Here is a 115,343-nt window from a genome sequence, read left to right as displayed (position 1 = left end):
CAAAGCGCAGGGCGACGTGGTATTCCAGAAACGGACTTCGCTGGTGTTCAAAAAACTGCAGGTGGTGCGTTTCTATGATGCCAAACGCAACACCCTGGCGTACCTTGCCTACTCTGACAAAGTGGTGGAAGGCTCGCCGAAAAACGCAATCAGCGCGGTGCCGATTATGCCGTGGCGGGAATAAAAAAACGGCGCAAATGCGCCGTTTTTTAATGCGTTAACTGCGGGATTACTCCTGCAGATCGCCGCAGAAACGATAACCTTCGCCGTGGATCGTGGCGATGATTTCCGGCGTATCTGGCGTAGATTCGAAATGCTTACGAATACGACGGATGGTCACGTCTACGGTACGGTCGTGCGGTTTCAGCTCACGGCCGGTCATTTTCTTCAGCAGCTCTGCACGGGACTGAATTTTGCCCGGGTTTTCGCAGAAGTGCAGCATCGCGCGGAATTCACTGCGCGGCAGTTTATACTGCTCACCGTTCGGGCTAATCAGCGAACGGCTATTGATATCAAGTTCCCAGCCGTTGAATTTGTAGCTGTCTACGCTACGACGCTCTTCGCTGACCGTACCCAGGTTCATGGTGCGGGACAGCAGGTTGCGTGCACGAATGGTTAACTCGCGAGGATTGAACGGCTTGGTGATGTAGTCATCCGCACCGATTTCCAGGCCAAGAATTTTATCAACTTCGTTATCACGGCCCGTCAGGAACATTAACGCGACGTTCGCCTGCTCGCGCAGTTCGCGCGCCAGAAGAAGACCGTTTTTGCCCGGCAGGTTAATATCCATGATCACCAGGTTGATATCATTTTCAGAAAGGATCTGATGCATCTCTGCGCCATCGGTCGCTTCAAAGACATCGTAGCCTTCTGCTTCGAAAATGCTCTTTAACGTGTTGCGTGTTACCAACTCGTCTTCAACGATAAGAATGTGCGGGGTCTGCATGTTTGCTACCTAAATTGCCAACTAAATCGAAACAGGAAGTACAAAAGTCCCTGACCTGCCTGATGCATGTCGCAAATTAACATGATCGGCTTAACGTGACTAAAGTACGTAATTGCGTTCTTGATGCACTTTCCATCAACGTCAACAACATCATTAGCTTGGTCTTGGGTACTTTCCCTTTGGACCCGACAGTGTCAAAAACGGCTGTCATCCTAACCATTTTAACAGCAACATAACAGGCTAAGTGACACCAGACACCCAATAAAACTACGCTTCGTTGACATATATCAAGTTCAATTGTAGCACGTTAACAGTTTGATGAAATCATCGTAGCGGAATGCTAGCCTTTGTCACAATTTTTCAATAAACCAACTAGTTGCGGACATTGATTTATAAACGAAGCGAATCCAATCAGAATAGGGTATTCATGTTGCTATTATCATTATAAAACATAGGGATAATAGTGTTCTGTTAACATTCTAACTGATTGTTCAGACAAGGAATAGTTTAGCGTTTTTAATTTGTTATGAAACGCTATTTCGGTGATTTGTGTTGCAATTTTGTAAATTCGCGCTGCGTAATATGTTGAAGTGCATCACATTTTTACCCGCTAACTGATTAAAAAGAGAGCATAAATGCATCTGTCGATTGTACTGGTTGCCCCGGCCAGAGCCGAAAATATAGGCGCTGCCGCGCGCGCCATGAAGACTATGGGATTCACCGATTTACGTATCGTGGACAGCACTGCGCACCTGGAGCCTGCTGCCCGTTGGGTAGCGCACGGTTCAGGCGATATCCTCGATAATATAACCACTTACGCTACGCTTGCTGATGCGCTGCACGATATTTCGTTTACCGTTGCGACCACCGCGCGCAGCCGTGCGAAGTTCCATTACTATGCTACGCCAGCGGAGCTGGTGCCGATGCTGAGCGAGAAAAGCCAGTGGCTGGAGAAGGCCGCGCTGGTGTTTGGTCGCGAAGATTCCGGATTAACCAACGAAGAGCTGGAGCTGGCGGACGTTCTTACCGGTGCGCCGATGGTCGCCGATTATCCCTCCCTGAATTTAGGCCAGGCGGTTATGGTCTATTGCTATCAATTAGCCTCCCTAATACAAATCCCCCAGCCTCCGGCAGAAGCGGCAAATGAAAATCAGCTGGCTGCGCTGCGCGCTCGCGTTGAGCAACTATTGTCTCAGCTGGGGGTGGCGGACGATCAGAAAATGGCTGACTGGTTGCAGCAGCGTTTGGGCCGTCTTGAGCAGCGGGACACCGCAATGCTGCATCGTTTGCTGCACGATATTGAAAAAAAATTGGCGGAGTAAAATCCTGTCATAAGTTTTTACTATGGCGAATAAGTCTGTCCGGGAGGGTTGCATCTGGGCGAATCGGATGAAAATAAATCTGCAAACAGCGGGACGTGAGAGTCTCCCGAATTGTGATCAAATTAAAAATTCGTTGACTTAAGGTGCCCGATCCTTTAACCCTAAAAGAATACAGGACAGACAGATAATAATGACAGAGTACACAACATCCATGAAACGCATCAGCATCACCACCATTACCACAACCATCATCATTACCACAGGTAACGATGCGGGCTGACGCGTACAGGAAAAACAAAAAAAAGCCCGCACCTGAACAGTGCGGGCTTTTTTTTCGGCTAAAGGAAACGAGGTAGAACCATGCGAGTGTTGAAGTTCGGCGGTACATCAGTGGCAAATGCAGAACGTTTTCTGCGTGTTGCCGATATCCTGGAAAGCAACGCCAGGCAGGGGCAGGTTGCTACCGTGCTCTCTGCCCCGGCAAAAATCACGAACCATCTGGTGGCGATGATTGAAAAAACCATCGGTGGCCAGGATGCACTCCCGAACATCAGCGACGCAGAACGTATCTTCGCTGACTTGCTGCAAGGGCTGGCAGAGGCGCTGCCTGGCTTCCCGCACGCTCAGCTGAAGTCCTTCGTTGAGCAGGAATTCGCGCAAATCAAACATGTCCTGCACGGCATCAGCCTTCTCGGACAGTGCCCGGACAGCGTCAACGCGGCGCTGATCTGCCGGGGCGAAAAACTCTCTATCGCCATCATGGCCGGCGTGCTGGAAGCGCGCGGCCATAGCGTGACCGTAATCGATCCGGTTGAAAAACTGCTGGCGGTGGGCCACTACCTCGAATCCACCGTTGATATTGCCGAATCAACCCGCCGTATCGCCGCAAGCAAAATTCCTTCTGACCATATGATCCTGATGGCAGGCTTCACCGCCGGTAACGAGAAGGGCGAGCTGGTGGTGCTGGGCCGTAACGGCTCCGACTACTCCGCCGCCGTGCTGGCCGCCTGTTTACGCGCGGACTGTTGTGAGATCTGGACCGACGTCGACGGCGTCTATACCTGCGACCCGCGCCAGGTACCCGATGCCAGACTGCTGAAGTCGATGTCGTACCAGGAGGCGATGGAGCTTTCCTACTTCGGCGCCAAAGTGCTTCACCCGCGTACCATCTCCCCGATTGCCCAGTTCCAGATCCCTTGCCTGATTAAAAACACCGGTAACCCGCAGGCGCCGGGTACGCTGATTGGCGCGAGTACCGATGAGGACGGTTTGCCGGTCAAAGGCATCTCCAACCTCAACAACATGGCGATGTTCAGCGTCTCCGGTCCGGGGATGAAGGGGATGGTCGGCATGGCGGCGCGCGTCTTTGCGGCTATGTCCCGCAACGGTATCTCGGTGGTGCTGATTACCCAGTCTTCTTCCGAATACAGCATCAGCTTCTGCGTGCCGCAGGCCGACTGCCTGCGCGCCCGCCGCGCGCTGGAGGAAGAGTTCTATCTGGAGCTGAAAGAAGAGTTGCTGGAGCCGCTCGCCATTCAGGAACGTCTGGCGATCATCTCCGTGGTTGGCGACGGCATGCGCACGCTGCGCGGTATCTCCGCCAAGTTCTTTGCCGCGCTGGCGCGCGCCAATATCAATATCGTGGCGATTGCCCAGGGCTCGTCTGAGCGTTCAATTTCTGTTGTCGTGGACAACGATGACGCTACCACCGGCGTACGCGTGGTTCACCAGATGCTGTTCAACACCGATCAGGTTATCGAGCTGTTCCTGATTGGCGTCGGCGGGGTGGGCGGCGCGCTGCTGGAGCAGGTGAAGCGTCAGCAGGAGTGGCTGAAGAAGAAACATATCGATCTGCGCGTCTGCGGGATTGCCAACTCCAGAGCGTTGCTGACTAACGTTCACGGTCTGAACCTGGAAAACTGGCAGGGCGAGATAAACGAGGCGAAAGAGCCGTTCAACCTGGGCCGCCTGATCCGCCTGGTGAAAGAGTATCATCTGCTTAACCCGGTGATCGTCGACTGTACCTCTAACCAGGCGGTGGCCGACCAGTACGCCGACTTCCTGCGTGAAGGGTTCCACGTGGTGACGCCGAACAAAAAGGCCAATACCTCGTCGATGGATTACTATCACCAGCTGCGTCTGGCGGCGAGCAAGTCGCGCCGCAAGTTCCTGTACGACACTAACGTGGGGGCCGGCCTGCCGGTTATCGAGAACCTGCAGAACCTGCTGAACGCGGGCGACGAACTGCAGCGTTTCTCCGGCATTCTCTCCGGCTCGCTGTCGTTTATCTTCGGCAAGCTGGATGAGGGCATGAGCCTGTCGGAAGCCACCCGCGCCGCGCGCGAGCTGGGCTATACCGAGCCGGATCCGCGTGACGATCTCTCCGGTATGGACGTGGCGCGTAAATTATTGATTCTCGCCCGTGAAACGGGCCGTGAGCTTGAGCTTTCCGATATCGTGATTGAACCCGTGCTGCCGGCAGAATTTGACAGCAGCGGTGATGTCGCCTCATTTATGGCAAATTTGCCGCAGCTTGACGACGCTTTTGCCGCGCGCGTTGCGAAAGCCCGTGATGAAGGTAAGGTATTGCGCTATGTTGGCAACATTGAAGAAGATGGCGTGTGCCGGGTGAAGATTGCCGAAGTGGATGGCAACGACCCGCTGTACAAAGTCAAAAACGGCGAAAACGCCCTCGCGTTTTACAGCCACTATTATCAGCCACTGCCGCTGGTGCTTCGCGGCTATGGCGCAGGGAACGATGTTACGGCGGCGGGTGTGTTTGCCGATCTGCTGCGTACCCTGTCATGGAAGTTAGGAGTTTAACATGGTCAAAGTTTATGCCCCGGCTTCCAGCGCGAATATGAGCGTCGGATTTGACGTGCTGGGCGCGGCGGTGACGCCGGTGGATGGTTCACTGCTGGGCGATACGGTCACGGTGGAAGCGGCAGACAGCTTCAGCCTGAATAACGTGGGCCGCTTCGCCAGCAAACTGCCGTCCGACCCGCGCGAGAATATCGTCTATCAGTGCTGGGAACGCTTCTGTCAGGAGATCGGCAAAAACGTGCCGGTTGCCATGACGCTGGAAAAAAGCATGCCGATTGGCTCGGGTCTGGGTTCCAGCGCCTGTTCGGTGGTCGCCGCCCTGGTGGCGATGAACGAGCACTGCGGCAAGCCGCTGAACAACAACCGCTTGCTGGGGTTGATGGGCGAGCTGGAAGGGCGCATCTCCGGCAGCATTCACTATGACAACGTGGCGCCGTGCTTCCTCGGCGGCATGCAGCTGATGATCGAAGAAAATGGCATCATCAGCCAGCAGGTGCCAGGGTTTGATGAGTGGCTGTGGGTGCTGGCCTATCCGGGCATTAAGGTCTCTACCGCGGAAGCGCGTGCGATCCTGCCCGCGCAGTATCGTCGTCAGGACTGCATCGCCCACGGGCGTCATCTGGCGGGCTTTATTCACGCCTGCTACACCCGTCAGCCGCAGCTGGCGGCGAAGCTGATGAAGGACGTCATTGCCGAGCCGTACCGCACGAAGCTGCTGCCCGGCTTTAACGAGGCGCGACAGGCATCCATGGATATTGGCGCGCAGGCGTGCGGCATCTCCGGCTCCGGCCCGACGCTGTTCGCCCTGTGCGACAAGCCTGACACCGCGCAGCGCGTGGCGGACTGGCTCTCTAAACACTACCTGCAAAATCAGGAAGGCTTTGTTCATATTTGCCGTCTGGACACGGCTGGCGCACGAGTACTGGGATAATTAATGAAACTCTATAACCTTAAAGATCATAACGAGCAGGTCAGCTTCGCGCAGGCGGTCACTCAGGGGCTGGGCAAAAATCAGGGGCTGTTCTTCCCGCATGACCTGCCGGAATTCCAGCTGACCGAGATTGATGAGCTGCTGAAGCAGGACTTCGTCACCCGCAGCACCAAAATTCTGTCTGCGTTTATCGGCGACGAAATTCCGCAGGAGCTGCTGGAAGAGCGCGTGCGTGCGGCGTTCGCTTTCCCGGCGCCGGTTAAGCAGGTTGAGCCTGACGTTGGCTGCCTGGAGCTGTTCCACGGCCCGACCCTGGCGTTTAAAGACTTCGGCGGCCGCTTTATGGCGCAGATGCTGACCCACATCAGCGGCGACAAACCGGTGACCATCCTGACCGCGACCTCCGGCGATACCGGTGCGGCGGTGGCTCACGCGTTCTACGGACTGAAAAACGTTCGCGTGGTGATCCTCTATCCGAAAGGCAAAATCAGCCCGCTGCAGGAAAAACTGTTCTGTACGCTCGGCGGCAACATTGAAACCGTGGCGATCGACGGCGATTTCGATGCCTGCCAGGCGCTGGTCAAGCAGGCCTTCGACGACGAAGAGCTGAAGGTGGCCCTGGGACTGAACTCTGCTAACTCCATCAACATCAGCCGTCTGCTGGCGCAGATCTGCTACTACTTCGAAGCGGTGGCGCAGCTGCCGCAGGAAGCGCGCAACCAGCTGGTGATCTCCGTGCCAAGCGGTAACTTCGGTGACCTGACGGCGGGCCTGCTGGCGAAATCCCTGGGTCTGCCGGTGAAACGCTTTATCGCGGCGACCAACGCTAACGACACCGTGCCGCGCTTCCTGAAAGACGGGAAGTGGGCGCCGAACGCCACGCAGGCGACGCTCTCCAACGCGATGGATGTGTCACAGCCGAACAACTGGCCGCGCGTGGAAGAGCTGTTCCGCCGTAAGATCTGGCGTCTGGGTGACCTGGGCTACGCCGCCGTGACGGATGAAACCACCAAAGCGACCATGCGCGAGCTGAAGGCGGTGGGGTATACCTCTGAACCGCACGCGGCGATTGCCTACCGCGCGCTGCGCGACCAGCTTAACCCGGGTGAATATGGCCTGTTCCTGGGCACCGCGCATCCGGCGAAGTTCAAAGAGAGCGTGGAAGCGATCCTGGGCGAAACGCTGCCGCTGCCGAAAGAGCTGGCCGAGCGCGCCGACCTACCTCTGCTGTCACATGAGCTGCCGGCAGATTTTGCCGCGCTGCGTAAGCTGATGATGACCCGCGCGTGATTGTGTTGCCCGGTGGCGGCTACGCCTTACCGGGCCTACAACGACCACGATGACCTAATCGTAGGCCGGGTAAGCGCAGCGCCACCCGGCAATCGCAACACCGATCTCTATGCCGGGTAAGGCGAAGCCGCCACCCGGCTTTTTTATGGAGAAATTAAGGAGAGAAAAAGCAGGAAAAAAGTAGAAATTCCCAATAAATGCGGTCACTTAGCGTTTAGGATTGCAGAGAATAACATCCCCCGTTCCCCTCGCGTAATCTCCTTACATCGGCCCACGTTGGGCAAGAAGAATAAGGAGTCACCTGTGTCTACACTGAAACCTGCACTCATCGCGCTTTCACTGGTGCTGGCCGCCCCCATGGCGGTTCAGGCATCTGAAATTACCCTCGTACCGGCGGTCAAACTGCAGATTGGCGACCAGGACAACAACGGTCATTACTGGGACGGCGGCCGCTGGCGCGACCATGACTGGTGGAAGGCGCATTATGACTGGCGTGATAACCACTGGCGTCCACATGATGAGCATCGTAAACATGAAGATCGTCACGATGACCATCACCACGATGACCACCGCGACGATCGCGGCCCGGACTGGAAACACCATTAATGCAAAACCCCGCCAGCTGGCGGGGTTTGTTTTTATTGCTCGTGGCGCTTAAACACCAGCTCGCCTTTCCCTGACGACGCTTCGTCAAAGAAATAGCCTTCGCTGTTGAAGGCGGTCAGCTGCTCCGGCTTCGTCAGGCGGTTCTGGATGATGTAGCGGCTCATCAGGCCGCGCGCTTTCTTGGCGTAGAAGCTGATCACTTTAAACTTACCGTTCTTCTCGTCGAGGAACACCGGTTTGATAATCTCCGCATCCAGCTTTTTCGGCTTCACCGACTTGTAGTATTCATCTGATGCCAGGTTTATCACCACGTTATCGCCCTGGGCGTGCAGCGCCGCGTTCAGTTTGTCGGTAATGATATCGCCCCAGAAATGGTACAGATCTTTGCCTTTGGCATTTTCCAGGCGAATCCCCATCTCGAGACGATACGGCTGCATCAGATCCAGCGGGCGCAGTACGCCGTACAGACCCGACAGCATGCGCAGATGCTGCTGGGCAAAATCGAAATCGGCTTCGCTAAAATCTTCCGCCTGCAGGCCGGTGTAGACGTCACCTTTAAACGCCAGAATCGCCTGGCGAGCGTTCGCCGGGGTGAAATCCGGATGCCACTCGTGAAAGCGGGTCGCGTTAAGATCGGCCAGCTTGTCGCTGATGCTCATCAGCGAGGCGATTTGCGGCGCAGAGAGCTTACGCGCTTCGCGGATCAGCTGTTGCGAGTAGTCCAGCAGTTCAGGCCGGGTATAGCGCTCGGTGGCGAGCGGGCTCTGGTAGTCGAGCGTTTTTGCAGGTGAAATCAGAATCAGCATATCCAATCCTTGCAGGAAATTTAGAGCGACTTTAGCAAAAAATCGTCCTGAATTGATCGATAGCTATTATTGCCGCGGCAAATCATCCCACGTGCCGGGGGCAAGCTGCGCCTTAACGTCGGGATAGCGGGCGGGATCAAATACCGGCGGAACGCCGAGTTTGCGCTGACGCAGATAGTCTCTGGCAATCAGAGTCACAACGGGCGAGAGCAGCAGGATAGCGGTGAGGTTCGTGATCGCCATCAGCGCCATAATGATATCGGCCAGCTGCCAGACCAGCGGCATACTGAGGAAGGAGCCAGCGATGATCATCATTATGACCGCGATACGCAGGGTTCCGATTGCGGCGCGGGAGTCGAGTTTCAGGAAGATAAGGTTATTTTCGGCGTAGAGATAATTCACCACAATCGAGCTGAAGGCAAACAGCACCAGGACGAGCGAGACAAATCCTGCTCCCCAGCCGCCGGTCAGGTTCACCAGCGCCTGCTGGAGAAGCTGTATCCCGGCGGTACCAGAAGAATGCGGGACGGGGCCTGCCAGCAGCAAAATCATGGCGCTGGCGGAGCAGATGATAATGGTATCGGTAAAGACGCCAATCATCTGCACAATGCCCTGTGCGGCCGGGTGCGGCGGCCAGGAAGAGGCGGCAGCGGCCGCGTTGGGGGTTGACCCCATCCCGGCTTCATTGGAGAACATGCCCCGCTGAAAACCCGCCATCAGCGCCTGGCTGAAGGTGTAACCCAGCGCCCCGGAGGCCACCTCGCGCCAGCCAAAAGCGCTTTTGACGATGGTCGCAATCACGCCAGGCACCTGGTCGATATGCAGTGCGGCGACGAACAGGCTCGCGGCAACCCAAAGCAGCGCCATAACGGGAACCAGCCACTGCATCAGGCGGGCAACGCCCTTGAGACCGGCTGAAATGGTGAGCAAAACGACGAGGGCTAACACGATACCGGCGATCCACTCGGGGCAGGAGCAGGCATAGCGCAGGGCATTGGCGACAGAATTTGCCTGGACGGTATTAAAAATAAGGCCGTACGCGAGCAGTAAAAAAAGCGAGAACAGAACCCCCATCCAGCGCATCCCTAAGCCACGCGCCATGTACCAGGCAGGACCGCCGCGAAACTGGCCGTTTTTATCTTTCTCTTTATACAGCTGGGCGAGCGAACTTTCGGCAAAGGAGGTGGCCATACCGAGTAGCGCCGTTACCCACATCCAGAAGACCGCGCCTGGCCCACCGGCGCTGATGGCCAGCGCAACGCCCGCCAGATTCCCGCTGCCGAGGCGTGCCGCCAGGCTGGTACAGAGTGCCTGGAACGACGTTAATCCGCCCGGCTGGGGCGTAACGCTGTTTTTCAGACTTCTGCCAAACTTGCGAATATAACGAAACTGGATAAATCCACTGCGTAGCGTAAACCAAATACCTGCTCCCAGAAGCAGGTAAATCATTATCGAACCCCACAGGACTTCGTTAATAAAGAAAAAGAAATCAGGCATTAACGTCCCTCTTGTTGATGCCAAAGTGAATATGTAAGCGCTACCACTGATTGGGCATGCTGTTGCTTAGCAGCCTGTTAATCTTCCGAGTTTACCATACTCTACCTAAGCGCACTGTCTGCGGTTGCGCTGCCTCTCACTCGTGTTATCATCAGGGCAGACCGGTTACATCCCCCTAACAAGTAAACCTGTCATTTTTCCGCTGCAGGCATGCTGTCGGTAGCGTGAATTATCCAGGGCACGTTAAAAGAGAAACACTATCATGACGGATAAATTGACCTCCCTTCGTCAGTTCACCACTGTCGTAGCTGACACCGGAGATATCGCGGCAATGAAGCTGTACCAGCCGCAGGATGCCACAACCAACCCTTCTCTGATCCTTAACGCCGCACAGATCCCTGAGTATCGCAAACTGATTGACGACGCAGTGACCTGGGCGAAAGCACAGAGCAACGACCGCGCGCAGCAGGTTGTGGACGCTACCGACAAGCTGGCAGTGAACATCGGTCTGGAAATCCTGAAGCTGGTTCCTGGCCGTATCTCTACCGAAGTGGATGCACGTCTCTCCTACGACACCGAAGCGTCTATCGCAAAAGCGAAACGTCTGATCAAAATGTACAACGACGCTGGCATCAGCAACGACCGTATCCTGATCAAACTGGCTTCTACCTGGCAGGGTATCCGCGCGGCAGAGCAGCTGGAAAAAGACGGTATCAACTGTAACCTGACCCTGCTGTTCTCCTTCGCGCAGGCGCGTGCATGTGCAGAAGCAGGCGTATACCTGATTTCTCCGTTCGTGGGCCGTATTCTGGACTGGTACAAAGCCAACACCGATAAGAAAGAATACGCGCCGGCTGAAGATCCAGGCGTGGTTTCTGTTACTGAAATCTACGAATACTACAAACAGCACGGCTATGAGACTGTGGTTATGGGCGCAAGCTTCCGTAACGTCGGTGAAATCATTGAGCTGGCTGGCTGTGACCGCCTGACCATCGCGCCTGCACTGCTGAAAGAGCTGGCAGAAAGCGAAGGTACCATCGAGCGTAAACTGTCCTACACCGGTGAAGTGAAAGCACGCCCGGAGCGCATCACTGAATCCGAGTTCCTGTGGCAGCACAACCAGGATCCAATGGCTGTAGACAAACTGGCGGACGGTATCCGTAAGTTTGCTGTTGACCAGGGCAAACTGGAAAAAATGATCGGCGACCTGCTGTAATCATTCTGCGTGACCGGGCTTCCGGTCACGCGTCTTACCCCCGCCTCTGTCTGAATTTCCTCTCTGCGTGTATCATTCCCTTTAATCAGTACTCTTTGAATGGAATGGATATGAATACCTTACGCATCGGCTTAGTGTCGATTTCTGACCGCGCCTCCAGCGGTGTTTACCAGGATAAAGGCATCCCCGCTCTGGAAGAGTGGCTTGGCAGCGCGCTGACCACCCCGTTCGAGATCCAGACCCGCCTGATCCCGGACGAGCAGCCGATCATTGAGCAGACCTTGTGTGAGCTGGTGGATGAGATGAGCTGTCACCTTGTTCTGACAACGGGCGGAACCGGCCCCGCGCGCCGCGACGTGACGCCGGACGCAACGCTGGCGATTGCCGATCGTGAAATGCCGGGCTTCGGCGAGCAGATGCGCCAGATAAGTCTACACTTTGTTCCGACGGCCATTCTTTCCCGCCAGGTGGGGGTGATCCGCAAGCAGGCGTTGATTCTGAACCTGCCGGGGCAGCCGAAGTCGATCAAAGAGACGCTGGAAGGGCTGAAGGCGGAAGATGGCAGCGTCATCGTTCACGGCATCTTTGCAAGTGTACCGTATTGTATACAGCTTCTTGACGGTCCGTATGTGGAAACCGATGAGAAAGTGGTAGCAGCTTTTCGTCCGAAAAACGCACGTCGCGAAACAATCTCCTGAAATTAACCAATATGTGGCATTAGCTGAAGCGGCGATAGCGTGGTAAAGCTTTTACGGTATAGTAATTTTTTCTTTACGATTCCTGTAAAAATAAATCCACAACACACGCATAATGGTTCGCTATGTCACATAACACCCGACCTCTGAATCGACAGGACTACAAAACCCTCACGCTCGCGGCCTTAGGCGGCGCGCTGGAGTTTTACGACTTTATCATCTTCGTCTTCTTCGCCGCCGTGGTGGGAGAACTCTTCTTCCCGGCGGATATTCCGGAATGGCTGCGTCAGGTGCAAACCTTCGGCATTTTTGCCGCCGGGTATCTGGCGCGTCCGCTGGGCGGCATTATCATGGCCCACTTTGGCGATCTGGTCGGGCGCAAGAAGATGTTTACTCTTAGCATTCTGCTGATGGCCGTGCCGACGTTGGCCATTGGTCTGCTGCCCACCTATGCCTCGATGGGCATTCTTGCTCCGCTGCTGCTGTTGCTGATGCGCGTCCTTCAGGGCGCGGCGATTGGCGGTGAAGTGCCGGGCGCATGGGTGTTTGTCGCGGAGCATGTTCCGGCGCGCCGCATTGGAATCGCCTGCGGAACCTTAACCGCGGGGTTAACGGTCGGGATTTTGCTCGGTTCCGTCGTCGCGACAATTGTAAACACCAGCATGACGCAGCAGGCCGTGCACGACTGGGGCTGGCGTATTCCGTTCCTGCTGGGCGGGGCGTTTGGTCTGGTCGCGATGTACCTGCGCCGCTGGCTGCAGGAGACGCCGATTTTCCTCGAGATGCAGCAGCGCAAAGCGCTGGCGCAGGAGCTGCCGGTGAAGGCGGTCGTGGTACGCCATAAAAAAGCGGTGGTGGTGTCGATGCTGCTCACCTGGCTGCTCTCGGCGGGCATTGTGGTGGTGATATTGATGTCCCCGGTGTGGCTGCAAAAGCAGTACGGCTTCGCCCCTGCCGTGACGCTACAGGCGAACAGTATCGCGACAATCATGCTCTGCTTTGGCTGTCTCGCCGCCGGGCTGGCGGCAGATCGTTTCGGCGCCAGCGTTACCTTTATCGTCGGCAGCCTGTTACTGGGCGCATCAAGCTGGGCGTTTTACCATCTGGCGGGCAGCCATCCTGAGCAGCTGTTCCTGCTGTACGGCACGGTAGGGCTGTGCGTGGGCGTTGTCGGGGCGGTACCGTACGTGATGGTCCGCGCATTCCCGCCGGAGGTACGCTTCACCGGGATCTCATTTTCCTATAACGTGTCGTATGCCATTTTTGGCGGGCTGACGCCTATTGCCGTCACCGTGCTGATGGGCGTGTCGCCGATGGCGCCAGCCTGGTATGTACTCGCGCTCTCTTTGATGGGGCTGGGATTAGGGATTTGGCTGGGGCAGATGAGGGGATGTCGTGCCCGCGAGGCGGACACGACAGAGGGATCAGTGTTTTTCACCAATCGGTAGAATGGTGCGGTCAAACTGCTCGTTCAGCACTTCACCCATTGCGAGGTAGATAGCGCTTGCGCCGCAAACCAGACCAATCCAGCCTGCAACATGAACGATGCCTTCGTTATCCACCAGGTGACCGATCGCCAGCAGGGCGAACAGCACGGTCAGGCTCAGGAAAACGAACTGCAGCATGCGGTTACCTTTCAGGGTACCGAAGAACATGAACAGGGTGAAGACGCCCCACAGGCCCAGGTAAACGCCCAGGAAATGGGCGTTTGCCGCGTCTGCCATGCCCATTTTAGGCAGCAGCAGAATGGCAACCAGGGTCAGCCAGAAAGAACCGTAAGAGGTGAAGGCGGTTAAGCCGAAGGTATTGCCTTTCTTATATTCCAGCAGGCCCGCGAAGATTTGCGCGATACCGCCGTAAAAAATGCCCATCGCCAGGATGATGCCATCCATCGGGAACATCCCGATATTGTGCAGGTTCAGCAGGATAGTGGTCATGCCAAAACCCATCAGGCCCAGCGGAGCCGGATTAGCCAACTTAGTGTTGCCCATAAGTCCTCAAAAAAATCATCATTAATATGGTGAAATGGTTAAACCCGCGTCAGTTCTCCCTGACTGGGCGCGGCATCATAATGGGCGCAATCGATGGCGTCTATGATCTCATCAGGGTGAAATTAAAATTTTTTTTATGCTTGCCCCTTGATGGATGCCGCCGCGACCCCATCTTGTAGTCAACCGCAGTGTGTGGACCTGAAAAAAATCAAATCTGGGCAGTTGAAAAAGCACGTTCTGCCCTTATTACAGGTACACAACCACATGTTGACTGAATTTTTAGTGGAGACGTTTAGATGGGTAAAATTATTGGTATCGACCTGGGTACTACCAACTCTTGTGTAGCGATTATGGATGGCACTACTGCACGCGTGCTGGAGAACGCCGAGGGCGATCGCACCACGCCTTCTATCATTGCTTATACCCAGGATGGTGAAACTCTGGTTGGTCAGCCGGCTAAACGTCAGGCAGTGACAAACCCGCAAAACACCCTGTTTGCGATTAAACGCCTGATCGGCCGCCGCTTCCAGGACGAAGAAGTTCAGCGTGACGTTTCCATCATGCCTTACAAAATCATCGCGGCAGATAACGGCGATGCATGGCTTGATGTGAAAGGCACCAAAACTGCACCACCGCAGATTTCTGCTGAAGTGCTGAAAAAAATGAAGAAAACCGCTGAAGATTATCTGGGTGAGCCGGTAACTGAAGCTGTTATCACCGTACCTGCTTACTTCAACGATGCTCAGCGTCAGGCAACTAAAGATGCTGGCCGTATCGCAGGTCTGGAAGTAAAACGTATCATCAACGAACCAACCGCGGCTGCACTGGCTTACGGTCTGGATAAAGAAGTTGGCAACCGTACTATCGCGGTTTACGACCTGGGTGGTGGTACCTTCGATATCTCTATTATCGAAATCGACGAAGTTGATGGCGAAAAAACCTTCGAAGTTCTGGCAACCAACGGTGATACCCACCTGGGTGGTGAAGACTTCGATACTCGTCTGATCAACTACCTCGTTGACGAGTTCAAGAAAGATCAGGGCATTGACCTGCGTAACGACCCGCTGGCCATGCAGCGCCTGAAAGAAGCCGCTGAGAAAGCGAAGATCGAGCTCTCTTCCGCTCAGCAGACCGACGTGAACCTGCCGTACATCACTGCAGACGCGACCGGTCCTAAACACATGAACATCAAAGTGACCCGTGCGAAACTGGAAAGCCTGGTAGAAGACCTGGTGAACCGTTCTATCGAGCCGCTGAAAGTTGCTCTGCAGGACGCTGGCCTGTCCGTATCCGATATCCAGGACGTTATCCTGGTGGGTGGTCAGACCCGTATGCCAATGGTTCAGAAGAAAGTGGCTGAGTTCTTTGGTAAAGAGCCACGTAAAGACGTTAACCCGGACGAAGCGGTCGCAATCGGCGCTGCGGTTCAGGGTGGCGTACTGACCGGTGAAGTTAAAGACGTACTGCTGCTGGACGTTACCCCGCTGTCTCTGGGTATCGAAACCATGGGTGGTGTGATGACTGCGCTCATCAACAAGAACACCACCATCCCAACGAAACACAGCCAGGTGTTCTCTACCGCTGAAGACAACCAGTCTGCGGTAACCATCCATGTGATTCAGGGTGAGCGTAAGCGTGCGGCGGATAACAAATCTCTGGGTCAGTTCAACCTGGACGGTATTAACCCGGCACCGCGCGGCATGCCGCAGATCGAAGTGACCTTCGACATCGATGCTGACGGTATCCTGCACGTGTCTGCGAAAGACAAAAACAGCGGTAAAGAGCAGAAGATCACCATCAAGGCATCTTCTGGCCTGAACGAAGCGGAAATCGAAAAAATGGTTCGCGATGCCGAAGCTAACGCGGAATCCGACCGTAAGTTCGAAGAGCTGGTTCAGACCCGCAACCAGGGTGACCATCTGCTGCACAGCACCCGTAAACAGGTTGAAGAAGCAGGCGATAAACTGCCAGCGGAAGACAAGACTGCTATCGAAGCTGCACTGAGCGCGCTGGAATCCTCACTGAAAGGTGAAGATAAAGCGGACATCGAAGCGAAGATGCAGGAACTGGCGCAGGCTTCTCAGAAGCTGATGGAAATCGCTCAGCAGCAGCACGCTCAACAGCAGGCGGGCGCTGACGCTTCGGCGAACAACGCGAAAGACGACGACGTTGTCGACGCTGAGTTCGAAGAAGTTAAAGATAAAAAATAATCGCCCTGATGCAGGGTAATTAATCGGCACGGGCGTAGGAGAACTCTCCACGCCCGTGCTCGCATGTTAAGGGGCTTAAAAAAACCAATGGCAAAGCAAGACTATTACGAGATTTTAGGCGTTCCGAAAACTGCGGAAGAGCGTGAAATCAAAAAGGCGTACAAGCGCCTGGCCATGAAATTCCACCCGGACCGTAACCAGGGTGACAAAGAGGCTGAAGCCAAATTTAAAGAGATCAAAGAAGCCTACGAAGTCCTGACCGATGCGCAAAAACGTGCGGCCTATGACCAGTACGGTCACGCAGCCTTTGAACAGGGCGGCATGGGCGGCGGTGGATTCGGTGGCGGCGGCTTTGGCGGCGGCGCTGACTTCAGCGATATCTTTGGCGATGTATTTGGCGACATTTTCGGCGGCGGCCGTGGTCGTCAGCGCGCGGCGCGCGGCGCGGACCTGCGCTACAACATGGAGCTGACGCTGGAAGAGGCCGTTCGCGGCGTAACCAAAGAGATCCGTATCCCGACGCTGGAAGAGTGTGACGTTTGCCACGGCAGCGGCGCGAAAGCGGGCACACAGCCTCAGACCTGTCCAACCTGTCACGGCTCTGGTCAGGTACAGATGCGTCAGGGCTTCTTCGCGGTACAGCAGGCCTGTCCTCACTGTCACGGTCGCGGCACGCTGATTAAAGATCCATGCACCAAATGCCACGGGCACGGTCGCGTTGAGAAAACCAAAACTCTGTCCGTTAAGATCCCGGCTGGCGTCGATACGGGCGACCGCATCCGTCTGGCGGGTGAGGGCGAAGCAGGCGAGCACGGCGCACCGGCAGGCGATCTGTACGTTCAGGTTCAGGTCAAGCAGCACGCCATCTTTGAGCGTGAAGGTAATAACCTGTACTGCGAAGTGCCGATCAACTTCGCGATGGCGGCACTCGGTGGTGAAATCGAAGTGCCTACGCTGGACGGTCGCGTGAACCTGAAAGTGCCTGGCGAAACCCAGACCGGCAAGCTGTTCCGCATGCGCGGAAAAGGCGTTAAATCCGTTCGCGGTGGCGCGCAGGGCGATCTGCTGTGCCGCGTCGTCGTCGAAACGCCGGTTGGCCTGAACGACAAACAGAAACAGCTGCTGAAAGAGCTGCAGGAAAGCTTTGGCGGTCCGACGGGTGAGAAAAACAGCCCGCGTTCCAAAAGCTTCTTCGATGGCGTCAAAAAATTCTTCGATGATTTGACCCGCTAATTCGTTAGCTGGTTTTCATCTTCGAAAAGCCCGGAAGCGATTCCGGGCTTTTTTATTTGCGCGTATAGCTCGGTTAAACTGAGTCTATACTCAACATTAATCTGTTTTTGCCGAGCTATTTGGCTTGGTATTATGGTTTTATCGAGGTATTGTTGTAAAAGAGAGAACGTAAATGAAATTACTACACCGTTTCTTTAGCAGTGAGGCGTCCGGTGGCGTGATCCTGATTATTGCCGCAGCGGCCGCGATGGTGCTGGCTAACCTTGGCATCACGCAGGATCTCTACCATGCATTTCTGGAAACGCCCGTTGAGCTGAAGGTCGGGGCGCTGGAAATTAACAAGAACATGCTGCTGTGGATCAACGATGCGCTAATGGCGGTGTTCTTCCTGCTGGTGGGACTGGAGGTTAAGCGTGAGCTGGTTCTGGGCTCGCTTGCCAGCCGCCAGCGCGCGGCGTTTCCGGTGATCGCAGCCATCGGCGGAATGGTCGTTCCGGCGTTGCTCTTCCTGGCGTTCACCTGGCAGGATCCTGTTGCGCGTGACGGCTGGGCGATCCCGGCCGCGACGGATATCGCCTTTGCGCTCGGTGTCTTAGCCTTGCTCGGTAGCCGCGTGCCGGTGGCCCTGAAAATCTTCCTGATGGCGCTGGCGATCATCGATGACCTGGGCGCCATTGTGATTATCGCGCTGTTCTACACCAGCGATCTGTCGATCCTGTCCCTGAGCGTCGCCGCCGGGGCGATTGCGGTGCTGGCGCTGCTGAACATCTTCAACGTTCGCCGCATCGGTATCTATATCCTGGTGGGGATGGTTCTGTGGACGGCGGTGCTGAAATCCGGCGTGCACGCTACGCTGGCAGGAGTAATCGTCGGCTTCTTCGTGCCGCTTAAGCCGCAGGACGGCAAGTCGCCTGCCAAACAGCTGGAGCATGTGTTGCACCCGTGGGTTGCCTTTATGATCCTGCCGCTGTTTGCGTTTGCCAACGCGGGCGTTTCCCTCGGCGGCGTGACGCTGGACGGGCTGACGTCCGTACTGCCGCTGGGCATCATTGCCGGGCTGTTTATCGGCAAGCCGTTGGGCATTAGCCTCTTCTGCTGGCTGGCGACGAAGCTGAAGCTGGCGTCATTGCCGCATGGCACCACGTTTTCGCAGATTATGGCCGTCGGCGTGCTGTGTGGAATCGGGTTTACGATGTCGATCTTTATCTCGACGCTGGCGTTTGGTGCGCATGCGCCTGAGCTTATCGTCTGGGCTAAACTCGGCATTCTCATCGGGTCATTACTGGCCGCGGTAATCGGTTATACCTTGTTGAAGGTGAAATTGTCCGGACAGGCCGTCCAGGCATAACGGAACACCGGGAGGAGGCGTTCTTCCTCCCGATACACACTCAGGGAGAGAAGACGCGATGTCTCATTTAAATTACAACCATCTGTACTACTTCTGGCACGTCTATAAACAGGGCTCGGTGGTGGGGGCGGCAGAGGCGCTCTACCTGACGCCGCAAACCATCACCGGGCAAATCAAGGCCCTGGAAGAGCGTCTGCAGGGCAAGCTGTTCAAGCGTAAGGGGCGTGGGATTGAACCCAGCGAACTGGGTGAACTGGTGTTCCGCTATGCGGACAAAATGTTCACCCTGAGCCAGGAGATGCTGGATATCGTCAACTATCGCAAAGAGTCGAACCTGCTCTTTGACGTGGGCGTGGCGGATGCGCTGTCCAAGCGGCTGGTGAGCGGCGTGCTGGATGCGGCGGTAGTCGAAGATGAGCAAATCCACCTGCGCTGCTTTGAATCCACCCACGAGATGCTGCTGGAACAGCTGAGCCAGCACAAGCTGGACATGATTATCTCGGACTGCCCGATTGACTCCACCCAGCAGGAAGGGCTGTTCTCGGTGAAGATTGGCGAATGTGGCGTGAGCTTCTGGTGCATTAATCCACCGCCGGAGAAACCGTTCCCTGCGTGCCTTGAAGAGCGCCGCCTGCTGGTGCCGGGAAGGCGTTCCATGCTCGGACGCAAGCTGCTGAACTGGTTTAACTCGCAGGGGCTGAAGGTAGAAATCCTCGGTGAGTTCGACGATGCGGCGCTGATGAAAGCCTTTGGCGAAGCGCATAATGCGATCTTCGTTGCGCCGACGCTGTACGCGCACGATCTCTATTCGGACGACAAGATTACGGAGATAGGCAGAGTGGATAACGTGATGGAGGAGTATCACGCCATATTTGCCGAAAGAATGATTCAGCACCCGGCGGTGCAGCGAATCTGCAATCGTGACTACTCGGCGCTGTTTACGCCACCGGCAATCTGAAGGCATAAAAAAACCCGCGTTAAGCGGGTTCTTTAAACAAGCAACAACAAGTAGCGATTAAGCCAGTTTGTTGATCTGCGCGGTCAGGTTTGCTTTATGACGCGCTGCTTTGTTTTTGTGGATCAGACCTTTAGCAGCCTGACGATCCACGATTGGTTGCATTTCGTTAAATGCGTTCTGCGCTGCAGCTTTGTCGCCTGCTTCGATTGCTGCGTATACTTTCTTGATGAAAGTACGCATCATAGAGCGACGGCTTGCGTTGTGCTTACGAGCCTTTTCAGACTGAACGGCACGTTTCTTAGCTGATTTGATATTAGCCAAGTCCAACTCCCAAATATGTTCTATGTGGACAATTCAAAGGCCGAGGAATATGCCCTCTTTGCCTTCTTTTGTCAATGGATTTGTGCAAATAAGCGCCGTTAATTAGCGACGCTACGTTACGTAGTGATGGCGCAGGATTCTACCAGCTTGTCTTCCCTGAATACAGCCTTTCGGCATAAAAATCGCAGTTCACGAGCAGATTTTTTCGCTGCGAAAGGTCAGCCTGATGAAATCATTACGGCTTTCTGTTTTGCGCGAACAATCGCCGGTTAACCTTAACCGCTGTACAAGGTATACTTTGGCGATTTTCACTGTTTTGAGCCAGACATGAAGCTGATACGCGGCATACATAATCTCAGCAGCGCGCCACACGGGTGCGTGCTGACTATTGGTAATTTCGACGGCGTGCATCGTGGTCATCAGGCGCTGTTGCAGGGATTGCGTAAAGAAGGGGAGGCCCGTGGCCTGCCCGTTGTAGTGATGATTTTCGAGCCGCAGCCGCTGGAGCTGTTCGCGGGCGATAAATCTCCCGCCCGCCTCACTCGCCTGCGCGAGAAATTGCGCTATCTGGCGGAGTCCGGCGTGGACTATGTATTGTGTTTACGTTTCGATCGTCGCTTTGCCGCGCTGACAGCACAAAATTTCGTCAGCGACCTGCTGGTTAAGCGTCTTGGCGTACAGTTTCTCGCCGTGGGTGATGATTTCCGCTTTGGCGCTGGTCGTCAGGGCGATTTCTTGCTATTACAGAAGGCTGGTCTGGAGTATGGATTTGACGTCACCAGCGCGATGACCTTCTGCGAAGGCGGCGTGCGCGTCAGCAGCACGGCGGTGCGTCAGGCGCTGGCTAATGATGACCTGGACACGGCAGAAACCCTGCTGGGGCATCCGTTCACCATCTCTGGCCGCGTGGTCCATGGCGATGCGCTGGGGCGCACGATAGGCTTCCCGACGGCGAATATACCGCTGCGTCGTCAGGTTTCCCCGGTTAAAGGGGTGTATGCGGTGGAAGTGGCAGGACTGGGCGATAAGCCGTTCTACGGCGTCGCCAACATTGGCACGCGTCCGACCGTCGCCGGTGTGCGTCAACAGTTAGAAGTGCACCTGCTGGACGTTGTAATGGACCTCTATGGTCGCCATATAGATGTGATACTGCGTAAAAAAATACGCAACGAGCAGCGATTTGGTTCGCTGGATGAACTAAAAGCGCAAATTGCGCGAGATGAATTGACGGCCCGCGAGTTTTTTGGGCTTTGAACCCGGCTTAACTGCCTACGTGATAAATACGGAACCGAGAATCTGATGAGTGACTATAAATCAACCCTGAATTTGCCGGAAACAGGGTTCCCGATGCGCGGCGATCTCGCCAAGCGCGAACCGGGAATGCTGGCGCGTTGGACCGATGATGACCTGTACGGCATCATTCGTGCAGCCAAAAAAGGCAAAAAAACCTTCATTCTGCATGATGGCCCTCCATATGCGAATGGCAGCATTCATATTGGTCACTCGGTTAACAAGATTCTGAAAGACATTATCGTGAAGTCCAAAGGCCTCACGGGATATGACTCGCCTTACGTTCCAGGCTGGGACTGCCACGGTCTGCCAATCGAGCTGAAAGTGGAGCAAGAGTTTGGCAAGCCTGGTGAGAAGTTCACCGCCGCCGAGTTCCGTGCGAAGTGCCGCGAATACGCAGCCACGCAGGTTGACGGTCAGCGCGCTGACTTCATCCGTCTGGGCGTGCTGGGCGACTGGTCGCACCCGTACCTGACCATGGACTTCAAAACTGAAGCCAACATCATCCGTGCGCTGGGTAAAATCATCGGTAACGGCCACCTGCACAAAGGCGCTAAGCCGGTGCACTGGTGCGTGGACTGCCGCTCTGCGCTGGCAGAAGCGGAAGTGGAGTATTACGACAAAACCTCTCCGTCTATCGACGTGGCGTTCCATGCCGTCGATCAGGATGCGGTGAAGGCTAAATTTGGCGTCTCTTCGGTAAACGGCCCGATCTCTTTGGTTATCTGGACCACCACCCCGTGGACCCTGCCGGCGAACCGTGCGATTTCCCTGTCCGGTGAGTTCGAATACGCGCTGGTGCAGATTGACGGTCAGGCGGTTATCCTGGCGAAAGATCTGGTTGAGAGCGTGCTGAAGCGCGCGCATATCAGCGACTACACCGTGCTGGGCACCGTGAAAGGCGACGCGCTGGAGCTGATGCGCTTCAAACACCCGTTCCTGGACTTCGACGTTCCGGCGATCCTGGGCGACCACGTGACGCTGGAAGCGGGTACCGGTGCGGTACATACCGCCGGTGGCCACGGTCCTGACGACTACAACATCAGCCTGAAGTACGGTCTGGAAATCGCTAACCCGGTTGGCCCGGACGGATCTTACCTGCCAGGCACCTATCCGGCGCTGGACGGTATCAACGTCTTCAAAGCGAACGACATCATCGTTGACATGCTGCGCACCAGCGGCGCGCTGCTGCACGTTGAAAAAATGCAGCACAGCTATCCGTGCTGCTGGCGTCATAAGACGCCGATCATCTTCCGTGCAACCCCGCAGTGGTTCGTCAGCATGGATCAGAAAGGCCTGCGCGAGCAGTCTCTGAAAGAGATCAAAGGCGTGCAGTGGATCCCTGACTGGGGCCAGGCGCGTATCGAATCCATGGTGGCTAACCGTCCTGACTGGTGTATCTCCCGTCAGCGTACCTGGGGCGTGCCGATGTCTCTGTTCGTACATAAAGAGACGCAGGAGCTGCACCCGAACACTCTGGAACTGATGGAAGAAGTGGCGAAGCGCGTCGAAGTTGACGGTATTCAGGCGTGGTGGGATCTCGACTCCCGCGACATCCTGGGCGCTGACGCAGACAGCTACGAGAAAGTACCGGATACCCTGGACGTGTGGTTCGACTCCGGGTCTACCCACTCCTCCGTGGTTGACGTGCGTCCGGAATTTGCCGGTCACACTGCCGACATGTATCTGGAAGGCTCCGACCAACACCGCGGCTGGTTCATGTCATCTCTGATGATCTCCACCGCCATGAAGGGTAAAGCGCCTTACCGTCAGGTACTGACTCACGGCTTCACCGTGGATGGTCAGGGCCGTAAGATGTCCAAATCTATCGGTAACACCGTTTCTCCGCAGGATGTGATGAACAAGCTGGGCGCAGACATTCTGCGTCTGTGGGTGGCCTCTACCGATTACACCGGCGAAATGGCGGTCTCTGACGAGATCCTGAAGCGCGCTGCCGACAGCTATCGTCGTATCCGTAACACCGCTCGCTTCCTGCTGGCGAACCTGAACGGGTTCGATCCGGCAAAAGACATGGTGAAACCGGAAGAGATGGTGGTGCTGGACCGCTGGGCGGTAGGCTGCGCGAAAGCGGCGCAGGAAGATATCCTGAAAGCCTATGAGTCTTACGACTTCCACGAAGTGGTGCAGCGCCTGATGCGCTTCTGCTCCATCGAGATGGGCTCGTTCTACCTCGACATCATCAAAGACCGCCAGTACACCGCGAAAGCGGACAGCGTGGCGCGTCGTAGCTGCCAGACCGCGCTGTTCCACATTGCAGAAGCGCTGGTGCGCTGGATGGCGCCGATCATGTCCTTCACCGCGGATGAAATCTGGGGCTACCTGCCGGGCGACCGTGAGAAGTATGTGTTCACGGGCGAGTGGTACGAAGGTCTGTTTGGCTTAGCTGATGACGAAGAGTTTAACGATTCCTTCTGGGATGATGTTCGTTATATCAAAGATCAGGTCAACAAAGAGCTGGAAAATCAGAAAATCAATGGTATCAAATCGAATCTTGAGGCAAAAGTTACGCTGAAATATGCAGACGATGCCAAGGGAACGATTGATAAACTGAAACGGTTAGGTGAAGAAGTCAGATTTATCTTCATTACGTCTCAATTCGTGATTTCAGATGAGGCTGGCGGCATTGATGATGAAAATATCCAGTACAATGCTGGCAATACAACGGTTCAGGCTGTTGTAACTCGTGCCGACGGTGAGAAATGCCCGCGCTGCTGGCATTACACCACCGATGTTGGCCAGGTGGCGGAACACGCAGACATCTGCGGACGCTGTGTAAGCAACGTCGCCGGTGACGGCGAAAAACGTAAGTTTGCCTGATGAGTAAAACTCTCTGTTCAACAGGACTGCGCTGGCTGTGGCTGGTTGTGGTGGTGCTGATTATCGATCTGGGCAGCAAGTTCCTGATCCTCCAGAATTTCTCTCTGGGGGAGACGGTTCCGCTGTTCCCGTCGCTTAACCTGCACTACGCGCGTAACTACGGCGCAGCGTTTAGTTTCCTTGCCGACAGCGGTGGCTGGCAGCGCTGGTTCTTTGCGGGTATCGCTCTCGGTATCTGCGTGATCCTCGCGGTGCTGATGTACCGCTCGAAGGCCACGCAAAAGCTGAATAACATTGCCTACGCGCTGATCATTGGCGGCGCGCTGGGCAACCTGTTTGACCGCCTGTGGCACGGCTTTGTGGTCGATATGATCGACTTCTACGTCGGCGACTGGCACTTCGCGACCTTTAACCTGGCCGATACGGCAATTTGTATCGGTGCGGCGTTAATCGTGCTGGAAGGCTTCTTGCCTAAACCGGCCGCGAAAGAGCAGGCGTAACACACTCGCCCGGTGGCGTAATGCTACCGGGCAAAACAAGCGAGCAATTTGCATGTCTAAATCCGTACAGAGCAACAGCGCGGTTCTCGTTCACTTCACGCTGAAGCTGGATGACGGCTCCACGGCCGAATCCACCCGCAATAACGGCAAACCGGCCCTGTTTCGTCTTGGCGATACCTCCCTGTCTGAAGGTCTTGAGCAGCAGCTTCTCGGTCTGAAAGAGGGTGAGAAAAAGCCTTTTCGCTGGAGCCGGATGCCGCCTTTGGCGTGCCGAGTCCGGACCTGATCCAGTATTTCTCGCGCCGCGAGTTTATGGACGCGGGTGAACCGGAGATCGGAGCGATTATGCTCTTTACCGCTATGGACGGCAGCGAAATGCCTGGCGTGATCCGCGAAATCAACGGCGACTCTATTACCGTTGACTTCAACCATCCGCTTGCCGGGCGTACCGTTCATTTTGATGTTGAAGTGCTGGAAATCGATCCTGCACTGGAGGCCTGAAATGCAGATCCTGTTGGCTAACCCGCGCGGCTTTTGCGCCGGTGTAGACCGCGCTATCAGCATTGTTGAAAACGCGCTGGAGATTTACGGCGCGCCGATTTATGTGCGTCACGAAGTGGTGCACAACCGCTACGTGGTCGACAGCCTGCGCGAGCGCGGCGCCATCTTCATTGAACAAATCAGCGAAGTACCGGACGGTGCGATCCTGATCTTCTCCGCGCACGGCGTCTCACAGGCGGTACGCAATGAGGCGAAAAGCCGCGATCTGACCGTATTCGATGCCACCTGTCCGCTGGTGACAAAAGTGCATATGGAAGTGGCTCGCGCCAGCCGTCGTGGTGAAGAGTCGATTCTGATTGGCCATGCCGGTCATCCGGAAGTCGAAGGCACCATGGGCCAGTACAGCAACCCGGAAGGGGGGATGTATCTGGTTGAGTCGCCTGAAGATGTCTTTACGCTGAATGTGAAAAATGAAGCCCGTCTGTCGTTTATGACCCAGACGACGCTCTCCGTAGACGATACCTCAGACGTGATTGACGCGCTGCGTCAGCGCTTCCCGAAGATCGTCGGTCCGCGTAAGGATGATATCTGCTACGCGACCACTAACCGTCAGGAAGCGGTGCGCGCACTGGCTGAACGGGCGGATGTGGTGCTGGTAGTCGGCTCCAAAAACTCGTCTAACTCCAACCGTCTGGCCGAACTGGCACAGCGTATGGGGAAAGCGGCTTTCCTGATTGATGACGCGTCGGATATTCAGGAGGCGTGGGTTAAGCACGCGGGCTGTGTCGGCGTGACGGCCGGGGCGTCTGCGCCAGATATTCTGGTACAGAACGTCATTTCCCGTCTGCAGGAACTGGGCGGTGGCGAAGCGGTGCCGCTGGAAGGACGTGAAGAGAACATCGTTTTTGAAGTCCCGAAAGAACTGCGCATCGACGCCCGCGAAGTCGAATAGACCTTTTTCTGATGAAAGGCCAGCACCTCCTGTGCTGGCCTTTTTTTTACCCGTTACTTTATCGTGACGACAAAATCATGTCTTTTACTGATATTTAAGTCGGTTTCACGTTAAATTCTAATTATCGGTGTTTTCAGTTGGCAGTGCTTCTCAAGGCTGGTTAATCTGAAAACGGTTTACATCATTTTAACGTAAGAGAATAACTATGCATGATGCACAGATCCGTGTCGCCATTGCGGGCGCGGGTGGACGTATGGGCCGTCAGCTTATTCAGGCGGCACTTCAGATGGATGGCGTCGCGCTTGGCGCGGCCCTGGAGCGTGAAGGTTCGTCGCTTCTGGGAACCGATGCCGGTGAGCTGGCGGGCGCAGGCCACACGGGTGTTACCGTGCAAAGCAGCCTGGAAGCGGTAAAAGAGGACTTCGATGTCTTCATCGATTTTACCCGCCCGGAAGGGACGCTCGCGCATCTGGCGTTTTGTCGCCAGCACGGCAAGGGGATGGTGATCGGCACCACCGGTTTTGACGATGCGGGTAAGCAGGCTATCCAGGATGCATCAAAAGAAATTGCGATTGTCTTCGCCGCAAACTTCAGCGTGGGCGTTAACGTCATGCTGAAGCTGCTGGAGAAGGCCGCGAAGGTGATGGGCAACTATACCGATATTGAGATCGTAGAAGCTCACCATCGTTATAAAGTTGATGCGCCATCGGGTACGGCGCTGGCGATGGGCGAAGCGATTGCTCATGCACTTGATAAAGATTTAAAAGACTGCGCGGTTTACACCCGCGAAGGTTACACCGGCGAACGCGTGCCGGGCACCATTGGTTTTGCAACCGTGCGAGCGGGTGACATCGTCGGCGAACACACGGCGATGTTCGCCGATATTGGCGAGCGCGTCGAAATTACGCATAAAGCCTCCAGCCGAATGACGTTCGCCAACGGTGCGGTACGTTCCGCTTTGTGGCTGAAAAACAAGAAAAACGGCCTTTTTGATATGCGAGACGTGCTCGATCTCAATAATTTGTAAGCATTATTACCCATCGTGATGTGGTTATTGCAGTCGTAATTGTTTGATTGCATAGGGCAATATTTTATTGCCCTTTTATTTTATCTATTTCATGGTATATTTTTGCTTAATGCTCTAAATATCTATCTCTTATAGAGTTTTAACGTTACTGAAATGTAAATTTTGACCATTTGGTCCACTTTATAGTGCTGCGCTAGCTCATTTTTCATTAAACCTGGCACGCAAGCGTTTTCCGCAGTGATTTACCTGATCTTTTTGTCGCTTAAGCCGCATTCCACTCGCCAGGCTTGCAAAAGAGTAAACAAAATATCCGTTTTAAGTTGACTTTTACCCACCAAATCCCCAGAATGCCGCCGTTTGCCAAAAATCCGCTGGCAACACATTTGCATTGATCCATGACATGCTATGAATTAATATGCAAATAAAGTGAGTGAATATTCTCTGGAGGGTGTTTTGATTAAGTCAGCGCTATTGGTTCTGGAAGACGGAACCCAGTTTATCGGTCGGGCCATAGGGGCAACGGGTTCGGCGGTTGGGGAAGTCGTTTTCAATACTTCAATGACCGGTTATCAAGAAATCCTCACTGATCCTTCCTATTCTCGCCAAATCGTTACTCTTACTTATCCTCATATCGGCAATGTCGGCACCAATGCGCCTGACGAAGAATCTTCTCAGGTACATGCGCAAGGCCTGGTCATCCGTGACCTGCCGCTGATTGCAAGCAACTTCCGCAATACCGAAGACCTCTCTTCTTACCTGAAGCGCCATAACATCGTGGCGATTGCCGATATCGATACCCGTAAGTTAACGCGTCTGCTGCGCGAGAAGGGTGCACAGAACGGCTGCATCATCGCGGGTGATAATCTCGATGCGACGCTGGCGCTGGAAAAAGCGAAAGCCTTCCCGGGCCTGAACGGCATGGACCTGGCGAAAGAAGTGACGACCGCTGAAGCCTACAGCTGGACTCAGGGTAGCTGGACGCTGGAAGGCGACCTGCCGGAAGCGAAAAAAGAGAGCGAGCTGCCGTTTCACGTGGTGGCCTACGATTTCGGCGCCAAGCGCAACATCCTGCGCATGCTGGTTGACCGCGGCTGCCGCCTGACGGTAGTTCCGGCACAAACGTCTGCCGAAGACGTGCTGAAGATGAATCCGGACGGTATTTTCCTGTCCAACGGCCCTGGCGACCCGGCGCCGTGCGATTACGCCATCGCCGCTATCAAGTCCTTCCTGGAAACCGACATCCCGGTATTCGGTATCTGCCTTGGCCATCAGCTGCTGGCGCTGGCGAGCGGTGCGAACACCGTTAAGATGAAGTTCGGCCACCACGGTGGTAACCACCCGGTGAAAGACATCGACAACAACACGGTGATGATCACCGCGCAGAACCACGGCTTTGCCGTCGATGAAGCCTCTATGCCGGCTAACCTGCGCGTGACCCATAAGTCGCTGTTCGATGGCACCCTGCAGGGTATCCACCGTACCGATAAGCCAGCATTCAGCTTCCAGGGTCACCCGGAAGCCAGCCCGGGCCCACACGACGCCGCGCCGCTGTTCGATCACTTCATCGAACTTATCGAGCAATACCGTAAGACCGCTAAATAATCAGGAGCCGAGAAGACAATGCCAAAACGTACAGACATAAAAAGCATCCTGATCCTTGGCGCTGGCCCGATCGTCATCGGCCAGGCCTGCGAATTCGACTACTCCGGCGCGCAGGCGTGTAAAGCCCTGCGTGAAGAGGGTTACCGCGTAATCCTGGTAAACTCTAACCCGGCAACCATCATGACCGACCCGGAAATGGCTGATGCAACCTACATCGAGCCGATTCACTGGGAAGTTGTGCGTAAAATCATCGAGAAAGAGCGTCCGGACGCGGTGCTGCCAACCATGGGCGGCCAGACGGCGCTGAACTGTGCGCTGGAGCTGGAGCGTCAGGGCGTGCTGGAAGAGTTCGGCGTGACCATGATTGGTGCGACCGCCGACGCGATTGATAAAGCAGAAGACCGTCGCCGCTTCGACGTGGCGATGAAGAAAATCGGCCTCGACACCGCGCGTTCCGGTATCGCACACAACATGGAAGAAGCGCTGGCCGTCGCGGCTGACGTGGGCTATCCGTGCATCATCCGTCCATCGTTCACTATGGGCGGCACCGGTGGCGGTATCGCCTACAACCGCGAAGAGTTCGAAGAGATTTGCGAACGCGGTCTGGATCTCTCCCCAACCAAAGAGCTGCTGATTGATGAATCGCTGATTGGCTGGAAAGAGTACGAGATGGAAGTGGTGCGTGATAAAAACGACAACTGCATCATCGTCTGCTCCATCGAAAACTTCGATGCAATGGGTATCCACACCGGCGACTCCATCACCGTTGCGCCAGCCCAGACCCTGACCGACAAAGAGTATCAAATCATGCGTAACGCCTCGATGGCGGTACTGCGTGAAATCGGCGTGGAAACCGGCGGCTCTAACGTGCAGTTCTCGGTGAACCCGAAAACAGGCCGTCTGATTGTTATCGAAATGAACCCGCGTGTGTCCCGTTCCTCCGCGCTGGCTTCTAAAGCGACCGGCTTCCCGATTGCGAAAGTGGCGGCGAAGCTGGCGGTGGGTTACACCCTCGACGAGCTGATGAACGACATCACCGGTGGCCGCACGCCTGCGTCCTTCGAGCCGTCCATCGACTACGTTGTGACCAAAATTCCACGCTTCAACTTCGAGAAATTTGCGGGCGCGAACGACCGTCTGACCACCCAGATGAAGTCTGTCGGTGAAGTGATGGCGATTGGCCGCACGCAGCAGGAATCCCTGCAGAAAGCGCTGCGCGGCCTCGAAGTGGGCGCGACCGGCTTTGACCCGAAAGTGAGCCTGGACGACCCGGAAGCACTGACCAAAATCCGCCGCGAGCTGAAAGACGCGGGCGCAGAGCGTATCTGGTATATCGCCGATGCCTTCCGTGCGGGCCTGTCCGTCGACGGCGTGTTCAACCTGACCAACATCGACCGCTGGTTCCTGGTGCAGATTGAAGAGCTGGTGCGTCTGGAAGAGCAGGTCGCGGAGCTGGGCATCACCGGCCTGGACGCTGACTTCCTGCGCGTGCTGAAGCGTAAAGGCTTCGCCGATGCGCGTCTGGCTAAGCTGGCGGGCGTGCGCGAAGCGGAAATCCGCAAGCTGCGCGACCAGTACGACCTGCACCCGGTCTACAAGCGCGTGGACACCTGTGCGGCTGAATTCTCGACCGACACCGCCTACATGTACTCCACCTATGAAGACGAGTGCGAAGCGAACCCGTCCGTCGACCGCGACAAGATTATGGTGCTGGGCGGCGGTCCAAACCGTATCGGCCAGGGCATCGAGTTCGACTACTGCTGCGTACACGCCTCGCTGGCGCTGCGCGAAGACGGTTACGAGACCATCATGGTCAACTGTAACCCGGAAACCGTCTCTACCGACTACGACACCTCTGACCGCCTCTACTTCGAGCCGGTTACGCTGGAAGACGTGCTGGAAATCGTGCGCATCGAGAAGCCAAAAGGCGTTATCGTGCAGTACGGCGGCCAGACCCCGCTGAAGCTGGCGCGCGCGCTGGAAGCAGCAGGCGTGCCGGTTATCGGCACCAGCCCGGACGCGATTGACCGTGCGGAAGACCGCGAGCGTTTCCAGCAGGCGGTTGACCGTCTGAAGCTGAAACAGCCGGCGAACGCCACCGTCACCGCCATTGAAATGGCCGTTGAGAAGGCGAAAGAGATTGGCTACCCGCTGGTGGTGCGTCCTTCCTACGTGCTGGGCGGCCGCGCGATGGAAATCGTTTATGACGAGGCCGACCTGCGTCGCTACTTCCAGACCGCGGTGAGCGTCTCCAACGATGCGCCAGTGCTGCTCGACCGCTTCCTCGACGACGCGGTTGAAGTGGACGTTGACGCCATCTGCGACGGCGAAATGGTGCTGATTGGCGGCATCATGGAGCACATCGAGCAGGCAGGCGTGCACTCCGGCGACTCCGCCTGTTCTCTGCCGGCGTACACGCTGAGCCAGGAGATTCAGGACGTGATGCGCCAGCAGGTGCAGAAGCTGGCCTTCGAGCTGCAGGTTCGCGGTCTGATGAACGTCCAGTTCGCGGTGAAAGACAACGAAGTCTACCTGATTGAAGTCAACCCGCGTGCGGCACGTACCGTACCGTTCGTCTCCAAAGCCACCGGCGTACCGCTGGCGAAAGTGGCGGCGCGCGTGATGGCGGGCCAGACGCTGGCGCAGCAGGGCGTGACCAAAGAGATCATTCCACCGTACTACTCGGTGAAAGAAGTGGTGCTGCCGTTCAACAAATTCCCGGGCGTTGACCCGCTGTTAGGGCCAGAAATGCGCTCTACCGGGGAAGTGATGGGCGTGGGCCGCACCTTCGCAGAAGCGTTCGCGAAGGCGCAGCTGGGCAGTAGCTCCACCATGAGAAAATCAGGCCGTGCGCTGCTCTCCGTTCGCGAAGGCGACAAAGAGCGCGTGGTTGACCTGGCCGCCAAGCTGCTGAAACAGGGCTTCGAGCTGGACGCGACCCACGGTACCGCGATTGTGCTGGGCGAAGCCGGCATCAACCCGCGTCTGGTGAACAAGGTGCATGAAGGTCGTCCGCACATTCAGGATCGTATCAAGAATGGCGAATACACCTACATTATCAACACCACCGCAGGCCGCCAGGCGATTGAAGACTCCAAGCTGATTCGCCGCAGCGCGCTGCAGTACAAAGTGCACTACGACACCACCCTGAACGGCGGTTTCGCGACGGCCATGGCGCTGAACGCGGATGCCACCGAGAAGGTGATTTCGGTTCAGGAAATGCACGCGCAGATTAGCAAGTAAGTCAAAATGCCCGGTGCCGTTCGGCTGCCGGGCATTCTCCCATCTTCAGAACCTTCTGGTTTTTCATCCGCATTCAGTCAGTTAGCCTAAAATGGTTAGGTCGATAACGAAATTCAACTGAGAGCAGGGGAAAACACCATGCAAAATAAATTACTGATCGCTTCCGTTCTGGCTGCCACGACAATGTTTACCGTTGCGGGCTGTTCGTCTAATCAGGCCGTAAAAACCACCGATGGCAAAACCATTGTCACCGACGGCAAACCACAGGTGGATGACGATACCGGTCTGGTGTCGTATAAAAACGCCGAAACCGGTCAAACCGAGCAGATTAACCGTGACCAGGTGAAATCCATGGGCGAGCTGGATAACTAATTCAGAATTCTGACGTAAGCCCGTCAATAATATTCACTATTAGCCTGTTGAATTACTGACTACACTCTTTTGTTAAAAGAAAGCAGTAACAACAGGCTAATCAATGATTCTGATAATTTATGCCCATCCTTATCCGCAGCATTCGCATGCGAATAAGCGGATGCTTGAGCAGGTAAGGACGCTTGATAACGTAGAGATACGTTCCCTCTATCAACTCTATCCCGATTTTAATATCGATATCGCCGCCGAACAGGAGGCGCTCTCCCGTGCCGATCTGATTATCTGGCAGCATCCGATGCAGTGGTACAGCACGCCCCCGCTCCTGAAGCTGTGGATTGATAAAGTCTTCTCCCACGGCTGGGCGTATGGCCACAACGGCAATGCGCTAAAAGGAAAAAGCCTGATGTGGGCGGTCACCACCGGCGGTGGGGAAAGCCATTTTGATATCGGTTCCTTCCCGGGTTTTGACGTCCTGGCGCAGCCGCTGCAGGCGACCGCGCTCTATTGTGGTCTGAACTGGCTCCCGCCGTTTGCGATGCACTGCACGTTTGTTTGCGACGATGAAACGCTGCAGGCGCAGGCTCGCCATTATAAACAACGCTTACTTGAGTGGCAGGAGACGCACCATGGATAGCCATACGCTGATACAGGCGCTGATTTACCTCGGCGCGGCGGCGCTGATTGTGCCCGTGGCGGTCCGCCTGGGGCTGGGCTCGGTGCTCGGCTACCTGATTGCGGGCTGCGTCATTGGGCCGTGGGGCTTTCGACTGGTCACGGATGCCGAAGCGATTCTCCATTTCGCTGAAATTGGCGTGGTGCTGATGCTGTTTGTGATCGGCCTGGAGCTCGACCCGCAGCGGCTGTGGAAGCTTCGCGCCTCGGTATTTGGCGGCGGGGCGCTGCAGATGGTGGCCTGCGGCCTGCTGCTGGGTGGGTTCTGCATCCTGTTGGGGATGGACTGGAAAGTGGCAGAGCTGATCGGCATGACGCTGGCGCTCTCCTCCACGGCGATTGCCATGCAGGCGATGAACGAGCGAAATCTGACGGTCTCCCGGATGGGCCGCAGCGCGTTCTCGGTGCTGCTGTTCCAGGATATTGCCGCCATCCCGCTGGTGGCGATGATCCCGCTGCTGGCCGCCAGCGGAGCATCAACGACGCTTGGCGCATTTGCACTCTCGGCGCTGAAAGTCGTCGGTGCTCTGATGCTGGTGGTCCTGCTTGGCCGCTACGTCACCCGTCCACTGCTGCGCTTTGTTGCGCGCTCTGGCCTGCGCGAAGTGTTCAGCGCCGTGGCGCTGTTCCTGGTGTTTGGCTTCGGTCTGCTGCTGGAGGAGGCCGGGCTGTCGATGGCGATGGGGGCGTTCCTCGCAGGCGTTCTGCTGGCGAGCTCTGAATACCGTCACGCGCTGGAAAGCGATATCGAGCCGTTCAAAGGGCTGCTGCTGGGTCTGTTTTTCATCGGCGTCGGGATGTCCGTCGATTTCGGCACGCTGGTGACGCACCCGCTGCGGATCGTCATCCTGCTCGTCGGCTTCCTGGTCATTAAAATGGTGATGCTGTGGCTGATTGCTCGCCCACTGAACGTGCCGGGCAGGCAGCGCCGCTGGTTCGCCGTGCTGCTGGGACAGGGGAGTGAATTTGCGTTCGTGGTCTTTGGCGCCGCGCAGATGGCAAACGTGCTCGATCCCGAGTGGGCGAAGGCGCTGACGCTGGCGGTGGCACTGTCGATGGCGGCGACGCCGGTGCTGCTGGTGGTGCTGACGCGCCTGGAGAAATCGGACAGCGAGCAGGAGCGCGAGGCCGACGAGATCGACGAGGAGCAGCCGCGCGTCATCATCGCCGGATTTGGCCGCTACGGGCAGATTGTGGGTCGTTTACTGCTGTCGAGCGGGGTGAAAATGGTCATCCTCGATCACGACCCCGACCATGTCGATACCCTGCGTAAATTTGATATGAAGGTGTTTTACGGGGATGCGACCCGCGTCGATCTGCTGGAATCCGCCGGGGCGGCAAAAGCCGAGGTGTTGATTAACGCGATTGACGATCCGGAAACCAGCATGCAGATGGTGGAGCTGGTAAAAGAGCATTTCCCGGCGCTGACTATTATCTCCCGCGCGCGCGATGTGGATCACTACATCCGGCTGCGGCAGGCGGGCGTAGAGGCGCCCGAGCGTGAAACGTTTGAAGGCGCGCTGAAGTCTGGCCGCGTGGCGCTGGAAAGCCTGGGGCTCGGCGCGTATGAAGCGCGCGAACGGGCAGACCTGTTCCGCCGCTTTAATACCGAGATGGTCGAAGAGATGGCGGCGATGGCCGGCAGTACGGCCACCGAGCGTGCGGCGGTGTTCAAACGCACCAGCGCGATGCTGACGGAAATCATTAACGAGGACCGTAACCACCTGTCGCTGATCCAGCGCCATGGCTGGCAGGGCACGGAAGAGGGCAAGCATACCGGCGATCCGGCTGACGAGCCCGAGAGTAAACCTTCCGCGTGAAGTGGAGTTGCCAGCAATATTAAAAAATTTCTTTATCTTTACCCTGCCGCCAGTCGACGAAAGATTAAGCTTTCCGTATAGTGGCGGCAATTTTTTGCATCCGGGAAATTTTCAATGATCAGTCTGATTGCAGCGCTGGCGGTGGACCGCGTTATCGGTATGGAAAATGCCATGCCGTGGAACCTGCCTGCCGATCTCGCATGGTTTAAACGTACTACGTTAAACAAGCCGGTAGTGATGGGCCGCCTGACCTGGGAGTCGATTGGTCGTCCATTGCCGGGCCGTAAGAATATCGTTATCAGCAGCCAGCCGGGCACTGACGATCGCGTCGAATGGGTTAAATCAGTCGACGAGGCAATTGCTGCATGCGGCAATGCCGAAGAGATCATGGTGATTGGCGGTGGGCGCGTGTACGAGCAGTTCCTGCCAAAAGCGCAGAAGCTGTATCTGACCCACATTGATGCAGAAGTGGAAGGGGATACCCATTTCCCGGACTACGATCCGGACGAGTGGGAATCGGTATTCAGCGAATTCCACGACGCGGATGCACAGAACTCCCACAGCTACTGCTTCGAGATTCTGGAACGTCGTTAAGTGATTTTCCCTCTCCCGGCCGGAGAGGGAAAATCGTATCAGGAGGCAACGGCCTCGCTTTCACCCAGGTCCAGCTGTCGGTTGGACGGCTGCATAAAGTAAGCTTTATCTTCCCAGCGTAAGCAGGTTAACTCTCCGCCCCAGCAGCACCCGGTATCCAGACCGTAAATCCCTTCCGGTGTTCCTTTTCCTTCCAGCGCAGCCCAGTGGCCAAATACCACGCTGTACTCGCTTGTCACCGGCCCCGGAATGGCAAACCACGGTTTCAGCGGAGCGGGCGCGCTCTCCGGCGTCTCTTTGGAATACATATCCAGCTGTCCGTTCGGGAAGCAGAAACGCATGCGGGTGAACGCGTTGGTGATAAAGCGCAGACGGGCCAGACCGCTGAGATCCTCGCTCCAGTGGTTCGGCATATCACCGTACATGGCATCAAGGAAGAAAGGATACGAGTCGCTCGCCAGCACCGCCTCAACGTCACGCGCGCAGGTTTTCGCCGTCTCAAGATCCCATTGTGGCGTGATCCCGGCATGCGCCATGACCAGCTTTTTCTCTTCGTCGATCTGCAGCAGGGGCTGACGGCGCAGCCAGTTAATCAGATCGTCCGCGTCCGGCGCATCCAGCAGTGGGGTGAGGCGATCTTTAGGTTTGTTGCGGCTGATCCCGGCGAAAACCGCGAGCAGATGCAGATCGTGATTGCCCAGCACCATGCGCACGCTGTCGCCCAGCGATTTGACGAAACGTAATACTTCAAGGGAGCCGGGGCCACGCGCGACTAAATCGCCCGTCAGCCAGAGCGTGTCCTGTCCTGGCGTAAAGTCGACCTGTTTTAATAATGCGATCAGTTCATCGTAGCAACCGTGAACGTCGCCAATCAGATATGTAGACATTAGATTAATGAATGAGTGTGGTTACGGCGAGACGGAAAACAGGAATGGCAACGCGAAAATCATTGCCATCGACGTCGACCATTTCATAATGGCCCTGCATGGTACCCATCGGCGTTTCAATCACCGCGCCGCTGGTGTACTGGTACTCTTCGCCAGGGGCGATGTGGGGCTGTTCACCAACCACACCTTCGCCCTGAACTTCGATTTCGCGGCCATTGCCGTTAGTGATAAGCCAGTAGCGCCCGCGCAGCTGCACGGGCATCCGCCCCAGATTGCGAATGGTCACGGTGTAAGCGAAAACAAAACGTTCTTCGTCCGGTGAGGACTGTGATTCAACATAGACGCTTTGTACATGGACACATACGCGGGGCGAATCAATCATGGCTTAACTCTCCTTCGGCGGCGCATTATCGCTGATGTAATTAGCCAGCTTACAGTACTGCTCTACGGAAATGTTCTCCGCACGCATTGCCGGGTCGATCCCCAGCTCGGCTAACACCTCAACGGTAAACGAATTGCTCAGGCTGTTACGGATCGTTTTACGGCGCTGGTTAAAGGCTTCTGTGGTAATGCGGCTCAGTACGCGCAGATCTTTAACCGGATACGGTTTCGTTTTGTGCGGCACAAGGCGCACAACCGCTGAATCCACTTTTGGTGGTGGTGTGAACGCTGACGGCGGTACTTCGAGTACCGGGATCACGTTGCAGTAATACTGTGCCATCACGCTTAAACGACCATACGCTTTACTGTTCGGGCCTGCAACCAGACGGTTAACAACCTCTTTTTGCAACATGAAGTGCATGTCGGCAATGGCATCAGTATAGCTAAAGAGGTGGAACATGAGCGGCGTGGAGATGTTGTACGGCAGGTTGCCGAAGACGCGCAGCGGCTGGCCCATTTTTTCCGACAGCTCGCCAAAGTTCATGGTCATGGCGTCCTGCTGATAGATGGTCAGCTTAGGCCCGAGGAACGGGTGCGTTTGCAGGCGTGCGGCCAGATCGCGGTCCAGTTCGATGACGGTCAGCTCGTCGAGGCGTTCGCCTACCGGCTCGGTCAGCGCGGCAAGGCCCGGGCCGATTTCGACCATCGCCTGACCTTTTTGCGGATTAATAGCCGAGACAATGCTTTCGATCACGAACTGATCGTTAAGGAAGTTTTGCCCGAAACGTTTACGGGCTAAGTGGCCCTGATGGACTCGATTAGTCATTGAGTATTAACAATCATTTTGATGGCGAGATTAAGCGCCGTAATAAAACTGCCGACATCCGCTTTCCCCTGGCCTGCCAGATCCAGCGCAGTACCGTGGTCAACGGACGTTCGAATAAAGGGTAAACCGAGGGTGATATTCACCCCGCGGCCAAAGCCCTGGTATTTTAGCACGGGCAGGCCCTGATCGTGGTACATCGCGAGCACGGCGTCGGCATTATCCAGGTATTTCGGCTGGAAAAGGGTATCTGCAGGCAGCGGCCCGCTGAGGTTCATCCCCTTCGCCCGCATTTCGTTGAGTACCGGAATGATGGTGTCGATCTCTTCAGTGCCCATGTGCCCGCCTTCACCGGCGTGCGGATTCAGGCCGCAGACCAGCACGTGCGGCTGCGGGATCCCAAACTTTGTCTGCAGATCGTGATGCAAAATCCCGATGATCTCGCGCAGGAGCTCAGGGGTGATCGCATCAGGAATGGCTTTGATCGGCAGATGGGTAGTCACCAGCGCAACGCGCATTTCCTCCGTCGCCAGCATCATCACCACTTTCGGGCTGTGCGAGCGCTCTTCGAAGAACTCCGTATGCCCGGTAAAGGGTATACCCGCTTCGTTGATGACGCCTTTGTGGACGGGGCCGGTGATCAGGGCGGCAAATTCGCCCTTCAGGCAACCGTCGCAGGCGCGCGCCAGGGTTTCAACGACATAGTGGCCGTTTTCCGTGCTGAGCTGGCCCGGTATGACCGGCGTACGAAGGGGGATGGAAAGAAGGGTGAGCGTACCGGCTTGCTGCGGTGCAGGCTGTTGGCCTTCAACGTAAGGGATGAGCGTTAAAGGCAGGCCGAGCAGCGTTGCCCGGTCTTGTAACAGTGTTGCATCGGCGCAGACAACCAGTTCTACCGGCCAGCTGCGCTGGGAGAGCTGGACAACGAGGTCAGGCCCAATCCCGGCGGGTTCGCCGGGCGTGATAACAACACGATGCTGTTTCATTAGTTGCTCAGAACTTTCACGTAAGCGCTGGCGCGTTGTTCCTGCATCCAGGTTGCGGCTTCTTCAGAGAACTTACGGTTAAACAGCATACGGTAGGCTCTGTCTTTCTGTGCCGCATCCGTTTTATCAACGTTACGGGTGTCCATCAGCTCGATCAGATGCCAGCCAAATGAAGAGTGGACCGGCGCGCTGATCTGGCCTTTGTTCAGCTTCATCAACGCGTCGCGGAAGGCAGGATCGTAAATATCCGCAGCCGCCCAGCCTAGATCGCCGCCCTGGTTAGCAGAGCCTGGATCCTGAGAGAACTCTTTTGCTGCCTTCGCAAATGAGGTTTTACCGCTCTTAATGTCAGCTGCGATCTGTTCCAGCTTCGCACGCGCCTGATCGTCAGTCATGATCGGTGACGGTTTCAGAAGTATGTGGCGAGCGTGAACTTCGGTGACGGAGATATTTTGGCTCTGGCCGCGCAGATCGTTCACCTTCAGAATGTGGAAGCCCACGCCTGAACGGATAGGACCAACGATATCCCCTTTCTTCGCCGTGCTCAGCGCCTGGGCAAAGATAGATGGCAGCTCCTGAATACGTCCCCAGCCCATCTGGCCGCCTTTCAGCGCCTGTTGGTCAGCGGAGTAGGTGATTGCCAGCTTGCCAAAGTCGCCGCCGTTACGCGCCTGTTCAACAATAGAACGCGCCTGGCTTTCTGCTTCCGCAGCCTGATCGGACGTTGGGTTCTCTGGCAGTGGGATCAGAATGTGGCTCAGGTTCAGCTCTGTGCTCGCATCGTTCTGGTTGCCCACCTGTTTTGCCAGCGCGTCCACTTCCTGAGGCAGGATTGTGACGCGGCGACGCACTTCGTTGTTACGCACTTCCGAAATCAGCATCTCTTTACGGATCTGGTTACGGTAAGTGGCGTAGCTTATGCCGTCATAGGCCAGACGGCTGCGCATCTGGTCTAAAGACATATTGTTCTGCTTCGCGATGTTAGCGATCGCTTGATCGAGCTGCTCGTCAGTGATCTTCACACCCATTTTCTGCCCCATCTGCAGAACGATCTGATCCATGATCAGACGCTCCAGGATCTGGTGGCGCAGCGTGGCGTCATCAGGAAGCTGTTGACCGGCTTCGCCCGAGTTGAGCTTCACCGATTTCATCAGACCGTCAACGTCACTTTCAAGCACGACGCCGTTGTTAACCACAGCAGCGACTTTATCAACAACCTGGGGGGCCGCGAAGCTGGTATTCGCAACCATAGCGACACCGAGCAGCAGCGTTTTCCAGTTCTTCATACTTTTTCCATTTCAATTAACCGCAAAGCGGATTACGTTGCAAATCAAGCACATTACAAGGCGCTACTGTACGGCAGAATATTCGAGCGCAGCATTTTCTGCGTACCCAGACCGTAGTTGGAACTCAGGCCGCGTAACTCGAAGTTAAAGCCAATCACGTTATCGTATTTGCTCTGATTGTTTTCACTGTTCCAGCCGTTAAGCTTGCGTTCGTAGCCGACACGCAGCGCGTAACAGCAGGAGTTATATTGCAGACCCACCATCTGGTCAGCAGGTTTATTGGCGTTAGTGTCGAAGTAGTAAGCGCCTACGATTGACCAGCGGTCGGCGATTGGCCAGCTCGCTGCGCCACCCACCTGCGAAATACCGTCTTTATAGGGTTCTGAGCCAGCATAAGATGGCAATGTTGCCTGAATATATTCCGGGCTGGCGTAACGATACGTCAACTGGACCATACGGTCTTCATCGCGACGGTACTCAACAGCAGCACTGCTTGTGGCAATATTATCGAGGCGAGTGTCATATTGCACACCGCCACGCAGGCCCCAACGATCGGTCATACGCCAGTAAGTATCTCCCGCCCAGACCAGCGATCCCGTTTTGTTATCTTTCTCCCAGTTAATGTTGTCATCACCGGTGCGTGACTCGGTGAAATAGTAGATTTGACCAACAGAAACGTTAAAACGTTCAACGGCAGCATCATCATAAACACGTGTTGTGACGCCGGTCGTTAACTGGTTAGCAGACGCGATGCGGTCAAGACCGCCATAAGTACGGTCGCGGAACAGGCCGCTGTAGTCAGACTGCAGTAAAGAGGAGTCGTAGTTCTGGATTTTGCTCTGGTCGCGGTATGGCACGTACAAATACTGCATACGCGGTTCAAGCGTCTGGGTATAACCATCTGCCAGCATAGCCATATCACGTTCGAAGATCAGCTTGCCGTCCATTTTGAACTGCGGGAGCGTTCGGTTAACCGACTCTTCAAGGTCGGCATTTCTACTGGCATTGTAATTATCGATATTTTTTTGCTGATAGTGAGTCGCCATCAGCTTGGCTTCGGTATTCAGGCTCGCCCAGTCGTTAGACCACGGCAGATTGATCGTCGGCTCAAGGTGAACACGCGTCGCTTCAGGCATGTCCGAATCCGTGTTAACGAAATGTACCGCCTGAGCGTAAACTCGGGTATCGAATGGACCCACGTCATTCTGATACCAGTTAACGTCCAGCTGTGGCTCTGCCCCATAGGTAGACGTGGACTGGTCAGAAAATACCTGGAATTGCTTGGTCGAGACGGTTGCGTCAAAGTTCTGTACCGCATAGCCTACGCTGAATTTCTGCGTGGCATAGCCATCGGTACTTGAGCCGTATTTGGACGAGAAGTCATTAAAATAAGACGAATCGCTAACTTTGGTGTAGTCAACATTAAAGCGCCAGACCTGATCCATCACACCGGCATGCTGCCAGTAGAATAACCAACGGTGTTTATCGCCTTCGGTCGGATGCTCGTCCTGGAAGACTTTATCCGACGGCAGATAATCCAGCTCCATCAGACCCGCACCGGCGTGGGTCAGATAGCGGAACTCGTTCTCCCACATGATGTTGCCGCGCTTGTGGATATAGTGCGGCGTGATCGTCGCATCCATGTTTGGCGCGATGTTCCAGTAATACGGCAGGTAGAACTCAAAGTAGTTCGTGGTGCTGTATTTGGCATTCGGGATCAGGAAACCGGAGCGGCGTTTGTCACCCACGGGAAGCTGCAGATAAGGGCTGTAGAATATGGGAACAGGGCCCAGCTTGAAGCGGGCGTTCCAGATCTCTGCGACCTGTTCTTCGCGGTCATGGATAACTTCGCTACCGACCACGCTCCAGGTATTGGAACCCGGCAGACATGACGTGAACGTGCCGTTTTCCAGGATCGTATAGCGGTTTTCACCGCGCTGTTTCATCAGATCTGCGTCACCGCGCCCCTGGCGACCCACCATCTGGTAATCACCTTTCCAGACGTTAGTATCTTTAGTATTCAGGTTTGACCAGGCTTTCGGACCTTTCAGGATGACCTGATTGTCGTCATAGTGCACATTACCCAGCGCATCCACCGTTCGTACCGGCTCGGCCGCACCTTCCGGCTGCTTCTGGTGCAATTGCACTTCATCTGCCTGCAGGCGGCTATTGCCCTGGTTAATATCGACATTGCCCGTAAAGGTGGCATTGTCAGGGTAAGTCCCTTTCGAACTGTCGGCAGTAATGGTTACCGGCAAGCTATTTGTATCGCCACTCACCAGTGGGCGATTATAACTTGGGACGCCAAGCATACACTGCGAGGCGAGATCGGCCGCCAGCCCCTGTTGACTGTACAGGGCGGAGCCAATCATTGTGGCCAGGAGGGTGGGGATACGTTTTTTCATACGTTGTATTTTATTGTTCCGTCATCAGTGGCTACGGCTTACAAACGCTCAGAGACTATCTTACTCATCTGCGCAGTACCAGCGTTAATCCTGCCCGTTTGCGTGCCAGAGTGTTAGGCTCGCTATCGAATGACGAGTATGATAAAGCAAATTATAGGCGATGTCCTTCAATTGACCGTGACTTGAACACAGTGATGATGACGTTGCGTCGGCCAGGAATATGACTATCCGGGGAGTATATGCAGTATTGGGGTAAAATAATCGGCGTTGCGTTCGCCATCATCATGGGTGCCGGGTTCTGGGGGATTGTGCTTGGGCTTATTATCGGCCATATGTTTGATAAGGCGCGCAGCCGCAAAATGGCCTGGTTTGCCAATCAGCGCGAGCGTCAGTCACTCTTTTTCTCCACCACCTTTGAGGTCATGGGGCACTTAACCAAATCCAAAGGGCGTGTCACAGAAGCCGATATTCAGATTGCCAGCGTCTTTATGGATCGCATGAACCTGCACGGCGACTCCCGTCTGGAAGCGCAAAATGCGTTTCGCATCGGTAAATCGGATAATTATCCGCTTCGCGAAAAAATGCGTCAGTTCCGCAGCATCTGCTTTGGACGTTTTGATTTAATTCGGATGTTTCTGGAAATTCAAATCCAGGCGGCCTTCGCCGACGGTTCACTTCACCCTAATGAACGTGACGTGCTGTACGTCATTGCGGAAGAGCTGGGCATCTCCCGCATGCAGTTCGACCAGTTCCTGCGCATGATGCAGGGCGGGGCGCAGTTTGGCGGAGGCTATCACCAGCAGTCGTCCGGCGGTGCCTGGCAGCAGGCGCAGCGTGGTCCGACGCTGGAAGACGCCTGCAACGTGCTTGGCGTTAAGCCCTCTGACGATCAGACCACGATTAAACGTGCCTATCGTAAGCTCATGAGCGAACACCATCCGGACAAACTGGTCGCGAAAGGCTTACCGCCAGAAATGATGGAGATGGCGAAGCAAAAAGCGCAGGAAATCCAGAAGGCGTACGAGCTCATTAAAGAGAAGAAAGGTTTCAAATAAGAAAAAGCCCGACGATGTCGGGCTTTTTTTTAGAAGTCCACCGGGGCTTTAAACGTCATCGCGTTACCGAAGGCCGGATGGGTGATGGTGAGCGTCTGCGCGTGCAGCTGCAGACGTGGCGCTAAGGCCAGCGCTTCAGGCGGCGCGTAAAACCGGTCGCCCAGAATCGGATGACCGAGGGCGAGCATATGCACGCGCAGCTGGTGCGAACGTCCGGTAATCGGCTTAAGCAGGACGCGCGCGGTATTATCCGGCGCGTACTCCAGCACTTCGTACTCGGTCTGCGCGGCCTTGCCGGTTTCGTAACACACCTTCTGCTTAGGCCGGTTCGGCCAGTCGCAGATCAGCGGTAAATCTACCAGCCCTTCCGCCTTTGCGGGGTGACCCCAGACGCGGGCGACGTACTGCTTTTTCGGCTCGCGCTCGCGGAACTGGCGCTTTAACTCGCGTTCCGCCGCTTTGTTCAGCGCCACCACAATCACGCCGCTGGTGGCCATATCCAGGCGATGGACAGACTCCGCCTGCGGATAATCGCGCTGAATGCGCGTCATCACGCTGTCTTTGTGCTCGTCCAGACGCCCCGGCACGGACAACAGGCCGCTGGGCTTGTTGACCACCATAATGTGTTCATCCTGATACAGAATGACCAGCCAGGGATCCTGCGGCGGATTGTAAGGCTCCATCACCATCTTGCGCTCCGTTTACTGATGCGTCACAACGATAAGACGCAGGGCATCCAGACGCCAGCTCGCCTGATTCAGGCTTTCCAGCACCTGCTGACGGTTACTTTCAATCGCCGCCAGCTCGTCGTCGCGAATGTTCGGGTTGACGGCTTTTAACGCTTCCAGACGCGACAGCTCCGCAGACAGTTTCTCATCGGCTTCACTACGCGCAGCGTCAATCAGCGCTCTGGCCGCTTTCTCAATCTGGGTTTCGCCCAGTTGCAGAATAGCGTGCACATCCTGCTGTACCGCGTTCACCAGCTTGCTGCCCGTGTGGCGGTTTACCGCGCTCAGCTGTCGGTTGAAACTCTCGAATTCAACCTGTCCCGCCAGGTTCGTGCCGTTTTTATCCAGCAGCAGACGCACCGGTGTTGGCGGAAGGAAGCGGTTGAGCTGCAGCTGTTTCGGCGCCTGCGCTTCCACAACGTAGATCAGCTCCACCAGCAGGGTGCCCACCGGCAGCGCCTTGTTTTTCAACAGGGAGATGGTGCTGCTGCCGGTATCGCCGGAGAGGATCAGGTCCAGCCCGTTGCGGATCAGCGGGTGTTCCCAGGTGATAAACTGGGCATCTTCGCGGGACAGCGCCACATCACGCTCGAAGGTGATGGTACAGCCATCTTCCGGCAGGCCCGGGAAATCCGGAACCAGCATGTGATCGGACGGAGTCAGGACAATCAGGTTCTCACCGCGATCGTCCTGGTTGATGCCGACGATATCGAACAGGTTCATGGAGAAGCTGATGAGACTGGTATCATCATCCTGTTCTTCAATACTTTCAGCCAGCGCCTGAGCTTTTTCACCGCCGTTGGAGTGGATCTCCAGCAGGCGGTCACGCCCTTGCTCCAGCTGCGCTTTCAGCGCGTCGTGCTTCTCACGGCAGGACTTGATCAGCTCATCAAACCCTTCCGTGTTTTCCGGCGCGGCCAGGTAGCCGATCAGATCGCCATGCACTTGATCATAAATGGTACGGCCCGTCGGGCAGGTATGTTCAAACGCGTCCAGACCTTCGTGGAACCAGCGTACCAGCACGGACTGCGCGGTTTTTTCCAGATACGGCACGTGGATCTGAATATCATGCGCCTGGCCGATACGATCCAGACGGCCGATACGCTGCTCCAGCAGATCCGGGTTAAACGGCAGATCGAACATCACCAGGTTGCTGGCGAACTGGAAGTTACGGCCTTCAGAGCCGATTTCCGAGCACAGCAGAACCTGTGCGCCGCTGTCCTCTTCTCCGAACCACGCCGCGGCGCGGTCGCGCTCGACGATGGACATGCCTTCGTGGAACACGGCGGCACGAATACCTTCGCGCTCGCGCAGGACCTGCTCCAGCTGCAGCGCGGTGGCCGCTTTGGCGCAGATCACCAGCACTTTCTGGGAGCGGTGCGCGGTCAGGTAGCCCATCAACCACTCCACGCGCGGATCGAAGTTCCACCAGGTGCCGGTATCACCTTCAAACTCCTGGTAGATTTGTTCCGGATAAAGCATGTCGCGGGCGCGCTCTTCCTGGGTTTTGCGCGCACCCATAATGCCGGAGACTTTAATCGCCGTCTGATACTGCGTCGGCAGCGGCAGCTTAATCGTATGTAGCTCGCGTTTCGGGAAGCCTTTGACGCCGTTACGGGTGTTACGGAACAGCACGCGGCTGGTGCCGTGGCGATCCATCAGCATGTCGATCAGCTCTTTACGCGCAGATTCCGCGTTGTCGCTGTCGCTGTTCGCAGCCTGCAAAAGCGGCTCGATATCCTGCTCGCCAATCAGATCGCTCAGGGTGTTGAGCTCGTCATCAGAAAGACGCTTGCCCGCCAGCAGCATGGCGACGGCATCGGCGACCGGGCGGTAGTTATTCTGTTCTTCCACGAACTGCGCAAAGTCGTGGAAACGGTTTGGATCGAGCAGGCGCAGACGGGCGAAGTGGCTTTCCAGACCCAGCTGCTCCGGCGTTGCGGTCAGCAGCAGGACGCCAGGCACGCGCTCGGCAAGCTGTTCAATCGCCATATATTCGCGGCTCGGCGCGTCTTCGCTCCAGACCAGGTGGTGCGCTTCGTCAACAACCATAATGTCCCACTCGGCATCGCACAGGTGCTCAAGACGCTGCTTGCTGCGGCGCACGAAGTCCAGGGAACAAATGACCAGCTGTTCGGTTTCAAACGGGTTGTCGGCGTCGTGCTGCGCTTCGGCATAGCGTTCATCGTCGAACAGGGAGAAACGCAGGTTAAAGCGGCGCAGCATCTCAACCAGCCACTGGTGCTGCAGGGTTTCTGGCACCACGATCAGCACGCGTTCGGCAGCGCCGGAAAGCAGCTGTTGATGCAGGATCATGCCCGCTTCGATGGTTTTACCCAGGCCCACTTCATCTGCCAGCAGCACGCGCGGCGCGTGGCGACGGCCCACGTCGTGGGCGATGTTCAGCTGGTGGGGGATCAGGCTGGTGCGCTGGCCGCGCAGGCCGCTCCACGGCATGCGGTACTGTTCACTCTGGAACTTACGCGCGCGATAGCGCAGGGAGAAGCGATCCATACGGTCGATTTGCCCGGCAAACAGGCGGTCCTGCGGCTTGCTGAACACCAGTTTGCTGTCGAGCAGCACTTCACGCAGGATGACATTGGCTTCATCCGTATCAAGACGAGTACCAATGTAGGCGAGCAGTCCATTCTCTTCTTTTACGTCTTCAATCTTGAGCTGCCAGCCGTCATGGCTGGTCACGGTGTCACCCGGATTAAACATCACGCGGGTAACAGGGGAGTCATTGCGAGCGTACAGACGGTTTTCACCGGTGGCAGGGAAGAGGAGGGTAACCATACGCGTATCGATTGCTACGACGGTTCCTAGTCCAAGTTCGCTTTCTGTATCGCTAATCCAGCGTTGACCAAGTGTAAAAGGCATAGTTGTTCGGCTCTAATCTTTAATTGCAGGCAATAGTTCGACTACCGTCAAAAAAGACGGTCAACGAAAAATGGGTCCAGGAATGGAAAGGGCGCTATGGTACTGGATGGCAGCCATTTCGTCACGCGTCAAAATAGGCCAAGTTGCCCTGTAACCAGTGTAGCAAAATCATCGTCGATGAAGGGCAAAATTCCGTCGGCAACCGGCTGAAGCTGGCGCGTCAGATAGTGTTCGTAATCCAGAGGAGAGTGCTGATAATCCACGGGTTCCGGGCCGCTAATGGTCCAGACGTATTTGATGGTTCCCCGGTTTTGATACTGCGGCGCGCGGCCACGGCGTACGTTTTCTTCATCCGCCAGGCGCGCGGCGCGTACGTGCGGAGGAACGTTGCGCTGGTACTCCGCCAGCGGGCGGCGCAGGCGCTTGCGGTATACCAGCTGCGCGTCAAGTTCGCCCGCCATCAGGCTGGCTATCGTCTCGCGCACGTAGTCCTGATACGGCTCATTGCGAAACACCCGCAGATAGAGCGTCTGCTGGAACTGCTGCGCCAGTGGCGTCCAGTCGGTACGTACCGTCTCCAGCCCTTTAAAAACCATCCGCTGCGCGTCGCCTTCCTGAATCAGCCCGGCGTAGCGCTTCTTGCTGCCCTGATCGGTGCCGCGAATTGTGGGCATTAAAAAGCGGGCGAAATGGGTTTCAAATTCCATCTCCAGCGCGCTGGTTAACCGCTCTTTCTGCAAATGTTCCTGCCACCAGTCATTCACGAAGGCGACCAGCGCTTTGCCGATTTGCGCGGCGTCGTCTTCTGAATGCGCGCCCTTAAGCCACACAAAGGTGGAGTCCGTGTCGCCGTAGATGACGTCATAGCCCCGGGACTCAATCAGCGCTTTGGTCTGGCGCATGATCTCGTGCCCGCGCATGGTGATCGAAGAGGCCAGACGCGGATCAAAGAAGCGGCAGGCGCTGGTGCCCAGCACGCCGTAAAAGGCATTCATAATGATTTTCAGCGCCTGTGATAGCGGCTTGTTGCCGTGGCGCTTGGCCTCATCGCGGCCGTGCCAGATGTTTCCCACGATTTCAGGCAGGCAGTGTTTTTCCCGCGAGAAGCGTGCGCCGAGGAAACCTTCGGTGCTGTGCTCATCGTCCGGCTGGGCCATGCCCTCAATCAGCCCGACGGGATCGATCAGGAAGGTACGGATAATCGACGGGTACAGGCTTTTGTAGTCCAGCACCAGCACCGAGTCATACAGTCCTGGTCGGGAGTCCATCACGTACCCGCCGGGGCTTGCCTGCGGCGGTACGTCCCCGAGGTTGGGAGCGACGTATCCCGCCCGGTGCATGCGCGGAAAATAGAGGTGGCTAAAAGCCGCCACGGAGCCGCCGTGCCTGTCTGCCGCCAGGCCGTTTACCGTCGCGCGCTCCAGCAGGAACGGCATAATCTCGGTTTTGTGGAAAATCTGCGTGACCAGCTCGCAGTCTTTCAGGTTATAGGTGGCAAGCGCCGGTTTATCTTCATTAAAGCGCCGGTCGATCTCGTCCATTCTGTCCCAGGGGTTGTCGATGGATTTGCCCTCGCCAAGCAGTTCCTGTGCGACGGCTTCGAGGGAGAATGAAGAGAAATTCCAGAAGGCGGACTTAAGCGCTTCGATGCCGTCGATAATCAGGCGACCGTTGGCCTGCGCGAAGAAAATACCGTTCTTAAAACCGTGTTCGCGCCATTCCAGCTCGCTGTTTCCGCGCCCCAGCATCAGCGGGATGCGGTAGCGCTCGGCGTGCTTTTGCAGGACGCGAAGGTCGAACTGCACCACGTTCCAGCCGATCAGAACGTCGGGGTCGTAGTCGGCAAACCACTGGTTAAGCTTCTCCAGCAGCTGCGGGCGGCTGTTGACGTACTCAAGCCGGAAATCCAGCGCGGAGGCATTACCATTCGGCGGCCCGAGCATATAGACAACCCGATCGCCGCAGCCTTCCAGCCCGATGCAGTACAGTTCCCCGTGACGGGTGGTTTCGATATCCAGGGAGACCCACTTCAGCGGCGGGCGGTAGTGCGGATTCGGCTTCAGGCGCGCGTTAACGAGGCTGCCGCTCTGCGCGGTGCCGTCTACCCAGACGGGGGCGGTAATGAACCGCTCCATCAGAAAGCGTTCCGGTGGGCGGATATCCGCCTCATAGAGCGTCACGCCAGCCTCGCGGAGCAGCTTTTCATAGCGCATCAGCTGACGATGGGCGCGACAGTAGAGGCCGTAAACCGGCTGGCGGTGGAAATCTTTCAGCTCAAGCGGGGTCATGCGCCAGCCGTTTTCGCCGCGCAGCAGCTGCTTTACCTTTTCGACGTGGGCTTCAGGAATAAAGGCCACGGATTCCTGCGGGGGCAGCGTAACGTGTAGCGGACCGCTGTCGGTTGCCAGCCAGAACGCGACCTCGGTGCCCTGAGGGGTATCCCGCCAGTGTCGGGTCAGTAAAAAACCTTCTTGCGCCTGCGCCACGCCGTTATCCCAGAAAACAAAACCAGGCCTGATTATAGCCTGGTTAAGATTTTAATGCTGGGTTTATATACAGTTTACTGCCCGTAATAGGCCTTCGCGCCGTGCTTGCGCAGGTAATGCTTATCCAGCAGGGTTTGCTGCATATCCGGCAGCTGCGGCGCCAGCTGGCGACAGAAGATCCCCATATAGGCGACCTCTTCGAGCACGATGGCGTTATGCACCGCGTCTTCTGCGTTTTTACCCCAGGCAAACGGGCCGTGGGAGTGCACCAGCACGCCGGGCATCTGCGCCGCGTCGATTCCCTGTTTTTCGAAGGTTTCGACAATTACGTTCCCCGTTTCCCACTCGTACTCACCGTTAATCTCGGCGTCGGTCATCAGGCGCGTGCAGGGAATGGTGCCGTAGAAGTAGTCCGCGTGGGTGGTGCCGGTCGCCGGGATGGACTGGCCCGCCTGCGCCCAGATGGTGGCGTGGCGCGAATGGGTATGCACGATGCCGCCGATGGTCGGGAATGACCGATACAGCAGGCGGTGAGTCGGCGTATCGGAGGACGGTTTTTTCTTACCTTCGACCACTTCGCCGGTCTCGAGGCTGACAACGACCATATCGTCTGCGGTCATCACCGTGTAATCCACGCCGGAAGGCTTAATCACGAACACGCCTTTTTCGCGGTCAACGGCGCTGACGTTGCCCCATGTCAGGGTGACCAGATTATGTTTCGGCAGCGCCAGGTTGGCTTCGAGCACCTGACGTTTGAGATCGTCTAACATTATTGTCTCCTGCCGGATGGCGCTTCGCTTATCCGGCCTACGGAACCGTAGGCCCGGTAAATGCAGCGCCACCGGGCATTCAGGGCTTAGCGTTTTGAACCGTAATAGACTTCGTTCCAGCGCAGCGCGTCTTTGAAGGCGGGCAGGCGGGTATCGTTATCAATGACGGTCAGCTCGATATCGTGCAGTTCCGCGAACTGACGCATATCGTTCAGATCCAGCGCGTGGCTGAACACCGTGTGGTGCGCGCCGCCGGCCAGGATCCAGGCCTCTGAGGCGGTTGGCAGGTCAGGCTGTGCTTTCCACAGGGCGTTGGCCACAGGCAGTTTCGGCAGAGAGTGCGGCGTTTCAACCGCATCGACGCAGTTCACCAGCAGACGGAAGCGATCGCCCAGGTCGATCAGGCTGGCGTTGATGGCCGGGCCCGTACGGGTGTTGAAGATCAGACGCGCCGGATCGGCTTTGCCGCCGATGCCGAGGTACTGCACGTCGAGGATCGGTTTCTCTTCGACGGCGATAGAAGGGCACACTTCCAGCATGTGGGAGCCGAGCACCAGGTCGTTGCCGTTTTCGAAGTGATAGGTGTAGTCCTCCATAAAGGAGGTGCCGCCCTGCAGACCGGTCGACATCACCTTCATGATGCGAAGCAGAGCGGCAGTTTTCCAGTCGCCTTCGCCCGCAAAGCCGTAGCCCTGCTGCATCAGACGTTGTACCGCCAGGCCCGGCAGCTGTTTCAGGCCGTGGAGGTCTTCAAAGGTAGTGGTAAAGGCGTGGAAGCCGCCCTGTTCCAGGAAGCGCTTCATGCCCAGCTCGATGCGCGCCGCGTCCAGCACGTTCTGACGTTTGTCGCCGTTGATTTGTGCCGCAGGCGTCAGGCGGTAGCTGCTTTCGTACTCGTCCACCAGCGCGCTCACGTCGCCGTCGCTGATTTCATTCACCACCTGCACCAGGTCGCCCACGGCCCAGGTGTTCACGGAGAAGCCGAACTTGATCTGCGCGGCCACTTTGTCGCCGTCGGTGACCGCCACTTCACGCATGTTGTCGCCGAAACGCACCACTTTCAGATGGCGGGTATCCTGTTTGGATACTGCCTGGCGCATCCAGGAGCCGATACGCTGTTGCGCCTTGCCGTCCTGCCAGTGGCCGGTGACCACCGCGTGCTGCTGACGCATACGCGCGCCGATAAAGCCGAACTCGCGGCCGCCGTGCGCGGTCTGGTTCAGGTTCATAAAGTCCATGTCGATGCTGTCCCACGGCAGGGAGGCGTTGAACTGGGTATGGAACTGCAGCAGCGGTTTGTTGAGGATAGACAGGCCGTTGATCCACATTTTGGCGGGCGAGAAGGTGTGCAGCCACACCACCAGACCGGCGCATTTGTCGTCGTAGTTGGCGTCGCGGCAGATGTGGGTAATTTCATCCGGCGTCGTGCCCAGCGGTTTCAGCACCAGTTTGCACGGCAGTTTAGCTTCCGCGTTCAGCGCGTTAACGACGTGCTCCGCGTGTTTCGTCACCTGCTGCAGCGCTTCCGGTCCGTACAGATGCTGGCTGCCAATCACAAACCACACTTCATAGTTATTAAAAATGGTCATCATCGTGTCCTTAATGGGTCAGGGTTGCCGTAGTGTCCGCGGTGCTTTTAGCCGGGGCGACAGGGAGATAGTGAAGTTCGGCGCTTTTTGCCCATTGCTGGTAGCGCTGATAAAGCTGTTCAAAGCGTTGCGCCTGCCGGGCGCGCGGCTGGAGCGTGTTTTCGACGGCGCTCGCCATATGCTGCTGCGCGGTCGGGATGTCGGCATGAACGCCCGCAGCCACGGCGGCGAAAATCGCCGCGCCCAGCGCGCAGCACTGATCGGAGGCTACAATCTGCAGCGGACGGTTTAGCACGTCGCAGCAGGCCTGCATGATCACCGGGTTTTTACGGGCGATACCGCCCAGCGCCATCACGTTGTTCACGTCGATGCCCTGCCCGGTGAAGCACTCCATAATGGCGCGGGCACCGAAGGCCGTTGCGGCAATCAGACCGCCGAACAGCGCAGGGGCGTCGGTCGCCAGGTTGAGATCCGCGATCACCCCTTTCAGACGCTGGTTGGCAAACGGCGTGCGGCGGCCGTTAAACCAGTCCAGCACCACCGGCAGGTGATCGAGAGACGGATTTTTTGCCCAGGCTTCGGTGAGCTGCGGCAGAAGCTGCTTTTTGCTGTCGGCTATCTGGGTTTTCAGTTCAGGATGCGCCGCCGCCAGCTGGTCCAGCGGCCAGCCGAGCACGCGGCCAAACCAGGCGTAGATATCGCCAAACGCGGACTGACCCGCTTCAAGACCGATGAAGTCCGGCACCACGCTGCCGTCAACCTGGCCGCAGATGCCTTTCACCGCGCGGTCGCCGACGGTGGCTTTATCCGCCGTCAGGATGTCGCAGGTGGAGGTCCCGATGACTTTGACCAGCGTGTTTGGCTGTGCGCCCGCGCCCACGGCGCCCATATGGCAGTCAAAGGCACCGCCCGAGATGGCCACGTTCTGCGGCAGGCCGAGGCGCGTCGCCCACTCTTCGCAGAGGGTGCCGACCGGAATATCGGCGGTGAAGGTGTCGGTAAACAGCGGGTACGTCAGGCTCTTGTTGAGGATCGGGTCTAGCTCATCGAAGAACGCGGCCGGAGGCAAGCCGCCCCAGCTTTCGTGCCACAGGGATTTATGCCCGGCGCTGCAGCGGCCGCGGCGGATATCCTGCGGGCGGGTGGTGCCGGAGAGCAGGGCAGGCACCCAGTCGCACAGCTCAACCCATGACGCCGCAGCCTGCGCAACGGCTGCGTCGGCACGGGTGACGTGAAGGATCTTGGCCCAGAACCATTCGCTGGAATAAATCCCGCCGATGTAGCGCGAGTAGTCCGTTTTGCCCGGCTGATGGCACAGGCGCGTAATGGCTTCAGCCTCTTCTACGGCGGTGTGGTCTTTCCACAGCACGAACATGGCGTTCGGGTTGTCGGCAAACTCCGGGCGCAGCGCCAGCACGCGGCCTTCGGCATCCACAGGGGCAGGCGTGGAGCCGGTGCTGTCGACGCCAATTCCGACAATCTCAGCCCGCTGGGCGTCGGTCAGTTCAGCCAGGACGGTTTTGATCGCCGCTTCCATCGACTCGATATAGTCACGTGGGTGGTGACGGAACTGGTTGTTAGGCGCATCGCAGTAGCGCCCCTCTTGCCAGCGCGGGTACCACTCAACGCTGGTTGCTATCTCCTGGCCGGACGTACAGTCCACTGCCAGCGCGCGAACCGAATCGCTGCCAAAATCGAGGCCAATCGCAATTGCCATGGTGTTGCTCCATCGAAAAAACAGGTATGGAAGAACATTAGAGACTGGGGAAAAAAGTCGTCAGGCAGGATCCGCTAATCTTATGGACTAAATTGCTGTTACAACGGAAAGTGTGACGCCGTGCAAATATTCAATGTGGACATTTCTGCCGCACTTATAGACACTTTTGTTACTGGTTATCTGCCTGCTCTGGCGGAGAAATCAGGGGGAAAGGCTGAAACATGGCGGACGTAAAAGCGGCGTGATGCTTTTTGGATCTTTTCGCGGGCCATTTTAAAGCTGCTTTTAGTGATATGGACAATTGGTTTCCTTCAGGACCCTTGGGAGAACTGAATCTATGGCCGAAACGCAAAACGATCCCCTGCTGCCGGGATACTCGTTTAACGCGCACCTTGTGGCGGGACTGACCCCTATCGAGGCTGAGGGATACCTCGACTTTTACGTCGACCGACCGCTCGGCATGAAAGGGTATATCCTCAATCTGACCGTGCGAGGAGAAGGGATCATCAAGAACGGCGACCAGCAGTTTGTCTGCCGCCCCGGCGATATCCTGTTGTTCCCGCCGGGGGAGATCCACCACTATGGCCGTCATCCGGATGCCAAAGAGTGGTATCACCAGTGGGTCTATTTCCGTCCGCGCGCCTACTGGCAGGAGTGGCTTTCGTGGCCGGCTATTTTTGCGCACACCGGTTTTTATCGCCCGGATGAGGTTCATCTGGCGCAGTTTCGCGAGCTTTTTGCGCAGATTATCGAGGCGGGACAGGCCGGTGGTCGCTACGCCGAACTGCTGGCGATTAACCTGCTTGAACAGCTGCTGCTGCGACGGATGGAGGCGATTAACGAATCGCTTAACCCCCCGCTGGACAACCGCGTGCGCGACGCCTGCCAGTACATCAGCGACCACCTGGCCGATAGCCAGTTTGATATCGCCAGCGTTGCTCAGCACGTCTGCCTGTCGCCGTCGCGTCTGTCGCATCTGTTCCGCCAGCAGCTGGGCGTCAGCGTTCTGAGCTGGCGTGAGGATCAGCGCATCAGCCAGGCAAAGCTGCTGCTTAGCACCACCCGGATGCCGATTGCCACCGTCGGACGAAACGTGGGCTTTGAGGATCAGCTCTATTTCTCCCGGGTATTTAAAAAATGCACCGGCGCCAGCCCGAGCGAATTCCGCGCAGGATGTGAATAAACGGTAAAAAAAGATAAACAAACAGGTGAATGCAGAAAGCAACCTGTAAACTATTCAGACAATTGTTGCCTTGACGCGGTGCGGGGCGCTAAGCAGAATCGCTGATTCGTTTTCTGACCGGAATAGTTATGCAGGCATTGCTGGAACACTTTATTACCCAGTCCGTTATGTACTCGCTCATCGCCGTGGCGCTGGTGGCGTTTCTGGAATCGCTGGCGCTGGTTGGGCTGATCCTGCCCGGCACCGTGATGATGGCAGGGCTTGGGGCGCTGATTGGCAGCGGCGAGGTTAATTTCTGGCAGGCGTGGCTGGCCGGGATTATCGGCTGCCTGCTCGGCGACTGGATCTCCTTCTGGCTGGGCTGGCGCTTTAAGAAGCCGCTGCACCGCTGGTCGTTCATGAAAAAGAACAAAGCCCTGCTGGATAAAACCGAGCATGCGCTGCATCAGCACAGCATGTTTACCATTCTTGTCGGCCGCTTTGTCGGGCCAACGCGTCCGCTGGTGCCGATGGTGGCGGGGATGCTGGATCTGCCCGTCGCGAAATTCGTGGTGCCGAACATTATCGGCTGCGTCTTCTGGCCGCCGTTCTACTTCCTGCCGGGGATCCTCGCGGGCGCTGCCATCGATATTCCTGACGGTATGCAAAGCGGCGAGTTTAAGTGGCTGCTGCTGGGCACGGCTGTGCTGCTGTGGCTGGCGGCCTGGCTCTGCTGGCGGCTATGGCGCAGCGCGAAAGCCAGCGTCGATCGCCTGACGCGCTATCTTCCGCGCTCTCGCCTTTTGTGGCTGGCCCCGCTGACGCTTGGCGTGGCTGTGGTAGCCCTGGTTGCGCTGATTCGTCACCCGCTGATGCCGGTGTACGGCGAGATTTTATTAAAAGTGGTGAGCCGTTAACGACGATTTCCCTCTCCCTGTGGGAGAGGGTCAGGGTGAGGGCATCAGACCGCACGAATGCCCAACAGTGAAGACGCCCCCGCCTTACCGCTCAGCAGTTCTTCTGTTTTTCCATCCCACAAAATACGCCCTTCGGCAATCACTACCGATCGCGGGGCGATGCGGGCAGCATCCTCAATACTGTGTGAAACCATCAGCATCGTCAGCTGCTGGCGCTGACAGACGTCCTGCACCAGCGCCAGAATCTCCTGGCGCAGCGCGGGATCGAGCGCCGAGAACGGCTCATCCAGCAGCAGGATCGGCTGCTCGCGGACCAGACATCGCGCCAGCGCCACGCGCTGACGCTGGCCGCCGGAAAGCTCGCCCGGCAGCCTGTCGATGAACTCGTTGATCCCCATCTGGGCGGCAATGATCTCCAGCTTCTGGCGCTGGGCATCGTTCAGCCTGAGTCCCGGATGCATTCCCAGCGCGATGTTTTGCCGCACCGTCAGGTGGGTAAACAGGTTGTTTTCCTGAAACAGCATTGAGACCGGACGTTTTGAGGGCGGCGCGTGGGTATGATCGTGATTGTCAATGACGATCGCGCCGCTTGCCGGCTGCAGAAAACCCGCAATCAGATTAAGCAGCGTGCTTTTTCCCGCGCCGCTTGGGCCAAGCACGGCGATCATCTCCCCCTGGCGCGCGGAGAGCGTGAAGCGCATCGGCAGATGCTGGTAAAGCCAGGTTACATCAGTCAGTTTTAACATCACGCCCCGGAAGTTTTTCGATAACGGTAAATAAGGCAAAGCACAGCAGCAGCAGTAACAGCGCGGTGACCGCGCCGTCCTGACTGCGATAAGAGCCGATTTGCTGATAGAGCCAGTATGGCAGCGTGCGGAAATCGTCATTGCCAAAGAGAGCCACCACGCCAAAATCCCCAATCGACAACACGCAGGCAAACGCCAGCGCCTGCGCCAGCGGGCGTTTTAGCGCGCGCAGTTCCACCACCCTCAGCCGCTGCCAGCCCTGCATACCCAGCGACTGGCACAGTAAACCGTAGCGGCTGTTGACGTCGCGCATCGGGTTTTCCAGCACTTTGAGCGCGTAAGGAATGGCCATCAGGGCGTTGGTGAAAATCACAATGCCATCAGCCCTTTCCGGCAGGCCGATGGTGCTGTTGAACAGTAAAAAGAAGCCCGTCGCCAGCACGATGCCCGGCATCGCCAGAATCAGCATGCCCGTCAGCTCCAGCATTTGCCCGGCCTTACGGGCCTGCCGCGCATAGAGTTCGCGGCTGCTCCACAGCAGCATCATGGTCAGCATGACGCACAGTAACCCTGCCGCCAGCGCGATACGCAGCGAGGTCCAGGTCGCCTGCCAGAGGACGGGCTGTTGCAGGACGGCGATGAGATTGAGGTTCAGTCCGTCAACGATAACGGCCATCAGCGGTGGCAGCAGAAGCAGGAGCGCCAGCGCGATCAGGATAAAATCGGTAACGCGGCTGTGCAGGCTGTCCTGCGGGTCGCGCCAGCCGGTTATTTGATTACTGCCAGCGGGAATGGCTTTACTCAGCCGCTGGCTCAGCAGCACCAGCACAAGGCAGCACGCCATCTGCACCATCGCCAGCAGCGCGGCGCGACCGGGATCGTAGTCGTAACTCAGCGCCTGGTAAATCGCCAGCTCAATGGTGGTGGCCTGCGGCCCGCCGCCGAGCGACAGCACGGTGGCAAAGCTGGCAAAGCAGAGCATAAAGATTAACGCCGCGACGGGCGGGATCTGGCGGCGCAGCCACGGCCATTCGACAAAGCGGAAGAACGACACGCCGCGCATGCCGAGCTGGGCGGCAATCTGACGCTGTTCGCCGGGAATGTTTTCCAGCGCCTGCAAGAAGAGGCGCGTTGCCATCGGCATATTGAAAAACACGTGTGCGAGCAGAATGCCCTGCAGTCCGTAAGGAGAGAATGACCATTCCAGACCAAGCTGGCCGAACAGCGAAGCCAGCCAGCCCTGGCGACCGTAAACGCTGAGGATCCCAAATACCGCCACCAGCACGGGCAGGATCAGCGTCATGGCGCACAGGCGCAGCAGTGCCAGCCTGCCGGGAAAACGGCGCCGATACAGGGCGCGCGCAAGAAGAATAGCCGGGAGCACCGACAGCAGGGCAGAGAGAGACGCCTGCCAGAAGGAGAACCGGATAACGTGCCAGAGGTAGCTGTCGTGCCAGAGGGCGAGCAGGTCGCTCTCTGGCGCGTTGAACCACAGTGCAAGAAAAGCCCCCAGGCTGACAGCCACCATCACTGTGGCGGCGAGCAGCCCGGGAAGTAACCAGCCGGGAATCAACGGCTGACGGCGCGTTGCCATTCACTTACCCATGCTGCACGCTGCGCGGCGACCTGCTGCGGCGTAAACTCCAGCGAGGTGTTTGGTTTAGTCAACTGCTCGAAACCTGCGGGCAGCGCAACGTTAGTGACCGGATACATCCAGTTACCAGCCGGGATGGCATTCTGGAACCCCGGTGAAACCATAAATTTCAGGAACTTCTCGGCCAGCTCCGGCTGTTTGCTGGCGGCGGTACGCGCGGCGACTTCCACCTGCAGATAGTGCCCTTCAGCAAAATTAGCGGCAGCATAGTTATCTTTCTTCTCGGCGATAATGTGATAGGCCGGAGAGGTGGTGTAGCTCAGCACAAGGTCGCTTTCGCCTTTCAGGAACAGGCCATAGGCTTCGCTCCAGCCCTTGGTCACGGTGACGGTTTTGGCGGCCAGTTTCTGCCACGCCTCCGGCGCTTTATCCCCGTAGACCTTTTGCATCCACAGCAGCAGACCCAGGCCTGGCGTACTGGTGCGCGGATCTTCATAAATCACGCGCCATTTCTGGTCACTTTCGACCAGCTCTTTCAGGCTCTTCGGCGGGTTTTTCAGCTTATTTTTGTCGTAAACAAAAGCAAAGTAGCCGTAGTCGAACGGCACAAAGGTGTCGTTTTTCCAGCCGCCCGGCACGTTAACGGCATCTGCCGCTACGCCGCTTTTGGTAAACAGTTTGGTTTGCGAGGCGGCTTCCAGCAGGTTGTTATCCAGCCCGAGCACCACGTCGGCCTTGCTGTTTTTCCCTTCCATGCGCAGACGGTTGAGCAGCGACACGCCATCTTCCAGCGCCACGAACTTCAGCTCGCAGTTACAGTCCGCTTCAAAGGCTTTTTTAACCACCGGGCCAGGGCCCCAGTCGGCAGAAAAGGAGTCATAGGTGTAGACCGTCAGGACGGGCTTCGCAAAAGCAGGCAGCGCAAACAGCGCCAGCAGGGGGAGAACTTTTTTTAACACTTTGCACCTCAAAGTTGAGTGGCAAAGGATTTTGAGAGACAGCCTCAAATCCCTTCGCCGGCGTTATCCGGATCAGGTTCGACGGGTATTATCTCAGCGCACATCTGTGATGCAGCACCCCGTTGAGAACGGCGCTATTGTAATGATTTGGTGAATATTACGAAAGCGTTATGGCTCCGGCGGCGCAAACCAGGCGGATTTAAAATCAAACCAGCCCAGAGTGTTCATCCGCAGGCCGCGCATGCTGCGCTGGCCCTGGATCATCAGCCAGTGGTGGATCAAGGGTACGATCGCCTGCTCGGCCAGAAGTTGCTGGCACCACGCTGCAAGATTCATTTCGCCCGCGCGCCACAGGGCGGCATCCTGCTGCCAGTCACGGTCGATGCAGTGCTGGATCAGCGGGACTTCATACAAATGCGAGAAAAGGGAAAAATCGAGCGGCAGGGTAAAGTTGGCGCTGTTGAGCCAGATATCACTGGCGATCTCCCCCTGATGCCATTCGTCATAGTCCACTTCCCTGACCTCTAACCTGACCCCCTCGGCTGCCAGCAGCCGGGTCATGATTCTGGCGATAAAACGATGCTCCACGTGCTCGCGGTAGTAGGTCAGGGTGATGGACTCCAGCCCTGCGGGTTTGTCGCAGTGCACCGGGCGGGCGTGGTGCCAGCGCGGAAGCAGGCCGTACGCCGGGAACCAGTATGTCTGGTACTGCTCTTCCGCATGGTAAATCAGATTGGAAGGGGACAAAACGTGGCTAACCCACTTGCGGACGGCCTGGTTTGCCCCACGGTGGGTGCGGCGGTCAAACAGGAGATAGTAACACCCTTCCTCGAGGCGACTCTCCACGGCTTTTTCTCCCGTGGTGGGGCCTTCCAGCGTCAGCCCGCAGCTCAGATCTTCATTGAGATCCGGCAATACCCAGACGTTCACTTCGTCGATCAGCGCCCGATAGCCAAAGTAGTCGTCGAACGCGCGGATTTTCAGCTGATTGCTGTTATTGCGGGACACGGAGTAGGGCCCGGTGCCAATCGGCAGGCTGGCAAAATTGTTCATTGATTCCCACTCGCCGGGCAAAATCATCGACGGCACGTAGCCCAGCAGCCAGGGAAGCCACTTATCCTGTTGCGACAGCTCAATATCCAGCGTCCAGGCCGTGGGCGAGTGGACGCGGGAGATATGCGAGTAGAGCGGTAGCCTGCGGGCACGTTCCAGGGAGGCGATGACGTCGTGCATTTCCAGCTCGCGGCCGTGGTGAAAGTGGATGCCGGGGCGTAAAAAGAAGCGCCAGTGGCGCGGGGAAAGCTGCTGCCAGTGGTGCGCGATATCCGCCTCCAGTTCCCCGTTTTCCTCATTTATCCGCGTCAGGCCGCTGAAGATTTGCCGGGCCATGTGGGTTTCTGAGCGGCGTAAGGCCGTGCCGGGCAACAGATTTTTCATCGGACGGTAGTAGAGCACTCGCAGAATGTGGCGGCCCTGACGAAAGCTGCGCCCGAGATGGGAAACCAGCATCTGGCGCACGGCGGCTTTGTCGCCCACCAGCTGGACCAGCTGATCGATGCGGTCCTGCTCGAGCAGATCTTCCGCGCGCTGCTGCTGCAGCGCCAGCCCGGTATAGAGGAAGGTCAGCCGCGAACGTTTGCCGCGTCCCGCCTCCGCTTCCCAGCTTAACCAGCCCTGCTGCTGCATGGTGTTGAGCAGCGTGCGCATATGGCGGCGGGAGCAGCTAAGCAGGTCAGCCAGCTCGTTGAGCGTAGTCTCCTGCGATTGCCCCTCGCAGCACTGCCAGAGGCGGATAAACTGTTGTTGCAGACGACCGGAAGGCATAAAAGGGGAACTCCTGACAAAAAACCAGCAATTTATTTATCCCTATATTAGGCCAATAATTCTCCCCGATGAAGCGAGGAGGTAAATTATGAAGAGGTCTACCGCACGTCAGTTCTATCAGCAGTACTTTTCAGCGACAAAGGGATCGTCCTGGCTGGCCCGCCGGTGTGCAGAGCAACGGCTGAAAACGTTAGAAGAATTGATGCAGTGGGACGTTACAACACCGACCTCTTCCCGCTAACTCGCCTCGATCATGTGTGACTGAGTATTGGTGCTTATCACCCGCCAGCAAAATGTTTTTGCTGGCTTTTTTCGTTTACTATTCACCCAATTTCGATTCGCTTTCACAAGGACTTGCGCATGCTCTGGTTGATGACGATGGGGCGACGCCTGAACGGCGTGTATGCCGCTTTTATGCTGGTGGCCTTTATGATGGGCGTGGCGGGGGCGCTGCAGGCGCCGACGCTGAGCCTGTTTCTCAGCCGTGAGGTGGGGGCGCAGCCGTTTTGGGTTGGCCTGTTTTACACCGTTAACGCCATTGCCGGGATCCTGGTCAGCCTCGCGCTGGCGAAACGATCGGATAGCCAGGGCGATCGCCGCAGGCTGATCCTCTTTTGCTGCGCCATGGCCGTGGGCAACGCGCTGCTCTTTGCCTTCAACCGTCATTATCTGACGCTCATTAGCTGCGGCGTGCTGCTGGCGTCGCTGGCGAACACCGCCATGCCGCAGCTGTTCGCGCTGGCCCGTGAATATGCGGATAACTCGGCGCGGGAAGTGGTGATGTTCAGCTCGGTGATGCGCGCCCAGCTTTCGCTGGCGTGGGTCATTGGCCCGCCGCTGGCCTTCATGCTGGCGTTGAACTACGGCTTTACCACCATGTTTTCCATCGCCGCCGGGATTTTTGTCATCAGCCTGGCGCTGATTGCCTTCGCGCTGCCGTCCGTGGCGCGCGTCGAACAGACGACGGATAAACCTGTCACCGAGGTGAGCGGCTGGCAGGACAAAAACGTCCGCATGCTGTTTATTGCCTCCACGCTGATGTGGACCTGCAACACCATGTACATCATCGATATGCCGCTGTGGATCAGCAGCGATCTGGGCCTGCCGGACAAGCTCGCGGGGATCTTAATGGGAACTGCCGCCGGGCTGGAAATCCCGGCAATGATTCTGGCGGGTTACTACGTTAAGCGCTTTGGAAAGCGCAGGATGATGATTGTCGCCGTGGCGGCCGGGGTGCTGTTCTACGCGGGGCTGATCCTTTTCCATTCGCGGGAAGCGTTGCTGGCGCTGCAGCTGTTTAACGCCGTGTTTATTGGGATTGTTGCCGGGATCGGCATGCTCTGGTTTCAGGATCTCATGCCCGGTCGTGCCGGCTCGGCGACCACGCTTTTTACCAACAGCATTTCAACCGGGGTGATTCTGGCGGGCGTGATTCAGGGGGCGCTGGCGCAAAGCTACGGGCATGCGTCTGTCTACTGGATGATTGCGGCGCTATCCGTCGTGACGCTCCTGCTGACCTGCCGCGTAAAAGACGTGTGATCGGATGAACGAAACGGAGCCCGGGAAGGCCGGGCTCTGCGAACCGTTTTATTCTGAATACTGATATTTACGCTGCGCGCGTAGCGTCAGGAACATATGAACGAGGCCATGAAGCCGTGTGCCCAGAAATATGTCTTAATAAAGACCGTCAGGAATTTATGCAAATCTAAGACGGATTCCGTGACGGACGAAACCTTAACGGTCGGTTGCGTCACACTGTATTTATGCGTTCCGGTTAGTGGGCAGGATCAATATGCGTCATCACGTTCAGCACATTGAATTTTTGCATCACGTTATTTCTGGCATTCACAGCAATCTGATGCCCTTCTTTTACGCTTAATTCGGCGTTTACTTCCAGATGAACATCGACAAGGGCTAAATCGCCCATCTTGCGGGTTTTTAAATCATGGAGTCCGGTGACGCCCTCGGTTGCGAGAAGACACGTTTTGATGTCGTGCTCCAGCTCGGGTTCAAGCGAACGGTCCATCAGATCGTGCAGGGCATCGGCAGAGAATGTGTAACCCATATGGGCGATGAATACTCCGACAATCAGGGCCGCAATGAGGTCCATCGCGTGAAAGCCCACTAAATTCCCGGCAATACCGATGGCGACAACCACTGACGACGCTGCGTCAGAACGGGCATGCCAGGCATTGGCTATCAGCAGCGAGGACTGAATACGTTTTCCCGTGGCAAACATGTATCTGAACAGGCTTTCCTTTACTACCAGCGCCAGAATCGCCACCCACAACGCGGCCCCTTTCACCAGCTGATGCGTCTCGGGGTGAAGCAGTTTATTGCCTGCGGACCAGAGCATCCCGACCCCCACAAGCAGCAGAATAGCGCCAATAATGAGCTTTGCACCGTTTTCGAAACGCAGATGACCATAATGATGATCGATATCAGAGGCTTTCTGACTCTTTTTATTCGCAATCAGAACGACAAAGTCGGAGGATAAATCGGAAAGAGAATGAATCCCATCAGCAATTAAACCTTGTGAGCCGGAAAATATTCCTGCAAGTATCTGAAAGGCGGTGAGTAAACTATTTATTATCACGCTTACTAATGTGCATTTATGTATTTCCCGAGAACGGATATGAGACTCAATGCCATTTTTCTTTTCCATGATTATTTCCGCTACCAGCTGATTGAGCGATTATTTTGCGCAGGGAACATTAAATTGACATTAAATATAACGTCATTATTGGCTGGGTTTGGGCAGTATTTACAGAAGAAGGGTGGGTATCGGGATAAAACGCGGCCTGCAGAGTGGACTGCAGGCCGGAGGATTATTTCATAAATGCAGGTTGTTTGTTTTCGTAAGCGGCAATCGCCGCGTCGTGCTGGAGAGTTAAACCGATGCTGTCCAGACCGTTCAGCATGCAGTGACGGCGGAACGCATCAATGCTGAAGCTGTAGGTCTTATCCCCGGCTTTCACCACTTCTGCTTCCAGATCCACTTCAAATGAAATGCCCGGATTCGCCTTAACCAGCGCGAACAACTCATCGACCTGTTCATCGCTCAGCGTGACGGGCAACAGCTGGTTGTTGAAGCTGTTACCGTAAAAAATATCCGCGAAGCTTGGGGCAATGACCACTTTAAAACCGTAGTCGGTGAGCGCCCACGGCGCGTGTTCACGGGATGAGCCGCAGCCAAAGTTTTCGCGTGCCAGCAAAATGGAGGCGCCTTTGTATTCCGGGAAGTTCAGAACGAATTCCGGATTAGGCACTTCGCCCTTATCGTCCAGGAAACGCCAGTCGTTAAACAGATGTGCCCCAAAACCGGTACGCGTCACTTTCTGCAGAAACTGTTTAGGAATAATAGCGTCAGTATCGACGTTAGCGGCGTCCAGAGGGACAACCCGGCCCGTATGTTGGGTAAATTTCTCTGCCATGATTGTCTCCTTATTTCAGGCTGCGAATATCGGCGAAATGGCCGGTGACTGCCGCAGCGGCGGCCATTGCCGGGCTGACCAGATGGGTGCGCCCACCGCGGCCCTGACGGCCTTCAAAGTTACGGTTGCTGGTGGAGGCGCAGCGCTCGCCCGGATTCAGGCGATCGTTGTTCATGGCCAGACACATGGAGCAGCCGGGCAGACGCCACTCGAAGCCCGCTTCGATAAAGATCTTATCCAGACCTTCGGCTTCCGCCTGGGCTTTCACCGGGCCGGAGCCTGGTACCACCAGCGCCTGAACGCCTGGCGCCACTTTGCGGCCTTTGGCAATCTCGGCTGCGGCACGCAAATCTTCGATACGGGAGTTGGTGCAGGAACCGATAAAGACTTTATCAATGGCGACCTCGGTCAACGGCACGCCGGGCTTCAGGCCCATGTAGGCCAGCGCTTTTTCCGCACTGGCGCGCTCGACCGGATCGGTAAAGGATGCCGGGTCCGGGATATTGTCGTTAACGGAAATTACCTGGCCCGGATTGGTGCCCCAGGTCACCTGAGGCGCAATCTCTTCTGCCTGCAGCGTGACGACGGTGTCAAAGGCTGCGCCATCGTCGGTTTTCAGAGTTTTCCAGTACGCTACCGCGTCGTCAAAATTCTGACCTTTCGGCGCGTGCAGACGACCCTTCACGTAGTTGAAGGTGGTTTCGTCCGGCGCGACCAGACCGGCTTTTGCGCCCATCTCAATCGCCATATTGCACAGGGTCATGCGTCCCTCCATGCTCAGCGCCTGGATGGCTTCCCCGCAGAACTCAACAACGTGACCGGTGCCGCCTGCGCTGCCGGTTTTACCGATGATGGCCAGCACGATGTCTTTTGCGGTAATACCCGGTGCGGCTTTACCCTTCACTTCAATCTTCATGGTTTTGGCGCGGCCCTGTTTCAGGGTCTGCGTTGCCAGCACATGTTCCACCTCGGAAGTGCCAATCCCGAACGCCAGAGCGCCAAACGCGCCGTGGGTCGCGGTATGGGAGTCACCGCAAACGATGGTCATGCCCGGCAGGGTGATCCCTTGCTCTGGTCCCATCACGTGGACGATGCCCTGATACGGATGGTTCAGGTCGTACAGCTCAACGCCAAATTCATTGCAGTTCTTAATCAGCTCCTGCATCTGGATACGCGCCATCTCACCCGAGGCATTGATGTCTTTGGTCTGGGTGGAAACGTTGTGATCCATCGTCGCGAAGGTTTTACCCGGCTGACGTACCGGACGCTTGTGCGCGCGCAGGCCGTCAAATGCCTGAGGAGAGGTCACTTCGTGTACCAGATGACGGTCAATGTACAGCAGCGGGGTTTCGTTCGGTGCCTCGTAAACAACGTGCGCATCAAACAACTTTTCATATAACGTCTTAGCCATGATTACACCCCTTCAGCGACATAGCGGGCAATGATGTCGCCCATTTCATCGGTACTGACTGCCGCCGTGCCGCGTGCTAAATCGCCGGTACGGACGCCTTCTTCTAACGCCCGGTTAATGGCGTTTTCAATTGCGGTTGCCGCCTCGCCTGCATCCAGGCTGTAGCGCAGCAGCAGGGACAGGGAGAGGATTTGCGCAATCGGGTTAGCAATATTTTTACCGGCAATATCCGGCGCGGAGCCGCCCGCAGGCTCGTACAGACCAAAGCCTTCTTCATTCAGGCTTGCGGAGGGCAGCATGCCCATGGAGCCGGTGATCATCGCGCACTCGTCAGAGAGAATATCACCGAACAGATTGGAGCACAGCAGCACGTCAAACTGGGACGGATCTTTAATCAGCTGCATGGTCGCGTTGTCGATGTACATGTGCGACAGCGCGACGTCCGGATACTGCTTAGCAACTTCACTGACGATCTCGCGCCACAAAATGGAAGACTGCAGCACGTTCGCTTTATCAATGGAGGTCACTTTATGGCGGCGTTTGCGCGCCGACTCGAACGCGATGTGGGCGATACGTTCGATTTCGAAACGGTGATACACCTCGGTGTCGAACGCTTTCTCGTGTTGTCCGCTGCCTTCGCGTCCTTTTGGTTGACCGAAATAGATCCCGCCGGTCAGTTCACGCACGCAAAGAATGTCGAAGCCGCTGGCGGCGATATCCGCGCGCAGCGGGCAGAACTCTTCCAGACCCTGATACAGCTTCGCCGGACGCAGGTTGCTGAACAGCTTGAAATGTTTACGCAGCGGCAGCAGCGCGCCGCGCTCTGGCTGCTCTGCCGGCGGCAGGTGTTCCCATTTCGGGCCACCGACGGAACCAAACAGCACGGCATCGGCATTTTCGCAGCCTTCCACGGTCGCTTTCGGCAGCGGCGTACCGTGGTTATCAATCGCAATACCGCCCACGTCGTAGTGGCTGGTGGTGATTTTCATCGCAAAACGCGCGCGAACGGCTTCCAGTACTTTCAGCGCCTGTGCCATCACTTCCGGACCAATACCGTCGCCCGGCAACACAGCAATATGGTAATTCTTCGACATTACACGGTTTCCTTGTTGTTCTCTTTATTCTGAGCTTTGCGTTGCAACTCTTTTTCGACTTCGGCGGCGCGCCAGATGTTGTTCAGAACGTGCACCATCGCTTTCGCGGAGGATTCAACGATATCGGTCGCCAGGCCCACGCCATGGAAGCGGCGGCCATTGTGGGTAACAACTATGTCGACCTGACCCAGTGCATCTTTGCCGTGGCCCTTGGCCGTCAGGTCATATTTCACCAGCTCAACGTCGTACTCGGTGACGCGATTAATCGCCTGGTAGATGGCATCGACAGGGCCGTTACCGTTAGCGGCCTCTGCTTTAATTTCATCGCCGCAGGCCAGTTTGACCGAGGCGGTGGCGATGTCGCTGGAGCCGGACTGCACGTTGAAGTAATCCAGACGGAAGTGCTCCGGCTCTTCCTGCTGCTTGTTAATAAAGGCCAGCGCTTCCAGGTCATAGTCGAACACCTGACCTTTCTTGTCGGCCAGTTTCAGGAACGCGTCGTACAGCTGATCCATGTTGTAATCGCTGTCCTTATAACCCATCTCTTCCATACGATGTTTAACCGCTGCGCGACCAGAACGGGAGGTCAGGTTCAGCTGCACCTGATTCAGGCCGATGGATTCCGGGGTCATGATTTCGTAGTTTTCACGATTCTTCAGGACGCCATCCTGGTGAATACCGGAGGAGTGCGCGAAGGCACCGGTACCGACAATCGCTTTGTTAGCCGGAATGGGCATGTTGCAAATCTGACTGACGGTCTGGCTGGTGCGCCAGATTTCGTTGTGATTGATGCGGGTGTGCACGTCCATGATGTCTTTGCGCACTTTGATCGCCATGATCACTTCTTCCAGCGAACAGTTGCCCGCGCGTTCGCCGATACCGTTCATCGCGCCTTCTACCTGACGCGCGCCAGCGTGGACGGCGGCGATGGCATTGCCTACGGCCAGACCCAAATCATCATGGGTGTGGACGGAGATAATTGCTTTATCAATATTCGGCACACGGTCATACAGGCCGGTGATGATGTTGGAGAACTCAAACGGCATGGTGTAGCCGACGGTGTCCGGGATGTTGATGGTTTTCGCGCCCGCGTTGATGGCGGCTTCCACAACGCGCGCAAGGTCTTCGATTGGCGTACGGCCCGCATCTTCACAGGAGAACTCAACGTCATCGGTATAGTTGCGTGCGCGCTTAACCATGTAGACCGCGCGCTCAATCACCTCATCCAGCGTGCTGCGCAGCTTGGTTGCGATGTGCATAGGCGAGGTAGCAATAAAGGTGTGGATACGGAACGCTTCGGCGACCTTCAGCGACTCGGCGGCGACGTCGATGTCTTTCTCTACGCAGCGCGCCAGGGCACAGACGCGGCTGTTTTTAATGGTGCGCGCAATGGTCTGTACGGATTCGAAATCACCTGGGGAAGAGACAGGGAAACCGACCTCCATCACGTCAACACCCATACGTTCGAGAGCCAGCGCTATCTGCAGTTTCTCTTTTACACTCAGGCTTGCCTGTAATGCCTGTTCACCGTCACGTAAAGTTGTATCGAAAATAATGACTTGCTGGCTCATGGGTTAGGTCCTTGTCAGTCTTAGGGCGCCTTGCTACGAGCATAAAAAAACCCGCGCAGTGGCGCGGGTTTTTAGTCTTACTGGTGACGATTCAACGCTGAATTTCGCCCGCCAGTCTACCGCGCACAGTGGATGCGTTTAGTAGTAGTAGACCGGTGAAACGAATGGTGCGTGTCATGAATCGTGCTCCGTTAAATTCAATATGCTTTTAGTGGTACTGGATACGGTTGTTCATGTCAACCCCTGAGGATGAAAACGGGCCCGACAGACGGAATCAACAGGGTATTCACTTTAGCTAATTGTGCTGGTTTTAGCTTTTTTGACCCGATTAATTGTCTAATTTTGGACTTGAGAAAAGAGTTGCAGATACCAATAAATATAAATGTTTAAAAATGAGTGAAATGTTTTGAAGAGGATGCCTGGTGCTTAAAGGGTTTTGATATCATAAAGTTATAAATGCAGTGAATCTATTTCGAAACGCTGAAAAGCGAACAGAGATAACAGGTTGTTAACTAACTGTAGGGCGATGGTAATAACAGTTTAATAATGCTTAAGTCATCATTAACCTGACGGCAATTGTATATTGGTTTGATTTATGGTTTCATTTAAATCCTAAAGTCAAACATATCAGTTTTGCTCATTAATTTTCGTTAATATAAAGTCTTTATTTATTCCGAATTTTAAATAATTCTCTTTCGCTGATCGTATTTGCATGATAAATGATATTTTTCAGGATTATTACCGTACGTTGGCAAAGGGGTGTAGCGTGACAGTGGAGTCAGAAGTGCCAGAAAATAATATTAAACAACCTCAAGCTACTGATGGGATTAAACCGCAGTTACGCACGGTGGATCTGAATCTTCTGACGGTGTTTGATGCTGTCATGCAGGAACAGAATATCACCCGCGCTGCCCAAACCTTGGGGATGTCACAACCTGCCGTGAGTAATGCCGTTGCCAGGCTTAAGCTTATGTTTAACGACGAATTATTTGTTCGCTACGGGAGGGGGATCCAGCCTACGGCGCGCGCATTCCAGCTGTTTGGCTCCATTCGTCAGGCGTTGCAGCTGGTCCAAAATGAGCTGCCGGGATCGGGCTTTGAACCCTTAAGCAGCGAGCGCGTGTTCCATCTTTGTGTCTGTAGCCCTTTAGATAATTATTTAACGTCGATTATCTATAATAAAGTTGAAGAGATCGCACCAAATATCAATCTTGTTTTTAAATCATCCCTGAATCAAAACACAGAACATCAGTTACGCTATCAGGAGATAGAATTCGTTCTGGGGTATGAAGAGTTCCGTCGTCCGGAATTTTCCTGCGTGCCGCTGTTTAAAGATGAAATGGTTTTGGTCGCCAGTAAAAAACACCCGCGCCTGAATTCTCCGCTGCGAGAAAACGATGTTTATAACGAACAACACGCCGTTGTTGCGCTCGACAGATATGCTTCCTTTAGCCTGCCGTGGTATGACACTGCGGATAAACAGGCGAGCGTGGCTTATCAGGGCATGGCCATGGTCAGCGTATTAAACGTGGTTTCCCAGACACAGCTGGTGGCAATTGCGCCGCGCTGGCTGGCAGAAGAGTTTTCTGATCCTTTAAATCTGCAAATTTTGCCTCTGCCGCTCAAGCTAAATAGCCGTACCTGTTATCTTTCCTGGCATGAAGCAGCGGGCCGGGATAAAGGACATCAGTGGATGGAAGAGTTGCTGGTTGGCATCTGTCGCCGGTAAACGCATCAGGATAAATCGCATTGTTTTATGTGATTTATCCTGAGTTTTTTTAGATAACTGCTATTTTGTTCTGTGATGATTTTTTTTGGCTGCTCTACGGCACGCAAAAATAGATGATTTCCTGCATTGTCGCGCTTTTCAGCGATGATTTATCACCTCATTCTCTATTCCCAGAGGAATTAACCATATCTTCTGTGAACGGCTGCTTTTTCTGCTTTACGCACCGTTTATCTCCCCGGGTTTGCTAATTGCCTGCCTCATAACGAGCGGTTAAGGTAAAGAACACTCTGCAAAATATAAGATTGGTTCATCCCAATCGTAAGACGGTGCGGAAATGAATTCGGCAGTCCGTCTATAACAAAATGCCTGGAGGCAAAGCATGGAGATGTTGTCTGGCGCGGAAATGGTCGTTCGATCGCTGATCGATCAGGGCGTAAAACAAGTGTTCGGCTACCCTGGCGGTGCGGTTCTCGATATTTATGATGCGCTGCATACGGTTGGGGGCATTGACCATGTTCTGGTACGTCACGAGCAGGCGGCGGTACACATGGCTGACGGCCTGGCACGTGCGACGGGTGAAGTGGGCGTGGTGTTAGTCACGTCTGGCCCCGGCGCGACAAACGCCATTACCGGGATTGCGACGGCCTATATGGACTCTATCCCGCTGGTGATCCTCTCCGGGCAGGTGGCAACCTCACTGATTGGCTACGATGCGTTTCAGGAGTGCGACATGGTTGGGATTTCGCGTCCCGTTGTGAAGCACAGCTTTCTGGTCAAGCAAACAGAAGACATTCCCGGCGTACTGAAAAAAGCCTTCTGGCTGGCGGCGAGCGGACGTCCGGGACCGGTGGTGGTCGATCTGCCTAAAGATATTCTCAACCCGGCAAACAAGCTGCCTTATGTCTGGCCGGAATCGGTCAGCATGCGCTCTTATAACCCAACAACGCAGGGGCATAAAGGTCAGATCAAGCGAGCGTTGCAAACGCTTCTGGCCGCCAAAAAACCGGTGGTCTATGTCGGTGGCGGGGCGATCAACTCTGCCTGTGAAGCCCAGCTTCGTGAACTGATTGAAAAGCTTAACCTTCCCGTTGCGTCGTCGCTGATGGGGCTGGGGGCGTTCCCTGCCACCCATCGTCAGGCGCTGGGGATGCTGGGTATGCACGGTACCTATGAAGCCAACATGACAATGCATCATTCCGATGTGATCTTTGCCGTCGGCGTGCGCTTTGACGATCGCACCACCAACAACCTGGCGAAGTATTGTCCGAACGCCACCGTGCTGCACATTGATATCGATCCAACGTCAATTTCAAAAACGGTGTCGGCTGATGTGCCGATCGTCGGCGATGCCCGTCAGGTTCTGGAGCAAATGCTGGACCTGCTGACCCAGGAGAGTGCAACCCAGCCGCTGGATGAGATCCGCGACTGGTGGCAGCAGATTGAACAGTGGCGCGCGCGTCAGTGCCTGAAATATGACACGCAAAGTGAAAACATTAAGCCGCAGGCGGTCATTGAAGCGGTGTGGCGACTGACGAAAGGTGAGGCGTACGTGACCTCAGACGTGGGGCAGCATCAGATGTTTGCCGCCCTGTATTACCCGTTTGATAAACCGCGACATTGGATCAACTCCGGTGGTTTAGGAACCATGGGCTTTGGACTGCCTGCCGCGCTGGGCGTGAAGCTGGCGCTGCCGAATGAAACCGTCGTCTGCGTGACGGGGGACGGCAGTATTCAGATGAACATTCAGGAGCTGTCTACCGCGCTGCAATATGAACTGCCGGTACTGGTGCTGAACCTGAATAACGGGTATCTCGGTATGGTGAAGCAGTGGCAGGATATGATCTACTCTGGCCGCCACTCTCAGTCATACATGAAATCGCTGCCGGATTTTGTTCGTCTTGCTGAAGCTTATGGTCATGTAGGCATGCGGGTGACCGATCCGGCTGAGCTGGAGACGAAGCTCGCGCAAGCGCTTGAGCACGTTAAAAACAACCGCCTCGTCTTTATGGATGTGATTGTTGATGGGACCGAGCACGTTTATCCGATGCATATTCGTGGTGGTGGTATGGATGAAATGTGGTTAAGCAAAACGGAGAGAACCTGATATGCGCCGGATATTATCTGTTTTACTGGAAAACGAGTCTGGCGCACTGTCGCGCGTCATTGGCCTTTTTGCGCAGCGCGGCTATAACATTGAAAGCCTGACTGTTGCCCCGACGGAAGACCCGACGCTGTCGCGCATGACGATCCAAACCGTCGGCGATGCCAAAGTGCTTGAGCAAATTGAAAAACAGCTGCATAAGCTGGTCGACGTACTGCGCGTGAGCGAGCTGGGGCAGGGGGCCTACGTTGAACGTGAGGTCATGCTGGTGAAAATCCAGGCCAGTGGCTACGGGCGTGATGAAGTCAAACGCAATGCGGATATTTTCCGCGGACAAATTATCGACGTCACGCCTTCTCTTTATACGGTGCAGCTGGCCGGGACAAGCGACAAGCTGGATGCTTTCCTCGCGTCCGTGCGGGACGTCGCAAAAATTGTCGAGGTGGCGAGATCGGGTGTCGTAGGTCTGTCACGCGGCGAGAAAATCATGCGTTAGTTGTCAAAAAGGTTCGCCTCTTTCTGCCCGGTCACCAAAGCCGGGCTTTTTTTGCGTAATCAGCCGACAACGCAGATAAAAGCGGTTGCCGCGAAGTCTTTTCTGCGTTTAGATGTTAAAAGATTTAACCATAACCTTGACAGGGCCATGGACTCTTTTCTTTTTTTAAGGGGCAATTGTGAAACTGGATGAAATCGCCCGGCTAGCCGGCGTGTCACGAACAACGGCCAGCTATGTGATTAACGGTAAAGCAAAGCAGTACCGTGTCAGCGACAAGACCGTTGAAAAAGTTATGGCGGTGGTTCGTGAGCATAACTACCATCCGAATGCTGTCGCAGCCGGTCTGCGTGCCGGGCGTACCCGCTCTATTGGTCTGGTGATCCCTGACCTGGAAAACACCAGCTATACCCGTATCGCCAACTATCTTGAACGTCAGGCGCGCCAGCGCGGCTATCAATTGCTGATTGCCTGCTCGGAAGACCAGCCCGACAACGAAATGCGTTGCATTGAGCATCTGCTCCAGCGCCAGGTGGATGCCATCATCGTGTCGACCTCCTTGCCGCCAGAGCATCCGTTCTACCAGCGCTGGGCGAACGACCCATTCCCAATCGTTGCGCTGGATCGCGCGCTCGATCGCGAGCATTTCACCAGCGTCGTGGGTGCGGATCAGGATGATGCAGAAATGCTGGCCGCAGAGCTGAGAACGTTCCCCGCTGAAACGGTGCTGTATCTTGGCGCGTTGCCCGAGCTTTCCGTGAGCTTCCTGCGCGAGCAGGGATTCAGAACCGCCTGGAAAGACGATCCGCGCGAGGTTCACTACCTCTATGCCAACAGCTACGAACGTGAAGCCGCAGCGCAGCTGTTTGAGAAATGGCTGGAAACGCATCCGATGCCTCAGGCGCTGTTCACCACGTCATTTGCGCTGTTGCAGGGTGTCATGGATGTGACCTTACGTCGTGAAGGTAAACTGCCCTCCGACCTGGCAATTGCCACGTTCGGGGATAATGAGCTGCTCGACTTCCTGCAGTGCCCGGTGCTGGCGGTAGCACAGCGTCACCGCGATGTGGCTGAACGCGTGCTTGAGATTGTGCTGGCAAGCCTGGATGAGCCGCGCAAACCGAAGCCGGGTCTGACGCGTATCAAACGTAATCTCTACCATCGCGGAATTTTAAGCCGCCAAAAATGAAATGACCGGGGCGGAGAAATCTGCCCCATTTTGCTGTGATTATTCGTGCAGATAATTCCCGGAGAGAAATTAGGATAATTCTTGCGGGATCGTAATCGCCTATTTTTTTAATTCATTCTGGCATTTAAATTGTCCTTTTAAAGAACATCCGGGCGATTTTAAACAGCTATCTTTGTATAATTTTGTTACAAACCCTCTTCGGTCGATGAATATTCAGACGTTTTTCCTCTTACTGCTCCAGCTTACGTGGCAACCTCCGCGCTTACCGGGCACCTGGATGAATCTGGCGCTGTTATCCCCTGAGAATCTGTCATAAAATGCTGCCCGCGTCGCAAACTGACATTTTATATTTATCTGCGATGATATTGAGTGAGCTTTAACGCTAGTGTGCATATTCGGTTTTTTTCTTACAAATATTCATAACGTTAATTTTGCCTCGCCAGTTGTGCAGTTATTAACCAGGACTGTTTATCTCTGTAAATAGAGGGCTTTCGGGTCCTTATAGGGAGAGTCCTGGCTTGACAAGCTTTTCCCTCGCTCCGTAAACTCCTTTAGGTGGGAATTTGTGGGTTAAAGTGGTGAGGAGGGGTGAGACTGGCATGTTCCGTGGAGCAACGTTAGTCAATCTCGACAGCAAAGGGCGTTTATCGGTACCAACCCGATACCGCGACCAGCTGATTGAGAACGCTGCGGGTCAAATGGTTTGCACCATTGACATTAACTCCCCCTGCCTGCTGCTTTACCCCTTGCCTGAATGGGAAATTATTGAGCAAAAGCTGTCGCGACTGTCGAGCATGAACCCGCAAGAACGCCGCGTGCAGCGGCTGTTATTGGGACATGCCAGTGAATGTCAGATGGATAACGCAGGGCGGTTACTGATTGCCCCTGTGTTGCGGCAACATGCCGGTCTGACCAAAGAAGTGATGCTGGTCGGGCAGTTCAACAAGTTTGAACTGTGGGATGAAACGACCTGGTATCAACAGGTCAAGGAAGATATCGACGCTGAGCAGTCTGATTCCGCGACATTATCGGAACGGCTGCAGGACTTGTCTCTATAAATATGATGGAAAATTATAAACACAAAACGGTGTTACTGGACGAGGCTGTAAACGGTCTGAATATTCGTCCGGATGGCATCTACATTGATGGCACGTTTGGTCGCGGTGGTCACTCGCGTTTGATTCTCTCCCAGCTTGGAGAGGAAGGACGTCTGCTGGCAATCGATCGCGATCCGCAGGCAATTGCCGTTGCACAAACCATCAATGACCCACGCTTTTCCATCGTGCATGGACCTTTCTCTGCGCTCGCGGATTATGTTGCCGAGCGTGGCCTGACGGGCAAGATCGACGGGATTCTTCTCGATCTTGGCGTCTCTTCACCCCAACTTGATGATGCTGAACGTGGTTTCTCCTTTATGCGTGATGGTCCGCTGGATATGCGTATGGACCCGACGCGCGGTCAGTCTGCCGCTGAGTGGTTACAGACCGCTGACGAAGCAGATATTGCATGGGTCATCAAAACGTTCGGCGAAGAGCGCTTTGGCAAACGTATTGCGCGCGCCATCGTTGAGCGCAATCGCATTGAGCCCATGACCCGCACCAAAGAGTTGGCCGAAGTGATCGCGGCGGCGACACCGGTGAAGGATAAGCACAAACATCCCGCGACCCGTACCTTCCAGGCGGTTCGCATCTGGGTAAACAGTGAACTGGAGGAAATAGAGCTGGCGCTAAAAAGCTCGCTCGACGTGCTGGCCCCGGGTGGGCGGTTATCCATCATCAGCTTCCATTCGCTGGAAGACCGTATTGTGAAACGCTTTATGCGTGAGCAAAGCCGCGGTCCACAGGTGCCTGCGGGGCTGCCGATGACGGAAGAACAACTCAGGAAGCTGGGTGGCCGTCAGTTGCGAGCATTAGGCAAGTTGATGCCGGGCGAAGAAGAAGTGGCAGAGAATCCACGCGCCCGTAGTTCAGTGCTGCGTGTTGCAGAGAGGACGAACGCATGATCGGCAGAGTGACAGAGACCCTAAGCAAAGTTAAGGATTCGTTAGGAAGCAACGAGCGCCATGCCTTGCCTGGCGTGATCGGCGACGATCTTTTGCGGTTTGGGAAACTGCCACTCTGTCTGTTCATTTGCATCATTGTCACGGCAGTTACGGTGGTGACCACCGCCCACCATACACGTTTATTGACTGCGCAACGCGAGCAGATGGTACTGGAACGCGATGCGCTGGATATTGAATGGCGAAATCTGATCCTTGAAGAAAACGCGCTCGGCGATCACAGCCGGGTTGAACGGATCGCAACGGAAAAGCTGCAGCTGCAGCATGTTGATCCTTCGCAGGAAAATATCGTAGTACAAAAATAAGGGAAAACGCGACGCATGAAAGCAGCGGCAAAAACGCTAAAACCAAAACGTCAGGAAGAACAGGCCAACTTTGTTAGTTGGCGTTTTGCGTTGCTTTGCGGCTGCATTTTACTGGCGCTGGGTTTCCTGCTGGGACGCGTGGCCTGGCTGCAAATCATCGCCCCTGACATGCTGGTACGCCAGGGCGATATGCGCTCTCTGCGCGTCCAGGAAGTGTCGACATCCCGCGGGATGATCACGGACCGCTCGGGTCGTCCGCTGGCGGTGAGCGTGCCGGTGAAGGCGATCTGGGCCGATCCTAAAGAACTGCATGACGCCGGCGGTATCACGCTTGATAACCGCTGGAAGGCCCTTGCGGATGCGCTGAAGATGCCGCTGGACCAGTTAGCTTCACGCGTAAATACGAACCCGAGAGGGCGGTTTATCTATCTGGCACGTCAGGTGAACCCTGACATGGCGGACTACATCAAAAAATTGAAGTTGCCGGGGATCCATCTGCGTGAAGAATCCCGTCGTTACTATCCATCCGGCGAAGTGACTGCTCACCTCATTGGCTTTACTAACGTTGATAGCCAGGGGATTGAGGGCGTTGAAAAAAGCTTTGATAAATGGCTCACCGGTCAGCCCGGCGAGCGTATTGTGCGTAAGGACCGCTATGGTCGCGTGATCGAGGATATATCCTCTACGGACAGCCAGGCCGCACACAACCTTGCCCTGAGTATTGATGAGCGGTTACAGGCGCTGGTTTACCGCGAGCTGAACAATGCCGTGGCCTTCAACAAAGCGGAATCGGGCAGTGCCGTTTTAGTCGACGTCAACACGGGTGAAGTGCTGGCGATGGCCAATAGCCCGTCCTACAACCCTAACAATCTCACCGGTACGCAGAAGGATATTATGCGTAACCGTACCATCACCGACGTGTTTGAGCCGGGTTCGACCGTTAAGCCGATGGTGGTCATGACTGCCCTTCAGCGCGGTATCGTCAATGAAAATACCGTCCTGAATACCATTCCATACCGAATTAACGGCCACGAGATCAAAGACGTGGCGCGCTACAGCGAATTGACCCTGACCGGGGTGTTACAGAAGTCGAGTAACGTCGGTGTTTCAAAGCTGGCGTTAGCGATGCCGTCCTCAGCGTTAGTAGAGACTTACTCACGTTTTGGGCTTGGAAAGGCGACCAATTTGGGGTTGGTCGGAGAACGCAGTGGCTTATATCCTCAAAAACAACGGTGGTCTGACATAGAGAGGGCCACCTTCTCTTTCGGCTACGGGCTAATGGTGACACCGTTACAGTTAGCGCGAGTCTACGCAACGATCGGCAGCTATGGCGTTTATCGTCCGCTGTCGATTACCAAAGTTGATCCACCGGTTCCCGGCGAGCGTATCTTCCCGGAATCAACCGTCCGTACGGTTGTTCATATGATGGAAAGCGTGGCGCTGCCCGGCGGCGGCGGCGTTAAGGCGGCAATCAAAGGTTATCGCATCGCCATCAAAACCGGTACGGCGAAAAAAGTAGGGCCGGACGGCCGCTATATCAACAAATACATTGCCTATACCGCAGGCGTTGCGCCTGCAAGCAATCCGCGTTTTGCGCTGGTGGTCGTGATAAATGATCCACAGGCGGGTAAATACTACGGCGGCGCCGTCTCCGCGCCTGTGTTCGGGGCTATCATGGGCGGCGTGTTACGCACCATGAACATCGAACCGGATGCGCTGGCGACGGGCGAAAAAAGTGAATTTGTAATTAATCAAGGCGAGGGTACAGGTGGCAGATCGTAATTTGCGCGACCTTCTCGCTCCGTGGGTGCCAAATGCACCGGAGCGAGCACTGCGAGAGATGGTGCTGGACAGCCGCGTGGCTGCTTCTGGCGATCTTTTTGTGGCGGTGGTCGGTCATCAGGCGGACGGGCGTCGTTATATCCCGCAGGCGATTGCGCAAGGTGTGGCTGCCATTATTGCTGAGGCCAAAGATGAGGCAACCGACGGTGAGATTCGTGAAATGCACGGGGTGCCGGTCATCTATCTCAGCCAGTTAAACGAGCGTCTTTCCGCGCTGGCAGGACGTTTTTATCACGAACCTTCCGACCAGCTGCGCCTGGTAGGTGTCACGGGTACCAACGGTAAAACCACCACCACGCAGCTGATGGCGCAGTGGGCCCAGCTGCTGGGTGAAACCGGTGCGGTGATGGGGACCGTGGGTAACGGCCTGCTCGGCAAAGTGAGCCCGACGGAAAACACTACCGGCTCGGCGGTAGACGTACAGCATGTGCTTGCCGGTCTGGCAGGGCAGGGGGCAACCTTTGCTGCGATGGAAGTCTCTTCGCACGGTCTGGTTCAGCACCGCGTCGCGGCGCTGAAATTTGCCGCTTCCGTGTTTACTAACCTGAGCCGCGATCATCTTGATTATCACGGTGATATGGAGCATTACGAAGCCGCGAAATGGCTGCTGTTCTCCACTCACCATTACGGACAAGCCATCATCAACGCCGACGACGAAGTGGGCCGCCGCTGGCTGGCGAAGCTGCCGGATGCGGTTGCGGTGTCGATGGAAGACCATATTAATCCGAACTGCCACGGCCGCTGGCTGAAGGCGGTTGAGGTGAATTATCACGACAGCGGGGCGACAATCCGCTTTTCCTCTTCCTGGGGTGAAGGCGAAATTGAAAGCCGCCTGATGGGCGCGTTTAACGTCAGCAACCTTCTGCTGGCGCTGGCGACGCTGCTGGCGCTGGGTTATCCGATGGCTGAACTGCTGAAAACCTCAGCGCGTCTGCAGCCGGTTTGCGGCCGTATGGAAGTGTTCAGCGCGCCGGGCAAGCCGACCGTTGTGGTTGATTATGCCCACACGCCGGATGCGCTGGAAAAAGCACTGGAAGCGGCGCGCCTGCACTGCGCCGGTAAGCTCTGGTGCGTGTTTGGCTGCGGCGGCGATCGCGATAAAGGCAAACGCCCGCTGATGGGGGCTATTGCCGAGCAGTTCGCAGATATTCCGGTTGTGACCGATGACAACCCGCGTACCGAAGAGCCGCGCGCCATCATTAATGACATTCTGGCGGGCATGCTGGACGCGGGCCGCGCTCGCGTGGTGGAAGGGCGTGCGGAAGCCGTGACCAACACCATCATGCAGGCGCAGGAGAATGATGTTGTCCTGCTGGCGGGCAAAGGCCATGAAGATTATCAGATCGTTGGCAATCGCCGTCTGGACTACTCGGACCGCGTAACGGCAGCACGCCTGCTGGGAGTCGTGGCATGATTAGCATCACGTTAAGCCAGGCTGCTGCCATCCTGCAGGGCGACCTGCACGGGCAGGACCTGACCATTGATGCCGTAACGACGGACACCCGCAAAATCACCGCGGGCTGTCTGTTTGTGGCGCTGAAAGGCGAGCGTTTTGACGCGCATGATTTTGCGAAACAGGCCAAAGAGAACGGTGCTGGTGCGCTGCTCGTCAGCCGCAAGCTCGATATCGAGCTGCCACAAATTGTGGTGAACGATACGCGTCTCGCGTTCGGTGAGCTGGCCGCCTGGGTTCGTCAGCAGGTCCCTACTCGCGTTGTCGCCTTGACCGGTTCATCAGGCAAGACGTCGGTGAAAGAGATGACGGCGGCGATCCTCAGCCAGTGCGGGAATACGCTTTATACCGCGGGCAACCTCAATAATGACATCGGCGTGCCGATGACGTTACTCCGCCTGACCAAAGAACATGAATTTGCGGTGATCGAGTTAGGGGCAAACCACCAGGGCGAAATCGCCTGGACCGTGAGCCTGACTCGCCCGGAAGCCGCGCTGGTCAATAACCTCGCGGCGGCGCATCTGGAAGGTTTTGGCTCGCTGGAAGGCGTAGCGAAAGCCAAAGGTGAGATTTACACCGGTCTGCCGGATGACGGTATCGCCATCCTGAACGCCGACAACAACGACTGGCTGAACTGGCAAAGCATCATTGGTTCGCGTAAAACCTGGCGCTTCTCGCCGAATGCGGCCAACAGTGATTTTACCGCGACCAATATCCACGTGACGTCGCACGGCACGGAGTTCACCCTCACCACCCCAAAGGGTGGCGTAGATGTGCTGCTGCCGCTGCCGGGGCGCCATAACATCGCCAATGCGCTTGCGGCGGCGGCGCTGTCGACGGCAGTGGGCGCGTCGCATGAAGCGATTAAGACCGGGTTGGCGAACCTGAAAGCCGTGCCGGGGCGTCTGTTCCCGATTCAGCTTTCGGAAAACAAGCTGCTGCTTGATGACTCCTACAACGCGAATGTGGGCTCGATGACGGCGGCGGTGCAGGTGTTATCTGAAATGCCGGGCTACCGCATCATGGTGGTGGGCGATATGGCAGAGCTGGGCGACGAAAGCGAAGCCTGCCATACCCAGGTCGGTGAAGCGGCGAAAGCGGCGGGGCTGGACTGCGTGCTGAGCGCAGGAAAACTGAGCCAGGCGATTAGCCAAGCCAGCGGCGTTGGCGAGCATTTTGCTGATAAAGCCGCGTTGATAGCGCGCCTTAAGGCGTTGATTACAGAAAAACAAATTGTGACTGTGTTAGTGAAAGGTTCACGTAGTGCCGCCATGGAAGAGGTTGTGCACGCATTACAGGAGAACGGGACATGTTAGTTTGGCTGGCCGAACATTTGGTCAAATATTATTCAGGCTTTAACGTCTTTTCGTATCTGACGTTTCGCGCCATCGTCAGCCTGCTGACTGCGCTGTTCATCTCGTTGTGGATGGGCCCGCGCATGATTGCCCGTCTGCAAAAACTCTCTTTCGGCCAGGTTGTGCGTAACGACGGTCCGGAATCGCACTTCAGCAAGCGCGGCACGCCGACCATGGGCGGGATCATGATCCTGACCGCCATCGTCGTTTCCGTGTTGCTGTGGGCCTATCCCTCCAACCCGTACGTCTGGTGCGTTCTGACGGTACTGGTGGGTTACGGGATCATCGGTTTTGTGGATGATTACCGCAAAGTCGTCCGCAAAGATACCAAAGGCCTGATTGCGCGCTGGAAATATTTCTGGATGTCGGTGATCGCGCTGGGCGTGGCCTTCGCGCTGTATCTGGCCGGGAAAGATACGCCAGCCACCGAGCTGGTCGTGCCATTCTTTAAAGACGTGATGCCGCAGCTGGGGCTGTTCTACATCCTGCTGGCCTACTTTGTGATTGTCGGTACCGGCAACGCCGTTAACCTGACCGACGGTCTGGATGGCCTGGCGATTATGCCAACCGTCTTTGTGGCCGCCGGTTTTGCGCTGGTGGCGTGGGCGACCGGTAACATGAACTTTGCAAATTATCTGCACATCCCTTATCTGCGCCACGCGGGTGAGCTGGTGATCGTCTGTACGGCGATTGTCGGCGCGGGGCTGGGCTTCCTGTGGTTCAACACCTATCCGGCGCAGGTCTTCATGGGAGACGTCGGTTCCCTGGCTTTGGGCGGTGCGCTCGGCATTATCGCCGTACTGCTGCGTCAGGAGTTCCTGCTGGTGATCATGGGCGGCGTGTTTGTGGTTGAAACCCTGTCGGTGATTTTGCAGGTCGGTTCCTTCAAGCTGCGCGGTCAGCGCATCTTCCGTATGGCGCCGATTCACCACCACTATGAACTGAAAGGCTGGCCGGAGCCGCGCGTGATTGTGCGCTTCTGGATTATTTCGCTGATGCTGGTGCTGATTGGCCTGGCTACGCTGAAGGTACGTTAATCATGGCAGATTACCAGGGCAAAAAAGTCGTTATCATCGGGTTGGGCCTCACGGGGCTCTCCTGCGTGGACTTTTTCCTCGCACGCGGCGTGACGCCACGCGTGATGGATACGCGTGTCTCTCCGCCGGGTCTGGACAAACTGCCGGAACAGGTTGAACGCCACCTTGGTGGTCTGAATGATGACTGGCTGCTGGCAGCCGATCTGATTGTCGCCAGCCCGGGTATGGCGCTGGCGCATCCTTCGCTGAGCGCTGCCGCGGATGCGGGCGTTGAGATTGTCGGCGATATCGAACTGTTCTGCCGCGAAGCGCAGGCACCCGTTATCGCCATTACCGGTTCTAACGGTAAAAGCACCGTCACCACCCTGGTGGGTGAAATGGCGAAAGCGGCGGGAATGAACGTCGGGGTTGGCGGTAACATTGGTTTACCTGCTCTGATGCTGCTGGACAAAGGCTGCGAGCTGTATGTTCTCGAGCTTTCCAGCTTCCAGCTGGAAACCACCTCCAGCCTGCATGCTGCGGCTGCGACGATCCTCAACGTGACTGAAGATCATATGGATCGGTATCCATTTGGTCTGCAGCAGTACCGTGCCGCCAAGCTGCGCGTGTATGAAAATGCCAAAGTCTGCGTTGTAAACGCCGATGACGCGCTGACCATGCCCGTGCGTGGCGCGGACGATCGCTGTATCAGCTTCGGTATCACGATGGGGGATTACCACCTGAACCGTCAGCTGGGCGAAACCTGGCTGCGCGTGAAGGGTGAGAAAGTGCTGAACGTGAAAGAGATGAAGCTCACTGGTCAGCACAACTATACCAATGCCCTGGCGGCGCTGGCGCTGGCGGATGCAGTAGGGCTGCCGCGCTCCTCCAGCCTGAAAGCGTTAACCACGTTTTCTGGCCTGGCACACCGTTTCCAGCTGGCGCTGGAGCACAACGGCGTGCGCTGGATTAACGACTCCAAAGCCACCAACGTCGGAAGCACGGAGGCCGCGCTGAACGGTCTGCACGTTGACGGCACCCTGCATTTACTGCTGGGCGGCGACGGTAAATCAGCTGATTTCTCCTCCCTGAAGCCGTATCTCGCCGGAGATAACATCCGCCTGTACTGCTTCGGCCGTGACGGCAGCGAGCTGGCTGAACTGCGCCCTGAGGTTGCCGAGCAAACCGAAACCATGGAACAGGCGATGCGGCTGATTGCACCTCGCGTGAAGCCAGGCGATATGGTGCTGCTCTCTCCGGCCTGTGCCAGCCTCGATCAATTCAAGAATTTCGAACAGCGTGGTGATGTCTTTACCCGCCTGGCGAAGGAGTTAGGCTAATGCGTTTATCTCTCCCTCGCCTGAAAATGCCGCGCCTGCCAGGATTTGGGATCCTGGCATGGGTGTTTGCGGCGCTCAAAGGCTGGGTGATGGGCTCTCGTCAAAAAGATAACGACAGCCTGGTCATGTACGATCGCACCCTGTTCTGGCTCACCATGGGGCTGGCGGCGGTAGGCTTTATTATGGTGACGTCAGCGTCAATGCCCGTCGGGCAGCGTCTGGCGAACGATCCTTTCCTGTTTGCCAAGCGTGATGGTCTTTACATCATCCTGGCGTTCTGCCTGGCGCTTGTGACCTTGCGCCTGCCGATGGAGTTCTGGCAGCGGCACAGTACGGCGATGCTGATCGCCTCGATTATTATGCTGCTGATCGTACTGGTGGTGGGGAGCTCTGTTAACGGGGCATCACGCTGGATCGCCTTTGGCCCGCTGCGCATTCAGCCTGCGGAATTTACCAAGCTCTCCCTGTTCTGCTACCTGGCTAACTACCTGGTGCGTAAGGTTGATGAAGTGCGTAACAACCTGCGCGGCTTCTTAAAACCGATGGGCGTGATTCTGGTGCTGGCGGTATTACTGCTGGCGCAGCCTGACCTCGGTACCGTTGTCGTGCTGTTCGTTACCACTCTGGCCATGCTGTTCCTGGCGGGTGCGAAGCTGTGGCAGTTCATCGCTATCATCGGGATGGGTATTTCAGCGGTTGTGCTGCTGATCCTCGCCGAGCCTTACCGTATTCGCCGTGTGACCTCGTTCTGGAACCCGTGGGAAGATCCGTTCGGCAGCGGCTATCAGCTGACGCAGTCGCTGATGGCCTTTGGTCGCGGTGAAGTCTGGGGGCAAGGGCTGGGTAACTCGGTACAGAAACTGGAGTATTTACCGGAAGCGCACACTGACTTCATCTTCTCCATTATTGCGGAAGAACTGGGTTATATCGGTGTGGTATTAGCGCTTTTAATGGTATTCTTCGTCGCTTTCCGCGCCATGTCTATCGGCCGGAAAGCGCTGGAGATCGATCACCGCTTCTCAGGATTCTTAGCCTGTTCAATTGGTATCTGGTTTAGCTTCCAGGCATTGGTTAACGTCGGGGCCGCAGCAGGTATGCTGCCGACCAAAGGTCTGACGCTGCCGTTGATCAGTTATGGTGGTTCGAGTCTGTTGATTATGTCGACGGCCATCATGTTTTTGTTGCGTATAGATTATGAAACGCGTCTGGAAAAAGCCCAGGCGTTTACACGAGGTTCACGATGAATCAACCGAAGCGGTTAATGGTGATGGCAGGCGGTACCGGCGGACACGTGTTCCCGGGACTGGCGGTTGCGCACCATTTAATGGATCAGGGCTGGCAGGTACGCTGGCTGGGAACCGCAGACCGCATGGAAGCCGACCTGGTGCCGAAGCACGGTATCGAGATCGACTTTATTCGTATTTCCGGCCTTCGGGGCAAAGGCCTCAAGGCAATGCTGCTGGCTCCGGTGCGTATTTTTAACGCCTGGCGTCAGGCGCGCACCATCATGAAGCGCTTTAAGCCAGATGTGGTGCTGGGCATGGGCGGCTATGTCTCTGGTCCTGGCGGGCTGGCGGCGTGGTCGTTAGGCATTCCCGTCGTGCTGCATGAACAGAACGGTATTGCCGGTCTGACCAACAAGTGGCTGGCGAAAATCGCTACCAAAGTTATGCAGGCGTTTCCCGGTGCGTTCCCGAAAGCGGACGTGGTGGGTAACCCGGTGCGTGTCGACGTGCTGGCGCTCCCGCTGCCGGATGCTCGCCTGATGGGCCGTGAAGGGCCGGTTCGTGTACTGGTCGTCGGCGGCTCTCAGGGCGCACGCATTTTAAACCAGACGATGCCGCAGGTTGCCGCAAAGCTGGGGGATACCGTGACGATCTGGCACCAGAGCGGAAAAGGCGCTCAGCAGACCGTTGAGCAAGCTTACGCAGACGAAGGCCAGCCGCAGCATAAAGTCACAGAGTTTATCGACGACATGGCGGCAGCGTATGCCTGGGCCGATGTCGTGGTCTGTCGTTCAGGCGCGCTGACGGTGAGCGAGATCGCCGCCGCCGGTTTGCCGGCCCTGTTTGTGCCGTTCCAGCACAAAGACAGACAGCAGTACTGGAATGCGCTGCCGCTTGAGAAAGCCGGTGCCGCGAAGATATTTGAGCAGCCACAATTTACCGCCGACGCGGTCGCCACCACCCTGGCGGGCTGGAACAGAGACGCACTGCTGGAGATGGCGCAACGCGCGCGCGCGGCCGCTATCCCTGATGCGACGGAACGGGTGGCAAAAGAAGTGAGCCTGGCAGCCCAGGCTTAACCCTCGCAGCGCGTTTTGCGCTGCACGAATTTTAAGTAGTCGATGGCGTTTAGAGAATGAATACACAACAACTGGCAAAACTGCGTTCAATCGTGCCCGAGATGCGTCGCGTCCGGCACATTCACTTTGTTGGCATCGGTGGTGCTGGCATGGGCGGTATTGCCGAAGTGTTAGCTAACGAAGGTTATCAGATCAGCGGGTCTGACCTGGCGCCAAACCCTGTTACGCAGCAGCTGGCGTCGCTTGGGGCGACTATCTATTTCAACCATCGTCCAGAAAATGTGCGCGATGCGAGCGTGGTGGTGGTCTCCAGCGCCATCTCCTCTGACAACCCGGAAATTGTTGCCGCGCACGACGCGCGCATTCCGGTGATCCGCCGTGCAGAAATGCTGGCGGAACTGATGCGTTTCCGTCACGGCATCGCCATTGCCGGGACCCACGGTAAAACCACGACCACGGCGATGGTCTCCAGTATTTATGCGGAAGCGGGTCTCGACCCGACGTTCGTCAACGGCGGTCTGGTCAAAGCCGCGGGCGTACACGCGCGTCTGGGCCACAGTCGTTACCTGATTGCTGAAGCGGATGAGAGCGACGCGTCGTTCCTGCACCTGCAGCCGATGGTGGCGATTGTCACTAACATCGAAGCTGACCATATGGATACCTACCAGGGCGACTTCGAGAACTTAAAGCAGACCTTCATCAACTTCCTGCACAACCTGCCGTTCTATGGACGCGCGGTAATGTGCGTAGACGATCCGGTGATCCGCGAGCTGCTGCCGCGCGTGGGTCGTCAAATCACCACTTACGGCTTTAGCGAAGACGCTGACGTCCGCGTGGAAGAGTACAAACAGATTGGTGCGCAGGGGCACTTCACGCTGGCGCGTCAGGACAAAGAGCTGCTGCACGTCACGCTGAATGCGCCAGGTCGCCATAACGCCCTCAATGCCGCAGCGGCTGTGGCCGTCGCGACGGAAGAAGGCATTGATGATGATGCCATTCTGCGCGCGCTGGAAAGCTTCCAGGGCACCGGCCGTCGCTTCGACTTCCTCGGTGAATTCCCTCTGGACGCCGTGAACGGTAAAGCCGGCACTGCGATGCTGGTGGACGACTACGGCCACCATCCGACCGAAGTCGACGCCACCATTAAAGCCGCACGTGCAGGCTGGCCGGACAAAAATCTGGTGATGATCTTCCAGCCGCACCGCTTCACGCGTACGCGCGATCTGTACGACGATTTCGCCAGCGTCCTGTCACAGGTAGACACCCTGTTAATGCTGGACGTGTACGCCGCAGGCGAGACGCCGATTCCGGGTGCTGACAGCCGTTCCCTGTGTCGTACCATCCGTGGACGCGGTAAAGTTGACCCTATTCTGGTTTCTGACCCTGCACTGGTGGCGGAAATTCTGGCACCGGTCCTGACGGGTAACGATTTGATTCTGATTCAGGGTGCGGGAAATATCGGCAAGATCGCCCGTACCTTAGCTGAAATCAAACTGAAGCCGCAAACCCAGGAGGATGAGCATCATGGCTGATAAGATTGCTGTCCTGTCTGGCGGCACCTCCGCCGAGCGCGAGGTTTCCCTGAATTCCGGCGCGGCCGTGCTGGCGGGCCTGCGCGAAGGTGGCGTCAATGCGCAGCTGGTCGACCCAAAAGAGGTTGACGTGACGCAATTAAAAGCCATGGGCTTCGATAAAGTCTTTATCGCTTTGCATGGTCGCGGCGGCGAAGACGGCACCCTGCAGGGGCTTCTGGATTTGATCGGCATGCCGTACACCGGCAGCGGCGTGATGGCCTCCGCTATCTCTATGGATAAATTGCGCAGCAAGCTTCTGTGGCAGGGCGCGGGGTTACCCGTTGCGCCATGGGTTGCGCTGACGCGTCGCGAATTTGAATTGGGCCTGCCGGATAGCGTTAATGCACGCATTGCTGAACTGGGCTTACCGGTTATTGTAAAGCCCAGCCGGGAAGGCTCCAGCGTGGGAATGTCCAAAGTCGACAAAGCTGAAGATCTTTCGTCCGCTTTAGCACTGGCATTTCAACATGATGAAGAAGTTCTGATTGAAAAATGGCTCAGCGGGCCGGAATTTACCGTCGCGATGCTTGGCGAAGAAATTTTACCGTCAATTCGTATCCAACCGGCCGGAACCTTCTATGATTATGAGGCGAAGTATCTCTCTGATGAGACGCAATATTTCTGCCCTTGTGGTCTTGAAGCTGAGCGTGAAGCAGATTTACAGTCCCTGGTGCTTAAAGCCTGGCATATTCTGGGTTGTCAGGGCTGGGGACGCATCGACGTGATGCAGGACAGTGACGGACAATTTTATCTGCTGGAAGCGAACACCTCTCCGGGAATGACCAGCCACAGCCTTGTGCCGATGGCCGCGCGTCAGGCGGGGATGAGTTTCTCGCAGTTAGTCGTACGCATTCTGGACCAGGCGGGCTGATATGTCTCAGGCTGCATTGAACACGCGCAACCGCGATGACGAAGAAGAATATACTTCTTCACGCCGGAGTAATGGAACGCGTCTTGCAGGGATTATTTTCCTGCTCGGGGTGCTGTGCACCGTGTTTATCAGCGGCTGGATGGTGCTGGGCTGGATGGAAGATGCACAGCGGTTGCCGCTTTCTAAGCTGGTGGTCACCGGTGAGCGTCACTACACGCGTAACGACGATATTCGCCAGTCAATACTGGCGCTGGGCTCGCCTGGAACCTTTATGACGCAGGACGTCAATATTATCCAGAGCCAGATAGAACGTCTGCCATGGATAAAACAGGCGAGCGTAAGAAAGCAATGGCCTGATGAATTGAAGATTCATCTGGTTGAATATGTGCCCATTGCGCGTTGGAATGATCAGCACATGGTTGACGCAGACGGAAATTCCTTCAGCGTCCCGGCCGATCGTGTCAACAAGCAAAATTTACCGATGTTGTATGGCCCGGAAGGTAGCGAAAACGAAGTATTACAGGGTTTTCGTGAAATGGGTCAGGTGCTGGCGAAGGACAGGTTTACGTTAAAAGATGCAGCTATGACGGCGCGCGTTCCTGGCAGCTGACGTTAACAAACGGCATTAAGCTCAACCTGGGACGCGGCGACACAATGAAGCGTCTGGCGCGTTTTGTCGAACTTTACCCGGTTTTACAGCAGCAGGCACAGACTGACGGCAAACGGATAAGCTACGTTGATTTGCGCTATGACTCAGGCGCAGCAGTCGGTTGGGTACCGGCTCCGGTCGAGGAACCTAATCAGCAACAGAATCAGGCACAGGTACAGGCAGAACAACAATGATCAAGGCGACGGACAGAAAACTGGTAGTTGGACTGGAGATTGGCACCGCGAAGGTTGCCGCTTTAGTAGGGGAAGTTCTGCCCGACGGTATGGTCAATATCATTGGCGTAGGCAGTTGCCCGTCCCGTGGTATGGATAAAGGTGGGGTAAACGATCTTGAATCGGTGGTGAAATGCGTTCAGCGCGCCATCGATCAGGCTGAACTGATGGCAGATTGCCAGATTTCTTCTGTCTATCTGGCCCTTTCTGGCAAGCACATTAGCTGCCAGAACGAAATCGGTATGGTGCCGATTTCCGAAGAAGAAGTGACGCAGGAAGACGTTGAAAACGTCGTGCACACGGCGAAATCCGTGCGTGTCCGCGACGAACATCGCGTGCTGCATGTCATTCCGCAGGAATATGCGATTGACTACCAGGAAGGGATCAAGAACCCGGTCGGTCTTTCTGGCGTACGTATGCAGGCAAAAGTGCACCTGATCACATGTCACAACGATATGGCGAAGAACATTGTAAAAGCCGTTGAACGTTGTGGCCTGAAAGTTGACCAACTTATTTTCGCGGGTCTGGCGGCAAGTTATTCCGTACTGACCGAAGATGAACGTGAACTGGGTGTCTGTGTGGTCGATATTGGTGGTGGTACAATGGACATCGCCGTGTATACCGGCGGTGCGTTGCGCCACACGAAAGTGATCCCTTATGCCGGGAACGTTGTGACCAGCGATATTGCTTACGCTTTTGGTACGCCGCCGAGCGATGCAGAAGCGATTAAAGTGCGCCACGGCTGTGCGCTGGGATCTATCGTTGGCAAAGATGAGAGCGTTGAAGTGCCGAGCGTCGGTGGTCGTCCACCGCGTAGCCTGCAGCGCCAGACGTTGGCAGAGGTCATTGAGCCGCGCTATACCGAGCTGCTCAACCTGGTCAACGAAGAGATTTTACAGTTACAGGAACAGCTTCGTCAGCAGGGCGTTAAACATCATCTTGCGGCGGGGATTGTATTAACCGGCGGCGCAGCGCAAATTGAAGGTCTTGCGGCCTGTGCTCAGCGCGTATTCCATACGCAGGTGCGTATTGGTGCGCCGCTGAATATCACCGGTTTAACGGATTATGCTCAGGAGCCGTATTATTCAACGGCTGTGGGCCTGCTCCACTACGGGAAGGAATCTCATCTCAGTGGTGAAGCAGAAGTGGAAAAACGCGTCTCAGTGGGGTCGTGGGTCAAACGACTGAACAACTGGTTGCGAAAAGAGTTTTAATTTTTTTAAGAGACCGGAGAGAATTAGCGGTCTCGGGCGACAGGCACAACGGAGAGAGAAATTATGTTTGAACCTATGGAACTGACCAACGACGCGGTGATTAAAGTCATCGGCGTCGGTGGCGGCGGCGGTAACGCCGTAGAGCATATGGTGCGTGAACGCATTGAAGGTGTTGAATTCTTCGCAGTTAACACCGATGCGCAGGCACTGCGTAAGACGGCTGTTGGCCAGACTATCCAGATCGGCGGTGGTATCACCAAAGGGCTGGGAGCAGGGGCTAACCCGGAAGTCGGCCGTAATGCGGCTGAAGAAGATCGTGAAGCGCTGCGCGCTGCACTGGAAGGTGCGGACATGGTCTTCATCGCAGCAGGCATGGGTGGCGGTACCGGTACCGGCGCAGCACCTGTTGTGGCTGAAGTGGCTAAAGATTTAGGTATCCTGACCGTTGCTGTCGTGACCAAGCCTTTCAATTTTGAAGGCAAGAAGCGTATGGCCTTCGCGGAGCAGGGTATCACCGAGCTGTCCAAGCATGTGGACTCGCTGATCACCATCCCGAACGACAAGCTGTTGAAAGTTCTGGGTCGCGGTATTTCCCTGCTGGACGCATTCGGTGCAGCAAACGACGTGCTGAAAGGCGCGGTTCAGGGTATCGCTGAACTGATTACCCGTCCTGGCCTGATGAACGTTGACTTTGCAGACGTTCGCACCGTGATGTCCGAAATGGGCTACGCGATGATGGGCTCTGGCGTGGCGAGCGGTGAAGACCGTGCTGAAGAAGCGGCTGAAATGGCTATCTCTTCTCCACTGCTGGAAGATATCGATCTGTCTGGTGCGCGCGGCGTGCTGGTCAACATTACCGCTGGCTTTGACCTGCGTCTGGATGAGTTCGAAACCGTGGGTAACACTATCCGTGCGTTCGCCTCTGACAACGCGACCGTGGTAATCGGTACTTCCCTTGACCCTGAAATGAACGACGAGCTGCGTGTTACCGTTGTTGCGACCGGTATCGGTATGGACAAGCGTCCTGAGATCACCCTGGTGACCAACAAGCAGACTCAGCAACCGGTAATGGATCGTTACCAGCAGCACGGTATGTCTCCTCTGACTCAGGAGCAGAAACCGGCCGCGAAAGTGGTGAACGACCCAACGCCGCAAACGGCGAAAGAGCCAGATTATCTGGATATCCCGGCGTTCCTGCGTAAGCAAGCTGACTAAGAATTGGCTGGAATTAGGGGATTTGCGCTCTTTGTGCTAAACTGGCCCACCGTTAGTGATATACACTCTCGGTTGGATAGTTAATTTGGCGAGATTATACGATGATCAAACAAAGGACACTTAAACGTATCGTTCAGGCGACTGGTGTCGGTTTACATACCGGCAAGAAAGTCACGCTGACGTTACGCCCTGCGCCGGCCAATACCGGGGTCATCTATCGTCGCACCGACTTGAATCCACCGGTAGATTTTCCGGCCGATGCCAAATCTGTGCGTGATACTATGCTCTGTACTTGTCTGGTGAACGAGCATGACGTGCGGATTTCTACCGTAGAGCACCTGAACGCCGCCCTGGCGGGTCTGGGTATCGACAACATTATTGTTGAAGTCGATGCGCCAGAAATCCCGATTATGGATGGCAGTGCTGCACCGTTCGTCTATCTGTTGCTGGATGCCGGCATCGAAGAACTGAACTGCGCGAAGAAATTTGTACGCATCAAAGAGACCGTTCGCGTCGAAGATGGCGACAAGTGGGCTGAATTCAAACCGTACAATGGTTTCTCGTTGGACTTTACCATCGACTTTAACCATCCGGCGATTGACTCCAGCACCCAACGCTATGCGATGAACTTCTCTGCTGATGCGTTTATGCGCCAGATCAGCCGAGCCCGTACATTTGGCTTCATGCGTGATATCGAATATCTGCAGTCCCGCGGCCTGTGCCTGGGCGGCAGCTTCGATTGTGCCATCGTTGTTGACGATTATCGCGTACTGAACGAAGACGGCCTGCGTTTCGAAGATGAATTCGTTCGTCACAAAATGCTGGATGCTATCGGCGACCTGTTCATGTGTGGTCACAACATCATTGGTGCATTTACCGCGTTCAAATCCGGTCATGCGCTGAACAACAAACTGTTGCAGGCCGTCCTGGCAAAACAGGAAGCCTGGGAATATGTGACTTTCGAAGACGAAGCTGAACTGCCGCTGGCTTTCAAAGCACCAAGCATGGTTCTGGCGTAACGGTTCAAACCGTTTCGTAAAAAAATCGACTGGTTAACCTGGTACTCTCTCCGACCAGGAAGACCAGTCGTTTTTATTTTTACCCTTCTTCGTTTACCCCAGCGGTATCTCTCGTTTGTCTTACTCAGATAATATGTGCGTTAGCTGCATTCTTGACCATTTTTCCCCGCGGCGGCACTTCATTCCTGCTGATGTATATTGGCTTTAGTGGTACTATCTGGGCGCTAAAATGAATAACTGAACTCAGCCTCTGCAAGGCTGGCTTATTGGGTGGAGCAGGTGAGCGGAATACTGACGCGCTGGCGACAATTTGGCAGACGTTACTTCTGGCCGCATCTCTTATTAGGGATGGTTGCGGCGAGTTTCGGCTTGCCTGCGCTCAGCAACAGTGCCGAAGCGGCGACGCCCGCAAAAACCTCCACCACTAAACACGATCTCAACACGCGGGTTAACTTTACTAACCTCGCGTGGCTTGAAGCCAGCCGCCGCCCAAACTTCACCGTCGATTACTGGCACCAGCACGCTATCCGCACCGTTATCCGCCATCTGTCCTTTGCGATGGCACCGCAGGCCATGCCTGTTGCGGAAGAGGCGCTGCCGGTGCAGGCTCAGCATCTTGCCCTGCTGGACACGCTCAACGCGCTGCTTACGCAGGACAGCCAGCCGCCGGTCATGGTTCGTCAGACAACGCAGCGTGCGTTTGTCTCGCCTGTTTCATTCTCTGTTTCAACATGGATTAGCCAGGCTCACGGCATTCGCGCCGGGCCGCAACGCCTCAGCTAAATTAACTTTTTCAATACCTTAATTTATCTGCCCACAATGGGGCGTTTGAGAATTTATTATGCTAATCAAATTGTTAACTAAAGTTTTTGGTAGTCGTAACGATCGTACCCTGCGCCGTATGCGCAAAGCTGTTGCCGTCATCAACGGTATGGAACCGGCAATGGAGAAGCTCTCTGATGACGAGCTGAAAGCGAAAACGGCTGAATTCCGTGCGCGTCTGGAAAAAGGTGAAACCTTAGAAAGCCTGATCCCGGAAGCGTTTGCTGTCGTGCGCGAAGCGAGTAAGCGCGTATTCGGCATGCGTCACTTCGACGTCCAGCTGCTGGGTGGTATGGTGCTCAACGAGCGCTGCATCGCGGAAATGCGTACCGGTGAAGGTAAAACTCTGACCGCAACGCTGCCGGCTTACCTGAACGCGCTGACCGGTAAAGGCGTTCACGTCGTTACCGTGAACGACTATCTGGCGCAGCGTGACGCCGAAAACAACCGCCCACTGTTCGAATTCCTCGGTATGACCGTCGGCATCAACATGTCCGGCCTGCCTGCGCCAGCCAAGCGCGAAGCGTATAACGCGGACATCACCTACGGCACCAACAACGAATACGGCTTCGACTACCTGCGTGACAACATGGCGTTCAGCCCGGAAGAGCGCGTACAGCGTAAGCTGCACTATGCGCTGGTGGATGAGGTTGACTCCATCCTGATCGATGAAGCGCGTACTCCGCTGATCATCTCCGGCCCGGCTGAAGACAGCTCCGAGATGTACCGTAAGGTCGACAAAATTATTCCACACCTGCTGCGCCAGGAGAAAGAGGACTCGGATACCTTCCAGGGTGAAGGCCACTTCTCCGTAGATGAAAAAGCGCGCCAGGTGAACCTGACCGAACGCGGTCTGGTGAAAATTGAAGAACTGCTGGTGGCTGAAGGCATCATGGAAGAGGGCGAGTCCCTGTACTCCCCAAGCAACATCATGCTGATGCACCACGTGACCGCTGCACTGCGCGCCCACGCGCTGTTCACCCGCGACGTCGATTACATCGTTAAAGATGGCGAAGTGATCATCGTCGATGAACACACCGGCCGTACCATGCAGGGACGTCGCTGGTCTGACGGTCTGCACCAGGCTGTGGAAGCCAAAGAAGGTGTGGATATTCAGAATGAAAACCAGACGCTGGCGTCTATCACCTTCCAGAACTACTTCCGTCTGTACGAGAAGCTGGCGGGGATGACCGGTACTGCTGATACCGAAGCGTTTGAATTCAGCTCTATCTACAAGCTGGATACCGTGGTCGTTCCAACCAACCGTCCAATGATCCGTAAGGATATGCCGGACCTGGTGTACATGACCGAAGCGGAAAAAATTCAGGCGATCATCGAAGATATTCGCGACCGTACTGCGAATGGTCAGCCGGTTCTGGTGGGGACCATCTCCATCGAGAAATCCGAAGTGGTTTCTCACGAGCTGACTAAAGCGGGTATCAAACACAACGTTCTGAACGCCAAATTCCACGCCAAAGAAGCGGACATTGTTGCGCAGGCGGGTTATCCGGCTGCCGTAACCATCGCCACCAACATGGCGGGTCGTGGTACCGATATTATGCTGGGCGGTAGCTGGCAGGCTGAAGTGGCGGAGCTGGAAAACCCAACGCCAGAACAGATTGCGCAGATCAAAGCCGACTGGCAGGTTCGTCATGACGCCGTTCTGGCTTCCGGCGGTCTGCACATCATCGGTACTGAGCGTCATGAATCCCGTCGTATCGATAACCAGCTGCGTGGCCGTGCGGGTCGTCAGGGTGATGCCGGTTCATCCCGCTTCTACCTGTCTATGGAAGATGCGCTGATGCGTATTTTCGCCTCCGACCGCGTGTCCGGCATGATGCGTAAGCTGGGGATGAAGCCTGGCGAAGCCATCGAGCACCCGTGGGTGACTAAAGCGATCGCTAACGCACAGCGTAAAGTGGAAAGCCGCAACTTTGATATTCGTAAGCAGCTGCTGGAATATGATGATGTGGCTAACGATCAGCGTCGCGCGATCTACACCCAGCGAAACGAACTGCTGGACGTGTCCGACGTGAGCGAAACCATCAACAGCATTCGTGAAGATGTGTTTAAAGCCACCATCGACGCGCATATTCCACCGCAGTCTCTGGAAGAGATGTGGGATATCGAAGGCCTGCAGGAACGTCTGAAAAATGACTTTGACCTCGATCTGCCAATCAAAGAGTGGCTGGATAAAGAGCCTGAGCTGCACGAAGAGACCCTGCGCGAACGTATCTTTGAAACCGCGCTGGACGTCTACAAGCGTAAGGAAGAGGTTGTTGGTGCTGAAATGATGCGTCACTTCGAGAAAGGCGTGATGCTGCAGACCCTGGACTCCCTGTGGAAAGAGCACCTGGCGGCGATGGACTACCTGCGTCAGGGTATCCACCTGCGTGGCTATGCACAGAAAGATCCGAAGCAGGAATACAAGCGTGAATCCTTCTCCATGTTTGCCTCTATGCTGGAGTCACTGAAGTACGAAGTGATCAGCACCCTGAGCAAGGTTCAGGTGCGTATGCCGGAAGAAGTGGAAGCGATGGAGCAGCAGCGTCGTGAAGAAGCCGAGCGTCTGGCACAGATGCAACAGCTGAGTCATCAGACCGACGACAGCGAAGCCGCAGCGGCGATCGCCGCGCAGACCGGCGATCGTAAAGTGGGTCGTAACGATCCTTGCCCGTGTGGTTCCGGTAAAAAGTACAAGGCGTGCCACGGCCGTCTAAGCTAAGTTCATAAAAAAACAAAAAGGCGCAGATATCTGCGCCTTTTTTATGGAAGTGACAATATGAAAATACTGCAAATTGCCGTCGGGATTATTCGCAACCCGCAAAACCAAATCTTTATCACCCAGCGCGCTGCCGACGCCCATATGGCAAACAAGTGGGAGTTTCCGGGCGGTAAAATCGAGTCAGGTGAAACGCCGGAAGAGGCGCTGGTTCGGGAGCTTCAGGAAGAGGTGGGGATTACCCCGCTTGGCGCAACGCTGTTTGATAAGCTTGAGTACCAGTTTCCGGACAGGCACATCACGCTGTGGTTCTGGCTGGTAGAAAACTGGGAGGGGGAACCCTGGGGAAAAGAGGGACAGCCGGGTGACTGGGTGGAACTTCAGGCAAGTGATGCCGAAAAATTCCCGCCAGCTAATGAACCCGTGATCCTGCGGTTAGTCGCACAACCGTAGGCCTGCCAGGCGAAGCGCCAGCAGGCTTTACAGATTACTGCTGGATTTCGCTCCAGTCATCGCTATCCGAGAGATCGCCTTCGCTTGGAATGCGTTTCTCTTCCGCCGCCCATTCGCCCAGGTCAATGAGCTGACAGCGCTTGCAGCAGAATGGGCGGAACGGACTGACTTCGTCCCAGACAACGGTTTTGCCACAGGTTGGGCAGCTTACGGTGGTGACATCAGACATCGGTACTCCTTAACAACAGGCCAGTTCAAAATCGAGACGTTCCGGCACGGTGCCATTTTCACTGTCCAGCGGCATAAAGCGAATCGCAAAGCGGCTTTTATGCCCGGAAATCTGCGGGTAAAGCTGTTCGCCAAGAGACAGGTTGAGACGCAGAAGATCGGCATCATCACCGTTATCCTGGAAGAAACCATTCAGGCTGGTTTGCTTGCGGAACGGCGCAGAGTTACGGATCAGATCGAGGATCAGCGACAGCGTCTGATGCATTGGATCCAGGCTTGCCAGCCAGCTGTTCACCTGCGCGTCACGCTGCGCCTGTGGCATATGTAGCCACATATGCAGCGTCGGCAGGTCGAAGCTGCAGCAGCCGCCAGGGATGCTCAGCCGCTGGCGCACCAGGCCAATCAGGCGGTCTTCACGCAAAAACTGCCCGACGCGCGGCGCGGCCATCAGGACGGCGCTACTGCTTTTCAACTGCTGGCGGAGCGCGTCGATACGGCTCTGATCTACGCCGGGGACCTCTGTCCATGCCTGCAATTTACGCTGCTGGCGCTCCAGCTCTTTGAGTAATTCTGTGCGGACATCGCCGCGTTCAATCACATCCAGCAGATCGCCTACGTTGCGGAAGAAGTGCAGCGCTGTGGCATGATCGTTAACAGGCAGATGTTGTGAAAGTTGTTGAATAAGGAATTCGATGCGCAGCCAGGTGCGCATTTTTTCGTTGAGCGGATGCTCAAAAAGGATGTGTGTCGACATTATGGTTTTTCCTGTGCAACGGCCTGCGCGGCGAACGTCAGATACTGCGCGTGCAGACGGGCAACATCCGATGCAATGGCATCTGGTGCGCCGTTATTATCAATAACATCATCCGCCACGGCAAGGCGCTGAGCGCGCGTAGCCTGAGCGGCAAGAATTTGTTCAGCATGCTCCCGAGAGACGCGATCGCGCGTCATGGTTCTCTGGATTTGCGTTTCGGGTGCGACATCAATCACCAGCACACGATCGGCTTTCTTCTGCAGCTGATTTTCGACCAGTAGCGGAACCACCCACAGGACATAGGGCGAGCGGGCTGCGGCTATCTGACGTTGAGTTTCCTGGTGGATGATGGGGTGGAGCAGGGCATTAAGCCAGTCTTTTTCCGCAGAATCAGAAAAAATACATTCGCGAAGCTGACGGCGATTCAGTGTGCCATCGGCACTGATGACTGCCTGACCAAAATGTTCTGCGATGGCCTTTAGCGCGGGTGTATTGGGCTCTACCACCTGGCGGGCAATGATATCGGCATCAATAATCGTGACACCCAAACGAGAGAACGCGTCCGCAACGGTACTTTTGCCACTACCGATGCCGCCGGTTAATGCGACGATATACCCCATTAATTCAAATCCTGGGAATTATTCATTATTAAAATCAGTTGTTTAAAACTATTAGGTGCGCTGGCAACTGTTTGGCCCTGTTTACCGGCTTTTTACCAGGTAAATTTATAGGATTGTAGCGTAAAAAAAGAGAATTTCGCAGTCTTGCGGAGCAGGTATTAGTGCGTATGATAACGTCACTGGAGTTGTGCTTTTAACATATTTGCCTCTAACCCCAGGAATCCGCACATGCGTATCGAAGAAGATCTGAAGTTAGGTTTCAAAGACGTTCTTATCCGCCCAAAACGCTCTACACTGAAAAGTCGCTCAGACGTTGAACTCGAACGTCAATTCACCTTTAAGCATTCCGGTCAGACCTGGTCTGGCGTGCCGATCATCGCTGCCAACATGGATACTGTGGGAACCTTTGAGATGGCAACCGCCCTGGCACAGTTCGACATTCTCACCGCCGTGCACAAACATTACAGCCCTGAAGAGTGGAATGCGTTTGTTGCGTCCGCGTCTGCTGACGTGGTGAAGCATGTGATGGTTTCTACCGGCACTTCCGATGCCGATTTCGAGAAGACCAAACAGATCCTGAACGCTAGCCCGGCGCTCAACTTCGTTTGTATTGACGTGGCGAACGGTTACTCCGAACACTTCGTGCAGTTCGTCAGCAAGGCGCGTGAGGCCTGGCCGACGAAAACCATCATCGCGGGCAACGTGGTGACCGGTGAAATGTGTGAAGAGCTGATCCTTTCCGGTGCAGATATCGTTAAAGTGGGTATTGGCCCGGGCTCCGTGTGCACGACCCGCGTCAAAACCGGCGTCGGTTATCCGCAGCTTTCCGCCGTCATTGAATGCGCCGATGCGGCGCACGGTCTGGGCGGTCAGATCATCAGCGATGGCGGCTGTACCATGCCGGGTGATGTTGCGAAAGCCTTCGGCGGCGGCGCAGACTTCGTGATGCTCGGCGGTATGCTGGCAGGCCACGAAGAGAGCGGTGGTACCGTTGTTGAAGAGAACGGCGAGAAATTTATGCTGTTCTACGGCATGAGCTCTGAATCCGCGATGACCCGTCACGTCGGTGGCGTGGCAAAATACCGTGCGGCAGAAGGTAAAACCGTGAAGCTGCCTCTGCGCGGCCCGGTTGAATACACCGCGCGCGATATCCTCGGCGGCCTGCGCTCGGCCTGCACCTACGTTGGGGCATCCCGCCTGAAAGAGCTGACGAAACGTACGACGTTTATTCGCGTTCAGGAACAGGAAAACCGCGTATTCAATAGCCTGTAATGGCTTCTGCTGGCGCATGCCCGTGCGCCAGCCCCTAACCCGCGCTCATCGCATCCCCCAGATGGAAAATCGGCAGGTACATTGCCACTACCAGCGTGCCGATGATGACCCCTGTCACAATCAGAAGCACTGGCTCGAGAAGTGCAGCCAGATTGTCTGCCCGCTGAAAGGTCTGTTCCGTATGATGCCGGGCGAGGTTTGCCAGCATGATGTCCAGAGCACCTGACATTTCGCCGGTTCGTAAAAGCTGAATACACAGCGGGGTAAAGATGGCCGCTTTCTGAAAGGATGACCAGACGGGGAGACCTTTTTCAATGTCCTCCCGAACGCTGCGGAGTATTCCCCGCCAATAGCGACTTTCAACGGTCTCCTCTGCGCTCTCCAGGCCCTGTAAAAAGGGGATACCTGCCTGCTGCGTGAGTGACAGCACGGTAAAGATGTGTCCCAGTTTTTGGCCTTTTGCCAGCGCGCCCATCACGGGCGTATGGATCAGCATGCGCTGCCAGCGAGGGTTCTGCCTCAGAGCCCAGGCGGCGGCTAAGGGCGCTAATAACGCTGCGAATAACGCGAGGGCATAGGACTGGATAAACGCGGCCATCCCCATGACCATTTGTGTCAGCATCGGGAGCGGCGTGTTAAACGTTTTGTAGATCGCGGCAAACTCGGGCAAGACCAGAATGACCATCGCCAGCACCACGAGTACGGCCAGCGTCAGGACGATCGCCGGATAGCGCAGGGCCTTTTTCACCTTCTCTCCGAGCTGCTGCTGCGCTTTTTGCTGCTGCGCGAGCTGGCGGCAGCACTCCTCCAGTTTCCCTGTGAGCTCACCGGTTTTCACCATCGAGACATGCAGTGGGCTAAACACCGCTGGCCACTTTTTTAGCGACTCAGAAAAGGGGGAGCCCTCACTGAGCTCATCGGCAATGCTTTGCAGCAGCGCCTGCCACGGTTTTAACGGATGTTGCTCTGCCAGCATCTGCAGGCTGTGGGACAACGTCAGTCCCGCCTGCAGAAGCGTTGCGAGCTGGCGAAACATCTCGCAGCAGTGATGCGGCCGCCAGCGGTGCCGCTGAGCGCATCGGGTCAGCGCCAGAGGATGGAGATCGCTACGCATCAGCCTGGTGAAGGCGGCATTGCGGTCTGTGGCCCAGAGTGTTCCGCTTTGGGGTTCACCTTCTTTGGTGAGCGCTCGCCAGCGCCAGAGCTGATTAGCAGCCATCCGGCATTCCCAGCACGCGCACCAGCTCTTCGATCGTGGTCAGCCCTTGCTCGACGGCCATGCAGCCGTGCTCAAAAAGAGAAATCATTCCCGCCTGCCGGGCACTCGCCTCTATCACTTCGATTCCCGCTCCGCTGGCAATGGCCTGACGCAGGGCATTGTCGATCGCCAGCACTTCAAAAATGGCCACGCGGCCATAAAAACCGTGATAACAGCGATCGCAGCCGGTGGGCTGCCAGCGTGTAAGCGGTCTTGACCATACGGCACGTGGTAATTCAGCATGCTCGCTGGCTTCCCGGCGACAGTGCGGGCACAAACGCCGGACCAGCCGCTGGGCAATCACCATCGACAGCGCGGAAGATATCATCCAGCGCGCGACGCCCATCTGCTCCAGGCGAATCAGGGTTTCCGTCGTCGAGTTGGTGTGCAGCGTTGACAGCACCAGATGACCGGTCTGGGCGGCATTAATGGCAATTTCTGCCGTTTCGCCGTCACGGATTTCGCCGACCATAATGATGTCTGGATCCTGACGCAGCAGCGCCCTCAGCACGCTCTGGAATGTTAAACCCGCCCGGGGATTAATCTGCGTCTGGTTTAATCCCGCAAGGGGGATCTCAATCGGATCCTCCACGCTACAGATGTTGACGTCAGGGGTATTACGCGCCTGCAGCGCGCTGTACAGCGTCACGGTTTTGCCGCTGCCGGTGGGGCCGGTGACCAGAATCAGCCCCTGCGGCTGGTGGAGAACCTCATTGAAACAGGCCAGTTGTTCTGCGCTCATACCAAGCGCTTTCGGCTCAAGCGCCTGCTGAACCTGATGCAGCAGACGCAGCACAATTTTCTCGCCACCGCTGCAGGGAAGCGTCGCGATCCGAAACGAGACCGGCTCGTTCGCCAGCTCAATCGTAAACTGACCGTCCTGAGGTAAACGACGTTCAGCAATATCCAGGTTACCCAGCACCTTTAAACGTGCGCTGAACAGGCTGGCCAGCGAGGCGGAAAGCGGAGGCTGGGGGCAAAGAACCCCGTCGATGCGTAAACGGATCTGGCATGCGTGCTCCATCGGTTCGATATGAATGTCGGAGGCGCGCTGGTTGATTGCCTGCTGCAGCGTGTGGTTGAGAATATCCACCGTCGAGTGTGTTTGCGAAACGACGGGCAGATGCGATTGTGACGTTAGCTGCCGGTGTTTTTCCATGCGCTCAGCGCTCCAGCACTCAATATCAATCCGTTTCTGGGTCGCGAAGCGCAGCGCTTCCATGAGTTCAGCCGCGGGGCTGCCCACGACGGCGATGCTGACCATGTCACTGTCGCTGGTGAGCAGCAGAGCGTGATGGCGCTGACAAAGCGCCACGAGTTGATCGGTATTCATTATCCGCTCCTCAGTTATTGTCGAAGCGGAAAACGTCTTCGCAGGCCTGTTTCAGGGCGCTGTCCGCGCTGATGTTGCAGTCGCGCGTCCAGCCCGTCATACCGTTGCCGTCGCTCCACCGTGGCGTCATGGTTACCGTCAGCCCGTTAAGACTCTCCTGTCCTGTTAAGGTCACGGTCCCTTTCGCCACGCTCATTCCTGAAACGTAGCGTGTCGTGGTGGGGGAAGGGATACCGTTACTGCCGGCGTCGCAGCTCTCCACGCCACCGTGATCCAGCGCGCAAAGCTCAATGGCCGTGCGGTAGGGAACGAAGGTTTGCAGCATATCGGTCAGCGCCGCCTTTCGCAGGTAGTTCTGATAGGCGGGAACGCCGATGGCGCTCAGAATCGCAATGATGCCAATGACCACCATCAGCTCAATGAGTGTGAAGCCTTGTTGTCTGTCCATATCTGCTCCTTATGCAAAGTGGCGCTACTTTGTCAGCGGGAAAGAGCAGAAACGAGAGGCAAAAAAGGGAACGGGAAGGAGGCTTCAGAGATTTTATTCAGTGTTGCAGGGAAGAACAGCGGATCTGCGAGCGGGGCTGAAATTCCCCTCTCCGCCCGGAGAGGGGAGAATACGTTATTTGAAGCGCATTGAGAGGTCGAGGGCGCGAACGTGTTTGGTCAGCGCGCCGACGGAGATATAATCCACGCCGGTTTCGGCGAATTCACGGATCGTTTCGAAAGTGACGTTCCCGGACACTTCAAGCTGGGCCCGGCCGTTAGTCAGTTTTACCGCCTCGCGCATCTGTTCTGTTTCGAAGTTATCAAGCATGATGATATCGGCCCCGGCCTTGATCGCCTGCTCCAGCTCTTCCAGGCTTTCGACCTCTACCTCGACAGGCACATCCGGGTGCAGCCAGAAGGCTTTTTCCACCGCCTGACGCACGGAGCCAGAGGCAATAATGTGGTTCTCTTTAATCAGGAAGGCGTCGGATAAGCCCAGGCGATGGTTTGCGCCACCGCCGCAGAGCACCGCATACTTCAGCGCGGTGCGCAGGCCCGGCAGCGTTTTGCGGGTATCCAGCAGCTGGGTGCGGGTACCGGCCAGCAGGTCAACGTAGCGACGCACTTCACTGGCCACGCCAGAGAGCGTTTGTACAAAATTGAGCGCGGTACGTTCGCCGGTCAGCAAGACGCGGGAAGGACCGTCCAGTTCAAACAGCGGCTGGTTTGCCGTAATTGCATCGCCGTCTTCAACGTGCCAGATAATCTGCACATCATCACCCGCCAGCTGGGTAAAGACCTCTTCAACCCAACGCTTGCCGCAAAAAACGCCCTCTTCACGGGTGATAATGACCGCGTGCGAGCGCGTCTCTTTTGGCAACAATTGTGCGGTAATATCCTTATCAGCGTTAACGTCACCGCCCAGATCTTCTTTCAAAGCATGGGAGACGCTTGCCGGAATATCCATATTAATACGTTCCAGAAGCGCTTCACGTCGGTGGTCGGGGTTGTAGCGGCGAGGCGGCATGATAAAACTCCAAATTGGTAACGAATCATAATATTGAAACATGCTACTCTGAACCGAGTCATTGCACCATACAGAAGGAGTTCCAGCATGTTGTTAGAAAACGGATGGCTGGTGGATGCGCGGCACGTGCCCTCGCCGCACCACGATTGCCGCCCGGAGGATGAAAAGCCCACACTGCTGGTGGTTCATAATATTAGTCTCCCGCCGGGTGAATTTGGCGGCCCGTGGATCGATGCGTTATTCACGGGAACGATTGATCCCGATGCTCATCCCTTCTTTGCTGAAATTGCACATCTGCGCGTATCGGCTCACTGCCTGATTCGTCGCGATGGTGAAGTGGTTCAGTATGTTCCCTTTGATAAGCGCGCCTGGCATGCCGGCGTGTCGATGTATCACGGGCGCGAACGGTGCAACGATTTTTCTATCGGGATCGAACTGGAAGGAACGGATACGACGCCCTACACCGATTCACAGTATCAACAGCTAGCGGCAGTAACCCGCACGCTTATCGGACTCTACCCGGCTATCGCCGACAATATCACGGGACACAGTGATATAGCTCCGGAGAGAAAAACCGATCCCGGCCCGGCCTTTGACTGGCCCCGGTTTCGCGCCATGCTCACCGCGTCGTCAGAATAAGGAGATACCATGACGTTGTTTACCATGCTGCTGGTTATGATCGCTGAACGCCTGTTCAAGCTCGGCGAGCACTGGCATCTGGATCACCGGCTGGAGGTATTATTCCGCCGTATCAAACATTTTTCCATGCTGCGCACGCTGCTGATGATGGCAGGGGTGATGGTCATTACGTTCCTGCTCCTGCGCTCGCTGTACGGACTCTTTTTCAACGTGCCGCTGCTGGTGGTGTGGATCCTGCTTGGGGTGCTGTGCATTGGCGCAGGCAAGGTGCGTTTACACTATCACGCATACCTGAAAGCCGCCTCCCGTGACGATGCCCATGCGCGCGGTGCCATGGCGAGCGAGCTGACGATGATCCACGGCGTGCCGCCGGACTGCGACGAGCGCGAATTCCTGCGCGAGCTGCAAAACGCGCTGCTGTGGATTAACTTCCGTTACTACCTTGCGCCGCTGTTCTGGTTTGTAGTGGGGGGCCCGCTGGGGCCTGTACTGCTGATGGGATATGCGTTCCTGCGCGCCTGGCAGACCTGGCTTGCCCGTTATCTGACACCGCATGAACGCCTGCAGTCCGGTATTGACGCCATCCTGCACGTGATCGACTGGCTCCCGGTGCGTCTGGTCGGCGTGGTGTACGCGTTAATTGGTCACGGTGAAAAAGCGCTGCCCGCATGGTTCGCTTCTCTTGCCGATCGCCATACGTCGCAGTACCAGGTGCTAACGCGTTTGGCGCAGTTCTCGCTGGCGCGTGAGCCGCATACCGACAAGATTGAAACGCCGAAGGCCGCTGTCTCCATGGCGAAGAAAACGTCGTTTGTGGTGGTGGTTATCGTGGCGCTGCTGACTATCTACGGCACGCTGGTGTAGGCCAGCGCGCCGCAAAGGCTAAAGCGTATCCGCGGGCGGGATGCCGAAATCAGGCATCCCGCTTTCATTCCAGCGGACAAGCTTCAGTCGGGTATGGCGATTCGGATCGTACAGCGGGTCGCCCTCAATTTCGGTGTAGTTCCGCGCGTGATACACCAGCACATCTTCCCCTTCCGGCGTTTGCGTAAAGCTGTTGTGGCCCGGGCCGTACTGACGATTTTCGTAGCTGGTAACGAACACCGGACGCGGGGATTTGTGCCAGTTTGCCGGGTTTTGCGGATCGGCATTCAGGTCTATCCACAGTAGACCCATGCAGTAGTTCTCGTCGGTGGCGCTTGCGGAATAGCTGATAAACAGCTTATCGCCATGAACCAGCACCGCCGGGCCTTCGTTAACCCAAAATCCGCGACGCTCCCAGTCATACTCCGGCTTGCTGAGCATCACCGGCTCGCCTTTCAGCGTCCACGGGGTCTCCATTTCACACAGATAAAGATTGGAGTTACCGGTGATGTCCGGCGCTTTTTGCGCCCACAGATACCAGCGTTTCCCCTGATGAACAAAGGTGGTGGCGTCCAGAGCGAAGGTATCGAAAGGCGTTTTGATTTGCCCTTTCTCCACCCACGTGCCGGTGAGCGGATCGCCGTCGGCACATTCAATGGCGAACATACGGTGCTGGAACATTCCGAGCGCGTCGAGCGCCTGGGTGTGCGTCGCAGCAAAATAGATGTACCACTTCCCGTCAATGTGATGCAGTTCCGGCGCCCAGATCAGCTGGCTCATCGGGCCGGTGTCGGGCTTGCGCCAGACCACCACTTCTTCGGCATTACGTAAGCCTTCCAGAGACTCTGCGCGGCGGATCGCCAGCCTGTCGTACTCCGGCACGGAGGCGATAAAATAGTACTGCCCCTCGTGGCGTAAAATGTACGGATCGGCGCGTTGTTCAATAAACGGGTTTGGCCAGGTTTGCATTCGGCTTTCCTTATTTTGTCTCAGCGGCTTTGAGTTCCTGATAATCATTCAGTTCGCGGTAATTGGCGCGACGCTTTTCCAGATCGGACTGGATCTGCTTCATGGTTTCGCGGTCCACTTTCAGCAGGCGCACCACGCCCGCGGTAACTAAGTATCCAATGCCGGGAATGACGGTAAAGAGCAGCACGATCCCATTAATGGCGTCCGCGCTCTGCGCTTTTGCGCCCGCGTCATAGCCGTACCAGGAGAGCAGGAAGCCGACCATCGCCCCGGCAATCGCCAGCCCCAGCTTCAGGAAGAAGATGTTGCCGGAGAAGCTGATCCCGGTGATGCGCTTACCGGTCTTCCACTCGCCGTAGTCGTCCACGTCGGCCATCAGCGACCAGTGCAGCGGAGACGGGATCTGGTGCAGGATGTTCAGCAGGAAGTAGAGCACCACGATGGTGACGGTGGCTTTCGGGTCGAAGAAATAAAAGGCGGTTGAGAAAATCGCCAGAACGATATTGGTCCAGAAGAAGACCTTGAGCTTACACCAGCGGTCGGTCAGCACTTTTGCCAGCACGCTGCCGAGCATCATGCCGACCACGCCCAGGCTGATAAACAGCGTGGCGAAATGGGTGCTCTGGCCCATCACCCAGGTGACGTAATACATGGTGGCCGCCATGCGGATAAAGCCCGGGCAGACGTTGCACAGGGTCAGGAGCAGAATACGTACCCACTGGTCGTTCTTCCACACGTCTTTCAGATCGTTTTTCAGCTCGTCGTTGGTCTGTACCGCCGGGCGCACGCGCTCGCGCACGGTGGCGAAGCAGAACAGGAACATGCAGGTTCCAATCAGCGCCAGGACGGTCATCGCCATCTGGTAACCTTTGGCTTTGTTATCCCCGCCAAACCAGTCGGCCATCGGCAGCAGCGTTAATGAGAGCAGCAGCGTGGCGATGCCGACCAGCACGAAGCGATACGACTGGCAGGCCACGCGTTCTTTTGGATCGTTGGTGATCACCCCGCCCAGCGAGCAGTAGGGAATGTTGATGGCCGTATAGGTCAAAGAGAGCAGGAAGTAGGTGACAAACGCATAGATAACTTTGCTGTTATAGCTCCACTCCGGCGTGGTGAACATCAGAATGCTGAACAGCGCGTAGGGGAAAGCGATCCACAGCAGCCATGGACGAAACCGACCATATTTGCTGCGGGTACGGTCAGCAATCGCGCCCATGATCGGGTCCGTTACGGCATCAATCACGCGCACGGAAAGCAGCAGCACGCCGACCAGCGCAGGGGCGAGGCCAAAAATATCCGTATAAAAATAGTTAACAAACAGCATGATGGCGCCGAAGATGATGTTGCATCCCGCGTCGCCCATCCCATAGCCGATCTTTTCTTTTACTGACAGTGTGTTGTTATCCATCGACAGCTCTCCGGTTTACGGTATGGAGAGAATTATTTGCTGGCAAAGGAATATATGCGTTGCAGTATCAGGGCGGTGATATGGATAAATGCGCTGTGGGCGTGAAAGTGTGAGGGAGGTAACAACGCGCGGCACCCGCAAAAGCAGGTGCCGCGGAGAGAGGCTTAGTGTGCTTTCATGGCATTACGGCTTTTCTGGCTGAAGAGATAGCCTACGCCAAGGATCGCAATCCAGACCGGGATCAGGTAGACGGAAATCGCCATACCCGGCGTGATCAGCATGATCACCAGTACGGCCGCCATGAACACCAGGCACACCCAGTTGCCCAGCGGATAGAGCAGGGCAGGGAAGCGCGTGGTGACGCCCTGCTGCTGCTTGGCGCGGCGGAACTTCATGTGCGCCAGGCTGATCATCGCCCAGTTGATGACCAGGGCAGAGACCACCAGTGCCATCAGCAGGCCAAACGCCGATTCAGGTGCCATGTAGTTAATAAGTACGCACAGCGCGGTCACAACCGCCGAAACCAGAATCGTGTTTACCGGCACGCCGCGCTTATCGACGTTGAGCAGCGCTTTAGGCGCGTTGCCCTGCTGGGCCAGGCCGAACAGCATACGGCTGTTGCAGTATACGCAGCTGTTGTAAACGGAGAGCGCTGCTGTCAGAACAACCACGTTGAGTGCGTTTGCTACAAAGGTATCGCCCAGCTCGTGGAAGATCAGCACAAACGGGCTGGTGTCGGCGGTCACGCGCGTCCACGGCAGCAGGGAGAGCAGCACCGCCAGCGAGCCCACATAGAAGATCAGAATGCGGTAGATAACCTGGTTAGTGGCTTTTGGAATGCTCTGCTCCGGGTTGTCGGCTTCAGCAGCGGTGATGCCCACCAGCTCGAGGCCGCCGAAGGAGAACATAATGATGGCCATCATCATCACCAGACCGGTCATGCCGTGAGGCAGGAAGCCGCCCTGTTCCCAGAGGTTGCGCACGGTTGCCTGCGGGCCGCCGTTGCCGCTGAACAGCAGCCAGCCGCCGAAGATAATCATCGCCACAACGGCAATGACCTTGATGATAGCGAACCAGAACTCCATCTCACCGAACACTTTTACGTTGGTCAGGTTAATGGCGTTAATAATGACGAAGAAAGCCGCTGCGGAGGCCCAGGTTGGGATCTCGGGATACCAGAACTGAATGTATTTCCCGACGGCGGTAAGCTCGGCCATGGCAACCAGAACGTACAGCACCCAGTAGTTCCAGCCCGAGGCGAAACCGGCAAAGCTGCCCCAGTATTTATAGGCAAAGTGGCTGAAGGAGCCTGCGACCGGCTCTTCAACGACCATTTCACCCAGCTGGCGCATAATCAGAAAGGCAATAAAGCCGGCAATCGCGTAACCCAAAATAATGCCGGGACCGGCTGACTGGATAACGGATGCGCTGCCCAGAAACAGGCCGGTACCAATCGCACCGCCCAGTGCGATCAGCTGTATATGGCGGTTTTTAAGCCCGCGCTTTAGCTGATCGCCGTGCTGTTGAGCTTCCATTTGAAACCTCGTGTGTGGTTGTTATGTTCACGCTGTGCGTGTGTAATTATGAAAATCCATATTCTGTATTTATTTCTTTACGGTTAACGAGACCGAAAAAAGCGGACATGACTTCCGTAAGCGCAAGAATAGTGGTAAGCGCCTGCGAATGCACCTGCTTTATGAAGGGGTGATGACGACTTGAATAAAAAGAAAGCATTTGTAAATCGGCCCGCTTATTCTTCCTAACCCAACCTATAGAATAGAAATGCTCCATAAGTGGGCGAATTTTCATTATTTGCCTTGTTGAATCGCTTCAGATTGCAAAAACCCTCGTTTCATTATGGTTAAAACTCCCTCTTTGGGAGTAATCAACTCATTTGTGCAAAGTTACATTTCTGAAACGTTATTTCTGTAAGGTTGTTAAAATGTGCAGGGTTTACTGATTTCAATCAAAACCAATATGGACAGAAGGTGAATACTTTGTTACTTTAGCGATACGAAATAGAAATTGGTAAGACCAATTGACTCCGGGCAAAAAGGCGTAAGACAGGGAATATGGCCTACAGCAAAATTCGCCAACCAAAACTATCTGATGTGATTGAGCAGCAGCTGGAGTTTTTAATCCTCGAAGGGACTCTGCGCCCGGGTGAGAAACTTCCGCCAGAACGCGAGCTGGCAAAACAGTTCGATGTTTCACGTCCCTCTCTGCGTGAGGCGATTCAACGTCTCGAAGCAAAGGGCTTGCTGCTTCGTCGCCAGGGCGGCGGAACCTTTGTGCAAAACAGCCTGTGGCAGAGCTTCAGCGATCCGCTGGTAGAACTTCTCTCTGACCACCCAGAATCCCAGTTTGATCTGCTTGAGACCCGTCACGCGCTTGAAGGTATTGCGGCCTATTACGCCGCCCTTCGCAGCACTGATGAAGATCGCGTGCGTATCCGCGAACTGCATCAGGCCATTGAACGGGCACAGCAGTCCGGCGATTTAGACGCCGAGTCCAGCGCCGTCGTCCAGTATCAAATTGCCGTCACTGAAGCGGCCCACAACGTGGTGCTCCTCCATCTGCTACGCTGCATGGAGCCCATGCTGGCCCAGAACGTTCGTCAGAATTTTGAATTGTTGTATGCCCGTCGGGAAATGCTCCCACTGGTAAGCAACCATCGCACCCGAGTATTCGAGGCGATAATGGCCGGGGAACCGGAGCAGGCGCGCGAAGCGTCGCACCGACATCTGGCTTTCATTGAGGAAATCTTGCTGGACCGCAGCCGTGAACAATCGCGTCGCGAACGTTCATTACGCCGCATACAGCAACGAAAGGATTAAGCGCCAGGTACTTTTAGAGCGCGGCAACTAAACGCAGAACCTGTCTTATTGTGTTCTTGCCCAAGAGCACAATGGGACAGGTTCCAGACAAATCAACGTATTAGATAGATAAGGAATACCCCCATGTCAGAACGTCTCCAAAATGACGTGGATCCGATCGAAACTCGCGACTGGCTACAGGCGATCGAATCGGTCATCCGTGAAGAAGGTGTTGAGCGCGCTCAGTATCTGATTGATCAGCTGCTTTCTGAAGCCCGCAAAGGCGGCGTGAAGGTTGCTTCAGGTGCAGGGGCTAGCAACTACGTAAACACGATTGCCGTCGAAGACGAACCGGAATACCCGGGCAATCTGGATCTGGAACGTCGTATCCGTTCTGCAATCCGCTGGAACGCCATCATGACCGTTCTGCGCGCATCCAAAAAAGACCTGGAACTGGGTGGCCACATGGCGTCCTTCCAGTCTTCTGCGACCGTTTACGAAGTGTGCTTCAACCACTTCTTCCGTGCAGCGAACGAGAAAGACGGCGGCGATCTGGTGTACTTCCAGGGCCACATCTCTCCGGGCATCTATGCACGTGCATTCCTGGAAGGTCGTCTGACTGAAGAGCAGATGAACAACTTCCGTCAGGAAGTTCACGGTAAAGGTCTGTCTTCTTACCCGCACCCTAAACTGATGCCTGAATTCTGGCAGTTCCCGACCGTATCTATGGGTCTGGGCCCAATCGGTGCGATCTACCAGGCTAAATTCCTGAAATACCTGGAACACCGTGGTCTGAAAGACACCTCTGAGCAGACCGTTTACGCCTTCCTGGGCGACGGCGAAATGGATGAGCCAGAATCCAAAGGTGCGATCACCATCGCTACCCGTGAGAAGCTGGACAACCTGTGCTTCATCATCAACTGTAACCTGCAGCGTCTGGATGGTCCGGTAACCGGTAACGGCAAGATCATCAACGAACTGGAAGGCATCTTCGCTGGTGCTGGCTGGAACGTGATCAAAGTCATGTGGGGCGGTCGTTGGGATGAGCTGCTGCGTAAAGACACCAGCGGTAAACTGATCCAGCTGATGAACGAAACCGTTGACGGTGACTACCAGACCTTCAAATCCAAAGACGGTGCCTACGTTCGTGAGCACTTCTTCGGCAAATATCCTGAAACCGCAGCACTGGTTGCAGACTGGACTGATGAGCAGATTTGGGCTCTGAACCGCGGTGGTCACGATCCGAAGAAAGTCTACGCTGCACTGAAAAAAGCGCGTGAAACCAAAGGTAAAGCGACTGTAATCCTGGCCCATACCATCAAAGGTTACGGCATGGGTGATACCGCAGAAGGTAAAAACATCGCTCACCAGGTTAAGAAAATGAACATGGACGGCGTGCGTTATATCCGCGACCGTTTCAACGTTCCAGTGACCGATGAGCAGGTAGAAAACCTGTCTTACATCACCTTCCCGGAAGGTTCTGAAGAGCACAAGTACCTGCACGAACGTCGTCAGGCGCTGAAAGGCTACCTGCCAGCTCGTCAGCCAAACTTCACCGAGAAGCTGGAACTGCCAGCGCTGGAAGACTTCTCTCAGCTGCTGGAAGAGCAGAACAAAGAGATCTCTACCACTATCGCTTTCGTTCGTGCCCTGAACGTGATGCTGAAGAACAAGTCGATCAAAGATCGTCTGGTTCCAATCATCGCCGACGAAGCGCGTACTTTCGGTATGGAAGGTCTGTTCCGTCAGATCGGTATCTACAGCCCGAACGGCCAGCAGTACACCCCGCAGGACCGTGAGCAGGTTGCATACTACAAAGAAGACGAGAAAGGTCAGATCCTGCAGGAAGGTATTAACGAGCTGGGCGCAGGCGCATCCTGGCTGGCTGCTGCGACCTCTTACAGCACCAACAACCTGCCGATGATTCCGTTCTACATCTACTACTCCATGTTCGGGTTCCAGCGTATCGGTGACCTGTGCTGGCAGGCAGGCGACCAGCAGGCTCGCGGCTTCCTGGTAGGCGGTACCTCCGGTCGTACGACTCTGAACGGTGAAGGTCTGCAGCACGAAGATGGCCACAGCCACATTCAGTCTCTGACTATCCCTAACTGTATCTCTTACGATCCGTCTTACGCGTACGAAGTGGCAGTCATCATGCATGACGGTCTGCAGCGCATGTACGGTGAAGCGCAAGAGAACATTTACTACTACATCACCACCCTGAACGAAAACTACCACATGCCGGCAATGCCAGCAGGTGCCGAGGAAGGTATCCGTAAAGGTATCTACAAACTCGAAACCCTCGAAGGTAGCAAAGGTAAAGTTCAGCTGCTGGGCTCCGGCTCTATCCTGCGTCACGTACGTGAAGCAGCGCAGATCCTGGCGAAAGACTACGGTGTGGGTTCCGACGTGTACTCTGTGACTTCCTTCACTGAACTGGCGCGTGATGGCCAGGATTGTGAGCGTTGGAACATGCTGCACCCACTGGAAACTCCACGCGTTCCGTACATCGCTCAGGTGATGAACGACGCGCCAGCGGTGGCGTCTACTGACTATATGAAACTGTTCGCTGAGCAGGTTCGTACTTACGTTCCAGCTGATGATTATCGCGTACTGGGTACTGACGGCTTCGGTCGTTCTGACAGCCGCGAAAACCTGCGTCACCACTTCGAAGTTGATGCTTCTTACGTGGTTGTAGCAGCACTGGGCGAACTGGCTAAACGTGGCGAAATCGATAAGAAAGTGGTTGCGGACGCAATCACCAAATTCAACATCGATGCAGAAAAAGTTAACCCGCGTCTGGCGTAAGAGGTAAAAGAATAATGGCTATCGAAATCAATGTACCGGACATCGGGGCTGATGAAGTTGAAATCACCGAGATCCTGGTCAAAGTAGGCGACAAAGTTGAAGCTGAACAGTCGCTGATCACCGTAGAAGGCGACAAAGCCTCTATGGAAGTCCCGTCTCCTCAGGCTGGTATCGTTAAAGAGATCAAAGTCTCTGTTGGCGATAAAACCGAGACCGGCAAACTGATCATGATTTTCGATTCCGCCGACGGTGCAGCAGCAGCTGCACCTGCGCAGGAAGAGAAGAAAGCCGCTCCGGCCGCCGCTGCTCCAGCAGCTGCCGCGAGCGCGAAAGAAGTGAACGTGCCTGACATCGGCGGTGACGAAGTTGAAGTCACTGAAATCCTGGTGAAAGTGGGCGACACCGTTGCGGCCGAGCAGTCACTGATCACCGTTGAAGGCGACAAAGCCTCTATGGAAGTGCCGGCTCCGTTCGCGGGTACCGTTAAAGAGATCAAGATCAACACCGGCGACAAAGTGTCTACCGGGTCGCTTATCATGATCTTCGAAGTGGCGGGTGCAGAAGGCGCTGCCGCGCCTGCGCAGGCCGCTGCTCCGGCTCCGGCTGCTGCACCAGCAGCTGCTGGTGGCGCGAAAGACGTTAACGTACCGGACATCGGCGGTGACGAAGTTGAAGTGACCGAAGTGATGGTTAAAGTGGGCGACAAAGTTGCCGCTGAACAGTCACTGATCACCGTTGAAGGCGACAAAGCTTCTATGGAAGTGCCTGCGCCGTTCGCGGGTACCGTTAAAGAGATCAAGATCAGCACCGGCGACAAAGTGTCTACCGGCTCTCTGATCATGGTCTTCGAAGTGGAAGGCGCTGCGCCTGCCGCAGCTCCGGCTGCCGCGGCTGCTCCAGCCCCGGCTGCTGCACCGGCTCAGGCTGCTAAACCAGCCGCTGCCCCTGCTGCTAATGCAGAAAAATCTGAGTTCGCTGAAAACGACGCTTACGTCCACGCTACCCCGCTGATTCGTCGCCTGGCGCGCGAATTCGGTGTGAACCTGGCGAAAGTGAAAGGGACCGGCCGTAAGGGTCGTATCCTGCGCGAAGACGTTCAGACCTACGTGAAAGACGCGGTGAAACGCGCCGAAGCTGCACCAGCTGCAGCCGCTGGCGGCGGTATCCCGGGCATGCTGCCATGGCCGAAAGTGGACTTCAGCAAGTTCGGCGAAATCGAAGAAGTGGAGCTGGGCCGCATCCAGAAAATCTCTGGTGCTAACCTGAGCCGTAACTGGGTGATGATCCCGCACGTTACGCACTTCGACAAAACCGATATCACCGATCTGGAAGCGTTCCGTAAACAGCAGAACGCTGAAGCTGAGAAGCGCAAACTGGACGTGAAATTCACCCCAGTGGTCTTCATCATGAAAGCCGTTGCCGCTGCCCTTGAGCAGATGCCACGCTTCAACAGCTCCCTGTCCGAAGACGGTCAGAAGCTGACGCTGAAGAAATACATCAACATCGGTGTTGCGGTTGATACGCCAAATGGTCTGGTTGTTCCGGTCTTCAAAGACGTGAACAAGAAGAGCATCACTGAGCTGTCCCGTGAACTGACCGTGATCTCCAAGAAAGCGCGTGATGGTAAGCTGACTGCCGGCGAAATGCAGGGCGGCTGCTTCACTATCTCCAGCATCGGCGGCCTGGGTACCACCCACTTCGCGCCGATCGTTAACGCGCCGGAAGTGGCTATCCTCGGTGTGTCCAAGTCCGCGATGGAGCCGGTGTGGAATGGCAAAGAGTTCGTACCGCGTCTGATGATGCCAATCTCTCTGTCCTTCGACCACCGCGTGATCGACGGTGCTGATGGTGCGCGCTTCATCACCATCATCAACAACATGCTGAGCGACATTCGCCGCCTGGTGATGTAATCGAAAAGCCGGCCAGTCGGCCGGCTTTTTTCTGATAATCTCATGGTGTTTGTGAGGTTATTGGCGAAAGCGACAATTCGTGAGCCGTTTGTTGTTTCAAAATTGTTAACAATTTTGTAAACTGCGGGCGGATAGAACGACCCGGTGGACGACGGGTATAAATTAAGAGGTCATGATGAGCACAGAAATCAAAACTCAGGTCGTAGTACTTGGGGCAGGCCCGGCAGGTTACTCCGCAGCATTCCGTGCAGCGGATTTAGGTCTGGAAACCGTCATCGTAGAACGTTACAGCACCCTCGGCGGTGTTTGTCTGAACGTCGGCTGTATCCCTTCTAAAGCGCTGCTGCACGTAGCGAAAGTTATCGAAGAAGCCAAAGCGCTGGCTGAACACGGTATCGTCTTCGGCGAGCCGAAAACCGATATCGACAAAATTCGTACCTGGAAAGAGAAAGTTATCACTCAGCTGACCGGCGGTCTGGCGGGTATGGCCAAAGGCCGTAAAGTGAAAGTGGTAAACGGTCTGGGTAAATTCACCGGTGCGAACACCCTGGAAGTGGAAGGCGAAAACGGCAAAACCGTGATCAACTTCGACAACGCGATCATCGCGGCAGGCTCTCGCCCAATCGAACTGCCATTCATTCCGCATGAAGATCCACGCGTGTGGGATTCCACCGATGCGC

The 115,343-nt window shown here is 55.9% G+C and carries 98 protein-coding genes, 4 pseudogenes, 1 riboswitch and 1 other annotated feature (1 of these 104 running past the window's edge); of the genes and pseudogenes, 63 read left to right on the top strand and 39 right to left on the bottom strand.

Annotation, left to right across the window (positions count from 1 at the left end; all coding sequences use genetic code 11):
• Positions 1-184 carry the 3' portion of a protein CreA gene (gene creA, locus ACZ6J2_RS18065; protein WP_032660778.1) on the top strand. It extends 290 nt beyond the left edge of the window, so 184 of the gene's 474 nt are visible here — the last part of the coding sequence; the start codon falls outside the window, past its left edge; its stop codon occupies positions 182-184.
• 45 nt (positions 185-229) lie between these two features.
• Here the strand turns inward: creA and arcA are convergent, their stop codons facing one another.
• Complete coding sequence (gene arcA, locus ACZ6J2_RS18060) at positions 230-946, bottom strand: two-component system response regulator ArcA (RefSeq protein ID WP_003856501.1); 717 nt, start codon at positions 944-946, stop codon at positions 230-232.
• Positions 947-1,041: 95 nt separating this feature from the next.
• Between arcA and yjjY the strand changes: the two genes are divergently transcribed.
• From yjjY to ACZ6J2_RS18025, 7 genes are all read left to right on the top strand, one after another.
• Positions 1,042-1,182, top strand: coding sequence for a YjjY family protein (yjjY, locus tag ACZ6J2_RS18055; RefSeq protein ID WP_085928893.1), 141 nt, complete (start codon positions 1,042-1,044; stop codon positions 1,180-1,182).
• Between the two features lie 399 nt (positions 1,183-1,581).
• A complete protein-coding gene (locus ACZ6J2_RS18050) occupies positions 1,582-2,268 on the top strand; it encodes a tRNA/rRNA methyltransferase (RefSeq protein WP_471726370.1) in 687 nt (228 codons plus the stop codon).
• Positions 2,269-2,479: 211 nt separating this feature from the next.
• Positions 2,480-2,548 carry a thr operon leader peptide gene (thrL, locus tag ACZ6J2_RS18045; protein ID WP_015572623.1) on the top strand — a complete coding sequence of 23 codons (69 nt, stop codon included), beginning with the start codon at positions 2,480-2,482 and terminating at the stop codon, positions 2,546-2,548.
• Positions 2,487-2,604: a sequence feature (Thr leader region), on the top strand. (Overlaps the previous gene by 62 nt.)
• 24 nt (positions 2,605-2,628) lie before the next feature.
• Positions 2,629-5,091: a bifunctional aspartate kinase/homoserine dehydrogenase I gene (thrA, locus tag ACZ6J2_RS18040; RefSeq protein ID WP_471726369.1), complete on the top strand. Its 2,463-nt coding sequence runs from the start codon at positions 2,629-2,631 to the stop codon at positions 5,089-5,091.
• 1 nt (position 5,092) lies between these two features.
• Positions 5,093-6,022 carry a homoserine kinase gene (thrB, locus tag ACZ6J2_RS18035; protein WP_023310337.1) on the top strand — a complete coding sequence of 310 codons (930 nt, stop codon included), beginning with the start codon at positions 5,093-5,095 and terminating at the stop codon, positions 6,020-6,022.
• A 3-nt stretch (positions 6,023-6,025) separates the two neighbouring features.
• Complete coding sequence (thrC, locus tag ACZ6J2_RS18030) at positions 6,026-7,312, top strand: threonine synthase (protein ID WP_471726368.1); 1,287 nt, start codon at positions 6,026-6,028, stop codon at positions 7,310-7,312.
• Positions 7,313-7,615: 303 nt separating this feature from the next.
• Positions 7,616-7,918: a DUF2502 domain-containing protein gene (locus ACZ6J2_RS18025; RefSeq protein WP_223535025.1), complete on the top strand. Its 303-nt coding sequence runs from the start codon at positions 7,616-7,618 to the stop codon at positions 7,916-7,918.
• A 32-nt stretch (positions 7,919-7,950) separates the two neighbouring features.
• Here the strand turns inward: ACZ6J2_RS18025 and yaaA are convergent, their stop codons facing one another.
• Positions 7,951-8,724, bottom strand: a complete 774-nt coding sequence (gene yaaA / locus ACZ6J2_RS18020) for a peroxide stress protein YaaA (RefSeq protein WP_471726367.1) — start codon at positions 8,722-8,724, stop codon at positions 7,951-7,953.
• A 66-nt stretch (positions 8,725-8,790) separates the two neighbouring features.
• Positions 8,791-10,221, bottom strand: coding sequence for an alanine/glycine:cation symporter family protein (locus ACZ6J2_RS18015; RefSeq protein WP_471726366.1), 1,431 nt, complete (start codon positions 10,219-10,221; stop codon positions 8,791-8,793).
• A gap of 262 nt (positions 10,222-10,483) precedes the next feature.
• Between ACZ6J2_RS18015 and tal the strand changes: the two genes are divergently transcribed.
• From tal to ACZ6J2_RS18000, 3 genes are all read left to right on the top strand, one after another.
• Positions 10,484-11,437, top strand: coding sequence for a transaldolase (gene tal / locus ACZ6J2_RS18010; RefSeq protein WP_023310342.1), 954 nt, complete (start codon positions 10,484-10,486; stop codon positions 11,435-11,437).
• A gap of 110 nt (positions 11,438-11,547) precedes the next feature.
• Entirely contained in the window at positions 11,548-12,135 is a 588-nt protein-coding gene (mog, locus tag ACZ6J2_RS18005) for a molybdopterin adenylyltransferase (RefSeq protein WP_311391198.1), read from the top strand.
• 122 nt (positions 12,136-12,257) lie between these two features.
• On the top strand, positions 12,258-13,580 hold the full coding sequence (locus ACZ6J2_RS18000) for an MFS transporter (RefSeq protein WP_471726365.1): 1,323 nt from the start codon (positions 12,258-12,260) through the stop codon (positions 13,578-13,580).
• On the opposite strand, the gene satP is transcribed toward ACZ6J2_RS18000, so the two are convergent.
• Complete coding sequence (gene satP / locus ACZ6J2_RS17995; RefSeq protein ID WP_023334461.1) at positions 13,557-14,123, bottom strand: acetate uptake transporter; 567 nt, start codon at positions 14,121-14,123, stop codon at positions 13,557-13,559. The two genes, ACZ6J2_RS18000 and satP, sit on opposite strands and share 24 nt — an antisense overlap.
• Before the next feature lie 296 nt (positions 14,124-14,419).
• Between satP and dnaK the strand changes: the two genes are divergently transcribed.
• The 4 genes from dnaK (at position 14,420) to nhaR (ending at position 19,872) form a co-directional block, all read left to right on the top strand.
• Positions 14,420-16,333, top strand: coding sequence for a molecular chaperone DnaK (dnaK, locus tag ACZ6J2_RS17990; RefSeq protein ID WP_023310346.1), 1,914 nt, complete (start codon positions 14,420-14,422; stop codon positions 16,331-16,333).
• Positions 16,334-16,420: 87 nt separating this feature from the next.
• Positions 16,421-17,566 carry a molecular chaperone DnaJ gene (dnaJ, locus tag ACZ6J2_RS17985; RefSeq protein ID WP_023310347.1) on the top strand — a complete coding sequence of 382 codons (1,146 nt, stop codon included), beginning with the start codon at positions 16,421-16,423 and terminating at the stop codon, positions 17,564-17,566.
• A 172-nt stretch (positions 17,567-17,738) separates the two neighbouring features.
• Positions 17,739-18,914: a Na+/H+ antiporter NhaA gene (nhaA, locus tag ACZ6J2_RS17980; protein WP_048979030.1), complete on the top strand. Its 1,176-nt coding sequence runs from the start codon at positions 17,739-17,741 to the stop codon at positions 18,912-18,914.
• Positions 18,915-18,972: 58 nt separating this feature from the next.
• Positions 18,973-19,872 carry a transcriptional activator NhaR gene (gene nhaR / locus ACZ6J2_RS17975; protein ID WP_032660752.1) on the top strand — a complete coding sequence of 300 codons (900 nt, stop codon included), beginning with the start codon at positions 18,973-18,975 and terminating at the stop codon, positions 19,870-19,872.
• A gap of 57 nt (positions 19,873-19,929) precedes the next feature.
• Here nhaR and rpsT read toward each other — a convergent pair whose 3' ends face one another.
• Positions 19,930-20,193, bottom strand: a complete 264-nt coding sequence (gene rpsT / locus ACZ6J2_RS17970; protein WP_003856458.1) for a 30S ribosomal protein S20 — start codon at positions 20,191-20,193, stop codon at positions 19,930-19,932.
• A 101-nt stretch (positions 20,194-20,294) separates the two neighbouring features.
• Here rpsT and ACZ6J2_RS17965 point away from each other — a divergent pair.
• The 13 genes and pseudogenes from ACZ6J2_RS17965 (at position 20,295) to folA (ending at position 35,604) form a co-directional block, all read left to right on the top strand.
• Positions 20,295-20,513 (top strand): annotated as a pseudogene (locus ACZ6J2_RS17965) (DUF2575 domain-containing protein).
• 7 nt (positions 20,514-20,520) lie between these two features.
• Positions 20,521-21,447 carry a bifunctional riboflavin kinase/FAD synthetase gene (gene ribF / locus ACZ6J2_RS17960; RefSeq protein WP_023310350.1) on the top strand — a complete coding sequence of 309 codons (927 nt, stop codon included), beginning with the start codon at positions 20,521-20,523 and terminating at the stop codon, positions 21,445-21,447.
• Positions 21,448-21,492: 45 nt separating this feature from the next.
• On the top strand, positions 21,493-24,321 hold the full coding sequence (gene ileS / locus ACZ6J2_RS17955) for an isoleucine--tRNA ligase (RefSeq protein WP_471726364.1): 2,829 nt from the start codon (positions 21,493-21,495) through the stop codon (positions 24,319-24,321).
• Positions 24,321-24,821, top strand: coding sequence for a signal peptidase II (gene lspA, locus ACZ6J2_RS17950; RefSeq protein ID WP_127729576.1), 501 nt, complete (start codon positions 24,321-24,323; stop codon positions 24,819-24,821). The genes ileS and lspA overlap by 1 nt, the downstream gene beginning before the upstream one ends.
• A gap of 52 nt (positions 24,822-24,873) precedes the next feature.
• Positions 24,874-25,322, top strand: a pseudogene (gene fkpB / locus ACZ6J2_RS17945) (FKBP-type peptidyl-prolyl cis-trans isomerase).
• Between the two features lies 1 nt (position 25,323).
• Positions 25,324-26,274 (top strand): 4-hydroxy-3-methylbut-2-enyl diphosphate reductase, encoded by a 951-nt coding sequence (gene ispH / locus ACZ6J2_RS17940; protein WP_471726363.1) that lies wholly within the window; start codon positions 25,324-25,326, stop codon positions 26,272-26,274.
• A 205-nt stretch (positions 26,275-26,479) separates the two neighbouring features.
• Positions 26,480-27,301 (top strand): 4-hydroxy-tetrahydrodipicolinate reductase, encoded by an 822-nt coding sequence (gene dapB / locus ACZ6J2_RS17935; protein WP_047060183.1) that lies wholly within the window; start codon positions 26,480-26,482, stop codon positions 27,299-27,301.
• A gap of 453 nt (positions 27,302-27,754) precedes the next feature.
• Positions 27,755-28,903 carry a glutamine-hydrolyzing carbamoyl-phosphate synthase small subunit gene (carA, locus tag ACZ6J2_RS17930; protein ID WP_471726362.1) on the top strand — a complete coding sequence of 383 codons (1,149 nt, stop codon included), beginning with the start codon at positions 27,755-27,757 and terminating at the stop codon, positions 28,901-28,903.
• 18 nt (positions 28,904-28,921) lie between these two features.
• Positions 28,922-32,146, top strand: a complete 3,225-nt coding sequence (carB, locus tag ACZ6J2_RS17925; RefSeq protein ID WP_023310356.1) for a carbamoyl-phosphate synthase large subunit — start codon at positions 28,922-28,924, stop codon at positions 32,144-32,146.
• Positions 32,147-32,284: 138 nt separating this feature from the next.
• On the top strand, positions 32,285-32,518 hold the full coding sequence (locus ACZ6J2_RS17920; RefSeq protein WP_023310357.1) for a YgdI/YgdR family lipoprotein: 234 nt from the start codon (positions 32,285-32,287) through the stop codon (positions 32,516-32,518).
• Positions 32,519-32,621: 103 nt separating this feature from the next.
• Complete coding sequence (gene kefF / locus ACZ6J2_RS17915; RefSeq protein WP_023310358.1) at positions 32,622-33,152, top strand: glutathione-regulated potassium-efflux system oxidoreductase KefF; 531 nt, start codon at positions 32,622-32,624, stop codon at positions 33,150-33,152.
• Positions 33,145-35,010: a glutathione-regulated potassium-efflux system protein KefC gene (kefC, locus tag ACZ6J2_RS17910; RefSeq protein WP_471726361.1), complete on the top strand. Its 1,866-nt coding sequence runs from the start codon at positions 33,145-33,147 to the stop codon at positions 35,008-35,010. Before kefF ends, kefC begins: the two co-directional genes overlap by 8 nt.
• A 114-nt stretch (positions 35,011-35,124) precedes the next feature.
• Positions 35,125-35,604 (top strand): type 3 dihydrofolate reductase, encoded by a 480-nt coding sequence (folA, locus tag ACZ6J2_RS17905; RefSeq protein WP_008502023.1) that lies wholly within the window; start codon positions 35,125-35,127, stop codon positions 35,602-35,604.
• Between the two features lie 38 nt (positions 35,605-35,642).
• Here the strand turns inward: folA and apaH are convergent, their stop codons facing one another.
• Genes apaH through lptD form a run of 6 tightly spaced genes read right to left on the bottom strand, consistent with a single transcriptional unit; the run spans position 35,643 to position 42,372 of the window.
• Positions 35,643-36,491, bottom strand: a complete 849-nt coding sequence (apaH, locus tag ACZ6J2_RS17900; RefSeq protein WP_471726360.1) for a bis(5'-nucleosyl)-tetraphosphatase (symmetrical) ApaH — start codon at positions 36,489-36,491, stop codon at positions 35,643-35,645.
• Between the two features lie 4 nt (positions 36,492-36,495).
• Positions 36,496-36,873 (bottom strand): Co2+/Mg2+ efflux protein ApaG, encoded by a 378-nt coding sequence (apaG, locus tag ACZ6J2_RS17895; RefSeq protein WP_023310361.1) that lies wholly within the window; start codon positions 36,871-36,873, stop codon positions 36,496-36,498.
• Between the two features lie 3 nt (positions 36,874-36,876).
• Positions 36,877-37,698: a 16S rRNA (adenine(1518)-N(6)/adenine(1519)-N(6))-dimethyltransferase RsmA gene (rsmA, locus tag ACZ6J2_RS17890; protein WP_023310362.1), complete on the bottom strand. Its 822-nt coding sequence runs from the start codon at positions 37,696-37,698 to the stop codon at positions 36,877-36,879.
• A complete protein-coding gene (gene pdxA, locus ACZ6J2_RS17885) occupies positions 37,695-38,681 on the bottom strand; it encodes a 4-hydroxythreonine-4-phosphate dehydrogenase PdxA (RefSeq protein WP_471726359.1) in 987 nt (328 codons plus the stop codon). The genes rsmA and pdxA overlap by 4 nt, the downstream gene beginning before the upstream one ends.
• Entirely contained in the window at positions 38,681-39,967 is a 1,287-nt protein-coding gene (gene surA / locus ACZ6J2_RS17880; RefSeq protein ID WP_471726358.1) for a peptidylprolyl isomerase SurA, read from the bottom strand. The genes pdxA and surA overlap by 1 nt, the downstream gene beginning before the upstream one ends.
• Before the next feature lie 53 nt (positions 39,968-40,020).
• On the bottom strand, positions 40,021-42,372 hold the full coding sequence (gene lptD, locus ACZ6J2_RS17875) for an LPS assembly protein LptD (protein WP_471726357.1): 2,352 nt from the start codon (positions 42,370-42,372) through the stop codon (positions 40,021-40,023).
• 239 nt (positions 42,373-42,611) lie between these two features.
• Between lptD and djlA the strand changes: the two genes are divergently transcribed.
• Positions 42,612-43,427, top strand: a complete 816-nt coding sequence (gene djlA / locus ACZ6J2_RS17870; protein ID WP_008502016.1) for a co-chaperone DjlA — start codon at positions 42,612-42,614, stop codon at positions 43,425-43,427.
• A 29-nt stretch (positions 43,428-43,456) separates the two neighbouring features.
• Here the strand turns inward: djlA and rluA are convergent, their stop codons facing one another.
• From rluA to araB, 6 genes are all read right to left on the bottom strand, one after another.
• On the bottom strand, positions 43,457-44,116 hold the full coding sequence (gene rluA, locus ACZ6J2_RS17865) for a bifunctional tRNA pseudouridine(32) synthase/23S rRNA pseudouridine(746) synthase RluA (RefSeq protein WP_087823401.1): 660 nt from the start codon (positions 44,114-44,116) through the stop codon (positions 43,457-43,459).
• Between the two features lie 12 nt (positions 44,117-44,128).
• The gene (gene rapA, locus ACZ6J2_RS17860) at positions 44,129-47,035 is read right to left on the bottom strand and encodes an RNA polymerase-associated protein RapA (RefSeq protein WP_471726356.1); all 2,907 of its coding nucleotides are present in this window, start codon (positions 47,033-47,035) and stop codon (positions 44,129-44,131) included.
• Between the two features lie 128 nt (positions 47,036-47,163).
• Positions 47,164-49,521, bottom strand: a complete 2,358-nt coding sequence (gene polB, locus ACZ6J2_RS17855; protein ID WP_471726355.1) for a DNA polymerase II — start codon at positions 49,519-49,521, stop codon at positions 47,164-47,166.
• A gap of 74 nt (positions 49,522-49,595) precedes the next feature.
• Positions 49,596-50,291 (bottom strand): L-ribulose-5-phosphate 4-epimerase, encoded by a 696-nt coding sequence (gene araD / locus ACZ6J2_RS17850; protein ID WP_039260840.1) that lies wholly within the window; start codon positions 50,289-50,291, stop codon positions 49,596-49,598.
• A gap of 86 nt (positions 50,292-50,377) precedes the next feature.
• Positions 50,378-51,880 (bottom strand): L-arabinose isomerase, encoded by a 1,503-nt coding sequence (gene araA, locus ACZ6J2_RS17845; protein ID WP_032649842.1) that lies wholly within the window; start codon positions 51,878-51,880, stop codon positions 50,378-50,380.
• 10 nt (positions 51,881-51,890) lie between these two features.
• Entirely contained in the window at positions 51,891-53,597 is a 1,707-nt protein-coding gene (araB, locus tag ACZ6J2_RS17840) for a ribulokinase (RefSeq protein ID WP_471726354.1), read from the bottom strand.
• Between the two features lie 337 nt (positions 53,598-53,934).
• Here araB and araC point away from each other — a divergent pair, with 337 nt between their 5' ends.
• Positions 53,935-54,780, top strand: coding sequence for an arabinose operon transcriptional regulator AraC (araC, locus tag ACZ6J2_RS17835; RefSeq protein ID WP_023310373.1), 846 nt, complete (start codon positions 53,935-53,937; stop codon positions 54,778-54,780).
• 128 nt (positions 54,781-54,908) lie between these two features.
• A complete protein-coding gene (locus tag ACZ6J2_RS17830) occupies positions 54,909-55,676 on the top strand; it encodes a DedA family protein (RefSeq protein ID WP_023334483.1) in 768 nt (255 codons plus the stop codon).
• Between the two features lie 44 nt (positions 55,677-55,720).
• Here the strand turns inward: ACZ6J2_RS17830 and thiQ are convergent, their stop codons facing one another.
• The 4 genes from thiQ to sgrR all read right to left on the bottom strand — a co-directional run bounded on the left by thiQ (position 55,721) and on the right by sgrR (position 60,799).
• On the bottom strand, positions 55,721-56,422 hold the full coding sequence (thiQ, locus tag ACZ6J2_RS17825) for a thiamine ABC transporter ATP-binding protein ThiQ (protein WP_471726353.1): 702 nt from the start codon (positions 56,420-56,422) through the stop codon (positions 55,721-55,723).
• Positions 56,406-58,016 (bottom strand): thiamine/thiamine pyrophosphate ABC transporter permease ThiP, encoded by a 1,611-nt coding sequence (thiP, locus tag ACZ6J2_RS17820; RefSeq protein ID WP_471726352.1) that lies wholly within the window; start codon positions 58,014-58,016, stop codon positions 56,406-56,408. Before thiP ends, thiQ begins: the two co-directional genes overlap by 17 nt.
• On the bottom strand, positions 57,992-58,975 hold the full coding sequence (gene thiB, locus ACZ6J2_RS17815) for a thiamine ABC transporter substrate binding subunit (protein WP_471726351.1): 984 nt from the start codon (positions 58,973-58,975) through the stop codon (positions 57,992-57,994). The genes thiP and thiB overlap by 25 nt, the downstream gene beginning before the upstream one ends.
• 31 nt (positions 58,976-59,006) lie before the next feature.
• A riboswitch (TPP riboswitch) is annotated at positions 59,007-59,107 on the bottom strand.
• Between the two features lie 36 nt (positions 59,108-59,143).
• A complete protein-coding gene (sgrR, locus tag ACZ6J2_RS17810; protein ID WP_224979375.1) occupies positions 59,144-60,799 on the bottom strand; it encodes an HTH-type transcriptional regulator SgrR in 1,656 nt (551 codons plus the stop codon).
• A gap of 88 nt (positions 60,800-60,887) precedes the next feature.
• Between sgrR and sgrT the strand changes: the two genes are divergently transcribed.
• Both sgrT and ACZ6J2_RS17800 read left to right on the top strand, forming a co-directional pair.
• Positions 60,888-61,040, top strand: coding sequence for a glucose uptake inhibitor SgrT (gene sgrT, locus ACZ6J2_RS17805; protein ID WP_023334488.1), 153 nt, complete (start codon positions 60,888-60,890; stop codon positions 61,038-61,040).
• A 119-nt stretch (positions 61,041-61,159) separates the two neighbouring features.
• On the top strand, positions 61,160-62,338 hold the full coding sequence (locus tag ACZ6J2_RS17800) for a sugar efflux transporter (protein ID WP_471726350.1): 1,179 nt from the start codon (positions 61,160-61,162) through the stop codon (positions 62,336-62,338).
• A gap of 48 nt (positions 62,339-62,386) precedes the next feature.
• Here the strand turns inward: ACZ6J2_RS17800 and ACZ6J2_RS17795 are convergent.
• The 7 genes and pseudogenes from ACZ6J2_RS17795 to leuL all read right to left on the bottom strand — a co-directional run.
• Positions 62,387-62,523: pseudogene (locus ACZ6J2_RS17795) on the bottom strand (cytochrome b/b6 domain-containing protein); the annotation flags it as partial.
• Positions 62,524-62,573: 50 nt separating this feature from the next.
• On the bottom strand, positions 62,574-63,464 hold the full coding sequence (locus ACZ6J2_RS17790; protein WP_471726349.1) for a cation diffusion facilitator family transporter: 891 nt from the start codon (positions 63,462-63,464) through the stop codon (positions 62,574-62,576).
• Between the two features lie 163 nt (positions 63,465-63,627).
• Entirely contained in the window at positions 63,628-64,233 is a 606-nt protein-coding gene (leuD, locus tag ACZ6J2_RS17785) for a 3-isopropylmalate dehydratase small subunit (protein WP_039260825.1), read from the bottom strand.
• A gap of 10 nt (positions 64,234-64,243) precedes the next feature.
• Positions 64,244-65,644: a 3-isopropylmalate dehydratase large subunit gene (gene leuC / locus ACZ6J2_RS17780; RefSeq protein ID WP_471726348.1), complete on the bottom strand. Its 1,401-nt coding sequence runs from the start codon at positions 65,642-65,644 to the stop codon at positions 64,244-64,246.
• Between the two features lie 2 nt (positions 65,645-65,646).
• Positions 65,647-66,738, bottom strand: a complete 1,092-nt coding sequence (leuB, locus tag ACZ6J2_RS17775; RefSeq protein WP_471726347.1) for a 3-isopropylmalate dehydrogenase — start codon at positions 66,736-66,738, stop codon at positions 65,647-65,649.
• A complete protein-coding gene (leuA, locus tag ACZ6J2_RS17770; protein ID WP_029741222.1) occupies positions 66,738-68,309 on the bottom strand; it encodes a 2-isopropylmalate synthase in 1,572 nt (523 codons plus the stop codon). The genes leuB and leuA overlap by 1 nt, the downstream gene beginning before the upstream one ends.
• A 91-nt stretch (positions 68,310-68,400) precedes the next feature.
• The gene (gene leuL / locus ACZ6J2_RS17765) at positions 68,401-68,487 is read right to left on the bottom strand and encodes a leu operon leader peptide (protein ID WP_071786497.1); all 87 of its coding nucleotides are present in this window, start codon (positions 68,485-68,487) and stop codon (positions 68,401-68,403) included.
• Positions 68,488-69,075: 588 nt separating this feature from the next.
• Between leuL and leuO the strand changes: the two genes are divergently transcribed.
• From leuO to mutT, 23 genes and pseudogenes are all read left to right on the top strand, one after another.
• A complete protein-coding gene (leuO, locus tag ACZ6J2_RS17760) occupies positions 69,076-70,038 on the top strand; it encodes a transcriptional regulator LeuO (protein WP_045888154.1) in 963 nt (320 codons plus the stop codon).
• A gap of 379 nt (positions 70,039-70,417) precedes the next feature.
• The gene (gene ilvI / locus ACZ6J2_RS17755) at positions 70,418-72,142 is read left to right on the top strand and encodes an acetolactate synthase 3 large subunit (RefSeq protein ID WP_033144626.1); all 1,725 of its coding nucleotides are present in this window, start codon (positions 70,418-70,420) and stop codon (positions 72,140-72,142) included.
• Between the two features lies 1 nt (position 72,143).
• Positions 72,144-72,635, top strand: coding sequence for an acetolactate synthase small subunit (gene ilvN / locus ACZ6J2_RS17750; RefSeq protein ID WP_023334498.1), 492 nt, complete (start codon positions 72,144-72,146; stop codon positions 72,633-72,635).
• A 178-nt stretch (positions 72,636-72,813) separates the two neighbouring features.
• Positions 72,814-73,821, top strand: coding sequence for a catabolite repressor/activator (gene cra / locus ACZ6J2_RS17745; RefSeq protein ID WP_008501993.1), 1,008 nt, complete (start codon positions 72,814-72,816; stop codon positions 73,819-73,821).
• 599 nt (positions 73,822-74,420) lie between these two features.
• On the top strand, positions 74,421-74,879 hold the full coding sequence (gene mraZ / locus ACZ6J2_RS17740) for a division/cell wall cluster transcriptional repressor MraZ (protein WP_021240528.1): 459 nt from the start codon (positions 74,421-74,423) through the stop codon (positions 74,877-74,879).
• A gap of 2 nt (positions 74,880-74,881) precedes the next feature.
• Positions 74,882-75,823, top strand: coding sequence for a 16S rRNA (cytosine(1402)-N(4))-methyltransferase RsmH (gene rsmH / locus ACZ6J2_RS17735; protein WP_021240527.1), 942 nt, complete (start codon positions 74,882-74,884; stop codon positions 75,821-75,823).
• On the top strand, positions 75,820-76,185 hold the full coding sequence (gene ftsL / locus ACZ6J2_RS17730) for a cell division protein FtsL (protein WP_008501989.1): 366 nt from the start codon (positions 75,820-75,822) through the stop codon (positions 76,183-76,185). The genes rsmH and ftsL overlap by 4 nt, the downstream gene beginning before the upstream one ends.
• Positions 76,186-76,200: 15 nt before the next feature.
• Positions 76,201-77,967: a peptidoglycan glycosyltransferase FtsI gene (locus ACZ6J2_RS17725; protein ID WP_033144627.1), complete on the top strand. Its 1,767-nt coding sequence runs from the start codon at positions 76,201-76,203 to the stop codon at positions 77,965-77,967.
• A complete protein-coding gene (gene murE / locus ACZ6J2_RS17720) occupies positions 77,954-79,441 on the top strand; it encodes a UDP-N-acetylmuramoyl-L-alanyl-D-glutamate--2,6-diaminopimelate ligase (protein ID WP_033144628.1) in 1,488 nt (495 codons plus the stop codon). Before ACZ6J2_RS17725 ends, murE begins: the two co-directional genes overlap by 14 nt.
• Positions 79,438-80,796, top strand: a complete 1,359-nt coding sequence (gene murF / locus ACZ6J2_RS17715) for a UDP-N-acetylmuramoyl-tripeptide--D-alanyl-D-alanine ligase (protein ID WP_471726346.1) — start codon at positions 79,438-79,440, stop codon at positions 80,794-80,796. The genes murE and murF overlap by 4 nt, the downstream gene beginning before the upstream one ends.
• On the top strand, positions 80,790-81,872 hold the full coding sequence (gene mraY / locus ACZ6J2_RS17710) for a phospho-N-acetylmuramoyl-pentapeptide-transferase (protein ID WP_008501985.1): 1,083 nt from the start codon (positions 80,790-80,792) through the stop codon (positions 81,870-81,872). Before murF ends, mraY begins: the two co-directional genes overlap by 7 nt.
• Before the next feature lie 2 nt (positions 81,873-81,874).
• Positions 81,875-83,191, top strand: coding sequence for a UDP-N-acetylmuramoyl-L-alanine--D-glutamate ligase (gene murD, locus ACZ6J2_RS17705; RefSeq protein WP_033144630.1), 1,317 nt, complete (start codon positions 81,875-81,877; stop codon positions 83,189-83,191).
• Positions 83,191-84,435: a cell division protein FtsW gene (ftsW, locus tag ACZ6J2_RS17700; protein WP_023310395.1), complete on the top strand. Its 1,245-nt coding sequence runs from the start codon at positions 83,191-83,193 to the stop codon at positions 84,433-84,435. Before murD ends, ftsW begins: the two co-directional genes overlap by 1 nt.
• The gene (gene murG / locus ACZ6J2_RS17695) at positions 84,432-85,496 is read left to right on the top strand and encodes an undecaprenyldiphospho-muramoylpentapeptide beta-N-acetylglucosaminyltransferase (protein WP_471726345.1); all 1,065 of its coding nucleotides are present in this window, start codon (positions 84,432-84,434) and stop codon (positions 85,494-85,496) included. Before ftsW ends, murG begins: the two co-directional genes overlap by 4 nt.
• A gap of 56 nt (positions 85,497-85,552) precedes the next feature.
• Positions 85,553-87,028 (top strand): UDP-N-acetylmuramate--L-alanine ligase, encoded by a 1,476-nt coding sequence (gene murC / locus ACZ6J2_RS17690; RefSeq protein WP_471726344.1) that lies wholly within the window; start codon positions 85,553-85,555, stop codon positions 87,026-87,028.
• On the top strand, positions 87,021-87,941 hold the full coding sequence (locus ACZ6J2_RS17685) for a D-alanine--D-alanine ligase (protein ID WP_471726343.1): 921 nt from the start codon (positions 87,021-87,023) through the stop codon (positions 87,939-87,941). Before murC ends, ACZ6J2_RS17685 begins: the two co-directional genes overlap by 8 nt.
• A 1-nt stretch (position 87,942) precedes the next feature.
• Positions 87,943-88,784, top strand: a pseudogene (gene ftsQ, locus ACZ6J2_RS17680) (cell division protein FtsQ).
• On the top strand, positions 88,781-90,037 hold the full coding sequence (gene ftsA / locus ACZ6J2_RS17675; protein ID WP_023334508.1) for a cell division protein FtsA: 1,257 nt from the start codon (positions 88,781-88,783) through the stop codon (positions 90,035-90,037). The pseudogene ftsQ and the gene ftsA overlap by 4 nt, the downstream one beginning before the upstream one ends.
• A gap of 63 nt (positions 90,038-90,100) precedes the next feature.
• A complete protein-coding gene (gene ftsZ / locus ACZ6J2_RS17670) occupies positions 90,101-91,252 on the top strand; it encodes a cell division protein FtsZ (RefSeq protein ID WP_008501978.1) in 1,152 nt (383 codons plus the stop codon).
• Positions 91,253-91,353: 101 nt separating this feature from the next.
• A complete protein-coding gene (gene lpxC / locus ACZ6J2_RS17665) occupies positions 91,354-92,271 on the top strand; it encodes a UDP-3-O-acyl-N-acetylglucosamine deacetylase (protein ID WP_008501977.1) in 918 nt (305 codons plus the stop codon).
• Between the two features lie 279 nt (positions 92,272-92,550).
• Positions 92,551-93,054, top strand: a complete 504-nt coding sequence (gene secM, locus ACZ6J2_RS17660; RefSeq protein WP_471726342.1) for a secA translation cis-regulator SecM — start codon at positions 92,551-92,553, stop codon at positions 93,052-93,054.
• 58 nt (positions 93,055-93,112) lie between these two features.
• Positions 93,113-95,818: a preprotein translocase subunit SecA gene (secA, locus tag ACZ6J2_RS17655; protein ID WP_023310402.1), complete on the top strand. Its 2,706-nt coding sequence runs from the start codon at positions 93,113-93,115 to the stop codon at positions 95,816-95,818.
• 57 nt (positions 95,819-95,875) lie between these two features.
• Positions 95,876-96,268: an 8-oxo-dGTP diphosphatase MutT gene (gene mutT, locus ACZ6J2_RS17650; RefSeq protein ID WP_237994502.1), complete on the top strand. Its 393-nt coding sequence runs from the start codon at positions 95,876-95,878 to the stop codon at positions 96,266-96,268.
• Positions 96,269-96,302: 34 nt separating this feature from the next.
• Here the strand turns inward: mutT and yacG are convergent, their stop codons facing one another.
• From yacG to coaE, 3 genes are read right to left on the bottom strand one after another with little or no spacing between them, the layout of a single operon-like run.
• Positions 96,303-96,497: a DNA gyrase inhibitor YacG gene (yacG, locus tag ACZ6J2_RS17645; protein ID WP_471726341.1), complete on the bottom strand. Its 195-nt coding sequence runs from the start codon at positions 96,495-96,497 to the stop codon at positions 96,303-96,305.
• Between the two features lie 9 nt (positions 96,498-96,506).
• Entirely contained in the window at positions 96,507-97,250 is a 744-nt protein-coding gene (zapD, locus tag ACZ6J2_RS17640) for a cell division protein ZapD (protein WP_421626978.1), read from the bottom strand.
• Positions 97,250-97,870: a dephospho-CoA kinase gene (coaE, locus tag ACZ6J2_RS17635; RefSeq protein WP_471726340.1), complete on the bottom strand. Its 621-nt coding sequence runs from the start codon at positions 97,868-97,870 to the stop codon at positions 97,250-97,252. The genes zapD and coaE overlap by 1 nt, the downstream gene beginning before the upstream one ends.
• 228 nt (positions 97,871-98,098) lie before the next feature.
• Here coaE and ACZ6J2_RS17630 point away from each other — a divergent pair, with 228 nt between their 5' ends.
• On the top strand, positions 98,099-99,142 hold the full coding sequence (locus tag ACZ6J2_RS17630; RefSeq protein WP_471726339.1) for a GMP reductase: 1,044 nt from the start codon (positions 98,099-98,101) through the stop codon (positions 99,140-99,142).
• A 34-nt stretch (positions 99,143-99,176) separates the two neighbouring features.
• On the opposite strand, the gene hofC is transcribed toward ACZ6J2_RS17630, so the two are convergent.
• The 4 genes from hofC to nadC form a co-directional block, all read right to left on the bottom strand.
• Positions 99,177-100,361 (bottom strand): protein transport protein HofC, encoded by a 1,185-nt coding sequence (hofC, locus tag ACZ6J2_RS17625; RefSeq protein WP_471726338.1) that lies wholly within the window; start codon positions 100,359-100,361, stop codon positions 99,177-99,179.
• Positions 100,351-101,733: a type II secretion system protein GspE gene (gspE, locus tag ACZ6J2_RS17620; RefSeq protein ID WP_471726337.1), complete on the bottom strand. Its 1,383-nt coding sequence runs from the start codon at positions 101,731-101,733 to the stop codon at positions 100,351-100,353. The genes hofC and gspE overlap by 11 nt, the downstream gene beginning before the upstream one ends.
• A 10-nt stretch (positions 101,734-101,743) precedes the next feature.
• Positions 101,744-102,181 carry a prepilin peptidase-dependent pilin gene (ppdD, locus tag ACZ6J2_RS17615; protein WP_058840541.1) on the bottom strand — a complete coding sequence of 146 codons (438 nt, stop codon included), beginning with the start codon at positions 102,179-102,181 and terminating at the stop codon, positions 101,744-101,746.
• A 174-nt stretch (positions 102,182-102,355) separates the two neighbouring features.
• Complete coding sequence (gene nadC / locus ACZ6J2_RS17610; RefSeq protein WP_038417651.1) at positions 102,356-103,249, bottom strand: carboxylating nicotinate-nucleotide diphosphorylase; 894 nt, start codon at positions 103,247-103,249, stop codon at positions 102,356-102,358.
• An 87-nt stretch (positions 103,250-103,336) separates the two neighbouring features.
• Between nadC and ampD the strand changes: the two genes are divergently transcribed.
• Together ampD and ampE are read left to right on the top strand one after the other, a co-directional pair.
• The gene (ampD, locus tag ACZ6J2_RS17605) at positions 103,337-103,888 is read left to right on the top strand and encodes a 1,6-anhydro-N-acetylmuramyl-L-alanine amidase AmpD (protein ID WP_024907473.1); all 552 of its coding nucleotides are present in this window, start codon (positions 103,337-103,339) and stop codon (positions 103,886-103,888) included.
• A 9-nt stretch (positions 103,889-103,897) separates the two neighbouring features.
• Positions 103,898-104,752 (top strand): beta-lactamase regulator AmpE, encoded by an 855-nt coding sequence (gene ampE / locus ACZ6J2_RS17600; protein WP_167819009.1) that lies wholly within the window; start codon positions 103,898-103,900, stop codon positions 104,750-104,752.
• Between the two features lie 18 nt (positions 104,753-104,770).
• On the opposite strand, the gene ACZ6J2_RS17595 is transcribed toward ampE, so the two are convergent.
• The 4 genes from ACZ6J2_RS17595 to ACZ6J2_RS17580 all read right to left on the bottom strand — a co-directional run bounded on the left by ACZ6J2_RS17595 (position 104,771) and on the right by ACZ6J2_RS17580 (position 108,938).
• Positions 104,771-105,721, bottom strand: coding sequence for a glycoside hydrolase family 43 protein (locus ACZ6J2_RS17595; RefSeq protein WP_471726336.1), 951 nt, complete (start codon positions 105,719-105,721; stop codon positions 104,771-104,773).
• Positions 105,722-105,731: 10 nt separating this feature from the next.
• Positions 105,732-107,129: a glycoside-pentoside-hexuronide (GPH):cation symporter gene (locus ACZ6J2_RS17590; protein ID WP_221702762.1), complete on the bottom strand. Its 1,398-nt coding sequence runs from the start codon at positions 107,127-107,129 to the stop codon at positions 105,732-105,734.
• Positions 107,130-107,293: 164 nt separating this feature from the next.
• On the bottom strand, positions 107,294-108,664 hold the full coding sequence (gene aroP, locus ACZ6J2_RS17585) for an aromatic amino acid transporter AroP (protein ID WP_029739677.1): 1,371 nt from the start codon (positions 108,662-108,664) through the stop codon (positions 107,294-107,296).
• 46 nt (positions 108,665-108,710) lie between these two features.
• Positions 108,711-108,938 (bottom strand): hypothetical protein, encoded by a 228-nt coding sequence (locus tag ACZ6J2_RS17580; RefSeq protein ID WP_471726335.1) that lies wholly within the window; start codon positions 108,936-108,938, stop codon positions 108,711-108,713.
• Positions 108,939-109,201: 263 nt separating this feature from the next.
• Between ACZ6J2_RS17580 and pdhR the strand changes: the two genes are divergently transcribed.
• The 4 genes from pdhR to ACZ6J2_RS17560 form a co-directional block, all read left to right on the top strand.
• The gene (gene pdhR, locus ACZ6J2_RS17575) at positions 109,202-109,966 is read left to right on the top strand and encodes a pyruvate dehydrogenase complex transcriptional repressor PdhR (RefSeq protein ID WP_006173806.1); all 765 of its coding nucleotides are present in this window, start codon (positions 109,202-109,204) and stop codon (positions 109,964-109,966) included.
• Between the two features lie 123 nt (positions 109,967-110,089).
• Entirely contained in the window at positions 110,090-112,753 is a 2,664-nt protein-coding gene (aceE, locus tag ACZ6J2_RS17570; protein WP_023334524.1) for a pyruvate dehydrogenase (acetyl-transferring), homodimeric type, read from the top strand.
• A gap of 14 nt (positions 112,754-112,767) precedes the next feature.
• Positions 112,768-114,663, top strand: coding sequence for a pyruvate dehydrogenase complex dihydrolipoyllysine-residue acetyltransferase (gene aceF / locus ACZ6J2_RS17565; RefSeq protein WP_471726334.1), 1,896 nt, complete (start codon positions 112,768-112,770; stop codon positions 114,661-114,663).
• 175 nt (positions 114,664-114,838) lie between these two features.
• Positions 114,839-115,343, top strand: a 505-nt coding sequence (locus ACZ6J2_RS17560) for an FAD-dependent oxidoreductase (RefSeq protein ID WP_471726333.1), incomplete at its 3' end; no start/stop codon positions are given.

This window comes from Enterobacter sp. E14S, assembly GCF_055666685.1.
The sequence above is the reverse complement of the archived record's forward strand: the minus strand, read 5'-3'. Positions and strand labels throughout refer to the sequence as shown.

Coding starts and splice junctions, on each gene's coding strand:
- arcA (WP_003856501.1), bottom strand. CDS start 946: ATGCAGACCCCGCACATTCTTATCGTTGAAGACGAGTTGGTAACACGC.
- ACZ6J2_RS18050 (WP_471726370.1), top strand. CDS start 1,582: ATGCATCTGTCGATTGTACTGGTTGCCCCGGCCAGAGCCGAAAATATA.
- thrA (WP_471726369.1), top strand. CDS start 2,629: ATGCGAGTGTTGAAGTTCGGCGGTACATCAGTGGCAAATGCAGAACGT.
- thrB (WP_023310337.1), top strand. CDS start 5,093: ATGGTCAAAGTTTATGCCCCGGCTTCCAGCGCGAATATGAGCGTCGGA.
- thrC (WP_471726368.1), top strand. CDS start 6,026: ATGAAACTCTATAACCTTAAAGATCATAACGAGCAGGTCAGCTTCGCG.
- yaaA (WP_471726367.1), bottom strand. CDS start 8,724: ATGCTGATTCTGATTTCACCTGCAAAAACGCTCGACTACCAGAGCCCG.
- ACZ6J2_RS18015 (WP_471726366.1), bottom strand. CDS start 10,221: ATGCCTGATTTCTTTTTCTTTATTAACGAAGTCCTGTGGGGTTCGATA.
- tal (WP_023310342.1), top strand. CDS start 10,484: ATGACGGATAAATTGACCTCCCTTCGTCAGTTCACCACTGTCGTAGCT.
- mog (WP_311391198.1), top strand. CDS start 11,548: ATGAATACCTTACGCATCGGCTTAGTGTCGATTTCTGACCGCGCCTCC.
- ACZ6J2_RS18000 (WP_471726365.1), top strand. CDS start 12,258: ATGTCACATAACACCCGACCTCTGAATCGACAGGACTACAAAACCCTC.
- satP (WP_023334461.1), bottom strand. CDS start 14,123: ATGGGCAACACTAAGTTGGCTAATCCGGCTCCGCTGGGCCTGATGGGT.
- dnaK (WP_023310346.1), top strand. CDS start 14,420: ATGGGTAAAATTATTGGTATCGACCTGGGTACTACCAACTCTTGTGTA.
- dnaJ (WP_023310347.1), top strand. CDS start 16,421: ATGGCAAAGCAAGACTATTACGAGATTTTAGGCGTTCCGAAAACTGCG.
- nhaA (WP_048979030.1), top strand. CDS start 17,739: ATGAAATTACTACACCGTTTCTTTAGCAGTGAGGCGTCCGGTGGCGTG.
- nhaR (WP_032660752.1), top strand. CDS start 18,973: ATGTCTCATTTAAATTACAACCATCTGTACTACTTCTGGCACGTCTAT.
- ribF (WP_023310350.1), top strand. CDS start 20,521: ATGAAGCTGATACGCGGCATACATAATCTCAGCAGCGCGCCACACGGG.
- ileS (WP_471726364.1), top strand. CDS start 21,493: ATGAGTGACTATAAATCAACCCTGAATTTGCCGGAAACAGGGTTCCCG.
- lspA (WP_127729576.1), top strand. CDS start 24,321: ATGAGTAAAACTCTCTGTTCAACAGGACTGCGCTGGCTGTGGCTGGTT.
- ispH (WP_471726363.1), top strand. CDS start 25,324: ATGCAGATCCTGTTGGCTAACCCGCGCGGCTTTTGCGCCGGTGTAGAC.
- dapB (WP_047060183.1), top strand. CDS start 26,480: ATGCATGATGCACAGATCCGTGTCGCCATTGCGGGCGCGGGTGGACGT.
- carB (WP_023310356.1), top strand. CDS start 28,922: ATGCCAAAACGTACAGACATAAAAAGCATCCTGATCCTTGGCGCTGGC.
- ACZ6J2_RS17920 (WP_023310357.1), top strand. CDS start 32,285: ATGCAAAATAAATTACTGATCGCTTCCGTTCTGGCTGCCACGACAATG.
- kefF (WP_023310358.1), top strand. CDS start 32,622: ATGATTCTGATAATTTATGCCCATCCTTATCCGCAGCATTCGCATGCG.
- kefC (WP_471726361.1), top strand. CDS start 33,145: ATGGATAGCCATACGCTGATACAGGCGCTGATTTACCTCGGCGCGGCG.
- folA (WP_008502023.1), top strand. CDS start 35,125: ATGATCAGTCTGATTGCAGCGCTGGCGGTGGACCGCGTTATCGGTATG.
- apaH (WP_471726360.1), bottom strand. CDS start 36,491: ATGTCTACATATCTGATTGGCGACGTTCACGGTTGCTACGATGAACTG.
- apaG (WP_023310361.1), bottom strand. CDS start 36,873: ATGATTGATTCGCCCCGCGTATGTGTCCATGTACAAAGCGTCTATGTT.
- rsmA (WP_023310362.1), bottom strand. CDS start 37,698: ATGACTAATCGAGTCCATCAGGGCCACTTAGCCCGTAAACGTTTCGGG.
- pdxA (WP_471726359.1), bottom strand. CDS start 38,681: ATGAAACAGCATCGTGTTGTTATCACGCCCGGCGAACCCGCCGGGATT.
- surA (WP_471726358.1), bottom strand. CDS start 39,967: ATGAAGAACTGGAAAACGCTGCTGCTCGGTGTCGCTATGGTTGCGAAT.
- lptD (WP_471726357.1), bottom strand. CDS start 42,372: ATGAAAAAACGTATCCCCACCCTCCTGGCCACAATGATTGGCTCCGCC.
- djlA (WP_008502016.1), top strand. CDS start 42,612: ATGCAGTATTGGGGTAAAATAATCGGCGTTGCGTTCGCCATCATCATG.
- rluA (WP_087823401.1), bottom strand. CDS start 44,116: ATGGTGATGGAGCCTTACAATCCGCCGCAGGATCCCTGGCTGGTCATT.
- rapA (WP_471726356.1), bottom strand. CDS start 47,035: ATGCCTTTTACACTTGGTCAACGCTGGATTAGCGATACAGAAAGCGAA.
- araD (WP_039260840.1), bottom strand. CDS start 50,291: ATGTTAGACGATCTCAAACGTCAGGTGCTCGAAGCCAACCTGGCGCTG.
- araA (WP_032649842.1), bottom strand. CDS start 51,880: ATGACCATTTTTAATAACTATGAAGTGTGGTTTGTGATTGGCAGCCAG.
- araB (WP_471726354.1), bottom strand. CDS start 53,597: ATGGCAATTGCGATTGGCCTCGATTTTGGCAGCGATTCGGTTCGCGCG.
- araC (WP_023310373.1), top strand. CDS start 53,935: ATGGCCGAAACGCAAAACGATCCCCTGCTGCCGGGATACTCGTTTAAC.
- ACZ6J2_RS17830 (WP_023334483.1), top strand. CDS start 54,909: ATGCAGGCATTGCTGGAACACTTTATTACCCAGTCCGTTATGTACTCG.
- thiQ (WP_471726353.1), bottom strand. CDS start 56,422: ATGTTAAAACTGACTGATGTAACCTGGCTTTACCAGCATCTGCCGATG.
- thiP (WP_471726352.1), bottom strand. CDS start 58,016: ATGGCAACGCGCCGTCAGCCGTTGATTCCCGGCTGGTTACTTCCCGGG.
- sgrR (WP_224979375.1), bottom strand. CDS start 60,799: ATGCCTTCCGGTCGTCTGCAACAACAGTTTATCCGCCTCTGGCAGTGC.
- sgrT (WP_023334488.1), top strand. CDS start 60,888: ATGAAGAGGTCTACCGCACGTCAGTTCTATCAGCAGTACTTTTCAGCG.
- ACZ6J2_RS17800 (WP_471726350.1), top strand. CDS start 61,160: ATGCTCTGGTTGATGACGATGGGGCGACGCCTGAACGGCGTGTATGCC.
- ACZ6J2_RS17790 (WP_471726349.1), bottom strand. CDS start 63,464: ATGGAAAAGAAAAATGGCATTGAGTCTCATATCCGTTCTCGGGAAATA.
- leuD (WP_039260825.1), bottom strand. CDS start 64,233: ATGGCAGAGAAATTTACCCAACATACGGGCCGGGTTGTCCCTCTGGAC.
- leuC (WP_471726348.1), bottom strand. CDS start 65,644: ATGGCTAAGACGTTATATGAAAAGTTGTTTGATGCGCACGTTGTTTAC.
- leuB (WP_471726347.1), bottom strand. CDS start 66,738: ATGTCGAAGAATTACCATATTGCTGTGTTGCCGGGCGACGGTATTGGT.
- leuA (WP_029741222.1), bottom strand. CDS start 68,309: ATGAGCCAGCAAGTCATTATTTTCGATACAACTTTACGTGACGGTGAA.
- leuL (WP_071786497.1), bottom strand. CDS start 68,487: ATGACACGCACCATTCGTTTCACCGGTCTACTACTACTAAACGCATCC.
- ilvI (WP_033144626.1), top strand. CDS start 70,418: ATGGAGATGTTGTCTGGCGCGGAAATGGTCGTTCGATCGCTGATCGAT.
- ilvN (WP_023334498.1), top strand. CDS start 72,144: ATGCGCCGGATATTATCTGTTTTACTGGAAAACGAGTCTGGCGCACTG.
- mraZ (WP_021240528.1), top strand. CDS start 74,421: ATGTTCCGTGGAGCAACGTTAGTCAATCTCGACAGCAAAGGGCGTTTA.
- rsmH (WP_021240527.1), top strand. CDS start 74,882: ATGATGGAAAATTATAAACACAAAACGGTGTTACTGGACGAGGCTGTA.
- ftsL (WP_008501989.1), top strand. CDS start 75,820: ATGATCGGCAGAGTGACAGAGACCCTAAGCAAAGTTAAGGATTCGTTA.
- ACZ6J2_RS17725 (WP_033144627.1), top strand. CDS start 76,201: ATGAAAGCAGCGGCAAAAACGCTAAAACCAAAACGTCAGGAAGAACAG.
- murF (WP_471726346.1), top strand. CDS start 79,438: ATGATTAGCATCACGTTAAGCCAGGCTGCTGCCATCCTGCAGGGCGAC.
- mraY (WP_008501985.1), top strand. CDS start 80,790: ATGTTAGTTTGGCTGGCCGAACATTTGGTCAAATATTATTCAGGCTTT.
- murD (WP_033144630.1), top strand. CDS start 81,875: ATGGCAGATTACCAGGGCAAAAAAGTCGTTATCATCGGGTTGGGCCTC.
- ftsW (WP_023310395.1), top strand. CDS start 83,191: ATGCGTTTATCTCTCCCTCGCCTGAAAATGCCGCGCCTGCCAGGATTT.
- murG (WP_471726345.1), top strand. CDS start 84,432: ATGAATCAACCGAAGCGGTTAATGGTGATGGCAGGCGGTACCGGCGGA.
- murC (WP_471726344.1), top strand. CDS start 85,553: ATGAATACACAACAACTGGCAAAACTGCGTTCAATCGTGCCCGAGATG.
- ACZ6J2_RS17685 (WP_471726343.1), top strand. CDS start 87,021: ATGGCTGATAAGATTGCTGTCCTGTCTGGCGGCACCTCCGCCGAGCGC.
- ftsA (WP_023334508.1), top strand. CDS start 88,781: ATGATCAAGGCGACGGACAGAAAACTGGTAGTTGGACTGGAGATTGGC.
- ftsZ (WP_008501978.1), top strand. CDS start 90,101: ATGTTTGAACCTATGGAACTGACCAACGACGCGGTGATTAAAGTCATC.
- lpxC (WP_008501977.1), top strand. CDS start 91,354: ATGATCAAACAAAGGACACTTAAACGTATCGTTCAGGCGACTGGTGTC.
- secA (WP_023310402.1), top strand. CDS start 93,113: ATGCTAATCAAATTGTTAACTAAAGTTTTTGGTAGTCGTAACGATCGT.
- mutT (WP_237994502.1), top strand. CDS start 95,876: ATGAAAATACTGCAAATTGCCGTCGGGATTATTCGCAACCCGCAAAAC.
- yacG (WP_471726341.1), bottom strand. CDS start 96,497: ATGTCTGATGTCACCACCGTAAGCTGCCCAACCTGTGGCAAAACCGTT.
- zapD (WP_421626978.1), bottom strand. CDS start 97,250: ATGTCGACACACATCCTTTTTGAGCATCCGCTCAACGAAAAAATGCGC.
- coaE (WP_471726340.1), bottom strand. CDS start 97,870: ATGGGGTATATCGTCGCATTAACCGGCGGCATCGGTAGTGGCAAAAGT.
- ACZ6J2_RS17630 (WP_471726339.1), top strand. CDS start 98,099: ATGCGTATCGAAGAAGATCTGAAGTTAGGTTTCAAAGACGTTCTTATC.
- hofC (WP_471726338.1), bottom strand. CDS start 100,361: ATGGCTGCTAATCAGCTCTGGCGCTGGCGAGCGCTCACCAAAGAAGGT.
- gspE (WP_471726337.1), bottom strand. CDS start 101,733: ATGAATACCGATCAACTCGTGGCGCTTTGTCAGCGCCATCACGCTCTG.
- ppdD (WP_058840541.1), bottom strand. CDS start 102,181: ATGGACAGACAACAAGGCTTCACACTCATTGAGCTGATGGTGGTCATT.
- nadC (WP_038417651.1), bottom strand. CDS start 103,249: ATGCCGCCTCGCCGCTACAACCCCGACCACCGACGTGAAGCGCTTCTG.
- ampD (WP_024907473.1), top strand. CDS start 103,337: ATGTTGTTAGAAAACGGATGGCTGGTGGATGCGCGGCACGTGCCCTCG.
- ampE (WP_167819009.1), top strand. CDS start 103,898: ATGACGTTGTTTACCATGCTGCTGGTTATGATCGCTGAACGCCTGTTC.
- ACZ6J2_RS17595 (WP_471726336.1), bottom strand. CDS start 105,721: ATGCAAACCTGGCCAAACCCGTTTATTGAACAACGCGCCGATCCGTAC.
- ACZ6J2_RS17590 (WP_221702762.1), bottom strand. CDS start 107,129: ATGGATAACAACACACTGTCAGTAAAAGAAAAGATCGGCTATGGGATG.
- aroP (WP_029739677.1), bottom strand. CDS start 108,664: ATGGAAGCTCAACAGCACGGCGATCAGCTAAAGCGCGGGCTTAAAAAC.
- ACZ6J2_RS17580 (WP_471726335.1), bottom strand. CDS start 108,938: ATGAAAATTCGCCCACTTATGGAGCATTTCTATTCTATAGGTTGGGTT.
- pdhR (WP_006173806.1), top strand. CDS start 109,202: ATGGCCTACAGCAAAATTCGCCAACCAAAACTATCTGATGTGATTGAG.
- aceE (WP_023334524.1), top strand. CDS start 110,090: ATGTCAGAACGTCTCCAAAATGACGTGGATCCGATCGAAACTCGCGAC.
- aceF (WP_471726334.1), top strand. CDS start 112,768: ATGGCTATCGAAATCAATGTACCGGACATCGGGGCTGATGAAGTTGAA.